Source organism: Slackia heliotrinireducens DSM 20476, from assembly GCF_000023885.1.
GTDB classification, from domain to species: domain Bacteria; phylum Actinomycetota; class Coriobacteriia; order Coriobacteriales; family Eggerthellaceae; genus Slackia; species Slackia heliotrinireducens.
On sequence record NC_013165.1, the window covers coordinates 2,812,482 to 2,925,984 of the forward strand.

Consider the following 113,503-nt stretch of genomic DNA (forward strand, 5'->3'; position numbering starts at 1 on the left):
TGAACGACCAGGTTGCTCGGAACACCGAACATGTAGTTCAGACCAGCGTTGATTTGGAGAACGCCGAGACCCAGAGAGGTGACGACGCCAGCCATGGTAGCGAAAACGGCCAGGATGTCGATGAGCTTGCCCAGCCAGCCCTTGGCGTTCTTCTCGCCCAGAACAGGCAGAAGAGCGTTGCTGATCAGAGCGGTCTTGCCCTTGCGGAACATGAAGTAAGCAAGAGCCAGGCCGATAACAGCGTAGTTAGCCCAAGGATGGATGCCCCAGTGCATGAACGAAGCGCTCATTGCGAAGTTGGCGGCTTCCGGAGTCATGGGCTCGATACCGGCCATGGGGCCAGCATAGTGGCTGATGGGCTCAGCGATGCCCCAGAACACCAGGCCGACGCCCATGCCGCAGCCGAACAGCATTGCGAACCAGGACGTGGTGGAGTACTCAGGCTCGGAGTCATCCGGACCAAGCTTAATCTTGCCCCACTTCGTGCATGCAATCGCGATGACGAAGATAACGAAGGAGAGCATGGCAATCAGGTACAGCCATCCAAAGTCGACGGTGAGGAAGCTGAACACTGCATTGGAAACTGCGGTGAATTGCGGGTTGAGGGCAATGGCACACACAGCCATAATCGCACAAAGAATCAGAGAAATAAGAAATACCGGATTCTTAAATTCGTCTTTATTCATAAATAACCCCCGATTGGGCGCACGAAAGCAAATCGGCAATACGCCCTGCGTCAAAGACAGGACTTCTGCCCATTTGCGCCCGCACACCTAGTCAGATTGATGACGGTTAACCTGGTGCCCAGGGCCGAAGCCCTAGGCACCAGGAGTTAAGCCTTAATGGAAAAGCTTAGATCTTGACCTTGAAGACGGTCTGGCCCTCGACGGGCGTAGCAAGCGCATCAACGGCGACGCCGCAGCGATGATAGCGCAGCTTCCACTGCTCTTCAGGCAGCGTGTTGGGGTCGCCCAGAGGATACGGAATCGAGATGGTCGGGACCATCCTGTTTGCGCCAACCGTGGTCGAAACCGGGATCAGGTTGCACATATGGACGATCGGGAAACCAGCGCGCTCGAACACTTTAACCATCGTTGCACCGCAACGAGTACAAGTGCCTCAAGTGCTGCCGAGGATAATGGCGTTAACACCGTCCTCCTTGAGGTACGGAATCATTTCCTCGGCCATACGGGCAGCCTCGGACTCAGTGGTGCCGGTGCCGACCGTAGAGTAGAAGTAGTTGTGCAGGCGAGCGAACTTGCCTTCCTTCTCCAGCTGACGCATAGCGTCGATAGGCATGATGACGTTCGGGTCGGCGTCGGCCGCAGCGGGGTCGAAGCCTGCATGAATCGTCTTGTAGCCGCCGGAAGCACGGTTGGGGAGCTTGTCAACACCCTCGATGTTGTAACGGCCCCAACGGGTAGCGGAAGCGGACTGGATGCGGTCGGGGTTGTCGACCGGGACGATACCGCCGGTGGTGATCATGGCGATAACGGCTTCGCTCAGGTTGACCGGAGCAGCGGGCTCGACGACGTCCTTGACGGGAACGACGAGCTCGGTCTGGAAGGGCTCACCCTTGATCTTCTTGATCAGCATCTGAACGCCACGGTAAGCAGCGGTGTTCTCATGCTTGTCCTCGAGATAAATCTCGTGACGGATGCCACGGGGGAAGTAGCCCTCAATCTCGGCGCCCTGCAGGGGCTCGCCGGAGAGCAGCTTGTTGGCGAAGCCAACCAGGTTCTTGAGGTCCTTGCGCATCTTGGCAGCGGCGTTGGCGCCGTCCATGATGTAGGTGTCCTTCTTGAACATCTCAACGCCGGGGTTCTCGACGTTCATCGAAGTGACGGTGGGAACGCCGAACTTCTCGCCGACAGCCTTGCACACGTTGCCGCATGCGACGCCGTAACGGCCTGCCTGGAATGCAGGACCGGCGATCAGCAGGTCGAATTCCTTGTCCTCGAGGAAGCCAAGGATGCGGGACAGTGCCTCTTCGGTGTTGGAACCCATGAAGTTGTCACCGCAGATGATGGTGTGAGTGATCTCAGCATCCTTGAGCTGGCCATTGGCTGCCACGGCAGGGCCGACCTGGCCTTCGCGGATTTCCGGCTCGAAATCAGCAGTGTCCTCACCGCCGATGCCGCCGAAGAACTGATTCACGTAGTAAATAACTTTCTTGGTCATCGCTGTCTCCTCCTTTCTTACACTTCACGCATGGTCTTGATGGAGAAGCCAGCGATGTGGTCTCCGCAGAACCAGTTGTTGTCTTCCATGATGATGGAGCCGTCGTCGCGGGCGGACTTGCCCAGGATCTCGTCATAGCCCCAGGAGCCGGACATGCCGTCGCGGTTCATGGCTTCGAGGTTGCCGATGACGGTGGCGCAAGCGGGAAGCTCGGTGAGCTCGCCCACGTTGCCGGTGGAGACCAGAGCGTTGGTCTTCTCGTCCATAACAACCAGCGGCTGGCCAGCGCCGTCGCGGCCGTCGGACTCGTTGGAGATGCCGACGACGGGGATGCCGGCGTCCTCCAGGATGACCTGGCAGCGGACGTAGTCGGTGTCGGGGTTGCCGTAGCCCTCTTCGGTGACGATTGCGTAGTCAACGCCGAGGTTCAGAGCGATGTTGCGCACCATGATTGCGGAGCGCTCTTTCTGATCGAGAGCAACGTTCAGGTTGGACATGATGACGCCGACGAAGTTGTACTCGATGCCGTCATACTTGAACATTTCCTTGATGGTCGGGAAGTTCTGGAACTCATAGGTCGACCACTTGGAGGAAGCAGGCATGAACGAGCCGGAGATGATGCAGCCGTCGAAGATCTCGGTGGGGCTGATGAAGCTGGGCAGGTAGCGGTTCATATCCCAGCCATACAGCAGGTCGTTGTAGCCCAGGGCTTCCATCTGGGACTGGGGCTGCAGAACGATAGCGACGTTCGGCAGATCCTTGCGGGCATCGTCGCGCTTCAGGACGGGGTCGAACTCGTAGACTTCGGTGTCAGCGGGCTCGAGGTCCTTGGCGATCTTGCCGATGTACTCGGCGAAACGATGGCCGGCCCAGCGCAGAGCATGGTTGCACTTCTGCTGCTCGTGACGCTCGAACTCCTCGTCGGTGTCGCCGACCAGGCAGATGTTGATGAGCTTGGACCAGTAGGTGTGCTTGGCACCTTCGCCACCCATGTCGATGACGCCGTCGCCGAAGGAACCCCACTCTTTACCAACAACGGTGACGCAGCAGCCCTTGAAGGCCTTCAGATCGCCGTCGCCGCAGGGCTCGAGCTCGCCGGTAACGCCAGGGAACAGGCAGCGGCCGTCCATGCGGACGCGCGGCTCAATAGTCTCGATAACCGGAACGATACGCGTGTCATCACCCGGATGAGCGATGACGATATCAAGATCGGTGATATGGTCGTCCTCTTCCTTCAGGTACGCAATGGCGTCGTCTTTGTTGATCGTCAGAATTCCGTCAACGAAGGAATTCTCAGTACCAAGGCAGACGTCTTTCACGTACACATTGCCAATGGTTAGCTTCATACGCGCTCATTACTCCTTTCTTTTTTCTCTTTGAGATTTGTTTCGCGGCTTCTAATGCCAGTTTTTAGTTACCGCGATTATCTTTGATTATTATAAGTTTTTCTGATTCCAATATCAATACTTAATAATTGAGTTTCCAAGTCAAGATTCCTAATAAATGGCCGATTTTTTTACGCTTTGCGTCCACTTAGGGACATAACGCCACTAACGACCTTTGAATAGCACCATCCTGGCTGAATCGTTCGTGCAAAGGCTCTGCCTGCAGAGCGCCGAACGGCGCTGAGTCGAATGCGTTTTTGCCCCATAATGCAGAAAGGCGAAACCGCATTTCTGCTGTTCCGCCTTTTTAAGCTTGTTCGTTATGCCTGCGGCATGCCTCGCGTTAGACGGAAAGAGCCGCTCCGATCGCTCCCGCGAAACGGGCGCGAGCGTTCGTCGTCACGGGGACTCCGAGGTTCTTGGACAGACGGTCAATCACGTACTCGTTTTCGCACAGGCCGCCCGTCAGGTAAACGTCGCCCGCCACCAGGTTGTTTGCAAGCGAGGCCACTTTCACAATGACGGATTCGATGACGCCGTTCGCGATGTTCTCGCGCGGTTCGCCCTTGCCGATGAGCGAAATGACCTCGGACTCGGCGAATACGGTGCACATGCTGGAAATCTGCGTCGGCTCGCCCTGGGAAGCGAGGCGCGCGAGTTCTTCCTGCGTCGCACCCATGCGGTCAGCGATGACCTCGAGGAACTTGCCGGTACCGGCGGCGCACTTGTCGTTCATGACGAACTTGCGCACCTTGCCGTTTGCCAGCTGGATGACTTTCGTGTCCTGACCGCCGACGTCGATGACAGTGCCGTTGTCGCCGAACAGATAGGCGGCGCCGCGGCCGTGGCACGTGATCTCGGTAACGGTCTTGCCGGCATAAGGCACCGAAACGCGTCCGTAACCCGTGGCCACCACGTCATCCTGACAGGTACGGGGGTCCAAGCCCCACGCTGCCAGATCGTCGGCCAGACGCATCGCGGCATCCACGCCGTTGAACCCGGTCGGGACGACCACCGTGTAGGCGATTTCGTCCCCGTCAAGCACAGCCGCCTTGGCCGCCGTCGAACCGATATCGATTCCGATTCTCATATCATTCACTTTCATTTGCGGTCGGTACCAGCCGGATTGCCCGCCTAGTACATTGAGACTTCGTAAATGCCCTGGTGGGCAATATTGTGCTGTGCGATTGCAGCAAGAAGCTCTTCACGCTCGCTCGCTTCGGCGCTCCAGGAAAGGCCGCAGCCGGCGTCGATTTCGGAAGGCACCGGAATGAGGCGCCCGGGAATGCCGTGCGTGCGCGCAGCGGCCTCCATCGCCATGGCGTCGGACGTCGTGGCGAACGTCACCACTGCTTTCGGTGTTTTCGCCCGCATTAGCAAACCTCCTGTGCGATTTCCTTAAGCGCCGCAATGCCGGCGTCGACTTCCTCTTCGGTGTTCAGATGGGAGAAACTGAAGCGCACCGCGCCTTGCTGCTCGGTGCCGATGGCCATATGCATCAGCGGAGCGCAGTGGGCACCCGCGCGGGTGCAGATCTCAAACTGCGTGTTGAGCAGGTCGGATACGAGCGAAGAGTCCACGTCGGCCAGGTTGAGGGCAACGATGCCCGTGCGTCCGCTTGCCCCGCCGCCGTAGATCTTGATGCCGGGAATGTCCTTCACGCCTGCCTCGAAACGATCCGCAAGGGCGCAGGTCTTCTCGTGCACGGCATCCACGCCCTTCTCTTCTATATAGGTAAGACCGGCCAGAAGGCCCGCCAGACCATGGGCGTTGAGGGTGCCTGCCTCGAGATGCTCGGGCATGAAGTCGGGATGCACGCGGTCGTAGCTGTGCGTGCCGGAGCCGCCGACCTTGATCGCCTTGATGTCGATGCCTTCGGCCACGCACATGCCGCCCGTACCCTGAGGTCCGAACAGGCTCTTGTGCCCGGTGAAGCACACGACGTCAAGATGCTGGGCCGCCATGTCGATGGGCACGGTGCCTGCGGTCTGGGCCGCATCCACCACGATAAGAGCCCCATGGGCATGGGCGATGTCCGCCATGCGGGCGATGTCGTACACATCGCCGGTCAGATTGGACGCATGGCCGATGACTGCCAGCTTGGTCTTGGGACCGAACGCCGCCTCGAACTCGTCGTAGTCGATGCCGCCGTCAGGTGCGATGGGGACGACCGTAAGGTCGGCCTGACCTTCGTCCTGAAGCCTGAACAGCGGGCGGAGCACCGAATTGTGCGAGGCCGCCGTGGTGACAGCGTGGTCGCCAGGCTGCATGAGGCCGTACACCACGATGTTGAGCGCCTCGGTCACATTGCTGGTGAATGCGACTTGCTTCGGACCCGGTCCGCCGAACAGGTCGGATATTTTCTGGCGCGCCATGAACACCGTCATGCCCGCATCGAGAGACGCTTCGTGCACGCCACGCCCCACACCACCGAAAGACGTGATGGCGCGGGCCACCGCCTCGGCGACCGCAGGCGGCTTCAACATGGTTGTAGCCGCATTGTCGAAGTAAATCACTAAAACCTCCCCGTGGGACGCCGGATGGCCGGCGTCCCTTAAACGTTACTCTACGAATTTAAGCGCGAACAACAACGCCGGCCTTCATCTGCTTCTCAACGATGACGTACATGTTGGACACTTCGCCGACAGCCAGCTTGTCCTCGATGTCGTAGTGCTTCAGGCAGGTGCCGCAGGAGATGATCTCCACGCCGGCGTCGGCCAGCTTCTTCAGGTCGTCCAGGCAGGGCGAGCCTTCGCAGGTCAGCTTGACGCCGCCGTTGTAGAACAGAACGGTTTCGGGCAGCTCGTCCTGCTGCGTGAGAGCGAAGATGAACGCCTTGATCAGCACGCCGCCCAGCTCTTCGTCACCATGGCCCATGACATTGGACGGCACCACGACGACGCGGGGGCCGATGCCTGCTCCGCCAGCAGCGGTCTCGGCGGCCAGCGCGGCAACGCTCTCGGCGGTCTTCACGATCTTGACCGAGAACTTCTCTTCGGCCAGCTGCTCGGAAGTGGCTTCGCACTTCTGGGACTTGGCGAAGCTCAGCAGGTTCTTCACCGAGGTCTCGTTGTCAACGAGGACCTCGAGCGTGCCTTCGTCAAACGTAGACATGGCCTGCTTGGCCTTCACTACGGGCACGGGGCACTTCTCGCCCATTGCGTCAACGGTAAATTCCATTTCGGTACCTCCTATAGTCCGATTACCTAACGATTCTTATTCCTAGCAATATACATCGCGGTTAGGATTTATTTGATTGGGGAGCGGAACGATGTTCTCGATAGGCACCCCGTTGTCATGGGCGATTCCTTCAATCTGGCAGGCTTCGTCGCAATCAACCAGCAACGCCACGCCGCAGCACGAACGCGCTTGACGCGGCGTTGTGGAAATGCGAGCGCCGAGCCCTTCGCCGCGAACCAGCTCATACAGCTGCATTGCGTCGGTATGGCTCGAAAACAACACGTAGCAGTCAATCCTTACTCCAGGGTGCTCCTGCTTTGCTTGTTCTATACGCTCGCTTAGCTCCATGTCAAGAGTCGCCTTCAATTTCAGGCGACTCGCCTCCTTTTACGATTAGCCCAACATCTCCACGAAGGCCTCCACGCGGGTGCGCAGCTGGCCGGCGTCGTTGTCGGTGTAGTCGGTTTCGATGTCCAGAACGGGAATGCCAGCCTCTTCCAGCACCTTCTCCAAGGCAGGGGCCTCGGTCTTGAACGTGGTGCAGAACTTCAGGTTGGTGTTGATGACGCCGTCGACATTGTAATCCTTCACCAGCTGGAGGACCTCGTCGATGCGAGCCTTGTTCGGCGTGAAGCAGGCGCAGTTGATCTTCATATAGCGCTCTGCCAGAGCCTGGTACATGCCCTCGAGCGTGGTCTGGCTCTCGTCGACCAGGTTCGTGAAGAACTTGGTGCCGGTGCAGTTCTCTTCGCAGACGATAGCGGCGCCGGCCGTCTCGATGATGTGATGCAGCTTCCAGTTGGGAATGGCCAGCGGCGTGCCGGTGAGCAGGATGCGCTTGGTGCCCTTGGGGAACACGCTCACGCCGTCGACGAGGCGCTGCTCCAGCTCGGCAGCCAGGTTGTTTGCCATCTGGGCGCAGCGGACCGGGTCGTCGAAGAATGCGATCTGCATCATGAGCAGGGCGTCGGTGCCGGAGATGGGAATGACGTCCTTGTTCTTGCGGGTCTCGAACACGCGGGCCAGGGCCTTACGGCGCTCGTTGATGATCTTGATGGATTCGGCCAGCTTCTCAGCGGTAATCTCGTTGCCGGTGACCTCTTCCACATTGGCCTTGAACAGGGCGATCTCGTCTGCGAAGGCGGCGATGTCCTGAGGACGCTTCATGTGCGGAAGGTTCATGATGTACATGGGCACGTCTTCGGCCATAATCTCGTACATCTTCTTCTTGCCGTCGCAGGTGGTTTCGCCGACAATCTGGTCGACGATGCGGAAGAACGGGCACGTGCGGCCAAGACGGGCGCCCAGCGATGCCTTGATCAGCGGGCACATGTCGGCGGGCAGGTACTTCTCACCCTCGGGAACCCAGAACTGGCTGCCGCCGCACAGGCCGGTCACAATGCCGTCGCCGGCGATGACGACCTCGTCGGGCACGTACGTGCAGAAGGTGCCGAAGACCTTGCGGCCCTTCGCCTGTTCGTCAACGAGTTCCTGCGGACGGATACCGTGGACGTCGGCAACGACCATGTCCCAGAAGGCCATGCCTTCAGGACGGTTTTCCTGCGACAAGAACACGTCACCAAACGCCTGCGGAAGCACTGCGCACAATTGGTCATGGGTTTCCAGGTCCATACCGAGGCTATCCCACAAAATATGACGATCAACTGCCATGATGTTCCCCTTAACATTCATCACGTTCGATTATTCAAATGCATGCAGATGTAATGCGTCCCACCCGGACGTTTGCAGAAGAAGGGCATCCTATGCACAGAGAGCTATCGGTTGCAGATTTCCGAATCGCGGTTAGTGAATGCCGAATCGGAATCATTGTACCGCATAAACGGGTGTGAAGCGTCAACCCATGAGGTTTTTTACCATATCTGTTGAATGCATCGCACAGCACGAAAATCGGGTCAGTCGCGTCTGCAGCACACGTCTACCGAGAACCGGCCCAGACTGCAGCGTCCAAGGTAGCCGAGCCGCTTGACCCTGCGGAATTGAAGGGGGGATTTTGGCAATCAACGGCCACGACATTCCGACCGACCCGATGATTCCCGCTCCTCCTGCCCGAATCGAGCTTTTCCGCCAAGAAAATCGACTAGCAGAAGGGGCCTATGGATTTGAGTCACAGCGTCGTTTTACTCGGCTCTTTGGTAAAAATGAGAATACCGTTTCCGACTGAAGGGCGGAACGAACATCGGCTATGCCGCATTGCCGATGGCTTTCGTGCGTCGCCACGAACTGACTATCCGCCGCATTCTGGGCCAAGGCACGTCTGACGAACTTATGGGGCATCCGAATGAGCTCGAAGTTGAAGCCGTTCGGTGCCGCCCGATCGGCCTTTTCCATACCTTCATGCACGGTGCCTTCACGCAGGACGGATGTGGCGACATCAAGGCCACCGTCGAAAGGCGTCCTGTCGGCTAAATTCTTGTTGGCGTGCGAACGGCACTCCGTTGGAAAAGAATATCGAGAATGTGGTTATAACAACATACGCCGCCTTTGCGTTGCTATAAGTTAGACATCGTTAACTTATGTATATGAGAAAGGCGACGACTATGGAACTGAACGAGAACACCCGACTTGAAGACCTGATTAAAGAGTATCCGGCGCTGCGGACGGGCATGGCAGACATCAACCCCAGGTTCAAAATGCTGCAGACCCCAATGGGCAAGATCATGATCAAGAAGGCGACCGTGGCGGATATGAGCGAACGCTCCGGCATGCCGGTCGACGAGCTGGTTGCTGCGATTGCGGCGAAAACCGGCCTCGGGGCTGCCGATGGATCTGCGAGCTTGACGCCGGCCGCCGAACCCTTGCCGACCGCTCGCGCTGCAACACCGGCGGTCGAACAGCAAGACGAGCTTGGCGAGCCGCTGTCGGAACGCCCCGCCGAAATGGATGCCGAGCCCCAGGTCGAACGGTGGGGTAAGGTCGACGGCTTCAAGGTGATAGACGTGCGCAAGGCCCACGGGAACTTCTTCCCGGGCTTGAAGAAGCGCGCCGAGGAGACGGCCGTGGGCGAAGGGCTTCACATCGTGCAGTCCTTCGAGCCCATTCCTCTGTATGACGTCATGGCCGAGCTCGGTTACGAGCACGTGGTCCGTCGCGGCGATGCAGGCGAGTACCACGTGTACTTCTACCGCGCCGAGCAGGGCGAAGACTCCGGGGAAATCGCCTTCCGCCCCATCGCGCTGCTGAACTTCCCGGTCATCGACGAGGAGCTCGGCGACGTTGCGGTCAACTTCTGGAACCTGACCTGGAACGACGATAAGCGCTATCTGTCCCAGGAGACGCGTCTGCTGCTGTCGATGGCGAACGCCCTGGGCGCAGGCCGCATGCGCCAGGCAAGCCGCGAGCTCATCAAGGCTTACGCGCACGGCTGCGACTCGCGGGCCTTCGACGACGTGTTCGAACTGGTCGCATGGAACCAGGGCATCGGCAATTTCGCCTCGGAAATTGGACCCAGCACGTTATTCCGCGCATATCGCACTATTAAAGACCAAGAGAAACGCGGTGTGCCGCGCGCCGAGATCGTCGAGATGCTGAAGGAACGGTTCGGCGAGCAGAACCCGGATGTGGGCGTGCAGTAAAGGCTGCGTCCGCCCGCCGCCCGCCCGCGCCAGGCGATTCTTTTGCAGCAGCTGTCGACGCGTGCCGAGCATGCGGTATATCCTATGTCCGTCAGCGACGCGAGGCCGCCTGTTCAGGAGGGGCACTATGGATTTCTACATCTCGGACACGCATTTCGGACATGCCGGCATCATCGGGCTGTGCGAGCGGCCCTTTCGCTCCGTCGACGAGATGGACCACGCGCTGATCGACAATTGGAACGCCCGCGTAGGCGCCGATGACGACGTATGGCACCTAGGCGATTTCGCGTACAGGGGCGACAAGCCGTGCGCGCACTACCTGTCGAAGCTCAACGGTCGGATTCATCTGCTGATCGGCAACCACGACCAGACAACACTGATGCGGGAGCCCGAGGCGCTTGCGATGCTGGCGTCCTGCGATTTCGCCACCACGCGAATCGACGGGCTGAACCGGCGCATCTGGATGTGCCACTACCCGCTGGCTTTGCCGCCGAAACGCACCTGGGCGCTGTACGGGCACGTGCATAACGATGCGAACCCCGAAGGTTTTCCCGCATGGCCCCTGGTGAAGACCATGGACATGGCGCTCAACTGCTGCGTGGAGGTGAACGGGTACATGCCGGTGACGTTCGAAGAGCTGGTCGTGAACAATGAGCGCCTCCGTAAGGAGTGGCGCGGCTGAGCGGCACATCCAGATGCGCCCGAGCCGCATTTTCGCTATTTCGAGCCAAGATAGGCAGCCGCCAGGCCTCATGCTCGCTCGATGAGGAAGTCGCAGCAGTCGGCGCCTTTGGCCAGCGTGCCCGTGCGCACGAAACGAATTCCGTCAAGATCGCCGTAGCAAACCTCGTCGTTGCGGCAGAAGAATTGGCAGAGCTCGGGTGCGCCCAGCTGGGCAAACACCCGATGGTACGGACACGCCAGCACGTCGTAGGAAATGCGGCTTGGCGTGCATTCGTGCATGTCGTTCCGGTAGCCCTGCTTCTCGCCGAACGCCACTGCGACCACTTTGCCGAAGGCACGCATGAAGAACCTGCGCCCGCCCGGCAGCGCCACGATGACCCTGAAGGCTTTGGCCGCGTTTGCAGAGTACTCGGCCATGAAGTCGTCCACCATCTGGAAGGCTTCGTCCTTGCCGAAGGCGTCGGCCAGCTCGGAGTAGATGGCGAAAGTGGGCAGCACGAACCCTTCCACCTGCGGTCTTTCACCCTTGGGCAGCGAGCTAAACTGGTCCGACATGCCGTCGAGCCTGCTCTCGGCGCGCGCCCAGAGGGCTGCCGCTTCGTCGGCGCCCAGTCGATCTGCCAGCCGGGCCTTCAGCGTTTCATACTTTCTGCCTCTCAGCAGTTTCTTCGAAGACCTGACCACCGCGCGCCCCTCTCTGGTGATTAACCTCTTCTAACTTTGCAACGTCCGCATCATACCACCTCGTTCACAAGGACATACGCCGATTGAAAGCCAATTGGCCGAACCTGTTGCAAAGCGGGCTCCGCAATCCATGGGAGCCCGCAAATAATGGAAAGGCACATGTTCCAGCGCGTAGGGAACGCCCCTTGCCCTGCCGTTTAATCCACCATGTCGGTATGGACATTGTCGAGCGCGCGAAGCAGGCTCCTAAGCTGGGCCGACTGACCGCAGGCATCGGACAGCAACGCGATCACGTAGGGATGGCCGGGATCCATGATGATGCCGCCGTCGTTAAACGCGTCATACACGCCGCCGTCGTTGATCCAGCCGGGCTTGCTGTGCACGGTGTAGGTCTGGCCGAGCTCGTAGTAGATGACGGAGCTGTAAGAATGCGTGTACAGGCTGCGGCACCACTTCGAATTCTGGTTCGTGTTCACATAGAAGTAGTCGTAGTTGCCGATCCAGATCTTGGCCAGGTCGTTCGCGGTAAGGAACGCGTAGTAGTGGTTGTAGTTGAAGTGGTCCGTGGTGTTCGTGTAGTTCATGAACCTAATCAGCGGGTCCGGACCCCAGTGGTTCTTGCAGGCATAGTAGGTCTCGTTGTTCGAGACGGTGATGCTCTGGGTCATGAGCCCCTGCCAGTACGGAGTCACGCTGCTGGGACTGTATTTGTTGACGGCCGCGATGTAGGGCGCCTTGATGGAACACGCCGAATACATGACCTGATTCGGGTTGTAGCAGACGCCGATGCCGGTTTTCAGGTCGACCATCACGAAGCTCAAGTCGTAGTTGTTTGCGATTGCGTTCGCGCGGGCTATAAGCCGCTGACCTGCGGGCGAATTCAAATTATAGCTGCCGCCGAACACCTTGAGCGATCCGCCGTACGAATCCTTGAGAGCCGTCATGGCCGGGGAATCGACCGTGGGCATGACGCCCGATTTCTCAAAGTAATACCAGCTGCCCGACACCTTGTACCAACCGGTGACCATGGCGCCCGACCCTTTGAGGTAGTACCATTTGCCGTCGACTTTCTGCCAGCCGGTGCGCATGGCCCCGTTTCCGCCCAGGTAGTACCAGGTGTCCGACACCTTGCACCATTCGGTGGCCATGGCGCCCGAACTCCTGAGGTAGTACCACTTGCCGTTGATGCTCTTCCAGCCGGTGCGCATGGCGCCGTCGCTGCCCAGCCAATACCACTTGCCGTCGACCCTCTGCCAGCCGGTGCGCATGGCGCCGCTCTTCTTGTCGAGGTAATACCAGGTGCCCGACACATTGCGCCATCCGGTGACCATGGCGCCCGACCCTTTGAGGTAATACCATTTGCCGTCGACTTTCTGCCAGCCCGTGCGCATAACACCGTTGCCGCCGAGCCAATACCATTTGTCGGAAACGTTCTGCCAGCCGGTGCGCATGGCCCCGTTGTTGCCGAGCCAGTACCACTTACCCGAGACCTGCTCCCATCCGGTCTGCATGACGCCGCTGCTGTCGAAGTAATACGTCTTGCCGTCCACCTTGAAGAACTTCGACGTCACGAGCGTGCCGTCGGCCAGGCGGTATTGATAGGTGCCGTCGGAACCTTTCACCCACCCGATCTTGCTCCAAACCGCGTATACGGTGCAGTCTTGGGTGAAGCTCGTTTCGGCAGTCACTTCGGTTCCGCCGGTCGTCGCCGTGTACCATCCCTCGAACACGTAGCCGTCGCGCGCAGGAGTGGGAAGGCTCGCCAGCAGGCCGCCCTCGTCGGTTTGGGCAAACGCTGGGTCCACCGTGCCGCCGTTTGCATCGAACGTGACCGTGAATACGATCGTCTCGGGGGTTTCGCCTTCGGCCTCCCCGTCTTCGGAGGCTTCGACCGCGGGCGTCTCTGCCGCAGCTTCGGCCCCTGCCTGGTCGCCCTCGACAGGTGCATCCGCCTGGGCGGCATCGGCCTGGTCGGCGGCGAACGCCGATTCGGGCGCGCCGGCAAACAGGAATCCGACCGTACAGAAAACGACCAGCATCGCAATCAAGAACCCCGCGGCATAACGCGTTTCCAGCTGCAGACTACGATTCGCTCGACACGCCATTGCTTACGCTCCTTATATAGTACGGTTCGGACATACCATCGCACAATGGTGAGATGTTCCAAAGTCAGGACATCTCGGTATGAAAAGCGGCGGTTTTGAAACTGCTTGAGTATCCATATACCACAGAAGATAACCCAAGGTCAACGGCTCTTTTTTCTAAAGGGAACCCTTCCTCCCGATGCGGTTCACGGCCGATGCGTCAATCTGCTCGATCGCGTAATCCAAATCGTCCAGCATCTCCTGGGTGTCAGGCCCCAGATACCCCACAAGCGGCACCACGTCCAACGGATGTGCCGCCCAGAACTCGCAGCCAGGAAGATTCAGACAGGAGATGAGTTCCTTTTCCTCCTGCAGGGTCTCCGTCTCATCGGCCAGCTCGAAGGCGCCGCGTTCGATGTCATCGTTCAGCTTGGTCCCCTCGTAGGCGGTCAGCGTGGTCATCAGAATCTTATGGGGCTTCGATGCGTTTTCCAGCTGCGCCGTGGCCCGCGCGTTCTCGATGCCGCGACCCCGCCCCGCCGCGCCCAGCATCAGCAGGTCGCAATGGCGAATTCCCGCCCTGCCCAAGCGCTCGCACTGCTCCAAGGTCTGCTGGGCCGAATAGCCTTTGTCGTAATAGGAAAGGACATCGTCCAGTCCCGTTTCCACACCTATATATAAGTCGTTCACGCCGGCGTCTTTCAGGGCGCGCAGGTCCTCGTCGCTCTTCCGTTCGATGTTGTCCGTGCGAGCGTACATGGTGAACACGGTTGCGTTGGGGAGGTAACGTTTGGCCAGATCGATGCGCTCGAGCAGCCTGTGCGCCGGCAGAGCGAAGGGATCGGCGCCCACGAAGTAGACCCGTTTGACCCGTTCGCAGTTGATGCCGCGGGAGCGGTAGCCCACACCCAGCCCAGCCGTTTCGGCCGCAGCCTTCGTGCGGGCCAGGAAGTCCTCTACCTCCTCGAGCGGCAGCATGCGGAACGGTATGTTGTGGAACATGCTGCAGAACGTGCAGGTGTTGTGCGTGCAGCCCTCCGTTATGGGAAGCAGGAAAGAATTCGCCTCGATGGGCGGACGGTAGACGGTTCCTTTGTATGCCACGGCAGCCCCTTCTTTCAGGACATTCCCCCAATAATGCCAACGTCCAAGGAAAACCCGAGGTCGACCTCGATCGTAGAGCATTAGTATACCCCCGCTACCCTGGTGACAAGGGTGAACAGCGATGCAAAACACGTGGCGGACGATGTCAGGAGGCCGACCATGAATGAAAACGGCGCAACCAGCAACGCGTTGGAGCGAACCGACCAGAACGACGAAGCGGCTTTCCTCCGCGAGTACAAGAAGAAAGAGTATCCAAAGCCGTCGTTAACGGTTGATATAGCCGTGTTTCGCCTGGTACATGGCGAATACGAAATACTCCTGGTCCGGCGCGGGAATCACCCTTTCAAGGGTTCCTGGGCGCTGCCCGGGGGATTCGTGGACCCTTCGGAAGACGTGCCTGATGCAGCACGTCGCGAGCTGTTTGAGGAAACGGGGTTGGAAAACACCCCTGTCGAATTGTTCGGCGTTTACGGAGCGCCCGGACGCGACCCCCGCGGGTGGACTGTGTCGGCCGGCTTCTGCGCTTTTGTGGAAGATTCCGCAGACGCGCAAGCGGGCGACGACGCAGCCGATGCCCGGTGGTGCGCGCTGTGCGCGATTCCAGCGGCGAGAACGCAGCAAGAGGACGTTTTGACGCAAGCAGGCGCGTCGGGCGGCTTTGCCGAGCTCAAGGTAATGTGCGGCGAAGACGAACCGCTCTTCGTACGCTACGAAATCATACCTGGTGCCTTCGGAGCTTCCCGGGCACACGTGACAGAAGCCGGCGGCTTCGCCTTCGACCACGCACAGCTGCTGGCAGACGCCTATCTCCAAGTAGTCGAGAGTGGATGCTAAACGCAGAAACCGGCCCTCGCAACGGCGGATCACGCCAATCGCAGGGGCCGGCCATGTGCCCGTCGCCTCGCCCACCCCTCCTTTGAACGATGCGACGGGAAACGTCGCGAAAAAGGGACAAAAGGCTCCGTCCCCGTTGTCCCTCTTACGTTGTCCCTCTTAGAAGAGGACTTCCTCGTCGAAGTAGACGGCGTTCAGCAGACGCTCCATCAGGCCTTGGTCGATAGGCCGGGGGTTGGACGCCGTGCAGGCGTCAAGCAGCGCGTTCGCCGCAACGGAACTCAGCTTGTCCTCGAACTCGGCTTGGGTGACAATGCCCTGTCCCGCCTCGACCTTGCGGCCGCCTTCGCCGTACTCGCTGATGCAGTTCGGGATGTTCATCTCATGGTTGAATGCCAAGCAGAACTGGATAAGCGCGTCGACCTTTTCTGCACGCGTGATGCCGCCGAGGTTTATCGCGTCGGCGATTTCCGCATACCGATCGGCTGCGACTGCGTTTCCGGCATTGTATTTGATAACCTTCGGCAAATACATCGCATTGGCGCAGCCGTGGATGATGTGCCCGCCATCGTAGACGGCGCCGGTCTTGTGCGCCATAGAGTGAACGATGCCCAGCAAACCGCTGGAGAACGCCATGCCGGCCAGGCATTGGGCATCGTGCATGGCGGCCCTCGCCGTCGGGTCGCCCTTGTAGGATTCGAGCAGGTTGCCTTGGATCATCTTGATGGCATGAAGTGCCATGGCGTCGGTATAGCAACTGCGGGCAGTCGACACGTACGCCTCAATCGCATGGGTCAGCGCGTCCATACCCGTGAACGCCACCAGCTTCTGAGGCAGTGCGGCGACAAGCGCCGGGTCGACGATCGCAACATCGGGCGTGATCTCGAAATCGGCCATGGGGTATTTGATGCCCTTGTGCACATCGGTGATCACGGCGAACGCCGTAACCTCGGTGCCGGTGCCGGATGTGGTGGTGATGGCGCAGAACTTCGCCTTCGTGCGCATTTCGGGCAGGCCGAACGGCGTGCACATCTGCTCGAATGTGATGTCAGGATATTCGTACTTGACCCACATGGCCTTTGCCGCATCGATGGGCGAGCCTCCGCCTACAGCGACGATCCAATCAGGGCCGAATTCCTGCATCACCTTCGCGCCTGCAAGCACGGTTTCAACGGAAGGATTGGACTCGATGCCTTCGATGAGCCTGGTTTCGAAGCCCGCTTCAGCAAGATTGGCTTCGATAGTGTCGAGGTGCCCGTGCCTTTTGATGGAGCCGCCGCCTATGCAGATGACGGCCTTCTTGCCCTTCAGTCCCTTCAGGGCGTCGAGGGCGCCTTCGCCATGGTAAACGAACCGCGGATTGATATATTGTTTCATTTGTTAGTCTCCTCTAATTTATAGTTGCATACACTTGTCATTGGACCCTGCGTACGATTCGGGCATCAACGCTCCCCCGCAGGCCATCGGTCGGCTTGCACTCGTCGAAGCACCTTGCAGCTGCATGCACGCACTCTCTAGAGGATGGTTCGAGCATATTCCCTCACCACCTACATAGCCCGTTAGTACTGCTCAGCGGCGTCCTAATCATGTCGAGCGGTGCAGAAACCGCAGGTGATGTGGGTATATTGTTTGTAAACTTGCGACCGCTGCGCTGCGGTGGCGGCATGGTATCGTTGCAGCCAGACACGGCGGGGCGGGACGACGGGGACGGAGGTTATTGTCCCTTCGTTGACGCATGCGTCAACGAAGGGACAATAACCTCCGTCCCCGTCGTCCCGCCCGGTCAAGAGTCGAATGAGATCAGGAGCTGTACTATGACCATCCTTGTACGGAAGCTGGAAACCGAAGCCGAACGGCTTCAAGCGGAGCATCTCATTGCCACGGCGTTTTTGCATGACCAGGACGAATCCGAGGCGAAGCAGAACGCCGAGCACCCCATGGGAGACGTATGGGGCGCCTTCGACGAATCTGCCCGCATGACCTCGGCCGCCACGACGATCCAGCATCGCATGACCTTTGACGGCGGCATCGTCGACTGCACGGAGCTCCACATGATAGGCACCCTGCCTGAAGCCCGGGGCGGCGGCGCAGCTCGCACGATGATGAACGCCATGCTGCGGGAATATCGTTCCGCCGGGCACATGTTCGCCCTGCTCATCCCCTTCTCGTTCGCGTTCTATAGGAAATTCGGCTTCGAATCTGCATCGGAGATGCTGGTGCAGAAGGCAGGCATCGACCAGTTTTCAGGGTTCCAGCAGGAACTTACGGCGAAGCGCGTCGAACGTCAGGAGGATGCTGACGCGGCCCGCAAGGTGTACGAGGCCTTCGCCCTTCGCTACAATCTCGCGAATCTGAAATCGCCGCGGGATTGGGAGCTCCGCGGCAACGGCGAAGTCGGCGAGCGCAGCTGGGACCACCGCGACAAGACCCACTACAGTTACCTGTTCCTGGACGAGGACGGAACGGCCCAGGCGTACTTCACCTTCGTCTACGTCGTCGGCCCCGAAACCCCCTGGACAGGAACATTGGCCGTGACCGAGCTGGCCTTCGCCACGCCCGACGCGCTGCACAGCGTGTTCGGATTCATATACGGCATGCGCGCCAAGGCTACCGGCGTCAGTATGGAACTGCCAGTTGACCTGGACCTAAGTGTATTCCTTCCCGAATGCGGCAACGTCGAGCGCAGTCTGGACGGCCACGTGATGGCCCGCGTGCTGGACGTCGAACGGGTGCTGCGCGCCATGCGCCATCCCGAAGGCGCCGGCGCATATCGCATCCGTGTGGAAGACGCCGTGCTGGAAGAAAACACCGGAACGTACGCGGTGCGGTTCGCCGACGGCAAGGCGACCGACGTTTTCAAGACCGATGAGGCCGCCGACCTGGAGGTGACGGTGGAAACCTTCTGCCAGCTGGCGGTGGGGCGCATCGATCTTAACGCAGCCCCATACCGGCCGAACGCAAAGCTGAACTCCAACGCCGACCTATTGAAACGCGTCTTCGTCAGGAAGCCAATGTATCTGCGGTAGCCCGTAGAGCCGCCGAGGTTCAGGTGCCCCGCGGGACAAAAGGCTCCGTCCCCGTTGTCCCGCGTAGACGAAGTCGAATCCGCCGGAATTCAGGGCCTCGCCGAAGGTGACGTAGAAGCGGTTGGAGTAGAAGTTCCCGTGGATGCCGGTGATGGCGATCAGCACCGTATCCGCCGGTTCGGCCGTGTCGCAGAACAGCACGCCGTCGAGCTGCGGGCCGCGCTTCGTGCGCACCTTGAGCGCAAAGCGGGATCCTTTCTTGTCCAGCGCCATGGCCTACCTCCTGATCCTGCAACGGTGTTCCGACGTGGAGTAGCAGGCGTTGCACGACACGCATCCCGAGTCGTCGCATTCGCCCGATTCCAGCTTGTGGGGAAACTCCGGGTCGAACAGCAGCGGTCCTTGGCCCCATCCTGCATGCGCTGGACATCGTGGGGCAGAAATGGAAGCTTCCCATCCTGTGGTATCTGCACGAGGCCGAGGCCACGCGCTACAACGAGCTGAAGCGCCGCATGCCGGGCATCACGAACACCATGCTCACCAAGTCGCTACGCGAGCTTGAGAAGTCGGGCCTTGTGGTCCGCCGCAGCTACGGCACGGTGCCGCCGAAAGTGGATTATTCCCTAATCGAAACCGGCCAGGCGCTGCTCCCCACCCTCAACGAGCTTTACAAGTGGGGCGAAGCGCACATGCACGGCGGCGTGAGCGCCTAAGCCGCCGCCAGACGGCTTGTGCGCCCGCGGCCATGCGGACGGATATGACGGAGGCAACCCGGCAGTTAGTCGACGCTGCCGGCAAGCACCTCGTTTTCGTGTTTGAATCCCCAACGCATGATCTCGTAGAACACGGGCAGCAGATCGCGACCCATCTCGGTGAAGCCGTACTCGACCCGCGGCGGAATCTCGTTGAACTGCTCCCGGAAGATGAGCCCGTCGGACTCCAGCTCGCGCAGCGTGGTGGAAAGCATCGTATTCGTTATGCCAGGAAGGTCCTTCTTCAGTTGGCAGAACCGTACGCGGTCATGCACGCAGAACTCGTAGAGCACCTGCGTCTTCCATTTGCCGCGCAGCATGGTTAGAAGAGGAGTCACCGGGCAGTTCCCCCGGTCGGTCAAGATGCCCTTCTTGACGTTCGCAAGATACTCCTCGTAGGACATATATTCGGCCATTACCCTACCCCCAATATAGATGTCCGTACTATGTATTGAAATACTGCGTACTTGATATTTAATTTGAACATAGTTTAATAAATGTACCACCAATTGCAAGCGCCGCTTTTCGGAGGAGGTAGCGACGTTGGTCATGAAGAAGCAATCCTTCGATGTCGAAGGCAAGACGGCGACGCTCTATCTCGGCGAATCCGAGAACAGCCCGCTGGTCGTGCTCAACACGTTTACCGGCGACGGCGCTTCGGTGGTCAAGGCCATGCGCTCCTTACAGGCTCCCGATTGCAGCCTATTGGTGGTGGGCAACCTGCGCTGGGATCACGACATGACGCCCTGGCACTGCCCTCCCCTTTCCGAGGACGACACGCCTTGCACCGGAGGGGCGAAGGATTACCTGGAGCTTCTGCTGGGACGCATCATCCCTGAGGCCCGCCAGACCATCGGCGGGTCGCCCGCCTACACGGCGATTGCCGGCTACTCGCTGGCAGGGCTTTTCGCCATCTGGTCGATGTACCAGTGCGGCGAATTCGCACGCGTGGCCAGCATGTCGGGGTCGCTGTGGTTTCCCGACTTCGTCGAATACGCCACGGCGCGCCGAACGGTCAGAACACCCGAGCGGCTGTATCTCTCGTTGGGAGATGAGGAGGCGCGCACGAACAACGCGCTGCTGAGCACCGTTGCCGACCGCAACGTTGCGCTGGCGAAGCATTACCGCAGGCAGGGCATCGATGTGACCTACGAGCTCAACCCAGGAGATCACTATCAGGATGCGGCGCTGCGCAGCGCCAAAGGCATCAAGGCAATCCTCGCCTAAGTCACGCGAGAAAGGATTTTATGGAGTTACAGACAGCAGGTACCATCTATGGGATGTTCGCCGACCAGGTGGCAGCAAGACCCCAGGCAACGGCGATCATCGAGAACGACCGCACGCTCACGTTCGCAGAACTGTCCGCCATGGTGGACGACATCGCGGACGGATTCCCTTCGCAAACGCGCTCCGTCGGCATCGTGATGCGCCACTGCGCCGAAATGGTGGCGTCCATCCTCGCGGTGCTCAAATGCGGGGCGTTCTACGTACCCGCCGAGCCCAGCTTCCCCATAGGACGCATCCACGAGATGATGGATGAAGCGGAAGTGGACTTCGTTGTGACCCAGGAGCAATACGCCGCCAAGCTTGAGGGGTACTGCAAGGTCTACTCCGACGGCCCGGCCGGCGCGGACAATCCAACCAATAACGGACGCATCTACAAGCAAGACCCCGACGCTTTGGCCTACATCCTGTTCACTTCGGGAACCACGGGCAGGCCGAAGGGCGTTTCCGTCACCAACAGCAACGTGTGCCACTACGTGCGCGCGTTCGCCCACGAGTTTCATCCGGGCCCGGGCGACGTCATGCTGCAGTACTCGGTGTGCTCGTTCGACATCTTCGTGGAGGAAGTCTTCGCCAGCCTGCTTTCCGGAGCGGCATGTGCCATCCCCACCGATGAGGACAAGGCGGATGTGACCAGCCTGATGGCCTTCGTGGAGCGCCACGGCGTGACGATGCTTTCCGGCTTCCCGTACCTGCTTGCCGAGATGAACGGCCTGCCGAGCATCCCGGCGTCGCTGCGCCTGCTGATCAGCGGCGGCGACGTGCTTCGAGGCTACCACGTGGACAATCTGGTGGACAAGGCCGAAGTCTACAACACCTACGGCCCGTCCGAAACCACCGTGTGCGCATCGTTTTTCCGCTGTCGGGACGGCCAGCCGTTGGAGGACGGCACCTACCCCATCGGCAAGGCGGTGCAAGGGGCCCAGATCAAAATCCTGGACGAAGACGGTTCGGAAGTGCCCGACGGCCAGGTGGGCGAGCTTTGCATTTTCGGTGGCGGCGTTTCGCGCGGCTACGCGGGCGACCACGAGGAGGAGAACCGTGCGTTCGTGCAGCTCGCAGACGGATCTACGATGTATCGCAGCGGCGATTTGGGTTATCTGCTTAACAGCGGCGACATCGCCTTCCTGCGCCGCAAGGACACGCAGGTCATGATTTACGGCAAGCGGGTCGAGGTTATGGAAGTGGAGTCTCGTCTCCACCAAATCGAGAACGTGCAGCAGGCTGTGGTGCGAGCCTTTACGGACGAAAAGGGGCTCTCCTACATGATCGCCTACGTGGTTCCGGGAGATGACGGACTTTCGGCGTCGCAGATTCGAAGCGACCTGGCACAGAACCTGGCAGATTTCATGATTCCCGAGTTCATCGTGAAGATGGACAGCATCCCGCTTAATGCGAACGGCAAGCCTGACCTAACGAAACTTCCCGTCGTGATGAAGGTGGCGTAAGGCCTATGAGCATAGAGATACGCAAGGCGTCGGCAGACGATTTGAAACTTTTGACGGAATGGCGCATACGGGTGCTGCGCGAGGTGTTTTCGACACCTGACGACGCCGACATGGAGGACCTGCGCGCCGCCAACGAGGCATATTATCGCGAGCATGTTCCCGACGGAACGCACACGGCTTGCTTCGCGGTGGATACGGGAAACGGGCGCATCGTGGGCTGCGGCGGAATCTGCTATCAGCACGAAATGCCCTCGCCGGACAACCCGACCGGCACCTGCGGGTACCTCATGAACATCTTCGCGGTGCCTGAACTGCGTGGGCGGGGCATCGGCCGCAAAGTGGTCGAATTCCTGATCGCCGACGCGCGTGCCCGCGGCATCGGCAAAATCTATCTGGAAAGTTCCCAGATGGCAAAGTCGCTCTACCGGTCCATCGGCTTCGAGGACCTGCCCGACTACATGAAGCTGTAACAAAAAAGTCAGGAGCGCCGTACGCCTCTAGTACGGCGCTTCGTCACCCACCCGGATGTCCAAACCATCGATGACCTCCCTCAGCGTGAAGTCCGAGGCGTCCACTCCGGCTGCGTAAAACATGGCTCGCACGTCCATATCCTCGTAACACCACACGTAGCAGGTCTCCCCGTCCAGGTCTATTTCCCGCACCCAAGTGGGCGAAACGCCCCCGATGGTCAGGTCGTGCACCGACGGGTCCATGGACACCCCGAACGCAACGTGGCTGTCCATGGATAGGCAACTTGAAAGGGAGTTTGCGGCCACTTCGGCCGTTGTGTAATCGTACAGAGGCTCAATCGGGCTGGCCCGCTTTCCCGGTTGCGCTTGGCTCGCGCCCCAGAACCCGGTTACAGCATATCGGCCCTCTTCGTACACATATTTGTCCATGCGAATCGCCGGGCACTTGGGCGACCCCGACGGCTGGACCACAAGAGCCTCGCCCGAATCGGGATAATCTTCGACCACCAGGACATCCTGCCCGCCCTCGGCAGCGGAGTCCGCTTCGGCGATCGTGTCGCGCCATTCGGCATTGGCTGGAACCTCTCCCGGATGAGCGTCCAGCACCATGCTGACACTCATGGGCTGGTCGAGAGGCGAAGACGGAACAACAGCGCAGGAATACACGCATCCGCCCAGTACAAGAACGGGAATGGCGACAATTGCAACTGCCGCAACCGTGAGAACATTGCGCGGTCCCCTATGCGGAACCGCGCCTCGTCTCGGCCCTTCTATTCCTCCGTTTCCCGCATATCCACGTTCGTCCATTCGCATATCCTTTCAGGTTCAATCGCCACGTCTAGGCAGCAGCCGCCTTCGGCGCCTGCTCGCCGTCCGTTTCCCTCACCATCCCGAAAAGCACGATTGCAGCCACGACATCGGCGACGGGCACCGCATGCAGCATGATGAGGAAAGTCGCCGTGCCTCCGCCGACAAGCCCCTGCTCGCGGGCGCGTGCCGCAGCAACAAAACCGTACGACGACGTGAGAAGCTGCAATGCGTACCCCATCACGATGAACATGGCCATTGCAATGGGCACCGCGAAGATGAGCCCAGGCACCACTGCCAATGCGACTAAGATGGTGAACCCGCCGAAGAAAAGCAGCAGATAGAAGGGGATCAGGCACAGCTTGAGCAGCATCCCCCAGAACGTCAGCCTTCGCAGACTGCCCACGCCCCGGTCCGTATACGCACTGACCACGTTCATCACGCCGGCAAGCGGCGGCATGACAACCCACAAAAGCTCCGCGAGATCGCCACACTCCGGTCTGACGATGTCCACGGGAATCCAACCGCAATAGACCGCTGCAAGAAGAAGCACGGGCGACAGGATTCTGATTGCTTTGGGCATGATGTCCTCCGTTCAAAGGCAGAAACAAGCAGGGCGGCTTACCTGACACGCCGCATGCCTTTCGCCGAGTTCAGCCCCTTCATCTGCGGATGCGCCGATTACTGGCGGCATCTTGCGGCTCTTTTGGCCGCGTCGGTCAACTCCTTTGGCTCTTGGCTCCTTTGGAATCCCGAGAATTCCGCATAATGAAGAACAATTGTAAGGAAAGCAACAAACAGCCCACTGACACCGAGCCGGCACACATGCGCCGCAATGCCCTCCACAGCAGCCCGATAAGCTGGTTTCAGCCATGTCGCTAAGGACGAAATCCCAGGTATTCGGCGTTGTAAAGTAGTTTTGACAGCGCCGTCGGCCTCATGCAGGCTCATTTGACAGACGATGGAGACGAAAACATGTAGGGTGAGGCCTGCAAGGTAAGGAAAAGGAGGATACATGGAAGTCGGCAAGACGATCAAGGACCTGCGCACCAGGTCGGGAATGTCTCAGGAGGAACTCGCGAAGAACGTGTTCGTGAGCCGCCAGACAGTATCTAGCTGGGAGAACGAGAAGTCCTATCCGGACGTGCAGAGCCTCGCGTTGATTGCAGAGCTTTTCAACACCTCCATCGACGCCCTCGTGAAAGGAGACCTAGCCATGATCGATCTGAGAATTGCAGAAGCCGAAGTGAAAACCCTCAAGCGTAATGCAACCCTGTACGGAGTTCTTCTCGCGGTGTCCCTCGTGATCATGGTGGTGGCGTTTGCCCAGGAGAACTGGCTTGCCCTCGCATCGGGCGCAGTCGTGTGGGCGCTGTCGCTGTACTTCGCCTTCCTTGTCGACCACGACAAAAAGAAGTACGACGTGCAAACCTACCGTGAAATCAGGGCGTTCTGCAACGGAGTGCCCATCGACGAAATCAAGGCGCAGCGCGAATCCAAGCATCGGGGTATAGACATTATGAAGAAAGCAATCATCTGCGGAGGCGCCGGCGCAGCCGTCGGCGTGGCGACGGCGTGGATCGTGCGCCTGTTCTCGTAGAAAACGGATGCGACTCAGCCTGTGCGCCGCGCTTCAAGCGCGGCGCACGTTTCGCGCCCTTTACGGCAACGGCCACTGTGATGCATAATCGAGCCATCACAAGACCGAAAGACCAGCCGTGAGAGGAGCCGTCATGCAGCAAGACGACCAAGAACTGCACACCAACGCCGAAATGCCTGATTGGCGCCACGATGCACACGTGCTTGAGGAGCACCTGCAACACGCCTACGTACTGGGATGCAAGGTGCTCGGACAAGGCCATGTGGCCACCTACATTCCCGAGCTGGCGCGCGCCGACGCGTATGCGTTCGGTCTGGCGGCGCAAAGGACGGACGGCACCATGGTCTGCTGCGGCGACGTGGACACGCGGTTCTCCGTCCAAAGCGTAGGCAAGGTCATGAGCCTGGCCATGGCCCTGAAGATCTTCGGCACCGAAGAGGTGTTCTCGCACGTGCTGATGGAGCCTTCGGGCGACTCGTTCAGTTCGATCATCAAACTGGACACGAAAAGCGACCTGCCATTCAACCCGCTGATCAACGCAGGCGCCATCCAGGTGGTAAGCCTGCTTGCCAACCACGTGGAGTTTTCCGACATCCTCAAATTCGCACGCCGTATGTGCCAGGACGAGGACATCGAACTCAACGAGCCCGTCTACCGCTCGGAGGCGCTCACGGGCGACCGCAACCGCGCCATCGCGTACCTGCTGAAGAGCAAAGGCGTGCTCATGGCCGAGCCAGACCTCACGCTGGACCTGTACTTCAAGCTGTGCTCGATGAACGTGACCGCGAAGTCGCTGGCCACGCTGGGGTTGGTGCTGGCCAACGACGGGCAGAACCCCATGACCGGCGAGCACATCATTTCGCCACGTCACGCGCGGGCCATCAACAGCATCATGTTCACCTGCGGCATGTACGACGGGTCCGGCGAGTTCGGCGTGAAGGTGGGCATCCCCGCCAAAAGCGGCGTGGGCGGCGGCATCGCCTGCAGCGTGAAGGGGCGCATGGGCATCGGCGTGTACGGCCCGGCGCTGGACGAGAAGGGCAACAGCGTGGGCGGCCTGGCATCGCTGGAATACCTGTCGCACGCCCTGCACCTGCACGTGTTCGACTACCATCCCTACATCATCGACGAGTAGGCCCAGGCGAACGGCGGAAAACGCCGCACCCCGTCGACATGGCGCATGTCAAGGCGGGTTGGGGATGTCAGGGTTTACAACGGGATCATTGAGGCTTCGACCTTGTTGGTTCCCGATTTCGAGAACGGACCGTCTACGTTAGGAGGATGCGCGACCATGAAGTTCTACAAAGGCATTGCACTGTTCGCGATTGCAGCAGCGTTATCGGTGGCCATGACGGCATGCGGCGGATCGGATACCCCTGAATCCACTGACGGCGACGGGACGCCTGGCGTCGAGCAGCTGACCGACGTGAGCGGCGCCGAGGTCCGTCTGGGCGAAGGCGTGACGGAAGCAACCGTCGATGTCACCCTTGCAGAAGGCGAAGCGCTCGTCATCATGGCGAACTTCGAGTCGAACCCTGGCGAGGTCATAACCACCACCAGCATGAACGGTGAGGAGTTGGGAAGCGATTGTTTTTACGACGGCTACGGCTACACGGAGATCGGCTATGATCCCGGCGACTACACCGTCGACATCAGCGCGCCCGAGGCCACCGGCACCATGTGGGTTCTTGCCTACCCCGCCAACCAGGTCGATGTCATGACCATGGATTCCCAGGAGATTGTCGAAACGGTCCTGAGCGACGTCAAATAAACCATATGCACACGCAAAAACGCGACGCATGGACACAGCACCTGCGTCGCGTTTTTGCTGCCTGCCGCCGAAACGGGACGACGCCGATTATCTCTCTTGACAGCATCATCGCGCCGCATTAGGATAACGTCGTTATCGATAATAAGGTTATCAGCTGAGGGAAGAAACTGAAGCATCGTGGCCAAACCCGACGAGAGCATAGACCCGCGCATCTTGGAAAGCGCCCGGAAGGAATTCCTTTCCAAACCCTTCGACCAGGTGTCGTTGCGGGAGATCTGTGCGCAGGCGAATGTGACCACGGGCGCTTTCTACAAGCGTTACAAGAACAAGGAGGAGCTGTTCGACGCGGTTGTGGCTCCCACGCTGGCGCTGGTAGCGAAGTATTCCGACCAGCGGGAGTCCATCAGTTATGACCGCCTGAGCGCGAAGGAGCTGCAGCTCATCTGGGAGCTCACGCCGGACACCCAGCGCGAAATCATCGATATGCTTTACGACAACCACGACGGCTTCCGCCTGCTGCTGTGCCACGCCGAAGGAACGCGCCATGCCAACTTCATCCACGACTTCGTGAACGACGTGACCGCCCGATCGTACCGCTTCATCGAAGAAGCCCACAGGCGGGGCATCATCGATGACGTGATCGACGAGGAGGAGTTGCATATGCTTCTGACGGCCTATTGGTCGACCATGTTCGAACCCATCGTCCACGGTCTTCCCCGGGAGAAAGCCATCCAGCACAGCAATATTGTTGCGAAGCTGTTCGATTGGACCGCCGTGCTCGGATTCTAACAGAATCGGCCGATCCGGACGGGCCTCCGAGGAGGCCTTGTTTTCGACATATGAGTTAGCTTTTTCTAACATTTATAGGAAAGGAGCTGGCCAAGGACCATGTTCAGCAGTGTGAGACCCTATATGGGGGCATACATCGTCTACACCGTGCGCGCAGCCGTCGCCATCAGCGTCGCGGTCATCCTAGGCGTGGTGCCGTACTTCTTCCTCTACCGGATCATCGCCCCGCTTGTGGCGGGCGGGCAGATGTCCTTCCAAACCATCCTGATGTACGTAGGCCTAACGGCGTTATGCCTGTTGGGAAACGCGGTGCTGTATGTGCATGGCCTATCGCTCAGCCATAAGTCCGCCTTCAACACGTTGAAAAACCTGCGCATAGCGCTGCAGGGCAGGCTGGAGTCCCAGCCCCTCGGGGCCATCCGCGACCTGGGCAACGGGCGCATCAAGAAAATGTTCACCGACGACATCGACACGGTGGAGCTGCTGCTGGCCCACGCCATTCCCGAAGGCATCGGCAACCTGTGCGTTCCTTTGGCCGTGCTGCTCGCCATGTTCTTCGTCGACTGGAAGCTGGCGCTGCTCTCGTTGCTGTCGCTCCCCTTCGGCATCTGGGCCATGGGCATGATGATGAAGGTGGGTATGGATCGCATGGGCGCCTACTACGCCGCCGGCGCCAAAATGAACAACACCATCATCGAGTACGTCAACGGCATGGAAGTGGTGAAGGTGTTCAATCGCGACGGCGAAAGCTACGCGCGCTTCGAACGCGACATCGACTACTACCGCGACATGACGCTGGACTGGTACAAGGTGTGCTGGCCGTGGATGGCCCTGTACAGCAGTGTGCTGCCCTGCGTCGCACTGTTCTCGCTTCCCGTCGGCGGCTGGTTCGTGCTGCAGGGCTGGAGCTCCTTGGCGGACTTCATCCTGGTCATATGCATGTCCTTCTCAGTGGGCACGCCGCTTTTGAAGGCAATGGCGTTCGGCGGGAAGATTCCCCAGCTCAACTTCAAAATCCAAGAGCTCGAACGGCTGCTGGAGCACCCGCCGCTGAAGGCCTCCGACCGCGATTTCGAGGGCGCAGGACATGACATCGCGTTTACAGACGTCTGTTTCAGCTACAAAGACGACGAAGTCATCCACGACGTGAACCTTGAGATTTCCGAAGGCCAGATGGTGGCCCTGGTGGGCGAGTCCGGCTCGGGCAAGTCCACCCTGGCGCGGCTGCTGGTGCATTTCTACGACCTGGACAGCGGGTCGATCACCTTGGGCGGCCAGGACATTACCAACATGCGACTGGAAGCGCTCAACGATCGGATCTCCTACGTTGCCCAGGAGCAGTTCCTGTTCAACACCAGTCTGCTGGAGAACATCCGCATCGGCCGACCGGACGCCACCCGTGAAGAGGTGCTGCGCGCGGCTCACCTGGCCCAATGCGACGACTTCCTGGAGCGCATGCCCAACGGCATCGACACCATGGCCGGCGACGGCGGCAAGATGCTTTCCGGCGGCGAGCGTCAGCGCATCTCGCTTGCCCGGGCTCTTCTCAAAGACGCCCCGGTCATCGTACTGGACGAGGCGACGGCATTCATCGACCCCGAGAACGAGGAGAAGATGAACGCGGCCATCTCCGAAGTGATCAAAGGCAAAACCGTGCTGATCATCGCGCATCGCCTGCATACCGTGGTGGGTGCGGACAAGATCGTGGTGCTGGACAACGGGTCGATCGATGCCCAGGGAACCCACGAGGAGCTGCTGCAAAGCAGCGAGACCTATCGACGCCTATGGACCGCCGCGCAACAGACGGCCGAATGGGAGGTGCGGGCATGATTCAGCTGCTGCAACGTATTCTTCGGCTGGCGGGAAGCTACCGCAGACGCATCTACGCCGCCGCCGCGTTCTCATTCCTCAAGGCGTTCTTCAGCAAGGCGCCCCTGATGGTGGCCTTCCTCCTGATCGCCGGCTTCATCGAGGGCTCCGTTACGGGCTCGACCTGCATCATCGTCGGCGCAGCGCTCGTGGCGTGCGTCGCCGTCCAGTGCATCTTCCAGTACCGCGCCGACAGCCTGCAATCCGCCGCCGGCTTCGAAATCCTCGCCGACTGGCGCAAGGACCTGGCCGCGCACCTGCGCCGCATGCCCATGGGCTTCTTTACGGAAGGCAACATCGGGCGCATCAGCTCGGTGCTCTCCACCGACATGGTCTTTATCGAAGAGAACCTGATGACGGTTCTGGCCGACCTGATGAGCTACCTGTTCGCCGCCGTCATCTTCGCCCTGTTCATGCTCGTCTTCGACTGGCGCCTGGGGCTTCTGACGCTTGTGGTCATGGCGCTCATGTGGGCCGTCGGCGAAGCCATGAAGAAGAACACGCTCATGCATTCGGACGAACGCCAGCGCGTGGCCCAGCAAGTGACCGACGCCGTGATCGACTTCACCGAGGGCATGGGCATCATCAAGACCTACAACATGCTGGGTGAGAAGTCGAAGGAGCTTTCGCTCAGCTTCGAAGACAACTGCGAAGCCAACCTGGCCTTCGAGTACGACTATGCCCCGTGGTCGTTCGCCATCCGGGCCATCTACGGCCTGGGGTCGGCGGCCATGCTGGCGCTTGCGTGGATGCTGTACCAGGACGGCACGCTAAGCCTGGCGTTCTTCGTCGGTATGCTTATTTTCGTGTTCGAGCTGTTCACGCCGCTGCTCTCCTTCTACGGGCAGGTGGCGCGCCTGACGGTGATGAACGCGTGCCTCGACCGCATCGAGGCCGTGTTCGCCGAGGCCGAGCTGGCCGACACGGGCACGGACACGCTGCCGGCAACGGCGCCCGCGGGCGTACCCGAGATCGAATTCCGCAACGTGAGCTTCGGATACGACAAGCGCACGGTGCTCGACAACGTGTCGCTTTCCGTCGAGAAGGATTCCATGTGCGCCCTGGTGGGGCCGTCCGGCTCGGGCAAATCCACCATCGCCAACCTGCTCCCCCGGTTCTGGGACGTGCGCGCAGGCGAAGTGCTCGTGCGCGGCAAGGACGTCCGCCAGGTTCCGTTGGCCCAGCTCATGGACAACATCTCCATGGTGTTCCAACGCGTATACCTGTTCCAGGACACGGTGTTCAACAACATAGCCATGGGGCGTGCGGACGCCACCCGAGAAGAGGTCGTGGCTGCGGCGCGCAAGGCGCAGGCCTACGACTTCATCATGGCGCTGCCCGACGGCTTCGACACGGTAATCGGCGAAGGCGGCGCGAGCCTGTCCGGCGGCGAGCAGCAGCGCATCTCCATCGCACGCTGCATCCTCAAGGACGCTCCCATCATCATTCTGGACGAGGCCACGGCATCGGTGGACGCGGACAACGAGAGCCAGATTCAGAAGGCCATCGGCGAGCTGGTTCAGGGCAAGACGCTGTTGGTAATCGCGCATCGCCTGAACACCATCGCCAGCGCAGATGAGATTCTGGTTGTGGAAGACGGCCGCATCGTCGAGCGCGGAACCCACGAACAGCTCATGGCGGCGCAGGGCCCCTATTGCAACATGGTAGTGAAAAGGGACGCCAGCGTGGGCTTCACCCACTAGGCGCCCGTGACGAAAGGATTTCCAATGGACAGCAAAATCAATTCGAAAGACCTGATCAATGTCGGTATTTTCACGGCACTGTACTTCGTGGTCTGCATGGTGGTGGCCTTCATCGGGTTCATTCCCATCCTGATGGTCATCATGCCCGCCGCCTGCGCGCTGATAGGCGCCATCCCGTTCATGCTGTTTCTGACCCGCGTGGACAAATTCAGCATGGTGACGCTCATGGGAACCATCCTGGGCCTGGTGACCGTGCTTATGGGACGGCCTTTGCCGGCGCTTCTGTTCGGCGTGGCCGCCGGCCTGCTTGCCGACCTGTTCCTGAAGAGCTCGAACTACAGCAGCACAAGCAAATCCGTTGTGGGCTGCGCCATCTTCAGCCTGTGGATCATGGGCATGGCGCTGCCTATGTTCTTCGGCTACCACGACGCCTATCTGGAAAGCCTGCGCTCGGGCTACGGCGACGCGTACGTGCAGACCCTGGCCGGCATCACGCCTGACTGGATGTTCTTCGTGAACATCGTTCTGATCTTCGTCGCGGGCCTGGCGGGCGGCTTCATCGGCTCGAAGGTGCTCAAGAAGCACTTCGTGAAGGCCGGCATGGCGTAATCGCAGGCGCATGCAGTACTTCCAGTACACAAACGAGAACTACAGGAGCGCGCTCGATCCGCGCACGAAGCTTGCCATGCTGATCGCCATCAACGTGGTGGTCATGGGCACGGGGTTCGACGGAATCGACTATGTGCTGCGGGTCGCGTGCGCCCTTGTCCCGCTGGTGTGCTTCTTCATCATCCGCAAGCCGAAAGCTGCGCTGGTATACGGCGTAATCTGCGTGGCCATGCTGCTTACCGAGAAGCTCGTGATTCCCAACACCCAAGGGGTGCTGAACCTGGTGATCGTGTTCACCACGGGTGCGTTCTCGCGCTTTTTGGCGGGCATGGCCTTCGCGTATTACGTGTTCGCGTCGACCACGGTGAGCGAGTTCGTGACCGCCATGAAGCGTATGCACATGCCCGACCAGATCACCATTCCCCTGTCGGTCATGTTCCGTTTCTTCCCCACGCTGGGTGAAGAAAGCAAGGCCATCAGCAACGCCATGCGCATGCGCGGCATCGGCCTGGGCGGAACCAAGGGCGGCGTGCTTTCGCACCTCGAATACGTGATCGTGCCCCTGATGATGTCGACGCTGCGCATCGGCGACGAGCTGTCGGCGGCGTCGCTCACGAAGGGGCTGGATGTGGGCTGCCCGCGCACCCACATCTGCAACGTGCGGTTCGGCGCGCTGGATTGGTTTTTGGTGGCGGCAAGCATTGCGATGCTCGGATACATGCTGGTCATACGATGATTCATCTCGAGAACATATCATTCGGGTACAAAGGGACCGACGCTACGGGCGCCAAGCTCTGCACGAGCGGCGTGCGGGATGTGAGCCTGCACGTGGGCCCGGGCGAGTTCGTCGTGGTGGCTGGCGGCTCCGGCTGCGGGAAAACCACCATAACGCGCCTGATCAACGGGCTGGTACCCCATTATTACGAGGGCGAGCTCGAAGGGCGCGCCCAGGTGTGCGGCCTGGATGTGCGCACGACCAAGATCAGCGACCTGTCGGCGCACGTGGGAAGCGTGTTCCAGAACCCGCGCAGCCAGTTCTTCAACGTGGACACCACTAGCGAGCTGGCCTTCGCCTCGGAGAACCGGTGCATCGACCCGGACCAGATACGCGCCGACATCAGGCGAGTCGTGGGCGAGATGAACCTGGAGCCCTTGATGGACCGTAGCATCTTCGCGCTTTCGGGCGGCGAGAAGCAGAAGGTCGCCTGCGCATCGGTTGCCGTGGCCGAACCGGAAATCGTCGTGTTGGATGAGCCGTCGTCCAACCTGGACACGGCTGGCATCGACGATCTGCGCAGCGTACTGGCCCTGTGGAAGAGCAAGGGCAAGACCATCGTGGTGGCCGAGCATCGGCTGTACTACCTGGCCGACCTTGCAGACCGCCTGGTCATCATGAAGGAAGGCCGCATCGTTGAGGAGCTGGACGCCTCGCAGCTGGCATCCATGACCAGCAAGGACGCCTATTCGCGCGAGCTGCGAGCCTTCGATGCCGTGGACATTCCAGCCGGCCTACTGGACCGTGACGCCAAGCGCGGGAACGCCGACACGCTCGTATGCCGTGATTTCGAATTCCGATATCGCAACTCCGACAACGGCATCAGCATCCCGCACCTCGAATTCGGCGCAGGGCAGATCACGGCGATCGTCGGGCGCAACGGAACAGGCAAGAGCACCTTCGCCCATCTGCTGTGCGGCCTTTTGCGCAAGGGGCGCGGCACGGTCGAGTTCGGCGGACGCGTCTTCAAGCCGAAGGAGCGCACGCAGCTGTGCTACATGATCCTGCAGGACGTGAACCACCAGCTGTTTACCAGCAGCGTGCTTGAGGAGGTCGTGCTGAGCGCGCCCGCCGACATGCCGCCTGACCAGGCTGAATCACGTGCAAGAGAGGTACTCGAGCAGCTGGATCTGGCCCATTTGGCCGACGTGCACCCTATGGCGCTTTCGGGCGGGCAGAAGCAACGCGTCGCCATAGCCAGCGGCGTCATGGCGGAAAACCCGGTGCTCATGTTCGACGAACCCACCAGCGGGCTCGACCTTCCCCACATGCGCCAGGTCGCGGACCTGCTGCGCACCCTGCGAGATGCAGGCAAGGTAGTCATCGTCATCACCCACGATACCGAGCTCATTCGCGAGGCGGCCGACCGCGTAGTGGAGCTGCCTGTTCGAAACTAGCCTCAGATGCCGACAGCGCAGCGCGCACCCCGCCGAATCGCCTCGGCAGAGCCATCCGTGCAACGAGAATCGGGATTTTTGTGCACTTAGGAGGATAATCTGCACGCAACCGCGTCATCTTCGCTTTTTAGTCAGTCTTATAGCAAACGTTACGCCACAATCTTGACTGCTCTGTGGCGTATCGTTTGCTGCTTCGACCATCAGAGGCATGCCGACGCGTGATTTGTTACAGATTATCCCCCTAAGTGCACACGAAAACCGATTCTCGTTGCACGGACACACATCATGGGGCGCCCATCCGTGTTGTCCACCGCCGTCGACACGAATTCGCCCCCCAACGACGGCGCGCACCATGTCTCCGGCCGCATAAACAATTCGCGCCATCGTCCTGCGACAATCGCATCATCGCCCTGCTGATCCGAGACACGAAAACCCCGCGCCAACATCCCTTGCGAGACGATGGCGCGGGGCGTCTTTCCGTCAGCTGTCTGGCGAGCTTACATCAGTTTCATGCCGGCGTCCCAGGCACCGCCGACCTCTTCGCCCACCACGCGGTAGATGCGGCGCGTGCTGTCGTAGACGATCGGGCGCATCTTGTCGAAGTCCACGCGGCCCTTCTCGTCAAGCACCGACTCGTCCACACGGGTGTTCACGATGCGGCCCACGATGCGCGCGCCGTGCTCGTCGCCCTGGACGTCCGTGACCTCGCACTCCATGGTCAGCGGGAACTCCTCGATGACCGGCGCGTCCACGAACTCGGACTTCGTGAAGGTCATGCCGGATGCGGCGGCCTTGTCAACCTTGTTGCCCGTGGCGATGCCGAAGTAGTCGGCCTCAACCACGTGCGCCGCGTCTGCCGGCGATACGGTGAACGCGCCCTTCTTCACGATGTTGGCCGTGGTCTTGTGGTCGCCGATGTTGAAGCAGATCTCGTGGCGGCTGCACTCGCCCGCCCACGCCGCGTTCATGGCGTTCGGCACGCCGTTCTCGTCGTAGCTCGCGATGATGAACACCGACTGCGGGAACAGTTCGCCTGCGCTGCCCAGATTCTTGAATGCCATACGTATCATCCTTTCAATCCGCTGTGGCTGACAATCATTCCAACAGGAGTATGATTCATCGCTAGAGCAGATGCTAGTACTGTCTTTCAAGATAGCGTATGGGCCAAGCGCAATGGCATGCCGAACGGCAACGCCTAACGCAGCCGATACTCCTCATTATCGGGTTCTGCTTCGAGCTCGGCGACGCGCTTTCGATAGGCCGCGGCCAAGATGGAAAGCACGGCAAAGCACAAGCCACCTGCCATAAGAGTCACGAATGCACCTGCGGCGATGCAGCCGACAATCTTGTCGGGGAAGTTGCCGTACACCTGCATGAACATAACAAAGCCCGGCACCAAACCTGCGATGCAGGAAACAACAGCGTTAGTTTTGGCATCGGGGCGCAGTCTTCGGTCCCAGACGCCCTCGCGCATACATGCGACCGTCAAATAGACTGCCAAAACCAATAACACGACCATCTCGCCCTTGGTGATGTCATAATCCGCGGGATACGCCACCCGCTGCACGATCAGCGCGACAAGGAGTCCCCAAAAGGCCAGCCAGCAGCCGTTACGTTCGATCCTGAGAAGCGTCTGCTCCTGACATTCGTCAAGGTAGCTATTCGTGAACTTAGTCTTGATTTTCGTCATCATCCTCATCCTCCCAAAACAGGTCGTTGAGCGTAACGCCGAGTGCTCTGCAAATTGATATGCAGAGTTTCAGCGAAGGGTTGAACTCCCCCGCCTCTATCAGGCCGATAGTCTGCCTGGTCACCCCCGCCGCAAAGAGGTAGTCGAGGCCTGAACGCCTCTTCTCCGGGCGATACCGAAGCCGTTGCAAAGCCGTAGAGGCGGCTGGGTATGCCCTGGGAGAACTCCTGTACACAAACCAACCTCAATCCCGGCAATCGCTCGCATGATTATTGAATCACTTGTTATACAATAGGAGATACGGTCGTGAAGCGTAGGAAGGGAGGCCTGCCATGGGTAGCGTCGATACAACAGTCGAAACCCTGGACATGGACACGAAGAACCAGCATTTCGACCGCGACCTGGGTAAAATCATGGCGTATCTGGAAGAGGGCGCCTACCTGAAAGCCCGCGACGTGCTTATGAACTACGTCGCCGCCGACATTGCCGAGATGCTCGAGGACATCCTGGAAGACCTCGGCATGGACAAGGCCGTGATCCTCTTTCGAATGCTTCCCAAAGACGTGTCCGTCGACGTGTTCTCGTACCTGCCCGGCGACGACCAGGCCGACATCATCCAGGCCATCACCGATCGGGAAATCTCCTACATCATGAAGGAACTGGACTTCGACGATAAGATCGACGTGCTCGAGGAGCTGCCGGCCAACATCGTTTCGAGGATCCTGGAGAAGACGCCTAGGGACGAACGAAGGCTCATCAACGAATTCCTCAACTATCCCGAGGGCAGCGCCGGATCGTTGATGACGCCCGAATACATCGCCTTGAGAGACGATATGACCGTGGCCGATGCCCTGGCCCACATCAAGCGGGTCGGCATGGACAGCGAGACCATCTACCTGTGCTACGTGAAACACGCCGACAGAAAGCTGGAAGGCATCGTTTCGCTGCGAACGCTGGTCATCTCGGATGACAGCAAGCTGGTCAGCGACCTGATGGAAACCGACTACGTCTACCTGAACGTGTACGACGACCAGGAAGAGGTCGCGGAGGCCTTCAAGAAGTACGGTTTTCTGGCGATTCCGGTTGTCGACAACGAGCATCGGCTGGTTGGCATCATCACCGTCGACGACGTCATGGACGTCATCGAGGAAGAGACCACCGAGGACATCGAGCGCATGGTCGGCGTTATGGGCGACGACGAGCGCAAGAAGTACCTGGACCTGGGTGTGTTCCGCCATGTGAAAAACCGCTTGCCGTGGCTGCTCTTCATGACGGTCGCCCTTATGGTCACGGGCAGCCTCATCAACCAGTTCGAATCCGTCCTGTCGCAAGTCATCGTGCTGGTTGGCTATCTGCCTCTGCTCATGGGAACGGGCGGCAACACAGGCACACAGACGGCGACCCTCATCATCCGCGGACTTTCCTTGGACGAAGTCGACCTCAAGGACATCTTCAAAGTCCTCTGGAAGGAACTGCGCGTGAGCATCTGCCTGGGCGTCGTGCTCAGCGCCTTCAATTTCCTGAAGATCATCCTGATCGACCAGCAGCCCCCGCTGATCGGACTCACCGTCGCCATATCCATGATCCTGGTCGTCATGTTCGCGAAGCTGTTCGGCGGCACCCTTCCCATGGCTGCGAAGAAAATCGGCGTCGACCCCGCCCTTATGGCCACCCCGATGATCTCCTCCGTTACGGACATGGTTTCTTCGGTCATCTTCCTCTTCACCGCATCGATCCTGCTGGGCATTGCAATTTAAAGGCTGCGAGCAGGATTTTCGCGAAAACCCGCCATATGTGAACGGGGGTCTGAAGTGTTTCAGGCCCCCGTTCGTAATTTGTCCGACCCTGGCGTTCCCCACCAAAAGCCGGTGGTTACGTTCGTAGGCGAACCGAACAAGTCGATGATCCGCATGTTCGGCCAGTTCAAAGAGCGCGGCATCAAGATTGTCTACCGCTCGCTCAACCCCACTCCCGAAAACACCCGCGCCGCTGAAGAGGCCGGCGCTGACATCATCGTTGCCACAGGCTTCGACGAGGGCGGTACGCTTCCCAGCATGACGCTCGAGACATTCTCGATTGTTCCCTTGATCAAGGACACAGCGAAAAACGTCCCCGTGATGGCAGCGGGCGGTATTGCCGATCGTCGCGCATTCAACGCCGCCTTTGCCCTTGGTGCAGAAGGCGTGTACTGCGGCACCGCATTCCTGATGTGCGAGGAGAGCCGCATGGCAAGCAACGTGAAGCAGACCCTGCTTTCTGCGAATGCCCGCGACGACACCCGCCACAGCCACGATTCTGCCGGCCATGCAACGGAAATCCGGATTCCGGAGCACTTGAGGGGATAATCCGCGCAGAACCGCGCACGCAGCCGCCTTTGCCGACCATTGCTAAGCATGTTACGCCTCACTTCAAACAAAAATGAGGCGTAACATAAGGCGATAGGCTTTCCGGTTGCTTGGAAAACAGCTAGGCGCGGCAGATTATCCCCTCAAGTGCTCCATGTTCGAGTTTTTCGTTGCACGACCGCGCCAATCAGCAGTCGACGAGCTCCTTGCGTTGCCCACTTGAGCCCGAACGGAAATGGTTGGGCTACTCGACGGTCACCATCAGACCATGCTTGAACACATAATCACTCAACTCGTTTCCGATGCCTGGGATGTCCGGGATGCTTCAGGTGGTCGAACCCAATCGCGCCCTTGCGGTCGCGCTCGTAGGGCCAATGGAGGCCCGCAATTCGCCACGAGACCAGAACATACACCCATACCACAACGAGTCTCGTGCCTTAGAATGATAGCCGGATACGAAAACCGGTCCTTGGAGAAAAGGCATGGGAAAAGATTTGTCGGACATGACGCTGGAAGAGCTCTGGGAACTCTTCCCCATATCCCTCGTGGAGCATAACGACGCATGGCGTCAGCAATATGCGGAGATAGCGTCCGACATCGCCGAGCTGCTGTCCGACTACCCAGTTGAGAGGATCAGCCACATTGGCAGCACCGCAGTGGACGGCATTTGGGCCAAAAACATTGTCGACGTCATGGTCGAGCTTTCCGCAGGCGCCGACATGAAGAAGGCGGCGGAAGCGCTGGAGGGCGCCGGCTTCATTATGATGTCGAACGAGGGGAATCGAATCTCCCTCAACCTCGGATACACGAAAGACGGCTTCGCCGAGAAGGTCTACCACGTCCACCTGCGGTGCATCGGAGACAACGACGAGCTGTATTTTCGCGACTACCTCAACGCGCACCCCCAGACCGCCAAGGATTACGAGGCCTTGAAGCTTCGCCTTTGGAAACAGTTCGAGCACGACAGAAACGCATACACCGACGCAAAAGCCGAGTTCATCAAGGCGGTAACCGCCAAGGCCCGTGAAGAGCACGCGGGAAGGTACTGAGCGCCCGCCTATGGGATCCAGGCCCATGAGAAAGCCCTGCCAACCTCCGCAATCATCCGAAAGAAACCTCCGCCCAGCCGCAACCTCGCCCAGGCATTACAATGCGGGAAGGGAAGCGTACGTCCTTAGAAATGATTGACCATTGAAGCCGATATTCGTGAACCCGCAATGGCAAGGCGGTGCCGACCCCGTCACCCTGCAAGGCGCCATCGAACTCGAAAGGCTGTACCTCGGCGGCCGCGACTACAAGAAGATGCCCGTTTCTGAAGACGCCGAAACCCCCGCTTGCCTCGAAGGGCGGCATCAAAGGGTTCGACGTGCTCAGCATGCAGATGGGGAAAGCCGCCGAGCAGCTGGCCCAAGCCGCGCCTGACAAGTTGCTCATGCTCGGCGGTGGGTGCGATGCCGACCTTCCCGCAATCACGTACCTCAACAGCAGGTATGAAGGCAACCTCGCCATACTCTGGCTCGACGCGCACGGCGACCTAAACGCGCCGGTTCCCGCCGAAGGGGGCCTGAAGGCGAGCGAGCTTTTGGCCATACTGCGCTCTCCTTTGGGAAACGTCGTCGGCATGGGCATCTACGAGTATGCACCCGCAGGCAGGGTGGTTCCCCTGATGAAGGAAATCTTGGAAATCGGAATCGAGCTGTAGGCAACGACGGATCTGCGCAGCTCCATCGGTCATGCCCCTCGCCGAACGTCGTCCATCGGCGGACCTCGCCTTGCCCTACAACATGAGGCTCGCCGTTCGAACGACCGTCAGCGGCGGCAGAGCCCGAACAAGAAGACCCGACGTTCGCCCTCGCAAAGGCAAACGTCGTACTCGCATTGACGTGATTGTCCAATCCGTAGCGTTCACAATGAAGAGGCCGCTCGGGATGTCCCGAGCGGCCTCTTTTGGTTCATTGTCTTTACCGTACTGCAGAAATCTAGAACGCAGGGATGACAGCTCCGTCGTAGGTGTCGTTGATAAAGTCGCGCACCTTATCCGTTTCCAGCAGCTCGACCATCTTCAGGATGGCCGGGTTGTTGGCATTGGCCTCGTTCACGCAAATGACGTTAGCGAACTGGGATTCGGTGGAATCTTCGCGCACCAGGTAATCGGTGGGGTCAAGGCCAGCCTCCAGAAGGCGGTTCGTATTGGTGATGTAGGCGTCGAAGTCCTGGCGCGTGTTCAGGATGACGTCGGCGTCCATGGCCACGATCTCCAGATTCTTCGGGTTACTCTCGATGTAGCTCGTATCGGCGTTGGACAGGCTGATGTCGCTCTTCAGCGTAATCAGGCCAGCCTGTTCGAGGAGCTTCAGGCAGCGATACTGATTGGTGACGTCTTCCTTGATGGCGATTGTGGCGCCGTCGGGAAGCTCGTCGAGGCTAGAAAGGGTCTCGGAGCACATAACCAGCGGCTCCAAGTGAATAGAACCCAATCCTACCAGATGACCGTTATTAGAGGCGTTCCATTCGTCGAGGTACGGAACGTATGCGTCGTAATGGAAGTCGACGTCGCCGTTCTCGACTTGCTCGTTCCACGTGGCATCCCATTCCTCGGATACGATGTCGAGCTTGATGCCCTCAGCGGCCAGGTCGTCCTCGATGCAACGAAGGATTTCTGCGTGCGGAGTCGCGTCGGCCAAGCAGGTCAGCGTAACCGTTCCGTCGGCGGACTCTTCACTTTCAGCCTCAGGTTTGTCGCTGGAGCCGCAGCCGGCAACAGTTGCCGCCAAAGCAACTGCGAAAGCCGAGCTCAAGAGCAATTTGACCATTTTGCTTTTTACAAGTTTCATCTCTTTCCTTTCGGTTGTTTATTACCTATCTCAGAGCATCTTTCGACGCTTAAGAACCATACGTGCCATGCCTTCGAACATCAGTTGCACCAGCTCAGCGAACACAACCAGAATCAGCACCGTCGCAATAAGAATGTCGTAACGGAAGCGGTTGAATCCGTACTGCACCGCAATGTTGCCGATGCCACCCGCGCCGAACGCGCCCGCCAGGGCAGTCATGGACAATATGGCGATCACAACCACGCCGAAGCTGCGGAAGATCGATGGCACCGCCTCAGGCAGCACCACCGTGAACATGATGCGTGTGTTGGAGGCGCCCATAGCCTTTGCCGCTTCAATCTTGCCTCGGTCCACTTCGAGCAACGCCGTCTCGACGAGACGCGCGCACATAGGAATGCAGCTCATGGCCAAAGCAATGATGCAAGCGTTGGCACCGTAGCCCTTGCCCGTGATGGCACGAGCCAGCGGCAGCGTGAGGATAATCATGATCATCGAAGGCAGAGAGCGCAGCGCATTGATGAGCGCGCTCAGGGGCTGGTAGAACGCCGGCCGGGAATCAAGTCCCGTCGCGTTCGTCCATGCCAGTACGATACCGATCAGCGTTCCAAATCCGAACGTGAGAACGGTGGCCATGAGAATCATGTACAGCGTATCCAGGCACGCAGGGCCCAAAAGCGCCCAGACCTCGGCCGAAAACGCGCTCGCGATGATTTCCTGCAGGGAATGAGTCGCAAACGTCATGCCTACCTCACCTTCGGTTTCTCGCTCGCCCACGTTTGGCTGAGCTGTTTCTCAACGCTCAAGAACATCTGGCCGGTTTCGCTGCAGGGTGCGTCCAGAACCTCGTGCGCCGGACCTTTTTCGACGATAAGGCCGTTCTCGATGACGGCCACGTGATTGCAGGCATAGCGCATCACATTGATTTCGTGCGAGATCATAACCACCGTTACGCCATGTTCCTTGTTCATGAATTTGATCAGGTCCAGAACGGAGAGCGTGGTCAGCGGGTCAAGAGCGCTCGTTGCCTCGTCGCAGAGCAGCACCTTAGGATCGTTAGCCATGGCTCGCGCGATTCCGACGCGCTGTTTCTGTCCACCCGACAGCTGGCTCGGGTAGTAATCCGCCTTGTCGGCCAGTCCGACTTCCTCGAGCAAACGGCTCACTTTCTCTTGCTGCACCTGTTTGTCGACGCCGGCAATTTTGAGGGGATACGCCACGTTGTCGCGCACCGTCTTCGAGTCGAACAGGTTGAAATGCTGAAAAATCATGCCGATTTCCTGGCGCTTCGCAGCCAGCTCGCGCTTCGACAAAGAAGCGATGTCCACACCGTCGATGGCAATAGTGCCCGATGTTATCTCCTCAAGGCGATTGAGGCAACGCACGAACGTCGATTTGCCAGCACCGCTCAAACCGATGATGCCGTAGATGTCGCCCTTTTCGATGTCAAGGTCGATTCCCTTCAGCACCTCGACGCTTTGGTTTTTCCTGTCAGTGAATACTTTGCGCAAACCCTCGATATGAATTGCCGGCTCGCCCATATGCACCGTTCCCTACTCAATACCCGATTGCCAGCGCGCAGGCATAGGAAAACCATACGCTGTTCGGTGTCGATTATTCGCTTATGCAGAAAGGTGCGCTAAATGCCGTTCCAATCATTCAGCGCATTGGCAGAAACCTCCAGCAAGGTCTAAGATTCGCCTTCTTGACGCAGAACAGAAGCCACGAACCGCAGAAGTCATGCTGCGAAGTATTTATATAAATATTCAGTATATTGACTTGAGTCCACTTGCTCAATAGAGAACCACTACAGTCGCCACAGGATGGGCATATGTTTTCTCGCACTTGCCGCACCACTTCTACCCGTTATGGGAAATCGCTTCGATTATTCTTGCCGCACCTGACGAAACATGCGAGAAATCGCCGAGACGCTCATAAGGGGATGAGATAAATCAATCCCCACCGCTTCGGCGAGCCTATCGCTCAAATGGCTTCGATAGTTGAAGAAGTATTGCCCTGGACTGATTTCGAGGCCCGTTAGCTGGACGAGCGTGTCGAGATGCGTCTCATCGGCAGGTCCTGCCTCGGCACTTTCGCAGATCAGGTGCTTTGTGCAGGACGCCAAAAAGCATATGAGAAAGTGCGCCTGGATATAACGATTTCGCGAAAGCCAGCTTGGATACGCGCTCCATTCTCCCGGCATGGGTTCGAATTCGACTTGCATTTCGTCCAACTTACGGTATAGCCCGATGACCTGCGTTTCTGAAAGATCGAGCTCGGACGTGACAAGATTCAGATAGCCGTCCATCGCCTCGTCGGCAGCTATTCTGTCCCAATATACCTGCCATACACGACTGTCCGTTTCGCTTGGCCGGGCGCCGTCTGATTTGTAGATGGCACGCACCGAACGAGCAGAGCCATCCAAAGACCGGCCATTGGCGAACGCGTTCTCAGTTCGTTTGACTATCCGGAATCGGTTGAAACGCCTGGACTCGTACTCGTCGCGTAACCACGCCGCCACTTCTTTAACGGCGATGCTGCCTGGATGCTTGCGGGCGCCAAAACCTTCAATCGAACGCACGTCCATGCGCTGTTTGCAGCGGGACCCATTATCATCAAGCGGTTTATACCCTTTCGCATCGATGAGCCACATGCGAGAACTCTGTTTGCCCTTGCGTAACGACTGCGGCAATGCAAAGCCGAATCCTCGGTCGGAAAGCTCACCGAGCTCGAAGCTATCTGCGCCAACGGCTTTGCGGGAGACGACAACGAGACGTGTGTCGGGATGGCGCTCGGCAAGTTCGATCATGGCAGGAAACGAACTAAGCGGCGCAGCCAGGCTTGCGCAGAAAACAGCATAATCGAGCGGCATGCCTTCTCCGTTCGTCATTAACGCAAACTGGACGACGGGATTGTCGCGGTTTTGCCAAGGCTTCGCAAAGTCCGGCTTGTCGTAGCGAGTTCCTTCAATATAGAAATTAGTTACGAAGCAGTACGCATGCGAATGTCCCCGTTCATGTCGCTCGCTGCGCATGGCTTTACCTACGTGCTTGCGCAGCTTCGAGAAATCGCTCCCCAATGCATCCATGGCTTTGGACAGATCGTCGCAGGTCAAGCTCGACATGCCGGGAATTCGCGAACGCAACGAGCACGCCTCGATTGCGGGTTGCAATCGAGCAATTCGGTTCCACACAAGAAGCTCCACCGCTCGTACGAGCGCCTTTTCAGCTACGAATCGATTACCGCAACGTTTGAGCGCGTTGCCGATATGCAAGCTTTGATGGAGGAAGGCGAACGCGATAGCCGACCCCGCCTCAACAGAACGCCCCCGGCCAAACGGAATTCTCGCATTCTCCGAATACGACAACGTCACAGGAGGCTTTTTGTCGGCATGAGAAAGGTTCAGCTCCTCAACAACACTTTGAAAATGAGCGATTGGATTGGCGAAGCTTTTTTCAAGCTCGTCGAGATAGCCCAAGCTCCAAAGCGTTTTGGACCGCGGCTTTCCTTCCATCGAACGATAACTCTGCACGATAGATAAGTACACGCGGCCGTTGGCTTTTTTCTGCTTGCGTAGGTACATGAAGCAACTCTAGCAGCGCAAATAGCGCACTGAGAACGGCTGAGCCCGTAAATCTACCGTTTATCTACGAATAGATATATGCAATAAGTATTGTAATTATGAATATATATTCATTGCCCAGCGAAAACGCAGCTTGATGGACGACGAACGCCAAAATCGGCAAAGCGGGTCCTTTGACGGTTTTAAACGCTCGGCATAATTCAATAATCGTGTTTGCTATGCTGATGGCGTTTCGAAACCACATGCGCTTTTTCTGCTGCTATAAAGCGCATGCGCATCTGTGCGAGTCGCATTCTACATCGAGAAAGTCCCTATGCTCTACCTGGCGTTATGAGATCGTGCCCCATTGGGCACAAGAACCATCTAGGTCTTGAAGCCGCACATACAAGGCAAGCGGCAGCGAATCGTTGCGATTGACGAAGTTGCTGCGCGGAAATCGGCGCGTTCAACAGGGAGTGCACTTTTCACCAAGGGGGAAGGCAATTGTATGCTCCGGCTTAATGCGCCCGAGAAGGGAGAATTGTATGGCCAGTAAGGAAGAACTCATTCAGCGGATGTACGACTGCGTCGTCGAGATGGAGGACGAAGACGTCGTGAACGCATGCAGGGAATACCTTGCAGAAGGCTACGACGCCTACGACGGCATCATGGAAGGCCTCGTGGCCGGTATGAACAAAGCCAGCGAGCTTTACGACGAGGAGGAATACTTCGTAACCGACGTGCTGCTCTGCTCGGATGCGCTGTATGCAGGCTTGGACGTGCTGCGTCCGCACCTCAAGAACGACGAGTCGATGGGCGAAGCCAAAAAGGTCGTTATCGGTGTCGTTGAGGGCGATACGCACGACATCGGAAAGAACCTCGTGAAAATCATGCTTGAAACCGCCGGCTTCGAGATGTACGACCTTGGCCGCGACGTGCCCCTGAACTCCTATGTCGAGAAGGCCCAGGAGGTCAATGCGGATATCGTCGCCATGTCCACGCTCATGACCACCACCATGGGCGGCATGCGCACCGTCGTTGAAAAGCTCGGCGAAGCCGGCATCCGCGATCATGTGAAGGTGATGATCGGGGGCAGCCCCGTTTCCCGCAAGTTCGCCGATGAGATTGGCGCCGACGGCTACTCGTCGAACGCCGTTGAAGCCGTGGCCGTCGCCAAGGAGCTCGTCGGCATGAAGTAGGCAGCCCCGTCCGCGCAGAGCCGATATGACCCGGCCGGATACACATGCAGGTTAGACAGCATCAACAGATGTCAGTTACGTCAACGTTATAGGAGTGAATATGCATCCCAAAGATCAAATGACGCCTAACGAGAGAATGGGAGCGTTGTTCGCAGGAGAGCCCCTCGACCGTCTGCCTATGATGCCCTTCGTCATTTCCTACTCTCCCCGTGTTTTGAACCAGACTCAACGCTGGTATCGTGAGAGCGCCGAAAACCGTGCGGCGTGTCAAATCGCCGCTTACGAAAAGTGGGGGCACGACACGATGGTTATTGAATACAGCCTCCACGGGGTGTCCCATGCGCTCGGCAGCACCTGGACAGACCCCGAAAACGCACAGACCGCGATCGACAAGCACCGCCTTGACGACCTTGATGACGTGGACGGGATCGATTGGGATATCGATGCGGTTCGCAAGGAGAACGATCCGTGGATGCAGATGAACGTCGACGCCGCGCAAATCTGTCTTGATAGGTACGGTGACGAAGTGGGCGTGAGCGTCACTCTGCCTGGAGCAATGACCGCGGCTTCGGGTCTGTATCCCGTCGCTCAGCTGCTTCGAGCGAAGAGAAAGCAGCCCGAACAGCTTCATAAGCTGCTCAAAATCTGCAATGAGGCCATAAAACTCGTATGCGAGGAGTTCATCAAACTGGGCGCCACCCCGTTCCTGTGCGACCCGGTCGCTTCCGGCACCATCATCAACGAGAAAGAATTCCGCGAGTTCTCGCTGCCCTACACTCAGGAGGTTTTCAAGTTCTGCCATGACAACGGGGGAGGCTGCGGTTATCACATCTGCGGTGATACGACGAAGCTCACCCAAGCCATGAGTGAAAGCGGCTGCGACATGCTCAGCGTGGATGACGCGGTCGACCTTTCGTACGTGAAGGAGGTCTGCGGCGATAAGCTGCCGCTCATCGGCAACGTAAGCCCAAACGCCACAATGATGCTCGGCACTCCCGAGGATGTTCGACGCAACATCAAGGAGAACCTCAAAAAGGCATACGACTCCCCTTGCGGATACATCGTTGCCACCGGTTGCGACATTCCGCTGCCCGCCCCGATCGAGAATGTCGATGCTTTCATGGACGGCGTTCGTGAGCTCGCCCGATATCCGTTCGACCCCGAAAAGTGGGCATAGCCGCGGCAGAAAGATTATCCGAGATTGGCGCTTTTGGCCCCGTTTGCGTGAGCTGCGGGTCTGTTCTCTCTGCGGATTGAGGCCTATGCAATCGGACGTGGAGAGAACCTTGCGCCATCCCCCCGACTTTGCGTTAGTTTGCCGAGATGCCCTTTCGCCCGCTCTCCACCCCCCTCCATCAGCATGGCCTCGCCTTGCCCTACAACATGAGGCTCGCCGTTCGAACGGCCCCCAAGGGGAAGGCGAAGCACATAGCGAAAGCACCTTGCCGCAGCGGCGCCGAAACCGCTTTACTTTACGGCGTCGGCGCAGTTCGGAAAGTCGAAGAACGTCTCCGGATACGGCTCGTCGGCCAGGCGGAAATGCCACCACTCGGTATCGAGCGGAGTGTAGCCGGCGCCTACCATGATGTCGCGCAGGGTCATGCGGTTGGCGTACTGTTCGTCGGTGATATCCATGTAATCGGGATGGCTCAGCTCGCCGAAGAAATCGAAGGGACCGCCGGTGTCGATTTCCTTACCCGTCGCCATATCGAACAGCGTAAGGTCCACCGTCGCACCGCGGCTGTGTCCGCTGCGATGGTCGATGTAGCCCTGGTCGAACAGCACGGATTTATCCAGGTCAGGATAGAAATAGGGCTTCATGCGCGTGTCATTCACATCCTCCGCCCAGCGCTCGAAGTGGTTCACGCTGCGCTGCGGTCGATACGCATCCCAAATCTTCAGGCGATAGCCTGCGGCGATGGCGGCGTCGCTTGCATCCTTTAAGGCTTCGGCCGCCTGCTTGCACAGGATTGCCACGGGTTCCAAGTAGCCGTCGATGTGTTCGCCCACGAAGTTGTACGTGCCGAAGTAGCGAATCTCTTGGATGACGTCGGGCGCCACATCGGTAATCAGCACGAAATCGCTCGCGTCGTAGGACGCGTCATCCAACTTCGTGTAGCCCTCGTACAGGTCGGTTTCTTCCGGCTTTTGTGCACAACCGCCTGCAAGCGATGCGGCAGCCGCCCCAGCCAAGGCAAGCCCGCTCAGCTTGATCGCATTGCGCCTGCTCATAGTAGAACCGTTCGATCGATTCGGCGATGTGGCCATGTTTTGCGCCCCCCCTTGTTGTTCGGTTGTGCGCGACGGCCGCAAACATGGCGTCCATGCGCACCGATGCCTGAAGATGAACAAACCCATTGTAATCCGAAACCAACGGCCGCATATGACCAAACTGCCCGAAACGGCAACCGCGCAACAGGCAATCAGGCACTGGCAGCAAAATGCGGCAGCACGTTGCAACGCTGCATTCTGAAGCACGTCATCATATAGGAGTCCGGCACCACCGCCCGTCGAGGCCGAACACGCGCGGAGCTGCATCGCCAAAAGCAGCTCCGCGGCTTCCCCAAAGGCAACAGGCCCCTTGGGAAATGCCCGTACTTTGCACCCCACGCCATGACCGAATATCGAGCACGAGAACATCAGGTGCTTCTGGTATGCTCCTGGAAACGGTGATTGAAAAACGACGGAAGGGGCGATCATGGCGTTCGACTTCAAGAAGGAATACCGCGACCTGTATCGGCCGAAAACCACGCCGTCTGTGGTGCAGGTGCCGCCCATGTGCTTTTTAGCCGTGGAGGGCGAAGGCGATCCCAACCAGCAGGACGGGGCCTACCAGCACGCTTTGAGTCTGCTGTACGCCGTCGCCTACACGCTGAAGATGAGCTACAAGACCGACTACGCGATCGACGGGTTTTACGAGTACGTTGTGCCGCCGTTGGAGGGCTTTTGGTGGCAGCCGGGCGTTGCGGGCGTGGACCCCACGGACAAGGCCTCGTTTCGGTGGCTTTCCGTCATCCGCGTACCCGAATTCATCACCGAGGCCGACTTCACCTGGGCAAAGGCCGAGGCGCAGCGGAAAAAGAAACTCGACTGCTCGCCCGTGCAGCTGATTGAAATCGACGAGGGCCTGTGCGTGCAATGCATGCATGTGGGCCCTTACGACGACGAGCCCGCAACGGCCGAGGCCATGCACCGGTTCGCAGCCGAAGCAGGCTACGTGCCCGATTTCACCGACGCGCGCCGGCACCACGAGATCTATCTGTCCGACCCCCGCAAGGCCGACCCCGCCAAGATGAAAACCGTCGTCCGCCACCCCGTCCGCCCGGTCTAGCCTTCGGGACAGTGGGGACAGTGGGGACGGAGCCCATCGTCCATCTTTGCGATTCGAAGGTCCGATCCTAAAGCTCGATCAAACCGCAGCTCTTACCGAATGCGTAAATCTTGCAGCGACCCTGCAGCGGGAACTCCGCTCGCGCCTCCTGCTCGGGGTACAGGCGCTTGATGCGCACCAGGTCATCGCCCACTGCTGCGATGAACATCAAATGGTCGTCCTTCGCCATGGGGTGGATAATGCGCACGCGCTGAACTCCGTCGGCATGTTCCACCGTAGCGTCCAGCACGCCGTCGTTTTCCACGGGAGCAAGCGGCTCGAGCACGTTGCTGCAGCAGCGAACCGCGACCTCGCCCGCAGACCATACGACGTTTCCGCAATCGGGACATACGTACAGTTTGCTCCTGCGCAGGTTGGCCGCCACGTTACTGTTCTGAACGTCGCGCCAGTGTTTCAGTGTAGGCATGACCGCGCCCAAAAACGACACGGCCTCTTCCTGGGTGTAGCCGGTGGCCTGCATCAGGAAGGGCACGTTGCGCTCGATGGTCTCGTCCAGCCCCGCCGCGGTGAACTCGCCGTTCTGGTAACACCAGCCGCAGTAGTCGGGGTTTTCCGTGCCGTCCGCGTTGGTGCCGAAGGGCATGTTCGGCACGTCGAACGGGGTGCCGCAGCACTGGCACGCGGGAGCGTCGGGCAGGTCGAACAGGCCCACTGCGGGCACGCCCAAGACGCTTGCCAAGAGCTTGCGCATATCGATGCTCGGCTCGCTTTCCCCGGTCTCCCAGCGGCTGACGGCCTGCCGCGTCACGTACACCTTTGCCGCAAGCTGCTCCTGCGTGAGTCCCGCTTCCTTGCGGGCGTTCTGGATGGCCTCGCTGACCTTCATGGCCTGCTCCTTTCGTTCGCTGTCTGCGGATATCATACGGGCGCCCGCCGCCAAAGTCACGCAATAGCGAATTGCGTCCGTGTGAGCAGGGGAAGAAGGCGCTTCCGGGCGGGGCGGGGAATGCAGGGGTGTTCGCGCAATCCTCCGTTGCTGTGACTCGCAGCTTGCGATGTAAGCCGTTCTTGACAAGGGGTCGGCCGTTTTGCCGCGTTCGGTTGGTGGTGAACTGCGCTTTCGACGGGTATTATTTCATGCGTGGTATGAATGGTGCGAAAAGGAGGAGCGATGCACTACGAATACGTGCGCGTGAAGCTGGACAAGAACAACTACGCCCTGAACGCCGACATGGAAAGCCATCGCGACGTCATCGACCGCAAGGCCGCCGAGGGCGCGCGCTATGTGGGCTGGTTTCCGGTGGTGCAGGGGCCCACGGGCAAGACCGTTGAGTTCGACCTGATCTTCGAGGTGGCGTAAATGGGCATCGCGCAGAACATACTGGCAGCGCGCCAGAGGTCGGGGCTTACGCAGGAGCAGCTGGCGGCGTCGGTCGGCGTGTCGCGGCAGACGGTGGCCAAGTGGGAGTCCGGGGAAACCTCGCCCGACCTCGAGCACGCGGCGGCGTTGGCTGCTACCTTGGACACGACGGTGGACGGGCTGGTGTCATTCGACGACGCCGGCTTGGGAATTGCGCCTCCGCCCCGAGGAAAGCACCTGTTCGGAAGCGTGAAAGTGGGAGAGCGCGGGCAGATCGTCATCCCCAAGGAGGCGCGCGAGGTGTTCGGCATCCGTCCCGGCGACAAGCTGGTGGTGCTGGGCGAGGACGGCCAGGGCATCGCGCTGTGCAAGGAGTCGGAGTTCATGGCGGGCGTCGAGGCCGTCATGGCGGCCGTGCGCAGGTCGGCGCTATGACCTTGACTAGGCGAAAGGGCAGCGGGTTGAAAACGGTTGCTGTGATTCTTGCGGTTCTGCTGGTTGCGGCTGCGGCGGCGGTCTTTGTCTACCGCGACCACAACCTGCACGCCGACGAGCGCATGATCGCCCGGGCATTGGATGCCGGCTTCGTCGAGAAACAGGCAGACGTGAATGGCGCCACGATCAATTACGCGGAGGGCCCCGACAACGGGCCGGCCTTGCTGCTGGTGCATGGGCAGGGCATGGAGTGGGAAGACTACGCGTCCGTGATGCCTGCGCTGGCGAAACGCTACCATGTGTTTGCGGTCGACTGCTTCGGGCACGGCGAATCGGCGCACGAGCCCGCGTGGTATACGTGTGCGGCGAACGGCGATGCGCTGATTGCGTTCGCGGCACAGGTCGTGGATGGGCCGTACATCGTCTCGGGGCATTCGTCGGGCGGCATCATTGCAGCGTATGTGGCCGCAAACGACGCCGAACACGTCGTTGCATGCGTGCTGGAGGACCCGCCGCTGTTCCGCGTGACGCCCGAGGAGGCGCAAGAAGGTGCGGGCACCTTCGCCTGGTTCGACGGCTACACGGTGGCGCACTCGTTCCTGCAGCAGGACCAGGTTGCGGCGTATCCCGCGTGGTATGCGGAACACAGCTATCTATTCGGCCTGTTCGGAGGCCTGCAGTCGATGCTCGCTGACCAGACGGCCGCGTGGTGTGCCGCTCATCCCGGCGAGCATGCGGTGAACGCCTGGGTGCCGCGGGCGTGGACGCGCGGAATGTACTTCATGGACGACTACGACGCGCGCTTCGGCGACGCGTTCTACGACGGCAGCTGGATGGAGGGTGTTTACCAGGAGGCGTTGCTACGCGCCATCGAATGCCCGACCGTGTATCTGAAGGCGATCACGCGCTACGGCGACGACGGCGTGCTGTACGCAGCCACGACCGACGACGATGCAGCCCGCGTGTGCACATGCCTCGCGACCTGCGAATACGTCGAGATCGACTCCGGCCACGACATCCACGTGGAGCACGCCAAGGAGTTTGTTGCCGCTATCGACCAAGCAGCAGATCTTGCGGAGTGAACAGCGTCTCCCGTTCTCTGGCTTGGCGCTATTTCTTCGGCTTTGGCAGCTCTTTAAGCATGTCGGCGACGACCTCGGCGATGCGGCCAGAATCTTCGCTGTCGACAAGCTGCATGGGCCTGGCGCCGTCGTAGGGAATCTGCTCCTGTGGGAAGGCGCCGCGCGCAGAGGCGGTGCTCTTCAGCAGGAAGCGGTCGTCGTACACGCCGCCGAACAGGATGCGCTGACTGTAGAGCAGGTATTCGCCCATCATCTTCTTATGGGTGACGTCGGGAACGTCTCTGAGCAGGTCAAGAACGAATTCCAGGTATTCGGGGCTGCTTGCCATGACGCATCCTTTCCTTTCAAATCGGCTGTTCGCGCATGTGTTGGTCGCTTACTTTTCAGAGGCTTTTAGGAGCCGGTGGTCTTCGAAGAAGTCGATCGCGTCGTTGAGGGCGCGGTCGAAAAGCTCGAAGGGCCAGGTGCGGAAGCCATGCCCCACGCCTTCGACGATTTCGAGCCTGCAAGCACCCGGGAACGTTTCGGCAGCCCGCCGCGAATACGAGGACGGCACCATCCGGTCCAGCTCGCCGTGGACGATGAAGACGTCGCCCGGGTAGCGGCCCATGAGCTCGAAAACGTCGGTGGCCAGCGCGTCCTCGTTGTACCGCCGCCCGATGACATGGGGCCCCACCTGCATCGTTTCAGGAACAACGCCACCGCATGCCGCAATGCGCTCGTGTGCGTCGTCGCCGATGCAGAATGCGGGGAAGAACAGGCCCAGCGCCGCCACGTCTTCGGGCCGCCTGCTTGCGACGACTGTGCTGGCGTAGCCTCCCTGGCTGCTCCCCAACAGGAACAGGTTGTTTGCGTCGATATCCTGCCGGGCGCGCGCCCAGTCGACGACGGCGTCAAGGTCGTCCGCCTCGGTGAGCACCGACATGTCCAGCATGGTTCCGCTGCTTTGCGACTCGGGTCCTCCGCCGCAGAAGTCGAAGGCAACGAACGCGAACCCGCGCTCCACGAAGGGCCGGTGCATTCCGCTGTCGTACACGTGGCTCGCGCCGAACCCGTGCGAGCACCCCTTTGGTCAGTTTTCCTGTCCCTTTTCATCGGACAAGCCCTAGCCTCGGGTTCCCTCAAACGTCACCAAACCCGTCGGCAGCTCGACGGTGCCCCTAATCGAATCGCCGTCGCGCGTGCCCTTGATGCGCGCCTCGGCCTTTCGGAAAGCCACCTTCACGAGCGCGGTTGCCTCGAATCCATCCGCTGTTACAATGCCCCATTGTACGGGCTGCTTCTTGCGGAGGATCTCCATGTGCCCGCCGAGCGTGGTGCCGTCCACTTCAAGCACAAGCTTCATGTTCGATTTGCCCATCGGCCCCTCGAACGTGCAATCCCACGAGCCGGCCAAGCCCGGGTCGGGCTCCCCTCCCTCGTCGATATCGGAGGCTGCGGGGCCTGTCGTGGCAACGGGCGCTTCGAACCACTCGGGTTGCGGCACGAGCGGAAGCTTCGCCGCCAAGTCGCGTTCGGTCACGTGGTCTGCCGGGTCGACGATGAATTCCCGATACTGCGAGGACAGCTCGTAGTGCATCTCACCCTCCACCACGAGGGGGTCTTCGCCCGGGCGCTCGATCGTGAGCTTGCCGATGGCGGCGTGGCGCGAGATGGAGGGCGCCGCGCCCACGCTTCGAAACGCCGCTTGGATGGCGGCGGGCGCCATGGCGTACTGGTCGTTGCCCACGAGGAAGCGAAGCTCGGTCAGCTCGTAGCGCACCTTCACCCCATCGCGCTCGAAGCGGTACACCATGTGGGACGGCAGGGTCTTGCCGGTCTGCTCTAGCACGAACTCGCCATCCATCCGGATGTCGACGCCCGGGCCCATCTCCACGTTGTCGAACACGACGTTGCCCTGCGCGTCCTGGACGCAGAACCAGGGGAAGCGCACGTTGCCCGTGGCGTCATTGGACACGCTGTCGAACACGAGGATGGTGTAGCCGTCCGATTGCTGACGGCCCCAAAGCCACCGGTTCCAGAAGTTCAGCAAAAGGCCAGTGGCCCACTGGTGGTCGTGATATCCGCGCCCGCGCACCTGCCGCGTCTGCCCGTCGCGCACGAGCGTGCCGGAAACATCGCCGCGCGGCACGGCGCACAACCACGTGAAGTAGCTCTCATAGTCCTCGCCGAAGTCGACATAGGCAGTGCCAGGGCGCCAAGAAGTGGCGGTCTTCTTCAGTACCAGGTCCAGCGAGATGCCTTTCACGTCCTCGACGTGCACCTGATAGGTCTCCAGGTCCCCCCTGAACGTGTGCGGGCCGATCTTCACGTCGCAACGCTCCTCGGAAAACGAGCAGTCGGCCTCGTCGAGGAACGCGAAATCGTTGATCTCGTGCCCATCGGGGAACTGAACGTTGGCGTAGAAGAACGGGTGCAAACCCTCCTCGGGGCTCCCGATTACGGGGTTGGTGGCAAAGTTCAGGTTGACCTTCGTGCCGTCGTCGAGGTCGGCGTCAAAGTACCACCACTCAATCCATCCTGGCTGCGCGCCGTTGCGCTTGCCGTCCTCCCAGGGGGCCACGATCTTTTGGTCTATGCCCATGCGCTCGAAGTCCTCCGCCTTGTTTCTCATTCTCGCGTTCGCCATGACGCCTTCCTTTCGTTGGAGCTTCTCCATGTCTCCAAAGTAGCTGTGCTCGGCCACATTTGTCGACCGATAAAACCCAATGAGCCGTACAGATAAGAAACACACTGTTTATAATAGTTCCGATAAGCGAACGTCATAACGAAGTTGTCACGGGGGCTGGCGCCCCGTTCGTGTTCATTTGGGGAGGAGGGCTCATGGGCGAGGACCTGCGCGTGGTGAAAACGAAACGCGCCGTCGAAGGCGCGATGGAAAAACTGCTCGCCGAGCGGCCGTTCGATGCGATCACCGTGCAGGCGATACTCGACGAGGCCCTGGTGAACCGCAAGACCTTCTACAGCCACTACCGCGACAAATACGACCTGGTGCGCAAGATGGCCGACGGCTTCTTTGCCGACATCGCCGCGCTCGTGGAGGCTCGCAAACGTTACGACGTGGTGCCCGATAGCCCGTTCGGCGCGATGGACGCGCTCTACGGGTCGCTTCTGGCCAAGCGGAGGCTCGCGCTCGCGCTTTGGGACGTGAAGTGCGAGGGCCTCGATTTCTCGGGGGAGCTCGCCTCGATTGTCGAGGGCGCGTACCTGTCTCATTTCGGGAAGACCGGAGCTGGCGACCCAGTTCTGCAAGCGAAGCTCGCGTCGGCGATGGTGGTTGCAATGCTGCATTACAGGCTGGAGGCCGGCGAGCCCTTCACCGCCGCCGATATCCACGCTGAGCTCGACGTTCTGCACCGCCGGGTCTCGGGCTCTCGTTGAGCTTCCACGAACCCGAAGCCGCAGGATGAACACGGGTTGTCGTAAACACGGGTGCCCAGGGACGCTCTCCACGCCTCGCCCTCGTTGTTCCCCAAACGCGGAGCCATCGAGAAAACATTCTGGATGTCCCCTTGACGCTCATGGTCCCGAGAGAAGAAAGCAGGCCAGCCGCCTGAAAAAAGCTAGCTGACCTGCTGTAACGTTTGGTCGCGGGGGCTGGATTTGAACCTACGACCTCCGGATTATGAGTGCGTAAAGACGACCCGACAGTGCATGACACAAAACGACAAAAGTACCTTCTACCAGCCCTTTTCGATGACACTGGTACCTATGCAAGACACGATGCGACACTGGTTTTTTGGCCAGAGTCACGGCAAAGTCACGGCACCCGACAGGCAAACACCCAGCTCGGATGCCGAGGAAGGAAGGTAGCAATGTCAGCCGCGAACACCGATTGGACCGCCCTGCAGCAGGCCGAGGACATGGCCTATTTCAAAGCCGACCTCTGCTGCTACTCGCCTGAAAGCTACTCGCTCGAGGAGAAGAAAGAGATCTGCAACGACATGATTTCCACCAGCAAGACAATGCTCGACGCCATGCGCGCCGACTTCGAACAGCCGCCCGCTGATGCTAGGAGCAAGCTCCTCGATATGCTCTGCCGGTCGGGGGTAGAGAGCCCCGAGTGGTGGTGGAATGTGCTCGTCGGAGAGGGTGACCCGCTGTATGGGGAGCTTGAGGCGATCTGACAACACTGGCTGCGTATTCGCACGGGGTCAGACAGCGTCTTGCTTTTCTAGTTGTAAGGAGGTGGTCATCGCTCCACGACGTACGCCGCGATGATTGACTCCATAAAAGAACTGCCTCCCGAGATCGCGTTGTCCGTCCTCGGGAGGCAGTGTCTAATGGCGTCACAAGGTGGCCCTCTTTGGGAAGTGGGTGCGCCGTGGTATGCTTTGCGTATCGGAGATAAAAACACGACCCCGTCGGGTAGTCGGGGTGCGCCGACCGGCGTCAGTAACCTGCCTCCTTGGTTGTCCCTTCTCCGCGTGGTGACTTACATAAAGGAGGAAATCGCCATGCGGAAGATCAGGGTATCCTCCACCCTGACCGTCTATTACGACGGCCAGTTTTGGGTGGGGGTGTTCGAGCGTGTCGAGGACGACCGCTACAGCGCATGCCGCGTCGTGTTCGGCGCGGAGCCGTCGAACGAGGAGGTCCTGGACCTCGTCTGCAGCAGGTACAACGAGCTTCGCTTCACGAAGCCAACGGCCCACTTGGAAACGCCGAAGCGGGCCGCGAACCCCAAGCGACGCCAGCGCGAGGCGTCCCGAGAGATGAGGCAGCGCGGCCCATCCACCAAGGCGCAGCAGGCACTGCAAGAGGAGCGCGAGGCGTCCACCCAACAGAGGAAAGCCGACGCCCGCGACAGGCGAGAAGACGAAAAGCGCCAGCGGTTCGAGCAACGGCAGGAGAAACGAAAGGCGAAGCACCGCGGCAAGTGAAGCCCACGGCGTTCCACAACCGTAGTCGGCATGATATGATGCTTGCGATACGCGGGGCATGGGGCCTCGCGGCAACGGCCATCCAAGGGGATGTCTTTTTGGTCATTGTTCTGTAGGGAACGCTAGAACCTAACGATTCGAGAGGGGCACGTAGCTGCCCTTGGTTCGCTGCGTTCCGAATCCATCCACAGCTAACGGATTCTCACAGAACAGGACAAGACGATGAACTTCCCGAAGGCTAACTCCTTCTCAACATCCATCATGCGCGAGCGCAGCATGGGGCCCAACCCGCTCAAGCTCTGCGAGGAGCTGCTGGAATACGCAGACATTCACGCAGGCTCCGTCGTGCTCGACCTCGGCAGCGGCGCCGGGCTCACGAGCGCCCTCATGGCGCGCGAGTTCGGCCTCACCGTGTACGCAGCCGACCTCTGGAGCGACCCGTCCGACAACATGCGCTTCTTCGAGGCGTGCGGCCTCACCAACCGGCAGATCATCCCGCTCAAGGCTGACGCGACCGCGCTTCCCTTTGCGCACGAGTTCTTCGACGCGGTGGTGAGCGTCGACTCGTACAACTACTTCGGCCGCGACCCCCGCTACCTCGGCGGGCACCTGCTGCCGCTCGTCAAGCGTGGCGGCGAGCTGCTCTTTGCCATACCCGGCATGGTGCGCGACTGCCACGACGACCTGCCCGCGTGCCTGCTCGCGTCCTGGACGCCCGAGCAGCTCGACTACATGCACGACATGTCTTGGTGGCGCGTCAACATCGAGCAGACCGAGGATGTCGAGGTCCTCGACATGCGCGAGATGGCCTGCACGCGCGAGGCGTGGGCCGACTGGATCGGGTGCGACAACGAGTACGCTGCGGGCGACCGCGCCGCCGTCGAGGCCGGTGCGCTCGACCATCTCAACACCATCGCCGTGAGGCTCAGGCGCAGGTAGCGCAAAACCCCAGCTAGAGAGCGATGACACGGGCCGTGTCGCCGACGTGACGGCACGGCCCTTTCCCGGCGGCCCCGTGGCGGGTACCTTCGCCTTGCCATGGGTCCACCGACGGATAGGAGAATCATAGTGAGAGAGATGGCAGAACCAAGAAGGGACCTCGCAATGGGGACGGCGCTGCTCGCCGCGTTCGGACTCTGGACGGCGCTGGTGCAGCTCGTGGACGTGCGTCCGGTCGGGCAGAACGGCACGGACGTCGGATTCGCGGCATTCAACGTATGGTTCCACGGCCTAACGGGCGTACACATGGTCCTCTACGCGATCACCGACTGGCTCGGCCTCGTGCCGGTAGCCGTTTGCCTTGGCTTCGGGGCCATGGGCGCCACGCAGCTCGTCAGGCGCAGGAGCCTCTTTGCAGTCGATCCCGACCTGCTGCTCCTCGGCGTCCACTACGTCTTGGTCGCAGCCGCGTATCTGGTCTTCGAGGCGTTCCCGATAAACTACCGGCCGATCCCCATCGACGGCGTCATGGAAGCGTCCTACCCGTCCTCGACGACGCTGCTGGTCCTGGGCGTCATGCCGACGCTGGCCTACCAGATCGCGCGGAGGTCGAAGAGCATTCAGGCAAAGGTTGCCGTCGTCGCCTTCGTGGCCGCGTTCTCCGCCCTCATGGTCGCCGGCAGGCTGGTCTCCGGCGTGCACTGGGCCACCGACATCGCCGGCTCGGTTCTCCTGGCGGCTGGTCTGTTCGCGATGTACCGGTACGCCGTCGCGCAAGCCGACGCAAGGCTTACCACTGCACGATTGGAGGGATGACGATGGAGTTCGGCGAGAAACTGCAGGAGCTAAGGAAGGCGCGCTCGCTCACGCAGGAGCAGCTGGCAGAGGCGCTCTACGTCTCGAGGACGGCCGTGTCCAAGTGGGAGTCCGGCAGGGGCTACCCGAGCATCGATTCGCTCAAGGAGGTGTCGCGCTTTTTCTCGGTGACGATAGACGAGCTTATAAGCCCTGACGAGGTCGTGTCGGTCGCACAGGCCGAAAGGAGGTCCTTCGCACGCGGGTATGCGTCGATGGTGTGCGGGCTGTTGGACGTTTTGGTTGCGCTGCTCCTGGTTGTGCCGGTGTTCGGCAACGGCCCCGAGGGTCCGGCTGCGGTCAGCCTGCTCGCGCTAACCGGCGCCAGCACATGGATCAAAGTGGTCTTTACCGCATGCGTCGGGGCGACTGTGATTTGCGGGCTCTGCGAGATCGCCGCATCCCGCGCCGACGGACGATGGGGGAAGCTGGCCCTGGCGGCGGGGGCCGCGCTTTCCGCTGCCTGCGTGGCCGTCTTCATCCTGGCGAGGCAGCCTTACGCTGGCATCATTTGCTTCGCGCTGCTCGCGGCGAAGGCAGTTATGCTCTGGATGCGCGACCGCTAGTGCGTGTGGTACCTACGCTGCGGTGATATATCCCGGCGTGCTCGCGGTGTCGATGCGGAAGTACGTATACGCCGTCTTGTTGCTTGCCCATGCGGTGCCGTTTCCGCCCACCGGCGACGTAGAGCACGAGTAGAAGCACTGCGACCCCGTGATTCCGCTCGAAGGAAGCGCCCACGTGCTGTCTGCGTAGATCGTCGTCAGGTGCGAGCATCCCGAGAACGTGTAGAACAGGTCCGTCAGCGTCGACGGGTCGAAGCCGCGAAAGTCGATGGTCGTGAAGGAGCAAGACGAGAACATGTAGCGCATCGACCGCACGCCGGAGAGGTTGCCCAAGCCGGATATGCTGGCCAGGCTCGTGCAGCTGTAGAACAGGAAGTTCAGGTTCAAATACGAGAACGCTGCCATGTCCGCCGCGAAGGTCGCGCTCGTGAGGTTCTGGCGGTGCGTCGCGCCCGCGACGCCGTCCCAGGGCGTGAAGCCCAGCCCCACATACTTGCCGATCGCGCAGATGCGCCCGCTCGCGACGAGCTCGCGCGTGGCATCAGGCGTTCGCGTTGCCGTGAGCACGCCCTCGCCGTCGGCGTAGAAGTGCACCCAGAACCAGGTGCGCCTATCGTCGTTCGGGTCGGTCAGCACGCCGCCCGTTCCCAGCTTGCACACGCTCGCCCCGCTCGTGGTCGAGGGCACGAAGCCGTCCGTGCCTCCCACCAGGCGGTTGCAGCTGTTGAACATGAGCGAGCCCGAGAGCCCCGAGTTGCTGAACGAGGTCGCGTAGATCGTCTCGAGGCTCGAACAGCTCGTGAACATCTGGTTCGTGCTGGTCATGCCAGACAGGTTCTCGAACCCGCGCACCTCGGTGCAATTCGAGAAGACGTTGAACCAGTAGTTGCAGTTCGTCAGGCCTAGGCCCGCGATAGTCGAGTCGATGTAGACCTTCTTCACCAGCAGCTTGATCGAGTCGTATGAGCGTGCGCTGGCAGAGGAGTAGCCCGCCGGGTCGATCTCGAATACCTGCACGATGCGACCGCCGGTGACGGAGGTGCGTCGCTCGTAGTAGTTGATCTCCAGGGTGCCGTCGTCCAACAGCAGCGCCCGGATCCTGTAACCCACGTCCCACTCGAGCGCCAGGATGGCGGCTGCCATGTCACCCGGCGCATAGAGCGTGCTCTCGCCGTTCTGTCCGCGAATGGCGGAGGCGATGTCCGAGAACACCGACTCCGGCAGCACGCCGGATTCTAGCTGCATGTACGGCTGCTCCTGGTAGTCGCCAGCATCGGTGCCATCGAGAGCAGAAACGGCTGCAGCCATCTCCCTCGGCTTGTACAGCGTGGCCACGCCCGCCTGGTAGCGGATCGCGTTGGCTATGTCAGTGAGGATGCGAGTCGATACGGTTCCAACAGCCATGGCCTAAAACTCTTCCTCTTCGAGGTTGACGAGCGCGGCGATGGCGTCGTCCACGTACTGCTTGGTGGCGTAGGCCGATAGGTCGGGCGTCGTGCCCGACGGCCCCTGCGAACCCTGCGGCCCCGTGGCTCCCGTCTCGCCTTGCGGGCCAGTCTCGCCTTGGATTCCCTGGATGCCCTGTGGCCCGCGCAGGTCGGCCGAGCTCGTGCCCGACGCGCTCGTCACCGTCAGCACCGAGCCGCTCCAGCTAGCAGTGGCGGAATCGGCAGCGTCGTTTGCCGCCTCAGCCGCCTCGTTGGCCGCGTCAGCCGCCGCCGTGGTGATCTCGATTGCGCCCTCGTAGCGCTTGATGGTCTCCACGAACAGGGTGAAGCCGTCCTCGCTCTCGGTGCCGCCTGTGATCACGGGCTCCACTCGGATGGTGAACGCCCGCGTGCTGATGCTCTTGCCGTCATGCGTCACCATGAACTGCGCGTCCACCGCGCCCTCGGCCTCCTGCATGGCGGCCGGGTAGTATACGACGAATTGCCCCAGGGACGCGTCAATCTCCGTCATCGGCTCGCACCCGCGCGTGCCGGCCATCTTGTGCCTCCAGAGGAAGTAGACCTCGGCGCCGGTCAGGTCGGCAGCCGCGCCGCCCTGTCGAACGTGCAGCTCAAGGCCGCGCCCCGTGGCGTCGGCGGGCGACGCCACCAGGAGGTCACCCAGCCGCTCGTCCGCCGAATCCCATATGATCGTGTGAAGTCCGTAACCGTCGAGCATGATGCCCCTCCAATCCTCGGGGCATAAGGGTAGGCCCGCGTCACAAGGACGCGGGCCCGACGGTCTTGCGGCTATGCGAGAGACGCCGCTACTTGCGCACCACGCTGATGCGCTGGCGGATGTGGTCTCCGGACTCGATCTCGTCGACCATGGCGATGGCATAGTCGGCGTAGCTGATGACGGACTCGCCAGCCTCGTTGAGCGTGAGCTCCTCGCCGCCCAGGATGTAGGCGCCGGTGCGCTCGCCCTCGGCCTGGAAGTCGCCCGCAGGAGAGATGTAGGTCCACGCCACGTCGTCGCGGGCGCGCAGCTCCTCCAGGGCCTTGGCCATGGCCGCCGCCAGCGGTTTGAAGGCGTCCGGGAAGTCGGGGCCGTCGGCCACGCAGGCGGTGTGCTCGGGGTTCACGTAGAGCGAGCCCGCACCGCCCACGACGAGCAGGCGCACGTCGGTGCCGGCAACGCAGTCGCAGAGGTGCGCGAGCGTGGTGGAGTGCTGGGGCAGCGTCTCGGGCGTCCAGGCGCCGAAGGCGTCGACCACGACGTCGAAGCCCGCCAGGTCCTCGGCCGTGAGGTCCATGATGTCCCTCACGACGGCTTTCTCGGCGACGGTCTGGTTCTCGCCGCGCACGAAGGCGGTGACGTCCATGCCGCGATCGATTGCCTCCTTCACGATGAGCTTGCCGGCCTTGCCGTTTGCCGCTACGACTGCAATCTTCTTCATGGTGGTGCCCCTTTCGTAGGTTGTAACCTTAACGCTTACAGCCTGTACTATGACATGCCGCCGATGTAATGTCAACGATTACAACATGGGTGTCCACAACTCCTCCATAGTTGTAATACGTGACATTACAACCGACGTGTGCTACGCTATCCGAGGAGAAAGAGAGGGATTATGAGGTTCTCGTCCAGGCTGCCGGTAGCCACCCACATACTGCTCTGCATCGCCCTTCTGGGACACGAGCACAAGACCACGTCCACGTTCCTCGCAGGCAGCGTCGGCGTGAATCCCGTCATCGTGCGAAACGTCCTGGGGCAGCTCAAGGCCGCGGGCATCGTGACGGTGGAGCCGGGCGTCGGCGGGGCATCGCTTGCCCGCGCGCCGGAGGAGATAACGCTGCGCGACGTGCTCGAGGCCGTCGAGGACGACGCGGGCGTCTTCCGCATGCACGAGCACCCCAGCCCCGAGTGCCCCGTGGGCCGCAACGTGCACGCCGTGCTGGGCGCGGAGCTTGACGCCGCCGAGCGGGCCATGATGGACCGCCTGGCCTCCGCCACCCTGGCCGACCTGGCGGACGAGACGCGAGGGCTCATCGCGCAGCAGGAGCAAGCCTAGAAGTCCAGGTCAACAGCACTCGAAGATCAAGACCGACCAGTGCGTCCGCGTTCCAAAGCGCCTTGACGACCGACGACCAAGTGCGCAGGACCCGAGCCGGCGAGCCTGATACCACTGAGCCCACAGTCGGTTCACGCCCGGCCGCCCACGCTCCGGGTGTTCTCCGCACCCTGCGTGGCTGCCTAGCCGCCATTGGCTGGTTTCACCGCCCATACAGTACCGCCTTTCGCTTCCTTGGGCGGCTGCTTAAAAAGGCAGCCCGCCAACCTGCGATGAGGCTAGCGGGCTGTCGCAAGGTAGGCTCTAGCCTGCCTATTCCAGAAAACCCATTCCCTGTCTAAATCCTAGAGACCCATGATCTCCCTCTTTTTGACGTCGAACTCTTCTTGCGTAAGAATGCCAGCGTCGACAAGCTCTTTCAACTTCTTAAGCTGTTCAATCTGTTCATCGAATGACATGGCGGGCCTCTGCTCAGCGACGGATCCCAGACCTTGAGCCATGTTCATGCCAAAGATCATGCCACCCGCATCGCCAAGACCGTTATCTCGGATTCCCTCAGCAATCTGTTGCTGTGCGGCTATGTTGGACGCACGCTGAGAAACATCGTCGTACGCCTTCACGCGCATTCTGTTCTCCGAGTATTGTCTGACAAGCTCTCTCGATTGCTCGGTAAACTCGATGTTTTCAATAGCAACCTTGGTCAGTTTGAAACCGAACCGCTCCTCCCAGGTACCAGCATTATCGTTGTCGTTGGCGACCGTATTGGCAATAGCGTTGGCCTGCGCGGGCAGTTGCGAAATCCTGTAAGTGCTAGATAGCGAGTTCAGTGCAACGGTAAATGACTGCAAGAATTCGGCCAGAATCTGTGATCTCACCTTTTGGTCGTCGAAGGTGTAATAAGTGACGTTAGCGGGAACGAAGTTGCAAATGAACGTAACAGGATTGGTGACCTTCACAGTGAAAGAACCGTAGGCAAATATCTCTAGGTCAGTACCGTAAAAGTAGTCGTTATATACCTGTGCTCCCTTTGTGCCGAACTTTATGTCCCTGATTTCCCTGAGGTTCACAAATGCAATTTGCTTGTAGTCGGCCGACATGCCGCCATAACCGAGTCTTTCCTTAGCCTGACTAAAGATAGCGCTTGTGAAGCTTGAACCATTAAAAACGCTTTCCTGCCCATTCCGGTACTCATACCCGCCAGGTACCGTGATGATTTCCTCTATTCCCGATTGGCTGAAAATGAAACAGGCCGTATTTTCGGGGACGTATATCTTGGAACCATTGCTTATGACGCCGTCTGATCCATACATGTTAGTGCCACGGCCATTGCTAGTGGACCTTAGTATGCCGGGAGAAACCACGACGTGCTCGTCAAATGCACCCGCAGTAATGATGTCTTTCCACTGGTCGGCAAACGCACCGCCAATAGCACCGGTAAATGCCCTAATTACCCCCATACAAATCCACCTCCGATATTAAAGCGTTTGCTCAGTGTCGCAGTATTTGCACTTCACCGTCTGACCTCGATATCCTGTCAGCGGAGCTGAGCAAGACATACACTTCTTGCTGACCCTTTCACTCGCAACCGCTCCGGCGACGCTAGCGGCGGCTTTTGGAGCATTTTTCCGTGGCTTGAAGCCGAGCGCGTCGAGGAATTCGTTACCTGCGTCTTTGAGTTCGTCGCCAACTTCCCTGAAGGCGCCAACGAGCGTATCACTGTCATAATCATCATCGTCGTAACCGCTTCCGGTTTGACCATCGCCACCACCAACGACGCTTATGATGGCGTCAATCCACTTTTTGATATTCCTCTTATTGCCTGCTTGGAAGTTGAACGACTCGCATTCGCCACTAGTCAGGTAAACATCGAGCGTAGCAGTCCCATTGGACAACTTACCCATCATGACCTGCGGCTTGCCATTGAACATCTTGATCTGGCTAAGGGGATACACGAAGACATTCTTCGTATTGCCGAACACTCCCTTGTTGACGCAAACCAGATTTAAGCTGGTGAGCATAAGATCGTCCGTGTAAATCGCGAACATGCCGCCGTGGGCGACGCTAGATTCTTGGAGAATCATCGACTCGTTTGGCATAAGTCGATATTTGCCGGCCATCTCCGCCTCCTATAATGCTTTATCCATGTGCTCGTAATGACATTTCTGCCAAATTGTCTCACTTGATAGGCTTGCTTCCGTTAAAAGCTCCGCCAGCAAGCCCATTGGTTCATTATCCACCTTTTGCTGTACTTTCGCTGGCCAGGCGCTCCGTTTTTTACCGATTGCGTTGGTTTTGGAACACGATTCTACATTGGACTGGTACGGCGTATGCAGCGGAGTTGAGCATCCGTCGGCCCTCTCTGCTCGTCGCCGAAATTGTTCAGGCCGGCGAGCCTGCGCCAGCGTCTCATGGCCTCGTCAGCGTTCGTGCTGATGCCGACGTTAGTAGTCCGATCTTGCCACCTCGCTGCTTGGCGGGTGCGTCGGCGAACGGCCACGGCTCGGTCTCCTTCAGTGCTTCGACGTCGCCTTCGCCGCGGGCGATCACCTGACAGGAACTTGAACCTGGAGGTACGACCTCGACACCTAGCTGCACCTGTGGAAGCCCTTTGGCAACTCGGCCTTACTAGAACCCACTAGGACCGCCTCGCCTGCTGTAGCGCGATTTGTGCCGACACTATGGCAAGGCAACACCGGCAGTGAGATAATGCCAGCCCGACCACAGAAAGGACACCATGAACGAGATCAAGGCCACAACTTGCGAGCGCTTGCTCGACAAATCACAGGAAGCTTTCCTGCTCGCAATAGAGCTCTACAACCGCCCCACGATCCGCTATCACGCTGAGGGGTGCTGCTTCTTCCTGTGCAACGCATGGGAGCTGATGCTGAAGGCATACATCATCCGCACGATGGGATACGAGACCATCTACTACCCCAACAGCGACCGAACGCTCTCGCTCTCCGACTGCCTGAAGATGGTGTTCACCAACGAGAACGATCCGCTGCGGCTCAACATGGAGATCGTGGGCGAGTTCCGCAACACCAGCACGCACTTCGTCACCGATGAGTACGAGCTGTTCTACGGCCCCATTCTGCAGGAATGCGTGAAGTTCTACGAAGAGAAGCTGCGCGAACTCCACGACATCGAGATCAGCGACCGCATCCCCGAGAACTATCTTATGCTTTCCGTGCGCCGAGGCGACGTGGACTTCGACATCATCAAGGCTCGCTACCCACGCGAAGTGGTTGAGAAGATGCTCGAGCTCGGCTCGTCCATCGTGGCGAGCCGCCCAGATGGCACTGGCATAGGCTACGCCACCGAACTGCGCTTAACCAAGAAGAAGGGCGAGGGCACCCCCGTGCGCATCGCGAACGATGCGGACGCTGCCGTATCCATCCTCCACTCGCTCACCGACCCCATCAACAAGTACATATATCGAACGAAGAAGGGTACCGAGTTCATTCGGCGCAAGCTCAGCAAGGAGGGAATCACGCTCTTGGTGAAAGGAGAGCCGAAAGAATTCAATACGTTCCACTTCGGCATCTTCGTCGACTTCTACAACATGAAGGGAAACGACACCTACTCGTACAACCTGTCCCTAGGAGGCGAGCAGCCCAGCTGGGGATATTCCCAGCTGGCCATCGACCTGATGCTCCAGGAGATTCGCCGCGGCCCCAAGCACGTCATCGACAGCATGCGCGCCGAGCTCTCAAAGCGTAATTCGAGGGAAAAGAAGGGCCGCTAGACAGCAGAAGAGCCGACCCCAGGAGCAAGGGAATTCTAAGCGATCCGAGGATGCCTACCCCCATTCGGGGACCCAGCTTTGTTCCACCCAAGTCGGCTTCTCTGCGATTGAATTCTACCACGCCAGCACGAGTCTTAGAACCCCTGTAGAGCTGCCGTTACCTGCTCTCGGTCGCTGGCTGACCTCGATCAGGCTAATGTAATCCTGCACGTGATTCCATTAGATTGGGATGGAATTACATTAGTTCGCCGCGCGATTACATTAGTTTTCGAGACCGCTTGCATCACTCCGTCAGCCCCTTGAGCTCCTAAGCACGTGCCTTGGCCGTCTTCTCGTCCTCGCCATACCACTTGGCGCGATACTCCCAAGCGTTCATGGTGACGTCGCCCATCACCACAGGAGGATAGCCAAGAAGCTGGCGTCGGAATGCGAGCAATGGGCGAGAGAGAAAGGCTGCGCCGAATTCGCCAGCGACTGCGAGCTGACAAACACGGCATCAATCAGCTTCCACTTAGGCATCGGGTTCCAAGAAGAGAACAGGATCATCTGCTTCAAGAAAAAGCTCTGACGCATTACGACCCGTTAGGTGCGGAAGCCCATCACCCTCTCAGTACATCGTCCATCATCGCGTATCGAACAGCGTCGGAGGTCGTCGACCACCATGCTGCCGTCATTTGCCTGATGCCGTCATGTTCGTGCTGGACCAAGCGGGGCTAGGTTCTGGAAGCCGCCTCGCAAACACTGCAATCCATGCCAGGAACGGCTCCGGTGCACATGGCGTCATCCAAATCGCAATTGTTACCTTAGGCGCCTTTTTCTTCGTTCTATTTTTATCTTTCTGTGCAATAATACATGTTAGTTTCGGATAACTTTTAAGAGCTGCCGCATGCCGGGCAAGACCCTTGGATGGGTCTCGGGCAGGCACCATACCCGCTCTCAGCATGCGTTTTCGTGTCGAAAAGGTCCCCGAAGCACTTCTAAGACCCCAAGTCACCCAAGCTGGAGTTCGCCATTCCCGGCGAGAGCATCCGGATTAATCCGAGTACCAAAAACAGTCGTCGAAAAGAGGACACATGGCAGATACAGTCAAAAAGAAGAGCGATCTTGGCGTATTGCTCGAATATGCGGGAAGGCGCCGCGGGCTTACCTACTTGGGGCTCGCCCTTTCCGCAATTTCCATGGTGCTGAGCATGGCACCCTACATCTGCATTTGGTTGGCGGTGCGCGATCTTATCGCCGTGGCTCCAAACTGGAGCAATGCAAGCAGCGTCAGCCTGTATGGATGGGCGGCTTTCGCCTTCGCGGTCGCAGGCATCATCGTGTACTTCGCAGCGCTCATGTGCACACACCTGGCAGCGTTCCGCACCGCGTCTAATATCCGCAAGCGGGGCATGGCGCATCTGATGCGCACGCCGCTTGGCTATTTCGACAACAACGCGAGCGGCCTCATCCGCAACCGTCTGGATGGCGCTTCGGCCGAAACCGAAACGCTGCTGGCACACAACCTTGCCGACATCGTTGGCACGGTCGCCATGCTCGTCAGCGTGATTGCGATCATGTTCGTGTTCGACTGGCGCATGGGTCTGGCATGCCTGCTCGCAGCGGTCATCTCGATCATCTCCATGTTCGCGATGATGGGTGGCAAGAACGCCGACCTCATACGGGAATACCAGGCCGCTCAGGACCGCATGAGCAAGGCAGGCACCGAATACGTGCGCGGCATTCCCGTTGTAAAGGTGTTCCAGCAGACGGTGAACTCGTTCAAGGCCTTCAAAGAGGCCATCGACGACTACAGCGAAAAAGCCAGCAACTATCAGGGGAAGGTGTGCCGCATCCCCCAGGCGGTGAACCTCACCTTCACCGAAGGCGCTTTCGTGTTCTTGGTGCCGGTAGCGCTGTTTCTGGCGCCCGGCGCCCTTGCTTCGAACGACTTCGCAGGTTTCGTGACAGATTTCGCATTCTACGCAGTGTTTTCCGCCATCATCTCCACCGCGTTGGCGAAAATCATGTTCGCAACCAGCGGCATGATGCTGGCGAGCACGGCTCTCAGGCGCATCGAGTATGTGATGGATGCCCCCACGCTTAAGGTTTCCGCAGATCCAGCCGTCCCGCAGAGCAACCGCGTCGAGTTCAAGAACGTTTCCTTCACGTATGAAGGAGCCGCCGAACCCGCACTGAAGAACGTGTCATTTGTGGCCGAATCAGGACAGACCGTTGCCCTGGTAGGCCCAAGCGGCGGCGGCAAGACGACGGCGGCCAGCCTTGTCCCCCGCTTCTGGGACGTTACGTCCGGCAGCGTAGAGGTTGGCGGCGTAGACGTGCGCGCCATGGATCCGCACGTGCTTATGGACCAAATCGCATTCGTCTTCCAGAACAACCACCTGTTCAAGACCTCCATCTCGGAAAACGTTCGAGCCGCTCGCCCCGAAGCCGCGCGCGAAGAAGTGATTGCGGCGCATTCCGCCGCGCAGTGCGACGACATCATCGCGAAGCTGCCCGACGGAATAGACACGAAGATCGGCACGGAGGGCACCTACCTTTCCGGAGGCGAGCAGCAGCGCATCGCGCTTGCGCGCGCCCTCCTGAAAGACGCGCCGATCGTCGTACTCGACGAAGCGACCGCCTTTGCCGACCCTGAAAACGAGATGCTCATCCAAAAAGCATTCGCAAAGCTTGCGCAGGGACGCACGGTCATCATGATTGCGCACCGCCTTTCCACGGTGGTGAACGCCGACCAGATTGTCGTCCTCGACTCGGGAAAAGCCGTCGAAAAGGGAACGCACGAGGAGCTTGTGGCTGCAGGCGGCCTGTACGCCCGCATGTGGAACGACTACAACAAAGCCGCCACATGGCGCATCGCCGGCGCAGCGCAAATCCCACAATCCGACCCCAAACGACCCGAGCCCCTGGCCGGAATCGAGGTGATGTAGATGTTCGGCAAGAAGTTCCAAAGGAGGTTCGCGCTTACCGACCAAGGCGTCGTCAACATGAAGAAGGGCACGTTCTGGACCGTCGTCGTCAACCTGACGGCAATGGTCGGCATGGGCTTGCTCTACCTGCTCATGATGCAGTTCACAAACACCCTGACCGACGGGTCGGACTTACCGAATGCCATACTGTTCTGCCTGCTCACACTTGCTTTCGTGGTGCTGTCGTTCATCACGCACCTCCAGCAGTACGACGCCACCTACGGCCTGGTCTACGACGAGGTGAAAACCATGCGCGTGGGGCTGGCGGAACGGCTGCGCAAGCTGCCCCTGGGATTCTTCGGCAAGCGCGACCTGGCCGACCTCACCGAAACCATCATGGGCGACGTGAATCGTATGGAGCACGTGTGGTCACATGCGGTCGGATACCTCTACGGCAGCTATATCTCCACGGCCATCATTGCCGTCATGCTCCTGGCGATGGACTGGCGCCTTGCCATTGCGTGCCTGTGGGGCGTACCTGTGGCGTTCTTGCTGCTGTTCGGCACCCGCAGGCTGTCGGAGCGCAATTCTGCCACCACGAAGGCGGCGGCGCTTGAAGTCTCCGACGGCATCCAGGAGACGCTCGAGAACATCCGCGAGATTCACGCGACCAACCAGCAGCAACGCTATCTTGACGACCTCAACGCCAAAATCGATGCACACGAGCGAACGATGATCAAGGGAGAGCTGGCAACCGGCCTGTTCGTGAACGGCGCAAGCGTCATCATGCGCCTGGGTGTGGCTACCACCATCCTCACCGGCGCCAACCTCATTCTATCCGGGCAGATCGACTTCATGGTCCTGTTCTTGTTCCTGCTGGTCATCACACGCATCTACGCCCCCTTCGACCAGAGCCTCATCATGATTGCCGAGATGTTCCTATCCCAGATTTCCGCCGACCGTCTGATGGCGATCTACGATACGCCCATAGCCGAAGGCGCCGAGACTTTCGCGCCGGACGGCCACGACATCGTATTCAAGAACGTTGGGTTCTCTTATTCCGACGAGCAGGTGCTGCGGGGCGTGAGCTTCACCGCCAAGGAGGGCGAGGTGACGGCGCTTGTGGGCCCGAGCGGTTCGGGCAAGAGCACATGCGCACGCCTAGCCGCACGACTGTGGGATGTTGCAGAGGGAACAATCGAGGTCGGCGGCGTGGACATCGCAACGGTCGACCCCGAGGTGCTGTTGACCGACTACTCCATGGTGTTCCAAGATGTGACGCTGTTCGACGACACGGTCATGGCGAACATCCGGCTGGGCAAGCTGGGAGCCACCGACGAAGAGGTGCTCGCTGCGGCTGCGGCAGCCAACTGCGACGAGTTCGTGAGCAAGCTGCCGCTGGGCTACAACACCCCCATTGGCGAAAACGGAGCCAGGCTTTCGGGCGGCGAGCGCCAGCGCATCTCCATCGCACGCGCCCTGCTGAAAGACGCACCCATCGTGCTTCTTGACGAGGCGACGGCGTCGCTGGACGTGGAGAACGAAACGAAGGTGCAGGACGCGCTTTCACGCCTGCTGCAGAGCAAGACCGTGCTCGTGATTGCACACCGCATGCGCACGGTGGAAGCCGCCGACAAGATCGTCGTGCTCGCAGGCGGGCGCGTTATAGAGGAAGGCACCCCTGCCGACCTGCTCGCGCGTGAGAACAGCTCGTTCGCCCATATGCGCGAATTGCAGTCGGCAAGCGCCCGATGGAGCATGTAAACCTAGCAGGCTCCTTGGCACCTTCACCGCCGAGGACGAGTAAGACGCCTGATACGCAGAACTCATCATGTGGCTTTCAACGACATGCGTGAAGGAAAGGCTTCCTCGATCGATGCGGCTGTAAAAGAACAGGACGATGGGCGGGCGCATTGCAGCCTCAGGGTTTGGTCCGGCAGCAGGAAAACCATTCGTGCCCGGTATTGAGCCACGGGGAGAACGGACTGAAAGCCGATTTTGCCCGATGAAATAACAAAAGCCAGGAAGAAATCCTGGCCAGAAATGTTGGTCGCGGGGGCAGGACTCGAACCTGCGGCCTTCGGGTTATGAGCCCGACGAGCTACCAACTGCTCCACCCCGCAATGTATGTGGTGCGTCGTAACGCGAATTGATATACTAGTCCCCGCAGCAAGCCATTGCAAGTAAAAGTTTCTGCCGCAGGTTATACACCACGGCATCTTCACAATACATAAGCCCTTCAAGAACCCCCACGCGAACGACGCACCCCGTAATCCGTTACGAAGCCTCCCCTGCTTCGCGCACCGTCTCGAGTACGGCACGCACGTTCTCGGAAGGCGAACCCATGCCTAAACCGCAGGCCGGGGCGATAATGTTGGAGCCGTTGTTCATACACATCCGCGTAAGGCTGCGCACGCGCTCGGCGTCCTTGAGCTCGATGGCGAACGTGCTCACATTGCCCATCACCACCCTGCCCGGCAGGTTCTTGCGAGCCTCCTTGATAGGCACCACGGCATCGAAGGAAAGCGCGTTGCAACTGATCTTGGCGACCTGCTCGTACACGGAACGCATCTGCCCGCAGATATGCACGATGGTGCGAGCGCCTGCATCCTGCAGCGCTTTCTGCAGCTTCTCCAGGTACGTGACCGCGTACTGGTCGAACGAACGCGGACCCATAATTTCGCCGGTGCCGCTGGGGTCGGCGATGGCAATCACGTCAGCGCCCGCTTCGACCTGCGCCAACCCGAATCGAATGAGCTCGTTGGTAATGAAGTCCATGTAGGCGTGGGAAAGCTCCTTCTCCTTGTAAAGCTGCTTGTAGTACTTCACCGGGTCCATGACCGAGCTGGCCACGCTCACCGGGCCCACAAGGTTGCCCACGATGGGCACGCCGTCGTCGTAGGTCTTCAGAATTTTGATGGCTTCGATAACCGTTTTAGCGCGGCCCGATTCCAAATCCATCGGCTTCACCTGTTTGTAGTCGTGCACGTCGAAAATGGCGTAGCCGGTGATGTGCGGCTCCACGTCTTTACGGCCGATGGTCACCTCGGCACCCATAGCCTCCGACTCCACGCTCATGCAGAAAGGCACGCCGTAGTTCTCGAAGAACCCGCGGTCGTAGACGGCCTTGGCCAGCGCGGCCATCTTCTCCGGGTCGTAGTGCGCCTCGGGGAAGAACACCCCGATTTCGTCCTGCAACCCCACGGTGACCATATTCATCATGCCGCCGGGGCAGATGCACGGCGGACGGTCGGTCTCCTTACCGTCGAGCGTCGCCAAGAGTCTTTCCTTCGCAGTGGTCATGAGCAATCCTTTCAGCCTACCGCTTACGTTTGTCTTCAAATTCGAAATCATCCTGCTCAAGGGCCCGGCCCGGCTCCACAACCAAGATGTCGTCGTCCCAACGCCCCGAGAGCAGCTTTTCCAACACTTCGTTTCCGCCTTCATCCACACGCGTGCATACGCCCAGCTCGCGGGCAGTAGCACACGCAATGGGCATGACCGAGCCCACATCGTAGCACCCGTTGTCGATCAGTGAGACCGCCTTGTACCCCTCGAACATGTGCCGCATGATGATGTTCGCCCGGCGCTCGCCGTACTTGAGCGCATACCGTTCGCGCAGGCCGATCACCGTGGCGGCTTCGTCCTGGGACCAGCCTCGCGTCAGATACATCACCCCGGCCTTGGAGAGTCCGCGCTGCATCCTTTCGCCGTGCTTGAGCATGAAGTTGATGCAGTCGTCGAACCTCGGCATTGCAAGCGTGGCCGAACGGGTCCGCAGGCCAACTGCGCCGTTGCCGCACAGCCCGAAAGCGAGCAGCACGGTTTTCGCGCCGCGGTCTTCGACCCAGTCGATGCGTTCTTGCAGCACAGCGCGAAGGCGCGTGGGCTCGTTGTGATAGCCCCGATCGACCCAGATCACCGGGATCTGAGCTCCGACAGCCTTCATGGCGCAGGTCACCTCGTCTTCCACCATGGCGCAGGAGATGAGCACCGGCCCGCCGTCGAAACGGGGGTCGGCCGTCACTTTGCGGATGTCGGGCAGGATATCGGTCATCAGGCCTGGGGTTCCTTCATCACAAGTTCGCGAATCTTGCCGTTAAGGACCCTCACGCCCACGTACTTGATGCAGGTCTGGCCCACAATGCGCGCCTCGCCACGCAGGCGCAGCAGCGCTTCCAGGAAGTCGACGGATTCGCCAAGATCGTGAATCTTCACCTCGGCACATCCGGTATCGATAAGGGCGTAGGCGATCTTCGGGCACAGCTGAAGCACCATGCTGCCGCCGATGCGCTCGTCTAAGGCGCGCACGAAATCCGCCATGAACAAGAGCATCGACTTCTCCATCACGCGCGGGCCCAAGATGCTCAACGTGCCGGCGGAATCCGACAGCGTGATGACGTCCACTCCGCACTCGCGCGCCTCATCCACATAGGGAAGAAGCTGTCCGGCGAGCTTCCACATAACCTCTACCGCCTGATCAGGCTGTTTGCGGAACATCTTGAACACCTTCGCCGCATCCATGAGCGACTGCATCATGGTCCAAGGTCCCACGATTTCAAGACACACGGTTTCGCCGCGCTGCTTCAGGATGCGGCACGCCTCCAGCACCTCGCGGATGCGCCCCTGCGAGAAGTCGATGTCAGGCAGCGCCATGAAGTCCTCGTAAGACTCGCAGACGGGATCGGCCGCGCGGGGGCACGATTTTGCATCGCCAAGCTTCACGTTGCCGCCCATGGCCTCAACTTCCACCGTGCGGCAGAAGGGCAGCAGGCAGAAATTCGCCCCATCGTGTTCCTTAATGGCCAAAGACAGCGTGGCCATCGTGTCGCGGTGGCAGTAGGCATCGGGAAACTCCAGGTCAAGCCCCTGGGTGACCTCAGGGCTCACACCAACCGAGTTCGCGTACGTGCATCTGAAATCGCGGATCTTCTTCGCACCCACCATAGTTAGCCTTCTTTCCGTTTGGAAACGTCCGGGAACATCATGCACTGGGAGAACAGACGCTCGTAGTTCTCCGTCGCCCCCAGCTCCATGTAGTCCATCTCGTGGGCAAGCCGCTCCATCCCGCGCTTGACCTCGCCCGACATGAGCGCCATGTACGCGCCCGTCTTGGAGGTGTTGCCGGCGTAGACGATGCGGTCCTCCACCTCTTCGGGAAGGATTCCCGTGCCGGTGATGGAACTGGCCGTGAGATGCGCGCCGAACTGACCTGCGATGATAACCTGATCCAGATCGTCCATACCGATGCCAGCCTTGTTCAGAAGCGCCATGAATCCCGAAAGGATGGCGCCCTTGGCAAGCTGCACCTGCCGCACGTCGCCTTGGGTCACAAGCATGGGCTCCGCCCCGTCGACCAGCACGAACGAGCGCTTGCCGTCCTCGTGTTCGATGAGCATCTTCCTGCGGTAATCGTCCTCGGGCAGGCGGTCCAGCTTCACGAACGCACCGTTCTTGCGCACGAAACCGCAGCGGACGAGCTCACGCAGCACGGCCAAGATGCCGCTGCCGCACAAACCCTGAGGCTCCACGTCGCCGCCGATGATCGCGAACTGGTTGCCATCTTCGGTAATGGTGATCTCTTCGATGGCGCCTTCGGCCGCACGCATGCCGGCGCTGATGTTCATGCCTTCAAGGGCGGGGCCGGCCGCACACGAGCACGACAGCAGCTGCCCCTGTTTTGAAAGGACGATTTCGCCGTTCGTGCCGATGTCTATGAACAGCACGTTGTTCTTGACGTTGTGCAGGTCGCACACGTAGGCGCCCGCCACGATGTCGGCGCCGATGTAGGCCGAAACGTGCGGGAGGCAGTACAGGCGCGCGCCGGGGGCCGCCTCGATGCCGATGGCGCGGGCAGGCAGGTCCTTCGCGCGTGCGAAGGCGGGGGCGAAGGGGGCCTTGCCGATGCCGTGGGCATCCACGCCCAACAGCATGTGCATCATCGTGCAGTTCGCGCCCACGGCTATCTCGTAAATCCGGTTGCGAGGGATGCCGGTCTCTTCGCAAAGCTCGTCGAACATGCCGTTGATGGACTTCACCATCACCTTGCGCAGGTTGGCGATGCCGTTGTCCGGATGCTCAAGCTCGTACGTGATGCGCGTGAGCACGTCCAGGCCGAAGACCTTCTGGGCGTTGATCTGCGAAGCGTCCGCCAGAACTTCGCCCGTGGCAAGGTTGACCAGCTCGCACACCACGGTGGTGGTGCCGATGTCGATGGCCACGCCGTACAGCTCGTCGGTGGTGTCGCCCCGCTCGATCTGCACGACTTCGCCATCGTGAAACACCGCCGTGAACTCGCCGGGTACGAGGCCGGCGTCAATCAGCACCTCCGCAGAAAGCGCGTCCACACCCAGCTGGGCGCAGGCCTGGTCTTCGAAGGGGGTCTGGTCTTCCAGCGTCGGACGTTCGATGGTAAACGTCCGCTTCGATATGTCAGGGTCGTATTCGAATTCAGGCAGCAAGCCGGTCGTGAGCACTTCATGCTTGCGTTCCCGGTGCATCGATACGATGTCCATGTCGGTTTCGGGCTTCACCATGCAGGCGAGCCTTACGCCCGCTTCGATCTCCTTGGCGGAAAGCAGTCGGCGCTCGGTTTCCGTCGGAGCGACGGGGTTTTCCGAAACAACCTTCACGCGGCACTTGCCGCACGTCCCTTTGCCGTTGCAGGGGTTGTCCACCGCAACATTTGCGTCAAGCAGCGCATCGAGCAGGGACTGCCCGGGTTTGCACTCGATCTTGACCGAGCCCGAGTCGACGCTGATCGTGGGCACGGCACACCTCCCATCTCATGCGGGCATCGGGAGCCGGAGCCGAATCGATGTCCCGCAATCCGCTTGGTAGAACCTACCTCGCCCCTTTCGGAGCAAGGTCGCGAAAGCCGGCCCCGTTGCCGCAAAGCGCCAGGGCCGGCGTAAAAAACAAATCTAAAGCATCTCGATGAGGGCCTGCAGACGGGTGTTCAGCTGGCCTTCGTCGGCGTTGGAATAGTCGGTTTCCACATGGTAGTAGGCGATGCCCTTCTCTTCGGTCACGAAGCGGCTCACCTCGTAGGTCTCGATGTTGTAGGTGTGGCAGCCCTGCAGGGTCATGTCCACAACGGCGTCGGCCTTGAACTCGTCGATAAGTTCGCCCAGCAGCTGGAAGCGGTACGTGTCAGGAGACATCACCGAGCAGCCGATCTTGAAGTAGCGCTCGGCCAGAGCCTCGTAGACGTCGGGGTTGTCCTCGTCGACCAGGTTGTAGTAGTTCTTGATGCCGGTGCAGTTCTCGAAGGCGACCACCACGCCGCCGGTCTCCTCGATGATGCGGGCGACCTTCTCGGTGGCGCCGCCCATCGGGCAACCGGAGATGATGATGCGCGGCTTGTGGCCGATCTTGGCGCTGTTCTCCTCGGCCTCCTCCAGAATGCGATCCTTCACCTCGCGCATCTGCTTGACGGCCAGTTCGCGGTCGAAGGTGAACGATGCGCCGTAGACAACCTTGAACAGGTCGTAGCCCATGACAGGCGTGGGATCCATCTTCATCAGGTCGAAAATCTCCAGGGCGGCGCGGCGCTCTTCGTTACGCAGCTTGATGGCTTCGCGAATCTGGTCCTCGGTGATTTCGACGCCGAAGAAGTCCTCGAGCTTCTCCTTGAAGCGGATGACCTCCTTCTTCCACAGGGCGAAGCCGTCCTCGTCCTGGGTGTTGGGCAGCTGCATGATGTGCATGGGCTTGAATTCGCTCATGAGCTCGTACATCTTCTTCTTGCCGTCGCAGGTGCTTTCGGCAACCACCAGATCGCTGAAGTAGAAGAACGGGCACTTGTCGGACTTGGCGAAGCCGTAGCTCGACTTGATGAGCGGGCACAGGCTTGCAGGCAAATCGCGCTCGGCCAGCGGGATGGTCTCGTCCGACATGGAGCACAGGCCCACCACGGCGGCGTTCATGGCCATGGGCAGCTCGACCGGAACGTAGGTGCAATACGTTCCCACCAGCGGAAGGTTCTTGTCCTTCTGCTTCTTTGCGGAAAGGAAGGCGTTCTTGCGGCCTTCGGCGAATTCCTCGAAGATTTCCGGCAGTTCTTTCCTGATCTCCATAGAGACACTCCTTTTCTGACTAAAAGCCATTATTTGCCTGATTGCGGAAGCGACGTTGCAGATACGCCGGACGATTTAACTCTTTGCTTCGCAAGCACGGCCGACGCGCAGATTCTCGGCCCGTTACGGCAATCCCCCTTTTGTGTGCAGCGTAGGTTTTGCCCTATTTGCTTACCGCGGTCATTATATCGCCCTCTTCACGTCGGTACCATGGTCAGAAACAGTTACACTGTCAAACATACAGTCAGAAAGGGCACCCCCCCCCCGCTCGGCAGGGCGATGCCGCCCGGCAAAAAGGGGCAGCGCATGGACTCAAACGAAACCCTTCCCGTAAAAATCGACATCATCGGCGGCTATCTGGGCGCCGGTAAAACCACCTTCCTGAACAAGCTCGTCCGCGACGGGTTGGGCGCCTCGCGCGTCGCCATCGTCGAGAACGAGTTCGGACAGGAGCCTGTGGACGATGCCGTGATCGAAAGCCCCGGGTTCTCGATGCGCACGCTGGCGTCGGGTTGCATTTGCTGCTCGCTGAAGGTGGGGTTCATGGACTGCATCGCCGATATCGTCGCCGAGTGCCAGCCTGACCGCATCCTCATCGAACCTACGGGGCTTGCCAGCCCTGCCGAACTGGAGCGGACCTGTCAGCTGGCCATGCGCATGAAGGGACTTGCCCGTCCCGTGCGCGTGAACTCCATGACCGCCATCGTCGATGCCACCGACGCCGTCGAAATGATCGATTTCGAAATCCCCGTCTACATGAGCCAAATCGAACAGGCCCACCTGATCGTGCTGAGCCACACCCAAGAGTTGGATGCCGCGCAGCTTAACGAGGCGGTAGCGGCGATTCGCGAACACGCCAAGCCGCAGGTGCGCATCATAACCGAGCCCTGGGACAGCCTCGATGCGCTTGAGGTGCTGGCCCTTTCGGAACAGGCCTACGCAGACGACCTTGACCATGCGGAAGACGCCGACGACCATGATCACGACCGCGCCCATGACCACGGGCACGGGCACCACCACAGCCACGAAGGCTTCTCTTCCATAGTCCTGAAGCCCCAAGGCGCCTTCGACAGCCAAACCGTCGAACGGCTGAACACCGCCCTGCGCGAACAGGGAACATCCCGGGCGAAGGGCTTTCTGCCCTCCCCCGACGGCGGACTGCTCCATTTCGAATACGTGAACGGACGCAGCACGGCCGAACCGACCCATTACGAAGGCCCCGCCAAGCTCATCGTCATCGGCGCGCACGTCGATGCTGCGGCCCTTGCCTTCGTTGAGGACGCTTCCCGGCTCTAGCCAAGTCCGACAACCCGACTCAATCCACGGAATCATCTGCGCCACCCGGACCATTTCGGTTGCAAATTCCCGCTCTTCTGGGCAAAAGCGGTATCATGAAACGGTCTACGAAACGAGTGACATGCCGCATCATCCGAAATAAGGAGGAAGATCACCATGTTTTGTCCCAAATGCGGAGCCCAATATCCCGACGGCACCCCGTTTTGCGGCGCATGCGGAACCCCGCTCACAGGCGGCACCCAGCAGCAGACCGCATACCAGCCGCCCATCGGTGCGGCGCCCACGCCCCAGAAGAAGCTTCCCGTCATCCCCATCGCCATCGCCGCAGCAGCCATCGCGCTTGTAGCCATCATCGCACTGCTCGTCGTGCCCCGTTGCAGCGGCGGCTCGGCTGCCACCAGCACCGACGTCGATATGGTCGAAGTCGTCAGCGGCGAGGCCGAAGGCGCCCTCGAGAAGTACGAAAGCGCTTCCATCGACACCGGCGACGGCGACATCACGTACCGCTACTCCTCCGCCGACTTCGGCGAATACCTGGACAACCTGATCTCCGATGCCCAATCCGGCGACCTCAGCCCGAACGACATCACCGACATTCTGGATGCCGACCAGGCCGCCGAGTTCGACGGAGAGTGGGTCATGCTCTGCGGCGAAGACAACGGCTGGCTGGTGGACATGGCCAACGAGTCGCTGTCCTATACCTATGATTTCGACGTCCTGTCCGACACCTGGGTCGCCTATGCCACCGTCGTCAACAGCACCGAGCTCACCAACGAGGACATCGCCAAGACCGTCAAGTCCTGCGGATTCAACTACGACCACATCACCGTGTCCGACATGTCCGCTGACGCCCTGGTCAACCTGGCCGACAACGCCAGCGGCGGCTACAGCGATTTCAGCTACGCCATCGACGCACTGACGCTTGAAAACGCGGCGCTGGGCTACTTCCAGCAGGCCAACATGGTCGGCGCCGTGATCGACCTGCAGTGTGAGGACTATTCCATCATTTTGGTGGTTGCTGACAACCCCGAGAACTACACCGAGCTTCTGGGCGACGACGTGGTCGAAAGCATCCAGAACACCTACGTCGAATAACCCGCTTACCGCAAGGCTGACCTGCCCATGTTCGAGCTGCACGACATTTCGAAACGCTATGGTGAAGGCGCCGCCTCGCACCTGGCGCTGGACGGCGTCAGCCTTGCATTCGCCGAGCCCTCGCTGACCTGCATTCTGGGTCCTTCGGGCTGCGGCAAAACCACGCTGCTCAACATCATGGGCGGCCTCGACGGGGACTTCGAAGGCTCCGTCAGCATAAACGGTGTTTCCACCAGCGGTTTTTCCGAAACCATGTGGGACGCGTACCGAAGCACGCAGGTGGGGTTCGTCTTTCAGGAACCCCACCTGATCGACTACCTCACCGTGGCCGAAAACGTCCGCATTGCGCTGGACATGGCCACCGCCCGAAGCGGCGCGGCCGTCGACGCCGACGCCGCCGTGGCCCGCGCCTTGGCCGATGCCGGCATCGGCGAGCTGGGCGATCGTCTGCCCTCGGAGCTTTCCGGCGGCCAGGCCCAACGCGTCGCCATCGCCCGAGCCCTGGTCAAGGAGCCGCGCATCGTTCTTGCCGACGAGCCAACCGGGTCGTTGGACAGCGCCAACAGCGCCGCCATCATGCAGCTTCTGGCCGACATCGCTCACACCCGCTTGGTGGTCGTGGTCACGCATGACCGCGATTCGGCCGAACGCTTCGCCACCCATATAATAGAGATGAACGACGGCAAGGTTGTAAGCCACCGCCGGCTGCGCGCTCAGACGGCTGCAGCCAAAACGACCGCCGCACATGCGCCCCGCGCCAAGGCGAAGTCCGCTTCCGCCGTCTTCGAGCTGGCCCGGCGCCACCTGAAAAACAAGCGGGGCCGCTCGATCATTACCACGCTGGTGGCAAGCATCGGCATTTTATGCATCGTGCTCATGTCCGCCATCAATATCGGCGCCCGCGCGTATATGGACGAAGTGGCAACGAACTCCCTGATCAGCTCACCCATCGAGATTAAAGAGGACGGCACGGCCAATGCCCTGCAGTCGCTGTCCTTCGATACGGGCGGCCTGCTGACCCAAGGCGCCGCCGAAGGCGAGACCCCCACCGCGGTCACAGCCGGCATGCAGGCGCAGATCATGCTGTACGCCGCGCTGGAGAACCGCCAGGAATGCGACCTGAGCTCCTTCATCACGCACCTGGACCTGAGCGAATCGGACATCCGCGACAACGCCTTCGACGTACAGATGCGATATCCCATCGAGCTCAACGTGTACGACCGCAACAACAACCAGATTGTCAAGGCGGGCAAAGCCACCATCCTGCGCAATATCGACCCGTCCACCATCTTCGGCGAGCAGGCCACCGAGATCATCGAGCAGAAGTTGCCCGATCCCGCCAACCTCATGCGCCAGTTCGTCATCAACGACGAGACCGGGGAGACCCCTTACGAGTTGCTGGCCGGCCGATACCCCGAAAGCTACGACGAGCTGGTCATCATCACGGCCCGCGACGGCTCGGTCAGCGATTACTTCATCTACGCGGCCGGCATCGAGGACTATCACACCTTGGTGGACGCAGCCACCGACATCACCATGGGCAACGATTTCGAAATCCCCGAGCAGACCCCGTCCTATAGCTTCGACGACCTGCTGGGCCTGACCTACAAAGTGGTTCCCACCTGCGATTACTATTACAAGGAGAACGGCATCTGGCAAGACGGCCGCAGCCAGAAGGACTTCCGCAAGAAGCTGCTGGCCGACGCCACCGAGCTCACCGTGGTGGGCATCGTCCGCCCCAACGAGGCCATTGACAACGGCACCGAAATTGGCACGTTGGCCTACGACGAGGGGCTCATCCCCTATCTGGTCGACGCCGCCAACGACAGCGAGATCGTCCAAGAGCAGCTGGCCGACCCAGAATACGATGTGCTCACCGGCGAGAGTTTCTCCGCCACCCCGGCCACCGAAGCCCAGCGCGCCGACTTCGAGAACACCAAGCAGGCGCTGCTTGACGCCATGGACCCCGAACTGTTCTCGGACTACAAGCGCCAGCTGATTGAAAGCCTGTCGTATTCCCAGGTCATAGCCCTTAAGCAGCAACTTGGCGGATATATGAACGTCGACGGCAGCCTGAACGTCTCCGAAGGCGACATCCGCCAAATCGCCTCGCTGCCCGACAGCACCTTCGCCGCGTTTCTAGAGCAATACGCGCCGTCGAGCCTGAATGCAGGCTACAAGAAGAACCTGGATGCGTTAGGCGCCGTCGACCTGATGAAGCCCACGGAAATCGACATCTACGCCAAGAGCATGGACGCCAACGACGCCATCCTCGCCGAAATCGAGGAGTACAACGAGCACATGGAGCTCACCGGCGCCAACTCCGCACCGCTGGCCACGTCCAACAGCAACAGCGCCCTGCTGGCCCGAGTGACGTCGGTCACCGGCACCATCGTGCGCGTGCTGGCAGTCCTTATCGTGATTGCCCTGGCCATGAGCATGTTCATGGTGTTCTCGGTGACCTACGTATCGTCCATCGAGCGCCGCCGCGAAATCGGCATCCTGCGTGCCATGGGTTCCACCAGGCGCGATATCGTGCGTCTGTTCGATTACGAGAACCTGGTCATCGGCGCATTCGCAGGCGTGGTAGGCACGATCGTCTCCTTCCTGCTGCAGCCGCTGCTGAACCTGCTCACGTTGTTTTTGACCGCACAGACCGGGCTGTGCCACGTGCCGCTGTGGATCGTTTTTCCCGCAGTGCTGCTGGGCGCGCTGATCGCCGTGCTTGCAGGCCACATCCCCGCGCGCCGCGCCGCCGCCAGCGACCCCGTGGAGCTGCTGCACTAGCGATTCGCGGTTTCAAATCGAGTTTCGTCCGGCGAATCGGGCGCTTTCTGTCGATAAAACCGACTTGGAGGTTTTTTTTCAGAGGCGTTTTTGGACCCTTTTGTCCCCGTTGAAGACCGCCTTGCAGCGGTTTTCGGGAAGATGCCTCATCTTGAAAAGCTGCCGCTTCTATCGTCCCAGGTCAGAGCCTCGTGGTTTTAAACGCTCGCATCAGAGACGATACTTGCAAATTCTATACAAACCTCCAAGTCGGAAAAACGTGCAGAAAGTGGCGGAATCGCCGGATGGAAAGCAAAAACGCCGCCCGAAACCGGACGGCGCTTGCATGATTCAACGGTCTGGACGCGGTTATTCGGCCTGTTCCTCCGGGTCGGCCTGCGCCTCGACTTCCTGAGGCTCGGCCTGTTGCGGCAGAACCTTACTCACCACGTAGCATTTATGGATGCGCGGATTACGCTCGAAGTCGTGCGGGATGGTCTGCGCCGTGATGTCCTTCAGCACGATGCCCTCTTTGGCCAGCGCCTCCACATCCGGCGTGAAGTTGCGCAGGTTGCAACTGAAGATCGCCTTGCCGCCGGGGGTGAGCAGAGCCGCCACGCCGATCAGCAGATTCACGTGATCGCGCTGCACGCTCCAGGTGGTGTCGCCCATGGACTTCGAATTGGAGAACGTGGGCGGGTCCACGAAAATCAGGTCGTAGCGGTTCCCCGTGCCGATTTCGCGCTCGATCCAACGCAGTGCGTCGTACCTCACGAAACGATGGCGGGTGGGGTCGCTGATGTTGTTCAGCTCCATATTGCGCTCGGCCCAGCCCAGATACGTGCGGGACATGTCCACGGTGGTCGTGGTGAGGGCGCCACCCAAAGCCGCATGCACCGTGGCGGTGCCGGTGTAAGCGAACAGGTTCAGGAAGTTGGTGCCCTGCGCCAGTCGGCCCACCAGCTCGCGGGTGATGCGATGGTCCAAAAAGATGCCTGTATCCAGATATCCGCCCAGGTCAACTTCGAAAATGCAGCCGCTTTCGTCGGTATAGACCACACAGCTGTCCTTTTGCTGGTCGGTATACTGACCGCCGCCCTTCTCGTGGCGGCGCGTCTTGGCGAACACGTGGTCCGCAGGCACGCCCATCACCACGGGAGCCAGCGTCATGACGTCGGCGAACCGGGCCGCCGCCTTCTCCTCGCTGACCTCCTTAGGAGCCTGATACTCGGCAATGACCAGGTAGCTTTCGCCTTCGTTCTTCCAAACGCCGTCGTAGCGGTCGATGGCCACGGAGAAATCGGGCAGGTCGGCGTCGTACACGCGGTAGCAGCAGATCTGGTTGTCCTCGGCCCACTTGCGACGCTCCTTGGCCACCTTCTTCAGGCGCGCGGCGAACTGGTCGGCACCGCCGTCGTATACGGCAATCTGTTCCTCGGTGCCCGTCATGGCGTTGGCCACAAGGATGATATTCTCGGGTTCGCCCAGGTCAATCGGCTCGGGCGCAGGTGCGGCATCGCGGAAGTTCCCGCGTGCGGACACGGATTTGCCGCTGCGGTAGGCGCCCTGCCTGTCGCGGGCTCCGCCGCGGTCGCCGGGCTTGCCACGGAAACCGCCGCGGTCGCCGCCAGGACGTCCTCCGCGGAAACCGCCGCGGTCGTTGCGACGCTCCAGCTGGCCGTGGTAGCCCGTGTATTCGCGCTCAGGCTTCTCCTGCTCGGCCGGCTTGCCGCGGTAGCCGCGGTCGTCGCGGTCGGGACGGCCACCCCTGAAGTCGTCGCGCTTGCCCTTGTAGTCACGACGGTCGTTACGGTCGTTGCGGAAGCCGCCACGGTCACCGCGGTCGCTGCGATTGGCGCGATAGCCTCTGGACTCCCCATCGCGGGAACCCTTGTAGCCGTCGCGTTTGCCCTGGTAGTTACGGTCGTTGCGGTTCCCGTCGCGCTCGCTGCGGAAGCCTCCGCGGTCGTTGCCGTCGCTCCTGTAGCCGCCGTCGCGCTTGCCCTTGTAGCCACTGCGGGACTCGCCGTCGGACCTGCCGCGGTAGCCGCCGGAACGACCGCCCCGATTGTCGCCGGGCTTGCCGCTGCGATACCCACCGCGGGAATCTCCGTCGCGGCCGCCCTTGTAGCCGCCGCGGGGACCCCCGTCGCGGCTGCCTTTGTAACCTCCGCGGGACTCTCCGTCTCGGCCTCCGCGATAGCCGCCTCGACCGTCGCCCGAACGCCTGCGGTCGCCGTCGGACTTGCCGCGGTATCCGCCGGAGCGCCCATCGCGGTAGCCGCCGGAACGACCCCTTGACCCGCCGTTCGGCCTGTCGTTGCTACGATTCTCCTGGTCCACGTCTTACTCCTTTGTGAACGGGTTGAACACGACCATGCCAAGCACCAGCTGCACGCGGATAGAAATGGGGTCGCGGTTCTCTTTCAAAAAACGGGCCACGTCTTCACGCGGCAGTTCGAACACATCGATAAACTCGGTGGGCTCCGGCGACGCTTCTCCCACCTTCTCCACCTGCGTGAACACCATGGCGATGCTCTCGTCGCCCATGCCTAAGGACGAATAGGCCGGCTGCTCGAAATACCTCAGCATGACGGGCGTGCCGTCGGCGTTGCGGCTGATGTCGTAGCCGGTCTCCTCGCGCAGCTCGCGGGAGGCGCACTCCACGATGTCTTCGCCCGGTTCCAGCAGGCCCGCCGGGAACTGCACGCAGTCGCGGTTCATGGGGAAGCGGAATTCCCTGGTCATAAGGAAGGCGCCCTCGGCGGTCATGCCGACGATGCACACGGCGTCGCTTTTGGGCTTGTCGGGCGTTTCGGCGACAAGGTTCGCCCCGTACACGTCCGCCTTCTTACGGGACACCGACTCGTAGTCATGCACGCTGCCGTCGGGCATGCGGTAATGCATCACGTATTTGTTGAGCCAGCCGGCGCTGACTTGGTCCATTCCCAAAAACTCGGGGCGCGCCTTGGATTCGGGCATAGCAATGCTCCTCTCGGTACAAACACACTTCGGGGCATTATACCAGCGGCATGGCCCGAACAGCGGTTTTACACCTATTCAGGGTTTATGGCGGCATCGGCGTCCGCAGGGGCAGCCGTCTCCTGCACCGCTTCGGCCGCACCATCCCCAGCGGTCCCGAAGGCCGCTTCGCGCTTTGCCACGTCTTCCTTCAGCACGCGGTAACCGGCAGCAACCAGCGGCACCGCCACCAGCATGCCGAAGATGCCCGACACGGCACCGCCGATGGTGACCGCTGCGAGCACCAGAACGCCCGACAGGCCCACCGACGTGCCGACGACCTTCGGGTAGATGAAGTTGCCCTCGATCTGCTGCAACACGATGATGAACACCAAAAACTCCAGCGACTGCTGCCAGGAGAACGTCAGAATCATGAACGCGCCCACCGCGGCGCCCAAATACGCGCCGACGATGGGGATGAGTGCCGTCAGGCCGATGAGCGCGGCGATCATGGATGCGTACGGCAGTCGCAGAAGCGTCATGCCGATGAAGCACAGCACGCCCAGGATGACCGCCTCGGTGCACTGCCCTACCACGTATTTATGGAACGAATCGTCCAGCAGTTCGGCGAAGCGCGCACCTTGCGCATACCATTCAGGACGCATATAGGCCTTCGCAACGCGCTTGATCTGCGGAACCACGCGGTCGCGGCTGGCCAGAAAATACATTGCGAAAATGATGCCCATGACCCAGATGAGCATGGTGGTGAAGGTGTTGCTCAGCCCGGCGAGCCAGCCGGCAATACCCGACTGCAGCGCCGCCGTCACGTCCGCCAGCACGGTGTTCCAGTCGAGTTCTTTCATGTAGTCGACGACCGACGCGGGGATCAGCGCCACCAGAGACTCGTTGGACAAAAGATTGTTGACCGCTGCGGGCGCGCTCTGGACCAGCGTGTTTATGGCTCCGACGAACTGCGGCACCACCAGCACCATGATGGCGCCCACGATGCCGACGATGGTGATGATGGCGCCGCCCATGCACACGGGCCGCTCGAGCCTCTTCGCCAAGGCGCCGCTGAAGCATCTGCCGTAATGCCGCTCGTAGAACGACATGAGGATGTTGATGATGTACGCCAGCGCGGCACCGATGATGATCGGCTCCGCCGCGTTGATGAGCACCGCGCACATGGTCGCGACCATGGGCCAGTAGGTGATGGCCAAATACACGATGAAAACGGTGACACCGATTCGCAGGCAGGTGCGCCAAAGCGGGAAGACCGTTTCGTTTTCTTGCGTCATCTGGGTTCCTATCCGATAGTCATATTTGGGAATTGCACGTGGGACACGCGCACCATTATAACCACGTCCCGGCAAAAGCCGACGCTGCTGCGACAAGTGGCGAACTCGTGTTGCATTTGATCACGCGCGTCGGCGCTATGCCAGCAGGATGCAGTTCAGGCACCGTATGGCGTCGCGAAACGCCCGCAATGCGGCGCGGTCGTCCAGATAGCTGACCTCCACGCGGGCCGTAAGCGCGTCGCGGTCGGTCCAGCGGGTGGCTCCCAGGAACTTTCCCGACGTCACGCCCTGCTCGGCAAGTTCGTCGGGAATGCCCACCTCGGCATGATGGGCCACCTGGTCTTCGATCACCATGTGTTCCAGCAGATGCGGAAGCGACGTGTGGTCGGCCACCGCAGCGAACGTCGGGCCCACGTCGTTGATGCAGGCATGTTGCATCAGGCGCGGATACCGCTTGAGCACCTCTTCGAGCAGCTGCGGCGTGGTGATTGCGAACCGCGCGTGCGTGACCCGCACGTTGGCGATGATCCGCTCGGGTCGGACGATGTAACCCTCGACAACGATAACGGCATGATCAGGAGAAACTTCTACCATTTATGCCCCCGTTCCCGGTTGTATGGCGTTTCCGCCGATGGTCAGTTCTTTGTCACCCGATTCTACGGCTTCCCCGTTGGCCTCCAGGTAGGAGTCCTTCGACTTCGCTGGCTTCTCAGGCTCAGGCTCGCTTGAGGCCTCGGGCTCGGCCTGCCCTTCCTCAGGTGCGGAAGCCTCCTCCGACGGGGCCTCAGCAGGCTCCTCGACGGCAGGCTCCTCATAAACGTCCTCTTCGACGTACTCTTCCTCGGTGTATTCTTCGGTGTACTCCTCCGATTCGGCCAGCTCCTCGTCATACGCCTCTTCGTCGTATGCGGCCTCGTCGTCCGTCGTTTCGGAGGACTGCTCGTCTTCCGCCTCCGCAGGCTGGCCCCTCAGCTCGGGCTTCGTGTCCGTGTCGTCCGAAATCCGCACCAGTGTGAGAACGGTTCCGCCCTGGGCGTTGTCCCCTTCGTAAATCTTCAGGGTGTTGCGGTCCTCGGAGAACTCGTACCGACCGCCGCCGGTTTTATCCTCGAAGGTGTACGTGATGGTCTTCTTCCACGTGTCCATCTCGTAGTTGTAGAACAGGTTGTTGGGCATGCGCACGGCCTCGCCGTCGAAAACCACCGTCATGGTGTTGTTCTCGGTACGCCACGTGCCCTGGATGTCCAGCTCGTCGTCGTAGCGGAAGAACGTCTGCCAGGCCATGATCAGACCCACCACGGCAGCCACGATGACGAACCCGGCCACAATGGCGAACGCCATCTTGACCGTGTCGATGGACCCCTCCGTAAGCGGCGCCCGCTCGGCTGGACGGCGGTCCTCCGCCACGCGCCCCTTGAACGGCTTGCGCTTGGTCGGCTTGTGGGGCTCTTCCACGTCGAAGTCGTCCGACGCGCCCTCGTCGACGGCACCTTCGGCATCCGATCCCGCCTCGGCCTCGGCCTCGGATTCGTCCGCGGCCCCTTTCCCGCCCTTGAGGAACGTGAAAATCGACTTCTTCTTCGTGGCCTCATCGGCGACCTCTACCGATTCGGAAGAACCGTCGTCGGAGGACGCCCCTTCATCACCTGCAGAAGCTTCCTCAGGCGCAGGCTCCGCCTTGTGGACCGAGGCGCGGCGCTTGCCCTTGACCGAACGCTTCTTGACGGTCTTCTTCGGCTCGTCGGAAGACGCCGTTTCCGTCACGACGGACTCGGGTTCGCCTGCGGACGCCTCGTCGACGGCAAGGTCCGCAGCCTTGGGCGCAACGTCGGAAGCCGCCTGGTCGGCAGGCGGTTCAGCGGCTTCGGGCGCAACAACGGAAGCCGCCGTCTGTTCGACGGCTTCCTGTTTGACGGGTGCGGATGCGCGCTTCTTGCCCTTGACGGAGCGGCGCTTGGGAGTATCAGCCATAGGAGTGCGTTTCAGTGGTTCGTTCGGCTCGGATTATTCGATTACAGCTGGTCAGCAGCGATGACTTCGACGCCGCCCATGTAGGGAACCAGCACGTCGGGCACCTTGATGGAGCCGTCGGCCTGCTGGTAGTTCTCCATGACGGCAGCCATCGTACGGCCCACAGCCAAGCCGGAGCCGTTGAGCGTGTAGACGTAACGCGTGCCCTTGAACTTGTTGGGGTCGCGGTACCTGATGTTGGCGCGGCGTGCCTGGAAGTCGGTGCAGCAGGAGCAGGAGCTGATCTCCTTGTAGGCGTCGTAGCTGGGCAGCCACACTTCCAAGTCATAGGTCTTGGCGGCGGAGAATCCCAGGTCGCCGGTGCACAGCGAGATGACGCGATAAGGCAGACCCAGCAGCTGCAGGATGTTCTCCGCGTCTTCGACCATGAGCTCGAGCTGGTTGAAGCCATCCTCGGGGGTGGCGAATTTGACCATTTCGACCTTGTCGAACTGGTGTACGCGAATCAGGCCGCGGGTGTCGCGCCCGGCGCTGCCGGCCTCCTCGCGGAAGCAGGCGGTGTAGCCGCAGTACTTCAGCGGCAGCTGGCTTGCCTCGAGCACGTCGCCGGCGTGGATATTGGTGAGCTGGACCTCGGCCGTGGGGATGAGGTACAGGCCCTCGGTGGTGTGGAACAGGTCTTCTTCGAACTTAGGCAGCTGGCCCGTACCGTACAGGGTGTTCCCGTTCGCCATGACCGGGCACCACCATTCCTTGTAGCCGCGGGAACCGTGCGTGTCAGCCATGAAGTTGATCAGCGCGCGCTCCAGACGGGCGCCCAGGCCGCCCAGCAGCACGAAGCGGGAGCCGGCCAGTTTGGTGGCGCGCTCGCTGTCGATGATGTTGAGGTCGGCACCCAGATCCCAGTGGGCCTTGAATTCAAAGTCGAACTTGCGGGGAGTGCCCCAGCGACGGACCTCGGGGTTCTCGGTTTCATCCTTGCCGACGGGCGTGGACTCATGCGGAATATTGGGGATGCGGCACAGCATCTCGTTCAGGGCGGTTTCGGCTTCGGAACGCTTCGCGGACACCTCGGCGATCTTCTCGTTCAGCGCACGGACCTCTTCCTTGGAGGCTTCGGCCTCGTCCGCCTTGCCTTCGCGCATCAGCGCGCCGATCTGCTTGGACGCGGTGTTGCGCTTCGCCTGCATGGCCTCTTCGTCGGCGATGTATGAACGGCGGGATTCGTCCAGCTCATTGAACTTATCGACGTCCCAGGAACCGTTGCGGTTCTTCATGGCCTGGGTAATGACGTCTTGGTTTTCACGAACGAACTTGATGTCCAGCATTTCATACTCCAATCTTTAGGTGTTCGAACGAGTATACCGCAGCAAGGCAGGGCTTGCGCCACTCAGAACGCTCACACCACACCCTTTTCAAGCGAACGAGCCGACAATGCCGTTTCAAGCCACTCCCGTTGCATAAAACGGCTCCATATCTGCAAGAGCGCATCGCCACCGGCGCTTGCCTAGCTTTCCGTCCCGTAGCCCGCGCCAACCGTCACGCTGCTTTGATGGATTGCTTGTCAATCGAGCCGTTCAATGGATAGAATAGCCATTGCTTCAAATGCGGCTATCGCGGATAACCCGCGTGCAATACGGAAAGAGGACCCATGGACTTCATGGCTATATACCACTTCATCTTCGAGACCTATTACGGCATCGGCATCCTCGTTGCCTCGGGCCTGGTTCTCAGCCTCATCATCAGCATCATTCTCGAGCACAAGACCCGCAAGACCTACGTCGACCGCGGGCCGCGCGACGATGACGATGATTGGAGCTTTTTCGACGACGATGACGAGGAAGAGGAATAACCCCCTCGCGCTTCGCCGCACCGCAAAACACGTCGGGCCGTCCCCTAGGGGCGGCCCTTTCCGTATATATGGGGAAAATGCCTGGTCGGCTATGCGGTAAGCAGACCCGCCACGGCGCCCAGCAGAGGCTCGAAGCTCACGCCGCGCTCCTTGAAGTGGGGCTGCTTGGCCGACACCAGCATGGCGTCGTGGGTCAGACGTCCTGCGAACAGGACGGCTTCGGCGAAGGTGCGGCCCGCCATGATGCCCGCCAGCAAGGCGCTTGCGTACAGGTCGCCCGTGCCGTGCAGCATATACGGGACGTATTCGTTGCTTGCTTCGAAAGGCTCCACGTCCACGCCGCCGATGAAGTTGCGGATCAGCCCGTCGCCGCGCTGCACGCCCTTGAGCACCACATACTTGGCGCCCCGCTCCACCAGTGCGTCGATGATGCGGTACGCTTCTTCATCAGGGATGTTGACGCCAGCCCAATCATCCCCGATGGGTTCGCCCAGAATGATGGCGGCTTCGGTCAGGTTCGGCGTGAGGATGTCGGCGTCGGCAGCCAGATCGGCCATGGCCTGGCACAGCTCCGGCGTGTAGGTGGGATACACCTTGCCGTGGTCCGCCATGACAGGGTCGACCACCTTGAGCGCATCGGGATAGGTGGCGTAGATGTCACGGATGATGTCTACCTGCTCGGGCGAGCCGAGGAACCCGGAGTAGACGGCATCGATTTCCACGCCGATGCCTTTCCAGGCGTTCAGGTAGTCGTTCAGGATGTCTGTCGTGTCATGCATGTACCAGCCCGGAAAAGCGGTGTGGCTGGAGAACAGACCCGTCGGCACGGGACACACATCGCATCCGGCGGCGGACAGCACCGGAATTGCCACGCCGAGAGAGCATTTGCCGTAGCCGCACAGATCATGCACGGCCGCGATGCGAGGAATGTATGCTCCGTCGCGTTTGTACAGGACTTTCTCTGTTGCTTTCTCCACGATGAACCACCTCTCATTAGTTCGGATTGCTTGGCTTTATATATGATTGTACTATAGTATCTATTAAAATATGCAAGGTTCATTACCCTTTTAACATACCATATTAGTAGGTTTTTCAAATCTACAGAATGGCCCGCAGCAGAAAATATTTTCTCGAATTTTGAAAAATCTGCTTGCATATCGGGAACAAGTGGAGTAACGTACATTCTCGCTTCACAGCACATGCGGGTGTGGCGGAATTGGCAGACGCGTACGGTTCAGGTCCGTATGGGGGCAACCCCGTGAAGGTTCAAGTCCTTTCACCCGCACCATTCAAACATAGAGCTCAGCCTTGACGGCTGGGCTTTTTTCATATCCTGACGCTTCGGCGTCTCCCCTTTGCAACATATCAGGCGCAGTTCAGGCCCCCGAAGCGGGCTTTGGCCATCCGTGCCCTCGGCCCGCATGCGGGTCTTGGGCAAACCATGCCTCGAACCGTCTCCGGCAGGATCATGTCCGTCCAATCCGGCCGAGGCCTGCCTGAGCACACCCATCATCCCTTCGGCATTCGCGCAGAACCGTCCTGCGCCATCATCCGTATTCTGACAGGAGGCATTATGAACGAATCGATGTACCCTTCCGGGCCCCGTACCGACAACCCCGCCGACCAGGAGCGGTTCTACAGCAGAACGTGGTTCGTCGTGCTCATGCTTATCGTGTTCCCGCCTGTCGGCATACCTCTGGCCTGGGTTTTCTCGAAACCTGGCAGCAAGGGCGGGCGCATCGCGCTTACCGTGCTTTCGGCATGCATCCTGGCCGGTGCGCTGGCTGGCGGAAGCGGCGCCGAGAAGTCCGGGCAGTCCGCGGAAACAGCGCAGCCGCCGGCCGCCGTCGAGCAGGAAGTTCCCATCGACCGCACCCCTGCGCCGCAACCGAATGCCGCCGAAACGCCCGAAGAGCCCGCGCCCGTGCTTGAATCCATTGACGCAGCGTACACGGGCAGCACCGAGGAAGGCACCGTGGTGACCGACGCCGATTTCGAGGTGACCGGCACCTATTCCGATGGAAGCGCAGGCAACGTGGCCGATTTCACGCTGGACGCCGAACCCACCCTTGCCGCAGGCGAAACCACTACGGTCACGATCGAGGCCGAAGGCGTGAGCTGTTCGGTGGACATCGCCTGTACGACCGTTACGAAAGACCAGTTCATCGAGGACTGCAGCACGGTGACCTACGAAGATCTGGCCCGCAACGAAAGCGACTGGACAGGAGAGAACGTTTGCGTTTACGGCCAGGTCATACAAGTAACAGAAGATGCTGAAAACACCATGTACCGCGTGTCCATCTCCCCCACCGACTACGGTGGATGGGACGACCCGGTCATCGTGCTTATCGACAACGCCGATTTGGAAGACCGCGTATTGGAAGACGACATCGTGACGGTGTACGGCGTGTCCACGGGGCTTTACACCTATACCACCGTGCTCGGCGCGTCGCAGACCGTGCCATCGATCTTGGCGAGCTACATCGACATCGACGGGTAGCCGCACGATTGCAGCCCCATCTTGGTACGCCCCGGTGCCGGCCGAAGTCGTCGGCACCTGAGGCCGGCCTTCGGCGTACCCCGGAGTTCGGGTCTGGTGCAGCGCTCCCATCAATCTCTCCAACGGCATCGAGTCTCATATGCAGTTGCACCCAGGCCCGGCCCGGTTACGCCAACATCGGGCTGCGCCGCACAATTTGGAAATATTTGAAAAGCCAAGCGCACGCTTTGCGGCTTGCCTATAATGCCTCCTGTGCAAAATAGGATGGAGGTCGAAGTGAACAGGTTCATGCAGGGGGTGTTGTTTGCGCTTGCCGGAGCATCGCTCTGGGGCTTTTCGGGCGGCACCGCGCAGTTCCTGTTCTCGAACTACGAGACCAGCTCCCTGTTCCTGACGGCCGTGCGTATGCCCTGCGCCGCCCTGCTGCTCTTCTTACTCGTGCAGTGGAAGCGCCCTGGCGTCATCCGAAAAATGCTTGCAGACCGCCAGACCCTTCGGGCCCTGTTCGTGTTCGGCATGGCCGGGTTCTTCCTGTCGCAGGCAACATACCTGTTCACGGTGGATTACACCAACGCCGGCACCGCAACGATCCTACAGCAGTCTTCCTGCGTGCTTATTATGCTGTACTCCTGCGTAAGGTCGCGCCGCGGTCCTAGGCCGTTCGAGCTTGCTGCGCTCGCATGCGCCATGATCGCCACATTCCTTATTGCCACCGGCGGCGACCCAAGCCAACTCAACCTGCCTTTGGCGGGCCTTCTTTGGGGCCTGGCAAACGCCATCACCGTCGCCTTTTACATCATCCAACCCGTCGACATGATGCGGACATACGGCAGCATGCCTGTAATCTGCTGCGGCATGGCCACAGGGTCGATGCTGGCCATTCCCGTTTTCGTGCTAGCGAACCTTATCGGGCCGATGTTGGGCATCAATCCCGGCTGGTACAGCATGCCTTCCCTCGACGGCGAGGGTTGGCTCATGCTGGCGCTGTTCGTGCTCGTCGGAACCTTCGCCGCCTACGCCCTGTACATGCACGGCGTCTCGGTCGTCGGCAGCGTGGTGGGCTCGCTTCTCGGATGCGCCGAGCCGGTAAGCGCGTCGCTGTTCTCGGTCCTGTGGCTGGGCAGCGCCTACACGTGGGCCGATTGGACCGGCTTGGTGCTGATGCTGGCCACCGTCGTGTTCGTCACGCTTCCGTCGAAAAATCCTGCGGACAACAGCCGCTGACGCTGCCTGGCAGAACAGCAAACCGCATATCGTTTTCGAATGCCCGCTCGGCCACCCTTGAGACGCAGCGCCATGCACGTGGCGCACCCGCGTATCACCCTTGCGACGACCGCTCGCCCAGCCTGAAAGCGGTTTTCGTGCAGGCCGCCCCGTTTCGATAGGCTTTTTTGTACAATTCCGCTACACCGAATAAAAGCACGGGCCGAACGACCCGTCCGATCCATAAAAAGGGAGGAACACCATGCGCACCATCAATATCGGCCTCGTCGGACTCGGCACGGTTGGCGGCGGCGTCGCTCGCCTCATCATGAATCACCACGACGATTACGTGAAGAACTACGGCATCGACCTGCACTTGAAGAAGTGCTGCTCGCTGTACCAGTCCGACGCCGATCGCCTGGGCCTTTCCGCCGACCAGTTCACCACCGATTGGCATGACGTCGTGTCCGATCCCGACATCGATATCGTCATCGAACTCATCGGCGGCACCCACCCCGCCATGGACATCTTCGAGGAATCCTTCAAGAGCGGCAAGCATGTCGTGTCCGCCAACAAGGCGCTGCTGGGCCGTAACACCGAGCACCTGGCCCGCCTGGCTGCCGAAAACGGCGTCTCCTTCCGCTGCGAAGCCGCAGCCGCCGGCGGCATCCCCGTGGTGCACGCCCTGGAGCACGAGCTCAACGGCAACGAGATCCTCACCATCGCTGGCATTATGAACGGCACCACCAACTACATCCTGTCCCGCATGAAGCATGAGGGTTCCGACTTCGCCGAGGTGCTGGCCGACGCCCAGGCCCTGGGCTACGCCGAAGCCGACCCCTCCGCCGACGTGGACGGCTTCGACGCCGCATCCAAGATCGCCATCCTGGGCTCCATGGGCTTCCGCACCCGCATCACCACCGACGACGTGTACATGCAGGGCATTCGCGACATCTCCGCTGCCGACATCGAGGTCGCCGAGGAGCTGGGCTGCACCATCAAGCTGCTGGCCATCGCCCGCAAGACCGACACCGGCGTGGACGTGCGCGTGCACCCCACCATGATTCCCAACGGTCACCCGCTGGCCAGCGTCGACGGCGCCATGAACGCCGTGTACGTCGTGGGCGACGCCGTGGGCGAAACCATGTTCTACGGCGCCGGCGCAGGATCCTTCCCCACCGCCTCTGCAGTTGTGGGCGACGTCTTCGCTCTGGCCGAGCCCATCTCCCAGGGTCAGAAGCCTCTGCCCGAGGCAGAGCCCTTCAGCGTGAACCGTCCAATCCGCACCATCGATAACCTGCATACCCGCTATTACATCCGTCTGACCGTGGAAGACCAGCTGGGCACCCTGGCCGCCAGCACCCGCATCCTGACGGACAACAACATTTCCATCAGCAACATCCGCCAGCTGGAAGGCACCGGCGACGGCACCTGCACCCTCGTGTTCGTCACCCACAGCGCCCTTGAGGCCGACCTGAAGAAGGCCGTCGAAGCCTTGGCCGCAGACGATTCCATTCGCGAGGTGGCATCGGTCATCCGCGTCGAGGACATCGACAAGTGGACCGAGGGCGTGTTCGCCAACTAACCCGGGCACTCTAGATATACGAAAGCCGCCGGCATCGCGCCCGGCGGCTTTTTTCTACGTGGGTCAGCCTATGCATGACGTCGGGCCTGCTTCAAGTTTCCCGTACTGAAGCGGCAATGCCGAACGAAACCAGCGCAGACTCCTTATTCCACCAGGACAAACCCCCATTCACCCCAGGTCCAGATGGATTCCTGCCCGTCAAGGGTCACCAGATGAAGGCGGGCGTCGTCGTCGAACCAGGCCTTACGGGCGTCCATGCGGATGTCGGAAGACAGCCACACCTGGTCGAACCCGCCGTCCGCGTACCGCAGCACAAAGACATGTTGCGAATACCCCTGATTGTCCTTCTCAATCCAGAACGGGCGCGACGGGCCGAAACTGCCCCGCTTCCACACCAGAGCTACCACTTCGAGCAATCCGTCGCCGTCCACATCCACGGCGAACGCGTCCGACACCTTCCACTCCTGCGGGGCTTGCGAGACCGAACCGTCGGTTTCGACCACCTGCATCCGGCGGCCGGACAGGCCCAGGACCTCTTCGGCCCCGTCGCCGTCCAGGTCCGCTTCGACCTGCGCGGCGTTCCAATCGACCCACGACGGCAGAAGCAGGCCCGCATGCACGAGGACGGCCACCCCGACGGCCACGAGGACCGCCGCGAGCGCGCCGCCCATTGGATATGTCTTCGTTGTACGGGTCACGCCTACCGGGGTCGCTCGACCTGGAATCCGCGGGTCCATTCCTCAATGTCCTGGGCCGGCTTGGCGAAGTTGCCGTCGTCGCCGATATCGATTCCCATCATCTTGCGCCATTCGGAATCGGTCAGACGCTCGGCGATAGGCTGCTCGAACTCGTAATAGCTGAATACAACGCCGCTGGTCAGATGCAGTTCGCCGTCGATGGGCACCACTACGAACACTTCTGAAAGGTCGCCCACGCCCACCTCGAGGCAGGTGCCCGACTGCGCATCCGTGGCGATGTCGGCCACCAATGCCGCCGGGAATTCGCGCGCCGTGAAATTCTCGCCCTCAGCTTCGCCTTCGTACACCGTCTGCCAGAAATGCTCAAGCTGGCCGCCGTAGCTGCGGATGAGTTCGAACTCCTCGTCCGTGGGCAGTTCGCCCTGCAGCTCCTTGATGGCGATGGTTTCAAGCTGGCCTGCCAACGAGGAAAGCTTCTCCAGGTTTTCGGCGTCCTCGGCGCTCAGCATGCCGTAACGGTCGAGCCCTTCCGCCGTGGCGTCCGTCAGCTTCTGCAGACGCTCGAACACCATCGGCTCCGGCTCCACGTAGCCGCGGTCGTCCACATCGGGCTCTTCGCCGCCGCCCATCTCGGCCATGACCTGTTTGGAATACAGAATGGTGTCGTGCTTGAGCTCGGAGTAGCTTCCCAGGTAGGACTGCAGGTTCTTGCGGGTCCACTGGTCGTTGGCCATAAAGGACGGATAGCCTTCGCCCTTCACGTCCAGCAGCGGATCCAGCGTATAGAGCCACTGGCTGTACAGGCTGGCCGACCACAGCGTGTCGTCGTCGGCGCTGCCCAGGCCCTCACGCAGGGCGGTCATGTTCTCGGAGTAGTTCTCGTAACCGGTTTCGCCCTGCTCCTCGAGGATTTCGAGAGCTTCGTCGGACCCCAAGGCCGCCGGCACATCAAGAGCGCAGGGCAGCATGCGGTCCTCGCCGGCGTCGTTCGCAAGCACCTCGTTGTAGACCAGCTTCTGGAAGATGGCCGAGTCCAGCGTGAACCTCTGCCCCATAAAGCGGTAACCCTTGTTCTCCTCCTCGTAGTCGGCGTCGTCGTCGCGCCCTGTGGCGATGGAGTTGATCTGGGGCGCAGGCATGTCCGCCGTCAGAGTGTGGACCTCGGCCCACGCATCCTCGTTTTCGACCAGATCGTCAATGGAGGGAGTTTTGCCGTAAACCGACTCGAGGATGGGATAGTACTCGTAGAAGCCGCAGTCGTCGCTGGCGCCTGCGAAAAAGCTGGTCACGGTGTAGATGCCTTCCCAATCCGCCAGAGCGCCGCTTTCCTGCAGCGCCAGCGCCATCAGACAGGCGCTCCTATCCAGGTCCTCGTTTTTCTGAGCGAAGTTCATGCGGCCGTACCACATCATGGCCTTGAAGTAGCTTTCCAGCTGCTCGTCGCCCTCGTAGTAGCCCCGTACGACGTATTGGCTGTAATCTTCCATGTTGCCGGCGCCCATCAGCGGGGATTCGGCGATGCCGGCGGCGTCTTCAATCTGCGCCAGTTCGGCGGAAACCACATCCTCCACCTGGGACGGCACCTCGGTCGAGGGATCGAGCAGGCTCGCGCCCACCGCGAAGAACGCCACATTGCGCAGGGCGGCGTCCTCCCACCCGGTGCCTTCGGCCGCCGCAAGCTGCTCCAGACTTTCGTCGAGCATGGCCCGGCTCACCTCGCCTAAGGCGGGCGCCAGGTAATCGCGCTCGGTGTTCTTCATGAGGTAGCTGAAATACAGATGGTAGGTATGCATCATCGAATCGACGGTTACGAAATTCGGCGTCTGGCTGTAGCGGTTCATTTCGTAGGAGTCGAAGAATTCGTATCCTGCCTGGCCCACCGACACGGCGAACCCGTTTTGGACCACCAGATCCTGCTCCTCGTCCGTCAAGTAGAACCTGTTGGCGTTGACCACGTTGGTCAGGCCGTCTTCGACGGCGTACGGTTCAACACTCGGCACCACGGACGCAGCGTCGCTTTCCTGGGTGAAGGAGATAAGAACGGGGCGTTCCATGCTGACGACCTCTTGGCCGTCGGCCGCTGTCGCCGTAGAGGTCTGGCCGGCAGTCTGGGACGTCGTGGCCGTTGACTCATCGGCATCGTCCCCATGGAGCACCGCAATGGTGGCGCCTATGGCCACAAGCCCGCACAGGAGCACGGCCGCAAGGGCGACCATACCGGCACCGACCCGCTTTTTCGGGGCCTGGGTGGGCGGCTGCGCCGCAGGTGCCTCGGGTTGCGGCATCGCTTTCTGCAAGGCATCCGCTCGATCCGCCACGGGGGCACCGCAGCTTCCGCAGAACGCATCGTCTTGGTTCAATTGGTTTCCGCACTTCGGACAGAACATACGGTCCTCCCAGGTAATCTTCTGAAACGAATCCTTCTCTTTATCCGTCCGAGCGAGCCCCTTGTCAAGCAAACCGGCGTTAAGCGGTCGGTTAATAGGTCTTCGCGAGGCTCGCTGCGGTTGGTGCAAGCGGGCGCCCGCCTAAGCAGAGCCGGCGATACGGATTCGATGAGAAACGGGCTCGGATTCCAACCGCAATACCTGCACCGCACGGTCAGCATAGACACTATACGTTGCGTTATATCCAACGGTACAAACAAGAGCCAAATGAAATCTGATTAGCACAAAACGCAAAATTATATTTCAACATGGAATATTTTCAAGTATTTTTTCAAAATATTAGGTGAATGTGGCACTTCATGCATGTTATCCTACGTACGGGTACAGGACAGACGTTCTACCAACGCCTGGCCACCGTGAGGGTTAGGGGGTTTAGGTGTACCAAGTCGATGACAAAGTCATTTATGCAAACTACGGAGTATGCATCGTCAAGGAAACCAATGCGCACATCTCGATGATGGGTAACGAGGACCGTCCGTATTACATCCTCGCCGCAACGCGCGACAAGGGCGGGAAAATCTACGTTCCCATGGATAAGGAAGACGCGCTGCGCCCCGTCATGAATGCGGAAGACGCCCGAGCGCTTATCGATTCTTTCGAAGGCATCGAGACCGACGACTTCAAAGACAGCAACTCGCGCACCGTCGAAGACCACTTCAAGAAGATGCTGCGCACCTTGCGGGAATAGATCTTGCATTCGCGCATGTCCAGCGTGATGTTGGTCAGCTCGTCCGGGTTCGGCATCATGTCTGTATCGATCTTGCCGGGCTCGGCGGCGACGATGGCGCGCGACCCGGGTGCGGAATGGGCGTCTTCTTCAAGCAGAATCTGCTTCAGCATATCGCTGTAGCCCAGCACCAGCATGGTGTGCGGTGCCTCGGAGACGTTGGGTTCGAGCTGATAGGCGGACGTCTCGGGCACAGCCGGCTCCTGCATGCGGGTGGCGTCGTCGTCGTGGGCCAGCAGAATCAGCTGGTCGCCAGCCTGGACTGTCTGATCGGTCGGCGGGTTGAGGATGTTCTGTCCGTTGTGCACGATGCCGATGGCCGTGGACGTCGGCAGGGACAGGTTGATTTCGCGGATGTTCTTCCCGACGGCTGCGGGAATATCCTCGACGTAGATTTCGTTGCCCTTGAAGCTGAGCAGTTCGGAAAGAATCGAAGACATGCCAGGATGGCGGCTTGCCTGCACCATCAGGCGACCGATGGTCTTCTGGAAGTTCAGAATCTCCACCCTGTCGCCGCCGGCGATCTTGGCGGGCCCCAGCACCTCGCGGTCGCGGATGACCGCCGTGATGTAGGCGTCTTTGTTGCCCAGCTCGTCAAGCAGGCTTTCGCAGGCGAGAATCGTCTTGACCGTCATGAAGTCGTCAGGCAGGTTGACGATGATCGACTTGCAGGTGTCAAGCGAGCACACCTTCAGATCGCTGACGCTGTCGGGCTTGCCGCTGCGGCAGATGATGCGCGTGTTGCCGACGTCTTCGATGCGGTCCCGAATGATGTGCTCCATGGCGGTCTTCTCCTTGTCGGCCATGACCACCACAACCGCGTCTTTCTGATTGGCGTTCGCAAGAATCAGCTCTTCAAGGATGCTCGTGGCGTTCTCGTCGAAGCCGATGATGACCACGTGGCCTTTTTCGATGACCGGCGAATGACCGCGCTGCAGATCGGCGACCTTATCCTTGATGCCATTGGAGATGGTGCCGATAAGGAAGCTGGTGATGAAGATGCCGACCAACGTGACGATGGTCATGACGAAGAGGTAAACGACCGTGCCCTCTTCCTTGGCAAGCACGCCCGTGTTGATGGCATGCATGAGGGTGAACCAGATGGATCCGCCCACCGAGCTTTCGCCTGAGCCGTCAGGACCGCCCAACGCGACGCTGATTAAGCCGCCGATGATCACGACCACTGCCGTTATGACACCGAGAACAAGGAGCAGCGATTTTGTTCCGCGGGACATAAGGTTGTCGAACCAATACCTGAAGCGCTGCTGTGCTGTCGCATTTTTCATGGACGTATTCCTTTCTTGTCTACTCGGAAGGGACAGAATGAAGCGCATTGGTCGATCGAGCTTTCGGGCGCACCTCCATATCCTTCGGATGCACGGCGGCGCTTCGTCGGAGACGTTTCAAGATTCAGAAACGCCGTGGTCGCGCAGGCGAATTCCCATGCTTCGGGTTGGACTTTACCTAAGTAAAGCCTTACGGACCTATTGTAATCCCACTACCTATGAAATGCGTATCATACTGCACTTTTTTATGTATCCGCCTGGACAGAACCTTCGCCGCGCAGATGAGCTCCCGAGCATAAAAAAGAACCCCGACCGAGCGGCCGGGGTTCTTGTGGTTATGCAGGTGCGATACCTTACATCGGCGGGAAGCGCAGAATCAGGTAGACGCAGGAGATGACCACGGTGAGTATCATGACGGGGAAGCCAGTCTTGAGGTACTCGATGAAGGTGATCGGATGGCCGTGCTTGGCCGCGATGTCGGACAGAACGACGTTCGCGGAGGCGCCGATGAGGGTACCGTTGCCACCCAGGCAAGCGCCCAGGGAGACAGCCCACCACAGCGGGGTAACGTCCATGCCGGAACCTTCCATGGCCAGCAGAATCGGGATCATCGTAGCGACGAACGGGATGTTGTCCAGGAAGGACGAGATGATGGCGGATGCGAAGACCAGAACGATCATGGTCAGGAAGACATCGCCACCGGTGACGTCGATGAGCGCGTTGGCCAGGGCGTCGATGGTGCCGGTCTCGACCATGCCGCCGACGATGATGAACAGACCCGCGAAGAACGCCAGGGTAGTCCACTCAACATGCAGCAGAGCCTTGGTGACGTCGCGGCGGGACAGTAGCAGGATGAGGGCTGCAGCGGAAATGGCGACGACGGAGGACTCGATGCCCAGTTTGCCGTGAATCATGAAGCCGACGACGACGATCGCAAGGATGACGACGGAGAGCTTCATCAGGTGCTCGTCCTCGAAAGCGGGCTCGAGCTCCATTACGCGAGCCTTCTCCTCGTCGGTGACGTGCATCTTGCGGCCGTACAGCACGTAGAACACGCCGATGATGACGACCATGATCACGACGACGACGGGGGCGTCAACCGCGATGAAGTCTGCGAAGGAATAGCCGGCTGCGGAACCGATCATGATGTTCGGCGGGTCGCCGATGAGGGTTGCCGTGCCGCCGACGTTGGACGACATGATCTCGACCATGAAGAACGGCATCGGATTAATCTTCAGCAGTTCGCAGATGGTGAGCGTCATGGGGCCGATCAGCAAAACCGTGGTGACGTTATCCAGGAATGCGGAAAGAACCGCAGTCAAGATGGCGAACAGAATCATGATATGCCACGGATCGCCCTTGGCAAGCTTTGCGCACTTGATGGCCAGAAACTCGAACAGGCCAGACTGGCGCACGACAGCCACGAAGAGCATCATGCCGAACAGCACGCCCAACGTGTTGTAGTCGATGTGCCCGATGGCCGTCTCGAAGTCCATGACATGGAAGATGATGAGCAGCATAGCGCCTGCAAGCGCCACGACCGTTCGGTGCACCTTCTCCGAAACGATGAGGGTCATCGCAACGAGGAAGACAACGATTGCAAAAATCTGGGCAAAACCCATCCCTCAACCTCCTATCCCTATTTTTTTTACTAATCAGTGTTTAGTTATAGTACCGCATTTATCAATCATATCGGCTGAGATATTCCGATTTGGTGCAAAAAGGCCAATACTCATTATGAATAATAATGGCCTTGCGACCCGAAAGCATGCACCCGTTCGGCTATCGACAGTCGTTCCAACTCTTTATATGTAATACTCGATCACTGGATCGGAATGGTCGAGAATGTCCTGCAACGTGATGTTCTCCAAGCACCGGGTGATGGCGCCCTCAAGACTCTCCCACGCAAAGGCGGATGCGGGGCATTCCCGCGCCTCATCGATGGGGACCGGAGAGAACCCCCCTTCGGTCAACATGAGGATTTCAGCGACGGTTATGAGCTCGGGATCGCGCGCCAGCTGGTAGCCGCCCTGATAGCCGCGGGTGATCTTCAAGATGCCCGACGGGCTGAGCAGCGACACGATGCGCTCAAGGTACTTTTTCGACACGTTTTGCCGCTCCGCCACCGCCTGAAGCGAAATGACGCCCGCATCTTTATGCTGCGCCAGGTCCAACAGAAAGCGCAGGGCGTAACGTCCTTTTGTGGAAACGAGCATGACAACCTCGCATGACTAACCCTACCGATGCGGTAGATTCTAGCAGATTCAACGTTTCCTGCGCTTTAAATGCGGAAAGCCCTGCCCTCGCTGCGGGGCTTCGCTTCGGGAAGCGGTCCGTCGGCATAGCCCAGCGCCAGATGGCCGATGCCTTCCCACTCGTCGTCGAGGCCGAGCTTCTCCAACAGCTTGCGGCCGAACTCCGATTCGAACTCCTCCTTGGCACGGTGGACCCAACACGACGCCAACCCCAGATCATGGGCGGCAAGCATCATGTTGCCCATGGTCAGCGTTCCATCATATACATAAGTAAAGACGTCAACATTCGCCAGCACGATAAGCGCCATGGGAGCGCCGTAGAACGGGTCGAACCCCGGCTTGGCACCGAGAATTTCGGCGTTCACGCGCCGCAGCTCATCCATGGTTTCGGGATCGCTTATCTGGATGACGATGGAGGACTGGCTGTTCATGCCGCTGGCGGCGTACAGGCCGGCCTCGATTACCTTGTCCACCAGCTCCTGAGGCACCGGGTCGCTCTTGAAAGACCTTACAGAACGGCGGGTCAGCATGGCATCGAATGTTTCGCTCATATACAGGTCCTTTTTCCAGTTGGTTGGCGTTTTCCACATTGTAGACGCTTGGCGAGATCCCCGCACGTACCATCTGGGTTTGCGGTCTGGCACGGCGTCGTTTACGCCTGCGGCGCGGCGGTCATCCCGTTCGCGCCTTAAACAATGGACAGACGCGCGTTCGCAGGCATACAATATGCTTATCACGATTAGCGCAGTAATCAGAACATCTAGAAGCGGGCGGATTCCATGGCGCAGGCAAAAACGATACAACCTCGTTCCATCCAGGTGAAATGCCCTTCGTGCAGTCATCCCGGATCCGTCGAGGTTTGGCCCATCATCACGAGCACGACCGACGAACGCGCGATGGAGCTTGTGCTGAACGGACGGCTGTTCGAGCATGTATGCCCCGCCTGCGGCAAGAAGGTGGCCGTCGCGTACGACTGCCTGCTGCATGATGTCGAGCACCGTGCGTTTCTGCTGTATACCACCAAAGAGAATCCCGAGGTCACGGGTCCGCATCGCCTGATGGACGCCCGCGATGCGCTGCGCGCCAAGAGTCAGAATGTCGACAATTACCAGCTCAGGCTTGCGTTGACCACTTTCGAATTCTGCGAGAAGGTGCGCATCTGGCACGACGGATACGACGACCGAGCCATCGAGCTGATGAAGGTCGCCATCAAGCGCGGCATGCTGAAAGAAGGCATCATCGGAGCCCGCGACGTGCTTATTTACGAGCGTACCATCGAAGAGAACGGCGGCGTTTCCTTCGTCGTTGTGGGTGAAATCCCTGGCGACGTGGTGGGCGTGCCCCAGGGCTACGACTACTGCAAACGCATCATCGACGAGGCCGACAAGGGCTTCGACCTGGTTGGCGAATACCGCTTCGGTGCCGCCTGGGCCAACGCCTACCTGCCATAAGACCTGCTCAAAATCGTTTTTTCGCATAAGATTCGCCTACAGCCGAGCATCTCGCCTATGGCCAGCCGTCTCGCCGGCGGGGTCGGCCCCGCCCATCCGCGTCCTTTGCCAACTACTTTTCCCAAAACGGCCTTTTCCGCCAAGAAAATCAACTAGTGTACGACCTGCCGGAGCGTACGGGTTCCGCCTCGAAATGAGATACCGCTCTGACCTGGGGATTCTTTCTGGGCATATTCCTGACGGCCGCAGCGCGACGCTCGAGCGGCCTCCAAGTCGTACACTACTTGGTTTTCTTGGCGCGAAACGAGGTTTTAGCCGAAAGGAACGGGCTGCCGCAACAAGCCCCCGAAAACGCAAGGCGCCCCGCCTAGGAGGGGTAGGCGGGGCACCTCAGAACGAACGGCGTATCGCGATTATGCGTTATGCCTGTTCAACAATGGTTTCTGCGGCCAGCTTGCCGGTAAAGACCGCGAAGCCCTGGCAGCTGCCTTCGCAGATGGACACGTCGTAGCTGTCTCCATACAGGCCGCCGGCATCGCAGCCTACTGCGTACAGATGCGGAATCGGGGTCCCCTCTTCGGTAAGCACCTGAGCCTGATTGTTCACTTTCATGCCGCCGACGGTGGTGAAGATGCCTGCTTTCAGCTCAAACGCATAGTAAGGGCCTTCTTCCAGGGCAAACAGATATTGGGCGTCCTTGTTGAAGTCCTCGTCGACACCGGCCGCGCAATACCCGTTGTACTTCTCGACGCTGGCCTTCAGGGCGTCGGGGTCAAGGTTGAGCTCTGCCGCAAGATCGTCGAGGGTGTCCAGCGGACCGTGTACGGCTTCGTTGCCTCCGTCTTTCTGGGCGTTGAATTCGTCCCAAAGATCAGTCAGCGGTTCGCCTGCGTGGATGTATTCGCCGCAGCCGAAGGTTCCGCCGTTCTCATGCATATTGTCCATCTGAGCTTGGGTGACTATCGAAATGACGCGATCCTGCATGCTCTGGGCGTTTCCGCTGAAGCTGAAGTTGCGCTCGGCATAGTATTCGTTTACGAACCTTTCGCAGTCCTGGTTGATCCAGAAATAGGGCTGGAACGCGCTTGCGCAGTAGAGATGCGTACCGTAGCTGATGCCGGGGATGCAGCCTCCGTAGAACACCATGCAGCCAGGGCTTGGGGCCAGCGTTCCACCAGCCTGACGTGCGGCGTTGATGCCGAATCCCTCGCGGCCGCCGGCGCCCATAGGGTCGACGCGGTCGGGGTTTTTACCGAATTCGGCCATAAGCTCGGGGCTGTCGGAATAGCCGCCTGTCGCAAGAATGATTCCCTTTGCGGCGTTGAACTGGACGCAGCCGTCCTCCCCTTCGGCAACAATGGCCACAGCCGTGTCGCCGTCCATCACGATGTCGATGGCCTTGGTGTTCAGCATGATCTCAGCACCGTTGGCCGAAACCGCCGCGGTCAGCTGGTCGACGTAATTCTGACCAGAGAGCTTGCCTTCGGAGTACACATACTGGTGCCAGGTGTTGTACTCGTTCGCGCACATGGTGCCGGTGCCGCTGAATTCAATCCCCTGATCCATCAGCCACTGGATGTTCTCGCCGCTCTGGTCGCAGTATTTACGGAACAAGCCGCCGTTGGCATACCAGTGATGGAAGTCCATGGCCATGGTGAAGATGTCGTATCCGAGGTCTGCGGGATTCTTGCCGTTCTCTTTCTGAATTGGGCTGTTCAAAGCGAATAGCCCTTCGGTAAAGATGGTGGTTCCGCCTGTTTGCGGGTGGCTTTCCAGAAGGACGACGCTCATGCCCAGCTCAGCGGCACGAATTGCCGCCGACATGCCCGCACCGCCAGCGCCGACAACCACGACGTCGTAATCACGCTCTTCCGAGACGGTGTAGCTGCCGGGGCTCAGGTACGAGCCCCCTTCGGCGGACGCCCCTTCGGCAGATGTCCCTTCGGCTGCTACGGGCGCTGCGGTTTCACCAGCGGCACAGCCAGCCAGGCCCAATGCGGCCAACGCACCTGTTGCTGCGGTCCCGGTCAGAAACGCACGACGATTCATATCGGTCTTCATGATCCCTCCTCCAGGTTGCGCCCAGTCTCCAGTCAACTGAGCTATGGCTTTACCTTACTGGCCAGGGACCTTCACAATCCACACACAACTCCCGATGCCTGTTCGAAACCGAACAGGTAGCCCAAGGTGTTCGGTGCCATGTTCGTGCAAAGCTTTATATAATCTTTTATAAACCGTAAGACTGGTCAGGAGGGGCCATGCCTATACGAGAACCCAAATCGCGCATGCGCGTCGTTCGCGCCCTTGAGTCCATGATGGAGTCCACCCCTATCGAAAAGGTCCAGGTCACACGGCTCTGCGAGCTTGCCGACATCGGCCGCACAACGTTCTACGACAACTTCGAGAACGTATTCGCGGTGGTCAACTGGTACTGGGACCAAACAGTCCAAGAGACCCTGTACCGCATCGGCAATGACGTCTCTTTCTACGATGCCCACCTCGCGCTGTTCAAACGTCTGCGCACCGAGCGGGCCTTCTTCGTAAAAGCGTTTCGAAACAGCGACTACTCGTCTCTGAACCAGCATGGATACCGCCACATCGGCGGCTTTTACCTGGGGAAAGTCAAGGAGCTCTTGGGCAGGGCGCTTACCCCTGAAGAAGAATCTGCGATACATTTCTTCAACGTAGGCGCCAGCGACTACTGTGCGGAATGGGTGCGGAGCGGTATGAACGAGGAGCCTGAAATTCTTGCCCGCACATTCACCAATGCGGCGCCTCCCGTTATGGACTGTTTGCAGAACCCAAAGCAACGCATCGACTGAGTTCGGGCACCTCGCCTGCGGCCGAGCATCTCGCCTATGGCCAGCCGTCTCGCCTGCGGCAGGGCGTCTTGCCTGCGGCTGGACATGCGCGTTGCCTCTCGCCGGATTGCCGCGATGCCAACGATTGCCCGAAGTATCGGGAGGCCGATTCAGGGCTTGTCGGCCAAAACGTGTTGACGGATCCTGCTCGCCGGCGGGGTCGGCCCCGCCCATCCGCGTCCTTTGCCAGCAACTTTTCCCGAAAACGGCCTTTCGCGCCAAGAAAACGAAAGGACCAGGGAATTTTCCCTGGTCCTGACATTCCTGGAGCCGATGACCGGACTCGAACCGGTGACCTACGCATTACGAGCTGGAAAAGGCCAGGTCAGAGGCATAATTAAGTATGTTTAGGCAACGTTAGGAAACGATAGATAACACTAGTTCAAACGCTTGTTTTCCGTCTGCTCGAAGTGAAACAGGTTGAATTAGCTACAGCCAGGATTATTTGAAATGTCCCCCAAATGTCCCCTGAATGTCCCCTGTTTTTCAGGGCATCGGAGGCGGGGAGGAAAGGAAGTCAGCATGTGGAGCATCGAACTCAAACCAAAGGCGCAAGAGGCCATACGCGAACGCCTGGGCAAGCATGAAAGGAACTGGGACGGAACCGAAAGAGACCCCGTGACCGTTCTCATGTGCGCAACGGAGGGGATCAGGCTGCGGCTCCTGCTTTGCCGCGAGGGCATCAACTCCCCCGAGCCTGATGCGCCCTATGCGGTCGGTGACGCCATAGCGGATTGCATGGCGGAGCTAGACGGGGTTCATGCCGTACTTGACGAGTTTCTAGTGAAACCGACAGGGAGGCAAGCACAGCATAATGACAGCGAAAACGGGCCGATGGACACAGAGTAGGCACGGAGGGAGGCTCAGGGCCGGACAGGCGGGCGAGTAGCCAGCGAGGACGGCCCCAACCACTCCCAAGTGCAAGAGGCCCGCACGGAGGCCCAGGGCGGGAGCGTCGGCCAGAGACGTATGCGGAAAGCCCTTGAGGCGTGACACGACGCCATGAGGCGCGAACCCAGGCCCGCACCCAAAGCCCGCACGGGCACGGAAGAGACGAGCTGCGGGATTGAGTCGGAAAAGCCACCAAAGCCCGCACAGGCACGGAGGAACAGGAGGATAAGCAAGGGAGGCCCCCGCTAAGAGGCCTCCCTCTTTCCTCTCGGGGCTATTCCCATCGTGACGCGCAGACGGTGCAGAAGTTGTTTCACTGCGTCATACTCACGCTTCGCGGCCCGGAACTCCCAGCCCTCGATTTCTGCAAGATGCACGGCCTCCAAGACGGCCCTCTCGTGCGAAGATGCGCCCTCGGGCACGACGAGGCGGGGCCGTCCCTCTACCCGGCGGGCCATGCCCCGTCTCGAGTCTCGAAGCTCATACGGCTTGCGGGCATCGGGCGGCATCGCCTCGAAGAGTTCCGCTATCCATTGCCTCTCCCGTTCGGTCTTGGCCCTCTCGTTGCAGACCTTGCACCTGCCGCTTTCGTTGAGTTCCGTCCGCCATGTGGCGCACTCGTCGCACCAAAGGAGGTCTTGGCATTCCATGGAAACATCAAGGCCCAGGCGGTATGCGGCCTCATCCACCTGCTCAGGGGTTTTCCCGAACCACTGGGCCATGGAATCGACGGAGCGCACCCCTGCAAGCCTTGCCAGGTCGAAAAGCTGCCATAGCTCCCAAGCATCGGGGGCCTCGATCATCGGCGGAACGATTCGGATTCGGCGGCTAGTTCGGCGCATTTCACAAGCCATGCGCGGCCCTCGGCGTTGAGGCCGTCCATGGCCTGCGCAACCCTCGCTAGCTCGGGGTCGGCCTCCCCGGCGTCCAAGGCCCGCTCTATCGCGTCCCTGATGTACTGCGTCCGGTTCTTGACCCCTGCGGCCTCCATAGAGGCCATCATGCGGTCGAACAGCGCATTGTCTAGGTTGAGCGTCAAAGAGAACATGTTCTCGCTCTTTGCCATGCCCCGCACCTCCCGTTATCAGGCCCGGACGCACCCGAAAGCACGTCTTTAAAGGGCGTTTCCGTCTGTCTGAATCGTATCTTAGTTATATAACTTGTCAACCACAATATATAGATTTCTAGAATGCATAATCTCGAGCCAGGTTTACATAATATGTATTATCAAGTAGTCGTAATTGTATATTTTATGGGGTAGGTTGTATAACTCCTGCTAAGCGGCGCAAGTTGTACAACCAAGGTGGTAACACTATATAACCTCTATTATCAGCCCTGTTCACACCCACAATATATTGTGGTCTTGGAGCCTCGGGCATCCTGGGCCGAAAGAGCCAGCCAGAAAGGCGCACCCACGGGAACCAGAAAGGCCCGGGGGATGCGGTGAGGCTCCCCAGGGCGTCGGGTAGGCCCTCCCCTCCCGCCCCCGCCATGCACACCCCGTCAGCCGTGACAAGGCCGTGACAGGTCTACTCCCTGGGCCGTCCTGTTACTTGCCGTCACAGCTTGCCGTGACAATTCGGGCTTAAAATCGGGTTTATTAGTTTTTTAAGGGGGGCGGGGCGTGGGAGGCGTTTCCCTTTTTGTGATTTCCCCCGCCTCTCCCCCTCACGGGGCACCCCCTGCGGCCCATGCCCCGCCTGATGTGCCCAATTGTTCACATGGATGCATGTCCTTGAGGGCGTTGCCCTTGGCCTCGGGCCTGGGCCTGGGCCTGAGCCTCGGGCCTGGGCCTGGGCCTGAGCCTGAGCCGTGCGCAGGACGCGGGCGGGCCGTGCCTGGGGAGGATCAGGAACGCGGCCACGCTCACTCGCCGTCGCCCCCGGCTTTCATGAGCGGGTCTATTTTGCTAGCGTGCTTGGTGAACCTAACGGGTAGGCCGTCGGCCCTGAGTTCTTTTTCCAATCGCCTTGAGAGATATGCGCGTATGTCGCTATCGACCCCGACGCCCCGCTCCCTGAGCATCTCGACATACGGGGAAATGCGGAGGTCGCACACGCTGCCCGATTCCATGAACCTACGCACGTCGTTCTCTACGCTGCTCTTCAACCTCAGCCATTCGTCAGGATGGGCACGAACCCACGCCCTCCCAAGCCTGAGCATTGTGCTTGCCGTCCTAGTCATCGCCTCTCCGATCCTCTACGGCTCGGGAACCGGGCACGGAGGCCCGAGGTTATCCACATCGGTGGAAAACCCGAACCGCATCTATTTGTATTGTTGTTGGGTCTATCTTAGATACTTTCAAACGTCCATATGCCATCTGAGCTGGGACGTTAGTTTTAAAGTGTGTAGGCAAGGAGGCCAAAGTGTGTAGGCAAGGAGGCCAAAGTGTGTAGGCAAGGAGGCCAAAGTGTGTAGGCAAGGGCCTCTTGCCGTGTACCTATTGCCAGGCCGATTAGGTACACAGTTTTGTAGGGAAACCGTGTACCTAACCACCGAGCGTCATGCATCGGAACCCGACACCTCCCAGCCGTATGCTCCTTCATCCCCAGGCAGCGGCAGATAGGCGTAGAGGGTGGAGAAGCCCTTGTATCCGGGCTTGACCACGGACAGCACGCCCGCCTCGACCATCGCACGCAACGCCCTTGAGGCTTGGTTGACGTTGCCCCCGAACGCCTCACGCGCCAGCCTCTCCTGGGAGACCTGCAAGGTAAGCACCTGCGGAGCGTTTTCCAAGAGTTCGGGAGCGTTCTCCAAAAGCCAGTTCTCCACGTAGTTGTATGCACGCTCCCCTATCTCCCCGTAACGCTCCAACCTCTTCCCGGCGGTCATGGTGTACGGGACGCGAAAGCACGTGTACAAAGCTCGGGGCCATGTCTGGTTGGCCCGGGCTTTCCTTGCCGCCTCAACGATCCTTTGCAGCCTGGGGCCGTCCATTCGTGCATAGAGGATTTCCCCGTTCTTGTTGGTCTCGGTAACGAGGCTCGGGGCGTCGGCCCTCATCCTTGCCGCCTCTCCACGAACGCCACGAATGCGGGCTTTGACACGTACCACGTATGCCCTATGCGAAACCCCGGGAGTTCCCCTTGGTTGAGCCGTGCCCTGATGGTCTGGGCCGACAGCCCCGTTACCTCGCACACGTCCGAAACGGTCATAAGGTCGGGATACCCCGCGAACAGCTCATACGGCTGCTCCTGGGCCTTGCCGCCCTCCCGCTCGGACTCCCAGGGCATAGGGGCGTTAACCGTTCGTCTCATCGTCGGTCACATCCTCGAAGAGTTCCGCTGGGTCTCCCTCCCAGCCCAGGGCGTCGGCGATGCGCTGGGAACGGAGCGGGTAGGGCGGCTCCTTGCCCCGCTCAATCCTGCTGATGCTCACGGGGTTTGCGCCGATGCGGCGGGCCAGCTCGGATTGAGACCATCCTAGTTTCCTGCGTTCAATCACAAGACGAATCATTTTTTTCTCCTTTTCATTCGCACCTTGACAGCTCCAACGTTGGACACCTAGAATCATGCCAGCACATAGGCACTCTTTAAAGTTTTATTTTTGGGGTAGTTATGAGAGGGGAACGAATGACTAGGCCGTGTTTGCACATGGAATGCCACGGGCTGCTGAAAGAGCGGATTGAGGGGGCCTTGCCTAAACGCGGCGTCATGCCGAACGACCCATACGGAACCATACCCGAATGCGTCAGCCGGATAAGGTGGGCCGTCGGGGAGGTCGGCCACGCAAGAGGCTCGGGCTACTACCTCATGCCATGCGGAAACATGGACTCCCTACCCGTCGAGTTCTGGAACCATCAGCTATTGGCGGTCGATCCGCAGAACCCCGCAGACGTTGCCCGGTTCATCGGGGAATGGGGCGTGCCCTACCACCCGATCAGGAACAACCCCTCAGCCACGGAAGAGCAGCGCATTGAATGCGGCATAAGGGCCACGGAGGCGGAACGCCTCGCAAACCTCCCGTCGTTCCTGGGAAGAGAACGGGTTCTCGGCAACGGGGCATGGCCCTCCTACATATCGGAGACGGAGGCGGCAGCCTCCCTCGAATGGCTCCAAAACCTGGTGGCGTGCGTCGTGTACGGGGCGGAACTCCCGCTCTCCGGGAGCAGCTTCATGAACCCGTTTACACTCGAAACCGCAGCCCTTGCGGCATCGAACCCGCTTGCTTTCAGAATGCCCGATACGGTCATACGCGAAGCCTCACGCAAAGCCCTCAGCGAAAAAGAGCGGAAAGCCGTCAGGGACAAGTTCCTCATGTACCGAAACCTGGATTCAGATGATTTCATAAAGGCGATGGGGCAGCACCTGGGATGCAAGGCGGAACCCCCCGCCATCGTGCGGAGAATCGAAGCGGCACCGAACCCGGCGAGGGGCGGCACCCTTTACTCATGCGGGATGCTTGCGGCGGCGATACTAAACCAGTTGCTTGAATCGTTCGCAGACGAGGCCGAATGGAGGGAATGCGGAAACGCGGAATGCGGGCGAATCTTCAAGCGCAAACAGTCCAAATCCGATTTTGACAGGAAGTCGAGCAGCAAGTCGAAATACTGCTCGGACACCTGCAAGAACAGGAAACCCCAAAAGAGGGACGAAGCCAGGAAAGCCAAAACCGCCGGAAAGACGGCGTTTGGAACAGAGCAGACGGAAACGGGAGAGCGAAAGGAGGTTTAGAAAATGGGATACGGAGACGCGGAACCCCGCGAAAAGCTAGACGCGAACGGCAAAAGCTACAGCCCGAAACGATGGGAGATAGTCCTTTGCCTCGGAGCAGACCCCGTGACCGGGAAGAGGCAGCGCATAAAGCGTGTTGTCAGGGGCACCAAGTCGGACGCCCGCAAGGCCAGGGACGCCATAAGGCGCGAATACGAAAGCGGCCTCAGCTTCGAGAGCGAAAGCATGGGGTTCTCAGAGTTCGCCCGCGAATGGTGCAAGGCAAGGAAAACGACCGGGGCACTCAGGGAGAAAACCCTTGCACGGGATGAGCAGACGGTAAGGCTGCTCAGCGGCTACCTCGGGAACG

Annotated in this window: 109 protein-coding genes, 2 tRNA genes and 2 pseudogenes (2 of these 113 only partly in view); 53 read left to right on the forward strand and 60 right to left on the reverse strand. The window is 60.0% G+C overall.

The features are described from left to right. From SHEL_RS12485 to SHEL_RS12530, 9 genes are all read right to left on the reverse strand, one after another. Positions 1-686, reverse strand: the start of a protein-coding gene (locus tag SHEL_RS12485) for a BCCT family transporter (protein WP_012799644.1). The gene continues 859 nt to the left of window position 1, outside the view; only the first 686 of its 1,545 coding nucleotides appear in the window; the start codon lies at positions 684-686; its stop codon lies off the left edge, out of view. 166 nt (positions 687-852) lie between these two features. Beyond that, complete coding sequence (locus SHEL_RS12495; protein ID WP_012799645.1) at positions 853-2,181, reverse strand: glycine/betaine/sarcosine/D-proline family reductase selenoprotein B; 1,329 nt, start codon at positions 2,179-2,181, stop codon at positions 853-855. A gap of 17 nt (positions 2,182-2,198) precedes the next feature. Further along, positions 2,199-3,527: a glycine/sarcosine/betaine reductase component B subunit gene (locus SHEL_RS12500; RefSeq protein ID WP_012799646.1), complete on the reverse strand. Its 1,329-nt coding sequence runs from the start codon at positions 3,525-3,527 to the stop codon at positions 2,199-2,201. A gap of 382 nt (positions 3,528-3,909) precedes the next feature. Continuing rightward, complete coding sequence (locus SHEL_RS12505; protein WP_012799647.1) at positions 3,910-4,656, reverse strand: acyl-CoA dehydratase activase; 747 nt, start codon at positions 4,654-4,656, stop codon at positions 3,910-3,912. A 44-nt stretch (positions 4,657-4,700) separates the two neighbouring features. Continuing rightward, positions 4,701-4,940: a putative Se/S carrier protein gene (locus tag SHEL_RS12510; protein ID WP_012799648.1), complete on the reverse strand. Its 240-nt coding sequence runs from the start codon at positions 4,938-4,940 to the stop codon at positions 4,701-4,703. Next, a complete protein-coding gene (locus tag SHEL_RS12515) occupies positions 4,940-6,082 on the reverse strand; it encodes an aminotransferase class V-fold PLP-dependent enzyme (RefSeq protein ID WP_012799649.1) in 1,143 nt (380 codons plus the stop codon). The genes SHEL_RS12510 and SHEL_RS12515 overlap by 1 nt, the downstream gene beginning before the upstream one ends. A 58-nt stretch (positions 6,083-6,140) precedes the next feature. Further along, on the reverse strand, positions 6,141-6,746 hold the full coding sequence (gene yedF, locus SHEL_RS12520) for a sulfurtransferase-like selenium metabolism protein YedF (RefSeq protein ID WP_012799650.1): 606 nt from the start codon (positions 6,744-6,746) through the stop codon (positions 6,141-6,143). A gap of 42 nt (positions 6,747-6,788) precedes the next feature. Continuing rightward, positions 6,789-7,094, reverse strand: coding sequence for a putative Se/S carrier protein (locus SHEL_RS12525; protein WP_050749590.1), 306 nt, complete (start codon positions 7,092-7,094; stop codon positions 6,789-6,791). A 45-nt stretch (positions 7,095-7,139) separates the two neighbouring features. After that, positions 7,140-8,417: a double-cubane-cluster-containing anaerobic reductase gene (locus SHEL_RS12530; RefSeq protein WP_012799652.1), complete on the reverse strand. Its 1,278-nt coding sequence runs from the start codon at positions 8,415-8,417 to the stop codon at positions 7,140-7,142. Positions 8,418-8,757: 340 nt separating this feature from the next. On the opposite strand from SHEL_RS12530, the gene SHEL_RS15345 reads away from it, so the two are divergent. The 3 genes from SHEL_RS15345 to SHEL_RS12545 all read left to right on the forward strand — a co-directional run bounded on the left by SHEL_RS15345 (position 8,758) and on the right by SHEL_RS12545 (position 11,021). Next, positions 8,758-8,928 carry a hypothetical protein gene (locus SHEL_RS15345; protein WP_169304527.1) on the forward strand — a complete coding sequence of 57 codons (171 nt, stop codon included), beginning with the start codon at positions 8,758-8,760 and terminating at the stop codon, positions 8,926-8,928. 376 nt (positions 8,929-9,304) lie between these two features. Further along, the gene (locus tag SHEL_RS12540; protein WP_012799654.1) at positions 9,305-10,339 is read left to right on the forward strand and encodes a DUF1858 domain-containing protein; all 1,035 of its coding nucleotides are present in this window, start codon (positions 9,305-9,307) and stop codon (positions 10,337-10,339) included. Between the two features lie 127 nt (positions 10,340-10,466). Then, positions 10,467-11,021, forward strand: coding sequence for a metallophosphoesterase (locus SHEL_RS12545; protein ID WP_012799655.1), 555 nt, complete (start codon positions 10,467-10,469; stop codon positions 11,019-11,021). Between the two features lie 68 nt (positions 11,022-11,089). On the opposite strand, the gene SHEL_RS12550 is transcribed toward SHEL_RS12545, so the two are convergent. The 3 genes from SHEL_RS12550 to SHEL_RS12560 all read right to left on the reverse strand — a co-directional run bounded on the left by SHEL_RS12550 (position 11,090) and on the right by SHEL_RS12560 (position 14,895). Next, positions 11,090-11,707 (reverse strand): L-2-amino-thiazoline-4-carboxylic acid hydrolase, encoded by a 618-nt coding sequence (locus tag SHEL_RS12550; protein WP_012799656.1) that lies wholly within the window; start codon positions 11,705-11,707, stop codon positions 11,090-11,092. A 197-nt stretch (positions 11,708-11,904) separates the two neighbouring features. Then, a complete protein-coding gene (locus SHEL_RS15755; RefSeq protein ID WP_050749591.1) occupies positions 11,905-13,812 on the reverse strand; it encodes an InlB B-repeat-containing protein in 1,908 nt (635 codons plus the stop codon). Positions 13,813-13,968: 156 nt separating this feature from the next. Continuing rightward, entirely contained in the window at positions 13,969-14,895 is a 927-nt protein-coding gene (locus tag SHEL_RS12560; protein WP_012799658.1) for a radical SAM protein, read from the reverse strand. 159 nt (positions 14,896-15,054) lie between these two features. Here SHEL_RS12560 and SHEL_RS12565 point away from each other — a divergent pair, with 159 nt between their 5' ends. Continuing rightward, positions 15,055-15,729, forward strand: a complete 675-nt coding sequence (locus SHEL_RS12565) for an NUDIX domain-containing protein (protein WP_012799659.1) — start codon at positions 15,055-15,057, stop codon at positions 15,727-15,729. 159 nt (positions 15,730-15,888) lie between these two features. Here SHEL_RS12565 and SHEL_RS12570 read toward each other — a convergent pair whose 3' ends face one another. Beyond that, entirely contained in the window at positions 15,889-17,106 is a 1,218-nt protein-coding gene (locus SHEL_RS12570) for an iron-containing alcohol dehydrogenase (RefSeq protein WP_012799660.1), read from the reverse strand. A gap of 437 nt (positions 17,107-17,543) precedes the next feature. Between SHEL_RS12570 and SHEL_RS12575 the strand changes: the two genes are divergently transcribed. Further along, positions 17,544-18,755, forward strand: coding sequence for a GNAT family N-acetyltransferase (locus tag SHEL_RS12575; RefSeq protein ID WP_012799661.1), 1,212 nt, complete (start codon positions 17,544-17,546; stop codon positions 18,753-18,755). Here SHEL_RS12575 and SHEL_RS12580 read toward each other — a convergent pair. Beyond that, entirely contained in the window at positions 18,711-19,028 is a 318-nt protein-coding gene (locus SHEL_RS12580; RefSeq protein WP_012799662.1) for an alpha/beta fold hydrolase, read from the reverse strand. The genes SHEL_RS12575 and SHEL_RS12580 overlap by 45 nt on opposite strands. A 158-nt stretch (positions 19,029-19,186) precedes the next feature. Between SHEL_RS12580 and SHEL_RS12585 the strand changes: the two genes are divergently transcribed. After that, entirely contained in the window at positions 19,187-19,468 is a 282-nt protein-coding gene (locus tag SHEL_RS12585) for a winged helix-turn-helix transcriptional regulator (RefSeq protein WP_012799663.1), read from the forward strand. Between the two features lie 65 nt (positions 19,469-19,533). On the opposite strand, the gene SHEL_RS12590 is transcribed toward SHEL_RS12585, so the two are convergent. Beyond that, positions 19,534-19,923 carry a winged helix-turn-helix transcriptional regulator gene (locus SHEL_RS12590; protein ID WP_012799664.1) on the reverse strand — a complete coding sequence of 130 codons (390 nt, stop codon included), beginning with the start codon at positions 19,921-19,923 and terminating at the stop codon, positions 19,534-19,536. A 133-nt stretch (positions 19,924-20,056) separates the two neighbouring features. Here SHEL_RS12590 and SHEL_RS12595 point away from each other — a divergent pair, with 133 nt between their 5' ends. From SHEL_RS12595 to SHEL_RS12605, 3 genes are read left to right on the forward strand one after another with little or no spacing between them, the layout of a single operon-like run. Next, positions 20,057-20,734, forward strand: a complete 678-nt coding sequence (locus SHEL_RS12595) for an alpha/beta hydrolase (protein ID WP_012799665.1) — start codon at positions 20,057-20,059, stop codon at positions 20,732-20,734. Between the two features lie 20 nt (positions 20,735-20,754). Then, complete coding sequence (locus tag SHEL_RS12600; RefSeq protein WP_012799666.1) at positions 20,755-22,239, forward strand: amino acid adenylation domain-containing protein; 1,485 nt, start codon at positions 20,755-20,757, stop codon at positions 22,237-22,239. A gap of 5 nt (positions 22,240-22,244) precedes the next feature. Continuing rightward, on the forward strand, positions 22,245-22,709 hold the full coding sequence (locus tag SHEL_RS12605) for a GNAT family N-acetyltransferase (protein WP_012799667.1): 465 nt from the start codon (positions 22,245-22,247) through the stop codon (positions 22,707-22,709). 27 nt (positions 22,710-22,736) lie between these two features. On the opposite strand, the gene SHEL_RS12610 is transcribed toward SHEL_RS12605, so the two are convergent. Both SHEL_RS12610 and SHEL_RS12615 read right to left on the reverse strand, forming a co-directional pair. Beyond that, positions 22,737-23,516 carry a hypothetical protein gene (locus SHEL_RS12610; protein ID WP_012799668.1) on the reverse strand — a complete coding sequence of 260 codons (780 nt, stop codon included), beginning with the start codon at positions 23,514-23,516 and terminating at the stop codon, positions 22,737-22,739. 31 nt (positions 23,517-23,547) lie between these two features. After that, complete coding sequence (locus tag SHEL_RS12615; RefSeq protein WP_012799669.1) at positions 23,548-24,099, reverse strand: DUF6652 family protein; 552 nt, start codon at positions 24,097-24,099, stop codon at positions 23,548-23,550. 432 nt (positions 24,100-24,531) lie between these two features. Here SHEL_RS12615 and SHEL_RS12620 point away from each other — a divergent pair, with 432 nt between their 5' ends. The 9 genes from SHEL_RS12620 to SHEL_RS12660 all read left to right on the forward strand — a co-directional run bounded on the left by SHEL_RS12620 (position 24,532) and on the right by SHEL_RS12660 (position 34,029). Next, a complete protein-coding gene (locus tag SHEL_RS12620; RefSeq protein ID WP_012799670.1) occupies positions 24,532-25,116 on the forward strand; it encodes a helix-turn-helix transcriptional regulator in 585 nt (194 codons plus the stop codon). 133 nt (positions 25,117-25,249) lie between these two features. Next, positions 25,250-26,251, forward strand: a complete 1,002-nt coding sequence (gene glsA / locus SHEL_RS12625) for a glutaminase A (RefSeq protein WP_012799671.1) — start codon at positions 25,250-25,252, stop codon at positions 26,249-26,251. 156 nt (positions 26,252-26,407) lie between these two features. Then, the gene (locus SHEL_RS12630; RefSeq protein ID WP_012799672.1) at positions 26,408-26,887 is read left to right on the forward strand and encodes a hypothetical protein; all 480 of its coding nucleotides are present in this window, start codon (positions 26,408-26,410) and stop codon (positions 26,885-26,887) included. A gap of 177 nt (positions 26,888-27,064) precedes the next feature. Beyond that, on the forward strand, positions 27,065-27,676 hold the full coding sequence (locus SHEL_RS12635; protein ID WP_012799673.1) for a TetR/AcrR family transcriptional regulator: 612 nt from the start codon (positions 27,065-27,067) through the stop codon (positions 27,674-27,676). A gap of 99 nt (positions 27,677-27,775) precedes the next feature. Further along, the gene (locus tag SHEL_RS12640; RefSeq protein ID WP_012799674.1) at positions 27,776-29,506 is read left to right on the forward strand and encodes an ABC transporter ATP-binding protein; all 1,731 of its coding nucleotides are present in this window, start codon (positions 27,776-27,778) and stop codon (positions 29,504-29,506) included. Beyond that, positions 29,503-31,248 carry an ABC transporter ATP-binding protein gene (locus SHEL_RS12645; RefSeq protein WP_012799675.1) on the forward strand — a complete coding sequence of 582 codons (1,746 nt, stop codon included), beginning with the start codon at positions 29,503-29,505 and terminating at the stop codon, positions 31,246-31,248. Before SHEL_RS12640 ends, SHEL_RS12645 begins: the two co-directional genes overlap by 4 nt. Positions 31,249-31,272: 24 nt before the next feature. Next, positions 31,273-31,857 (forward strand): MptD family putative ECF transporter S component, encoded by a 585-nt coding sequence (locus SHEL_RS12650; RefSeq protein WP_012799676.1) that lies wholly within the window; start codon positions 31,273-31,275, stop codon positions 31,855-31,857. A gap of 10 nt (positions 31,858-31,867) precedes the next feature. Continuing rightward, positions 31,868-32,593 (forward strand): energy-coupling factor transporter transmembrane component T, encoded by a 726-nt coding sequence (locus SHEL_RS12655; protein WP_012799677.1) that lies wholly within the window; start codon positions 31,868-31,870, stop codon positions 32,591-32,593. Beyond that, positions 32,590-34,029, forward strand: a complete 1,440-nt coding sequence (locus tag SHEL_RS12660; RefSeq protein WP_012799678.1) for an ABC transporter ATP-binding protein — start codon at positions 32,590-32,592, stop codon at positions 34,027-34,029. The genes SHEL_RS12655 and SHEL_RS12660 overlap by 4 nt, the downstream gene beginning before the upstream one ends. Before the next feature lie 497 nt (positions 34,030-34,526). Here SHEL_RS12660 and SHEL_RS12665 read toward each other — a convergent pair whose 3' ends face one another. The 3 genes from SHEL_RS12665 to SHEL_RS15780 form a co-directional block, all read right to left on the reverse strand. Continuing rightward, positions 34,527-35,090, reverse strand: a complete 564-nt coding sequence (locus tag SHEL_RS12665) for a flavin reductase family protein (RefSeq protein WP_012799679.1) — start codon at positions 35,088-35,090, stop codon at positions 34,527-34,529. Between the two features lie 134 nt (positions 35,091-35,224). Next, a complete protein-coding gene (locus tag SHEL_RS12670; protein WP_050749593.1) occupies positions 35,225-35,719 on the reverse strand; it encodes a DUF6773 family protein in 495 nt (164 codons plus the stop codon). Beyond that, the gene (locus tag SHEL_RS15780; protein WP_331852454.1) at positions 35,700-35,954 is read right to left on the reverse strand and encodes a helix-turn-helix transcriptional regulator; all 255 of its coding nucleotides are present in this window, start codon (positions 35,952-35,954) and stop codon (positions 35,700-35,702) included. The genes SHEL_RS12670 and SHEL_RS15780 overlap by 20 nt, the downstream gene beginning before the upstream one ends. Before the next feature lie 97 nt (positions 35,955-36,051). Here SHEL_RS15780 and mgtE point away from each other — a divergent pair, with 97 nt between their 5' ends. From mgtE to SHEL_RS12700, 4 genes are all read left to right on the forward strand, one after another. Continuing rightward, positions 36,052-37,476 carry a magnesium transporter gene (mgtE, locus tag SHEL_RS12680; protein ID WP_012799681.1) on the forward strand — a complete coding sequence of 475 codons (1,425 nt, stop codon included), beginning with the start codon at positions 36,052-36,054 and terminating at the stop codon, positions 37,474-37,476. 111 nt (positions 37,477-37,587) lie between these two features. After that, on the forward strand, positions 37,588-38,064 hold the full coding sequence (locus tag SHEL_RS12685) for a nitronate monooxygenase (protein ID WP_197720361.1): 477 nt from the start codon (positions 37,588-37,590) through the stop codon (positions 38,062-38,064). 482 nt (positions 38,065-38,546) lie between these two features. Then, on the forward strand, positions 38,547-39,113 hold the full coding sequence (locus SHEL_RS12690; RefSeq protein WP_012799683.1) for a GrpB family protein: 567 nt from the start codon (positions 38,547-38,549) through the stop codon (positions 39,111-39,113). 326 nt (positions 39,114-39,439) lie between these two features. Then, the gene (locus SHEL_RS12700; RefSeq protein ID WP_232001658.1) at positions 39,440-39,766 is read left to right on the forward strand and encodes an arginase family protein; all 327 of its coding nucleotides are present in this window, start codon (positions 39,440-39,442) and stop codon (positions 39,764-39,766) included. A 277-nt stretch (positions 39,767-40,043) separates the two neighbouring features. On the opposite strand, the gene SHEL_RS12705 is transcribed toward SHEL_RS12700, so the two are convergent. The 4 genes from SHEL_RS12705 to SHEL_RS12720 form a co-directional block, all read right to left on the reverse strand. Beyond that, entirely contained in the window at positions 40,044-40,898 is an 855-nt protein-coding gene (locus tag SHEL_RS12705; RefSeq protein WP_012799684.1) for a MetQ/NlpA family ABC transporter substrate-binding protein, read from the reverse strand. Between the two features lie 30 nt (positions 40,899-40,928). Further along, on the reverse strand, positions 40,929-41,639 hold the full coding sequence (locus tag SHEL_RS12710; RefSeq protein ID WP_012799685.1) for a methionine ABC transporter permease: 711 nt from the start codon (positions 41,637-41,639) through the stop codon (positions 40,929-40,931). A 2-nt stretch (positions 41,640-41,641) separates the two neighbouring features. Beyond that, positions 41,642-42,436, reverse strand: coding sequence for a methionine ABC transporter ATP-binding protein (locus SHEL_RS12715; protein WP_012799686.1), 795 nt, complete (start codon positions 42,434-42,436; stop codon positions 41,642-41,644). Between the two features lie 344 nt (positions 42,437-42,780). After that, entirely contained in the window at positions 42,781-44,478 is a 1,698-nt protein-coding gene (locus SHEL_RS12720) for a hypothetical protein (protein ID WP_012799687.1), read from the reverse strand. A 524-nt stretch (positions 44,479-45,002) separates the two neighbouring features. On the opposite strand from SHEL_RS12720, the gene SHEL_RS12725 reads away from it, so the two are divergent. Both SHEL_RS12725 and SHEL_RS12730 read left to right on the forward strand, forming a co-directional pair. Continuing rightward, positions 45,003-45,656, forward strand: coding sequence for a corrinoid protein (locus SHEL_RS12725; RefSeq protein WP_012799688.1), 654 nt, complete (start codon positions 45,003-45,005; stop codon positions 45,654-45,656). 100 nt (positions 45,657-45,756) lie between these two features. After that, positions 45,757-46,833, forward strand: coding sequence for a uroporphyrinogen decarboxylase family protein (locus SHEL_RS12730; RefSeq protein WP_012799689.1), 1,077 nt, complete (start codon positions 45,757-45,759; stop codon positions 46,831-46,833). Between the two features lie 290 nt (positions 46,834-47,123). Here SHEL_RS12730 and SHEL_RS12735 read toward each other — a convergent pair whose 3' ends face one another. Then, positions 47,124-47,888, reverse strand: a complete 765-nt coding sequence (locus SHEL_RS12735; protein WP_012799690.1) for a M15 family metallopeptidase — start codon at positions 47,886-47,888, stop codon at positions 47,124-47,126. Between the two features lie 466 nt (positions 47,889-48,354). Between SHEL_RS12735 and SHEL_RS12740 the strand changes: the two genes are divergently transcribed. Further along, a complete protein-coding gene (locus SHEL_RS12740; protein ID WP_012799691.1) occupies positions 48,355-48,987 on the forward strand; it encodes a GyrI-like domain-containing protein in 633 nt (210 codons plus the stop codon). A gap of 67 nt (positions 48,988-49,054) precedes the next feature. On the opposite strand, the gene SHEL_RS14950 is transcribed toward SHEL_RS12740, so the two are convergent. Next, on the reverse strand, positions 49,055-49,873 hold the full coding sequence (locus SHEL_RS14950) for a zinc ribbon domain-containing protein (protein ID WP_012799692.1): 819 nt from the start codon (positions 49,871-49,873) through the stop codon (positions 49,055-49,057). Positions 49,874-50,158: 285 nt separating this feature from the next. Between SHEL_RS14950 and SHEL_RS12750 the strand changes: the two genes are divergently transcribed. The 3 genes from SHEL_RS12750 to SHEL_RS12760 are packed head-to-tail and all read left to right on the forward strand — an operon-like array spanning position 50,159 to position 51,864. After that, positions 50,159-50,347: a DUF4177 domain-containing protein gene (locus SHEL_RS12750; protein ID WP_012799693.1), complete on the forward strand. Its 189-nt coding sequence runs from the start codon at positions 50,159-50,161 to the stop codon at positions 50,345-50,347. Continuing rightward, the gene (locus SHEL_RS12755; protein WP_012799694.1) at positions 50,348-50,782 is read left to right on the forward strand and encodes a helix-turn-helix domain-containing protein; all 435 of its coding nucleotides are present in this window, start codon (positions 50,348-50,350) and stop codon (positions 50,780-50,782) included. A 26-nt stretch (positions 50,783-50,808) separates the two neighbouring features. Beyond that, complete coding sequence (locus SHEL_RS12760; protein ID WP_012799695.1) at positions 50,809-51,864, forward strand: alpha/beta fold hydrolase; 1,056 nt, start codon at positions 50,809-50,811, stop codon at positions 51,862-51,864. A 28-nt stretch (positions 51,865-51,892) separates the two neighbouring features. Here SHEL_RS12760 and SHEL_RS12765 read toward each other — a convergent pair whose 3' ends face one another. From SHEL_RS12765 to SHEL_RS12775, 3 genes and pseudogenes are all read right to left on the reverse strand, one after another. Then, positions 51,893-52,192 carry a TfoX/Sxy family protein gene (locus SHEL_RS12765; RefSeq protein ID WP_012799696.1) on the reverse strand — a complete coding sequence of 100 codons (300 nt, stop codon included), beginning with the start codon at positions 52,190-52,192 and terminating at the stop codon, positions 51,893-51,895. Positions 52,193-52,240: 48 nt separating this feature from the next. Continuing rightward, a pseudogene (locus SHEL_RS12770) lies at positions 52,241-52,909 on the reverse strand (alpha/beta hydrolase family protein); the annotation flags it as partial. A gap of 60 nt (positions 52,910-52,969) precedes the next feature. After that, on the reverse strand, positions 52,970-54,493 hold the full coding sequence (locus SHEL_RS12775; protein WP_012799698.1) for a lipocalin-like domain-containing protein: 1,524 nt from the start codon (positions 54,491-54,493) through the stop codon (positions 52,970-52,972). A 194-nt stretch (positions 54,494-54,687) separates the two neighbouring features. Between SHEL_RS12775 and SHEL_RS12780 the strand changes: the two genes are divergently transcribed. The 6 genes from SHEL_RS12780 (at position 54,688) to SHEL_RS12805 (ending at position 59,107) form a co-directional block, all read left to right on the forward strand. Continuing rightward, positions 54,688-55,245 (forward strand): TetR/AcrR family transcriptional regulator, encoded by a 558-nt coding sequence (locus tag SHEL_RS12780; RefSeq protein WP_012799699.1) that lies wholly within the window; start codon positions 54,688-54,690, stop codon positions 55,243-55,245. Positions 55,246-55,679: 434 nt separating this feature from the next. Continuing rightward, entirely contained in the window at positions 55,680-55,991 is a 312-nt protein-coding gene (locus SHEL_RS12785) for a hypothetical protein (protein WP_012799700.1), read from the forward strand. A 330-nt stretch (positions 55,992-56,321) separates the two neighbouring features. Next, positions 56,322-56,747: a YjdF family protein gene (locus SHEL_RS12790; RefSeq protein ID WP_012799701.1), complete on the forward strand. Its 426-nt coding sequence runs from the start codon at positions 56,322-56,324 to the stop codon at positions 56,745-56,747. A gap of 222 nt (positions 56,748-56,969) precedes the next feature. Continuing rightward, complete coding sequence (locus SHEL_RS12795) at positions 56,970-57,686, forward strand: SAM-dependent methyltransferase (RefSeq protein WP_012799703.1); 717 nt, start codon at positions 56,970-56,972, stop codon at positions 57,684-57,686. A 138-nt stretch (positions 57,687-57,824) separates the two neighbouring features. After that, the gene (locus SHEL_RS12800; RefSeq protein ID WP_041422963.1) at positions 57,825-58,502 is read left to right on the forward strand and encodes a phosphatase PAP2 family protein; all 678 of its coding nucleotides are present in this window, start codon (positions 57,825-57,827) and stop codon (positions 58,500-58,502) included. A gap of 2 nt (positions 58,503-58,504) precedes the next feature. Next, the gene (locus SHEL_RS12805; RefSeq protein WP_012799705.1) at positions 58,505-59,107 is read left to right on the forward strand and encodes a helix-turn-helix transcriptional regulator; all 603 of its coding nucleotides are present in this window, start codon (positions 58,505-58,507) and stop codon (positions 59,105-59,107) included. A 12-nt stretch (positions 59,108-59,119) separates the two neighbouring features. Here the strand turns inward: SHEL_RS12805 and SHEL_RS12810 are convergent, their stop codons facing one another. The 3 genes from SHEL_RS12810 to SHEL_RS12820 form a co-directional block, all read right to left on the reverse strand. Further along, positions 59,120-60,511 (reverse strand): leucine-rich repeat domain-containing protein, encoded by a 1,392-nt coding sequence (locus tag SHEL_RS12810; RefSeq protein ID WP_012799706.1) that lies wholly within the window; start codon positions 60,509-60,511, stop codon positions 59,120-59,122. A gap of 3 nt (positions 60,512-60,514) precedes the next feature. Beyond that, a complete protein-coding gene (locus SHEL_RS15760; protein WP_169304528.1) occupies positions 60,515-61,204 on the reverse strand; it encodes a collagen-like triple helix repeat-containing protein in 690 nt (229 codons plus the stop codon). 157 nt (positions 61,205-61,361) lie between these two features. Next, entirely contained in the window at positions 61,362-61,994 is a 633-nt protein-coding gene (locus SHEL_RS12820; protein WP_012799708.1) for an NAD(P)-dependent oxidoreductase, read from the reverse strand. A gap of 171 nt (positions 61,995-62,165) precedes the next feature. Between SHEL_RS12820 and SHEL_RS12825 the strand changes: the two genes are divergently transcribed. Continuing rightward, positions 62,166-62,606: an Rrf2 family transcriptional regulator gene (locus SHEL_RS12825; protein WP_012799709.1), complete on the forward strand. Its 441-nt coding sequence runs from the start codon at positions 62,166-62,168 to the stop codon at positions 62,604-62,606. 344 nt (positions 62,607-62,950) lie between these two features. Here SHEL_RS12825 and SHEL_RS12830 read toward each other — a convergent pair whose 3' ends face one another. Next, a complete protein-coding gene (locus tag SHEL_RS12830; protein ID WP_012799710.1) occupies positions 62,951-64,063 on the reverse strand; it encodes an SPFH domain-containing protein in 1,113 nt (370 codons plus the stop codon). Positions 64,064-64,081: 18 nt separating this feature from the next. Beyond that, positions 64,082-64,723 (reverse strand): hypothetical protein, encoded by a 642-nt coding sequence (locus SHEL_RS12835; protein ID WP_012799711.1) that lies wholly within the window; start codon positions 64,721-64,723, stop codon positions 64,082-64,084. A gap of 617 nt (positions 64,724-65,340) precedes the next feature. On the opposite strand from SHEL_RS12835, the gene SHEL_RS12840 reads away from it, so the two are divergent. The 4 genes from SHEL_RS12840 to SHEL_RS12855 all read left to right on the forward strand — a co-directional run bounded on the left by SHEL_RS12840 (position 65,341) and on the right by SHEL_RS12855 (position 71,024). Beyond that, on the forward strand, positions 65,341-66,351 hold the full coding sequence (locus SHEL_RS12840) for a DUF3644 domain-containing protein (RefSeq protein ID WP_012799712.1): 1,011 nt from the start codon (positions 65,341-65,343) through the stop codon (positions 66,349-66,351). Positions 66,352-66,766: 415 nt separating this feature from the next. Further along, the gene (locus SHEL_RS15855; protein ID WP_475908229.1) at positions 66,767-66,919 is read left to right on the forward strand and encodes a hypothetical protein; all 153 of its coding nucleotides are present in this window, start codon (positions 66,767-66,769) and stop codon (positions 66,917-66,919) included. 505 nt (positions 66,920-67,424) lie between these two features. Continuing rightward, entirely contained in the window at positions 67,425-69,281 is a 1,857-nt protein-coding gene (locus SHEL_RS12850) for an ABC transporter ATP-binding protein (RefSeq protein WP_012799713.1), read from the forward strand. Then, positions 69,282-71,024, forward strand: a complete 1,743-nt coding sequence (locus SHEL_RS12855) for an ABC transporter ATP-binding protein (protein ID WP_012799714.1) — start codon at positions 69,282-69,284, stop codon at positions 71,022-71,024. 283 nt (positions 71,025-71,307) lie between these two features. Here the strand turns inward: SHEL_RS12855 and SHEL_RS12860 are convergent. The 6 genes from SHEL_RS12860 to SHEL_RS12885 all read right to left on the reverse strand — a co-directional run bounded on the left by SHEL_RS12860 (position 71,308) and on the right by SHEL_RS12885 (position 77,338). After that, positions 71,308-71,383: transfer RNA gene (locus SHEL_RS12860), tRNA-Met, on the reverse strand. 154 nt (positions 71,384-71,537) lie between these two features. Continuing rightward, on the reverse strand, positions 71,538-72,563 hold the full coding sequence (locus tag SHEL_RS12865) for a methylcobamide:CoM methyltransferase MtbA (RefSeq protein WP_012799715.1): 1,026 nt from the start codon (positions 72,561-72,563) through the stop codon (positions 71,538-71,540). Positions 72,564-72,579: 16 nt separating this feature from the next. Next, positions 72,580-73,317 carry a DUF1638 domain-containing protein gene (locus SHEL_RS12870; protein WP_012799716.1) on the reverse strand — a complete coding sequence of 246 codons (738 nt, stop codon included), beginning with the start codon at positions 73,315-73,317 and terminating at the stop codon, positions 72,580-72,582. Next, positions 73,317-74,207, reverse strand: a complete 891-nt coding sequence (locus SHEL_RS12875; protein WP_012799717.1) for a uroporphyrinogen decarboxylase family protein — start codon at positions 74,205-74,207, stop codon at positions 73,317-73,319. The genes SHEL_RS12870 and SHEL_RS12875 overlap by 1 nt, the downstream gene beginning before the upstream one ends. A 2-nt stretch (positions 74,208-74,209) precedes the next feature. Beyond that, positions 74,210-76,030, reverse strand: coding sequence for an ASKHA domain-containing protein (locus tag SHEL_RS12880; RefSeq protein WP_012799718.1), 1,821 nt, complete (start codon positions 76,028-76,030; stop codon positions 74,210-74,212). A 153-nt stretch (positions 76,031-76,183) separates the two neighbouring features. After that, the gene (locus tag SHEL_RS12885) at positions 76,184-77,338 is read right to left on the reverse strand and encodes a double-cubane-cluster-containing anaerobic reductase (RefSeq protein WP_012799719.1); all 1,155 of its coding nucleotides are present in this window, start codon (positions 77,336-77,338) and stop codon (positions 76,184-76,186) included. A gap of 306 nt (positions 77,339-77,644) precedes the next feature. Here SHEL_RS12885 and SHEL_RS12890 point away from each other — a divergent pair, with 306 nt between their 5' ends. The 3 genes from SHEL_RS12890 (at position 77,645) to SHEL_RS12900 (ending at position 82,516) form a co-directional block, all read left to right on the forward strand. Continuing rightward, positions 77,645-78,634 carry a CobW family GTP-binding protein gene (locus SHEL_RS12890; protein WP_012799720.1) on the forward strand — a complete coding sequence of 330 codons (990 nt, stop codon included), beginning with the start codon at positions 77,645-77,647 and terminating at the stop codon, positions 78,632-78,634. 156 nt (positions 78,635-78,790) lie between these two features. Further along, positions 78,791-79,729, forward strand: coding sequence for a zinc ribbon domain-containing protein (locus SHEL_RS12895; RefSeq protein WP_012799721.1), 939 nt, complete (start codon positions 78,791-78,793; stop codon positions 79,727-79,729). A gap of 27 nt (positions 79,730-79,756) precedes the next feature. Then, a complete protein-coding gene (locus SHEL_RS12900; protein ID WP_012799722.1) occupies positions 79,757-82,516 on the forward strand; it encodes an ABC transporter ATP-binding protein/permease in 2,760 nt (919 codons plus the stop codon). Positions 82,517-82,864: 348 nt separating this feature from the next. On the opposite strand, the gene SHEL_RS15695 is transcribed toward SHEL_RS12900, so the two are convergent. The 6 genes from SHEL_RS15695 to serS form a co-directional block, all read right to left on the reverse strand. Beyond that, positions 82,865-84,838, reverse strand: a complete 1,974-nt coding sequence (locus SHEL_RS15695) for a class I SAM-dependent methyltransferase (RefSeq protein ID WP_012799723.1) — start codon at positions 84,836-84,838, stop codon at positions 82,865-82,867. 3 nt (positions 84,839-84,841) lie between these two features. Further along, positions 84,842-85,477 carry an NUDIX hydrolase gene (locus SHEL_RS12910; protein ID WP_012799724.1) on the reverse strand — a complete coding sequence of 212 codons (636 nt, stop codon included), beginning with the start codon at positions 85,475-85,477 and terminating at the stop codon, positions 84,842-84,844. Between the two features lie 74 nt (positions 85,478-85,551). Beyond that, positions 85,552-86,754 (reverse strand): AI-2E family transporter, encoded by a 1,203-nt coding sequence (locus tag SHEL_RS12915; protein ID WP_012799725.1) that lies wholly within the window; start codon positions 86,752-86,754, stop codon positions 85,552-85,554. A gap of 135 nt (positions 86,755-86,889) precedes the next feature. Continuing rightward, positions 86,890-87,348, reverse strand: coding sequence for a hypothetical protein (locus SHEL_RS12920; RefSeq protein ID WP_012799726.1), 459 nt, complete (start codon positions 87,346-87,348; stop codon positions 86,890-86,892). Then, positions 87,349-88,725, reverse strand: a complete 1,377-nt coding sequence (locus SHEL_RS12925) for a prolipoprotein diacylglyceryl transferase (protein ID WP_012799727.1) — start codon at positions 88,723-88,725, stop codon at positions 87,349-87,351. A 41-nt stretch (positions 88,726-88,766) separates the two neighbouring features. Beyond that, positions 88,767-90,053, reverse strand: coding sequence for a serine--tRNA ligase (serS, locus tag SHEL_RS12930; RefSeq protein WP_012799728.1), 1,287 nt, complete (start codon positions 90,051-90,053; stop codon positions 88,767-88,769). Between the two features lie 323 nt (positions 90,054-90,376). On the opposite strand from serS, the gene SHEL_RS12935 reads away from it, so the two are divergent. After that, on the forward strand, positions 90,377-90,577 hold the full coding sequence (locus tag SHEL_RS12935) for a DUF6724 family protein (protein WP_012799729.1): 201 nt from the start codon (positions 90,377-90,379) through the stop codon (positions 90,575-90,577). 89 nt (positions 90,578-90,666) lie between these two features. On the opposite strand, the gene SHEL_RS12940 is transcribed toward SHEL_RS12935, so the two are convergent. Next, positions 90,667-91,554 carry a PfkB family carbohydrate kinase gene (locus tag SHEL_RS12940; protein ID WP_012799730.1) on the reverse strand — a complete coding sequence of 296 codons (888 nt, stop codon included), beginning with the start codon at positions 91,552-91,554 and terminating at the stop codon, positions 90,667-90,669. 224 nt (positions 91,555-91,778) lie between these two features. Here SHEL_RS12940 and SHEL_RS12945 point away from each other — a divergent pair. From SHEL_RS12945 to SHEL_RS12960, 4 genes are all read left to right on the forward strand, one after another. Then, positions 91,779-91,865, forward strand: a tRNA-Leu gene (locus SHEL_RS12945). 285 nt (positions 91,866-92,150) lie between these two features. Then, a complete protein-coding gene (locus tag SHEL_RS12950) occupies positions 92,151-93,077 on the forward strand; it encodes a hypothetical protein (protein ID WP_126513833.1) in 927 nt (308 codons plus the stop codon). A 276-nt stretch (positions 93,078-93,353) separates the two neighbouring features. Beyond that, positions 93,354-94,301 (forward strand): DMT family transporter, encoded by a 948-nt coding sequence (locus tag SHEL_RS12955; protein WP_050749596.1) that lies wholly within the window; start codon positions 93,354-93,356, stop codon positions 94,299-94,301. Between the two features lie 241 nt (positions 94,302-94,542). Further along, the gene (locus SHEL_RS12960; RefSeq protein ID WP_012799733.1) at positions 94,543-95,865 is read left to right on the forward strand and encodes a homoserine dehydrogenase; all 1,323 of its coding nucleotides are present in this window, start codon (positions 94,543-94,545) and stop codon (positions 95,863-95,865) included. A gap of 143 nt (positions 95,866-96,008) precedes the next feature. On the opposite strand, the gene SHEL_RS14625 is transcribed toward SHEL_RS12960, so the two are convergent. Together SHEL_RS14625 and SHEL_RS12970 are read right to left on the reverse strand one after the other, a co-directional pair. Further along, positions 96,009-96,563, reverse strand: a complete 555-nt coding sequence (locus SHEL_RS14625) for an FG-GAP repeat domain-containing protein (protein WP_126513834.1) — start codon at positions 96,561-96,563, stop codon at positions 96,009-96,011. A 2-nt stretch (positions 96,564-96,565) separates the two neighbouring features. Next, positions 96,566-98,950 (reverse strand): DUF3160 domain-containing protein, encoded by a 2,385-nt coding sequence (locus SHEL_RS12970; protein WP_012799735.1) that lies wholly within the window; start codon positions 98,948-98,950, stop codon positions 96,566-96,568. Positions 98,951-99,386: 436 nt separating this feature from the next. On the opposite strand from SHEL_RS12970, the pseudogene SHEL_RS15785 reads away from it, so the two are divergent. Next, positions 99,387-99,512: pseudogene (locus SHEL_RS15785) on the forward strand (CarD family transcriptional regulator); the annotation flags it as partial. 17 nt (positions 99,513-99,529) lie between these two features. Here SHEL_RS15785 and SHEL_RS15790 read toward each other — a convergent pair. From SHEL_RS15790 to SHEL_RS12990, 4 genes are all read right to left on the reverse strand, one after another. Continuing rightward, on the reverse strand, positions 99,530-101,023 hold the full coding sequence (locus tag SHEL_RS15790) for a potassium channel family protein (protein ID WP_012799736.1): 1,494 nt from the start codon (positions 101,021-101,023) through the stop codon (positions 99,530-99,532). Between the two features lie 353 nt (positions 101,024-101,376). Next, complete coding sequence (locus SHEL_RS12980; RefSeq protein WP_012799737.1) at positions 101,377-102,645, reverse strand: ArsB/NhaD family transporter; 1,269 nt, start codon at positions 102,643-102,645, stop codon at positions 101,377-101,379. Between the two features lie 183 nt (positions 102,646-102,828). Beyond that, positions 102,829-103,239, reverse strand: a complete 411-nt coding sequence (locus SHEL_RS12985; protein WP_012799738.1) for an RrF2 family transcriptional regulator — start codon at positions 103,237-103,239, stop codon at positions 102,829-102,831. Between the two features lie 65 nt (positions 103,240-103,304). Continuing rightward, positions 103,305-103,829: a nitroreductase gene (locus SHEL_RS12990; protein ID WP_012799739.1), complete on the reverse strand. Its 525-nt coding sequence runs from the start codon at positions 103,827-103,829 to the stop codon at positions 103,305-103,307. A 228-nt stretch (positions 103,830-104,057) separates the two neighbouring features. Here SHEL_RS12990 and SHEL_RS12995 point away from each other — a divergent pair, with 228 nt between their 5' ends. Then, positions 104,058-104,729 carry a CpXC domain-containing protein gene (locus SHEL_RS12995; RefSeq protein WP_012799740.1) on the forward strand — a complete coding sequence of 224 codons (672 nt, stop codon included), beginning with the start codon at positions 104,058-104,060 and terminating at the stop codon, positions 104,727-104,729. 420 nt (positions 104,730-105,149) lie between these two features. Here the strand turns inward: SHEL_RS12995 and SHEL_RS13000 are convergent, their stop codons facing one another. Beyond that, entirely contained in the window at positions 105,150-106,790 is a 1,641-nt protein-coding gene (locus SHEL_RS13000) for an FAD-dependent oxidoreductase (protein WP_012799741.1), read from the reverse strand. 197 nt (positions 106,791-106,987) lie between these two features. On the opposite strand from SHEL_RS13000, the gene SHEL_RS13005 reads away from it, so the two are divergent. Further along, positions 106,988-107,551 (forward strand): TetR-like C-terminal domain-containing protein, encoded by a 564-nt coding sequence (locus SHEL_RS13005; RefSeq protein WP_012799742.1) that lies wholly within the window; start codon positions 106,988-106,990, stop codon positions 107,549-107,551. A 561-nt stretch (positions 107,552-108,112) separates the two neighbouring features. Then, the gene (locus tag SHEL_RS13010) at positions 108,113-108,439 is read left to right on the forward strand and encodes a hypothetical protein (protein ID WP_012799743.1); all 327 of its coding nucleotides are present in this window, start codon (positions 108,113-108,115) and stop codon (positions 108,437-108,439) included. Between the two features lie 287 nt (positions 108,440-108,726). Here the strand turns inward: SHEL_RS13010 and SHEL_RS13015 are convergent, their stop codons facing one another. The 6 genes from SHEL_RS13015 to SHEL_RS13040 all read right to left on the reverse strand — a co-directional run bounded on the left by SHEL_RS13015 (position 108,727) and on the right by SHEL_RS13040 (position 111,937). Next, positions 108,727-109,284, reverse strand: coding sequence for a hypothetical protein (locus SHEL_RS13015; protein WP_012799744.1), 558 nt, complete (start codon positions 109,282-109,284; stop codon positions 108,727-108,729). After that, positions 109,281-109,547, reverse strand: a complete 267-nt coding sequence (locus tag SHEL_RS13020; protein ID WP_012799745.1) for a hypothetical protein — start codon at positions 109,545-109,547, stop codon at positions 109,281-109,283. Before SHEL_RS13020 ends, SHEL_RS13015 begins: the two co-directional genes overlap by 4 nt. 800 nt (positions 109,548-110,347) lie before the next feature. After that, the gene (locus SHEL_RS13025; protein WP_012799746.1) at positions 110,348-110,665 is read right to left on the reverse strand and encodes a hypothetical protein; all 318 of its coding nucleotides are present in this window, start codon (positions 110,663-110,665) and stop codon (positions 110,348-110,350) included. A 318-nt stretch (positions 110,666-110,983) separates the two neighbouring features. Continuing rightward, on the reverse strand, positions 110,984-111,313 hold the full coding sequence (locus SHEL_RS13030; RefSeq protein WP_126513837.1) for a hypothetical protein: 330 nt from the start codon (positions 111,311-111,313) through the stop codon (positions 110,984-110,986). Between the two features lie 167 nt (positions 111,314-111,480). Then, the gene (locus tag SHEL_RS13035; protein ID WP_083762380.1) at positions 111,481-111,738 is read right to left on the reverse strand and encodes a helix-turn-helix domain-containing protein; all 258 of its coding nucleotides are present in this window, start codon (positions 111,736-111,738) and stop codon (positions 111,481-111,483) included. Beyond that, positions 111,722-111,937 (reverse strand): helix-turn-helix domain-containing protein, encoded by a 216-nt coding sequence (locus tag SHEL_RS13040; RefSeq protein WP_012799749.1) that lies wholly within the window; start codon positions 111,935-111,937, stop codon positions 111,722-111,724. The genes SHEL_RS13035 and SHEL_RS13040 overlap by 17 nt, the downstream gene beginning before the upstream one ends. Before the next feature lie 116 nt (positions 111,938-112,053). Here SHEL_RS13040 and SHEL_RS13045 point away from each other — a divergent pair, with 116 nt between their 5' ends. Continuing rightward, the gene (locus SHEL_RS13045) at positions 112,054-113,154 is read left to right on the forward strand and encodes a hypothetical protein (protein WP_012799750.1); all 1,101 of its coding nucleotides are present in this window, start codon (positions 112,054-112,056) and stop codon (positions 113,152-113,154) included. A gap of 3 nt (positions 113,155-113,157) precedes the next feature. Continuing rightward, on the forward strand, positions 113,158-113,503 hold the 5' end (the start) of the coding sequence (locus tag SHEL_RS13050; RefSeq protein WP_012799751.1) for a tyrosine-type recombinase/integrase. Its footprint extends 986 nt past the window's final position; the window shows 346 of its 1,332 coding nt (coding positions 1-346); the start codon lies at positions 113,158-113,160; its stop codon lies beyond the right edge, outside the window.

What these genes read in the sequence shown, in the direction of transcription:
- SHEL_RS12500 (WP_012799646.1), bottom strand. Translation starts at nt 3,527, where the DNA reads ATGAAGCTAACCATTGGCAATGTGTACGTGAAAGACGTCTGCCTTGGT.
- SHEL_RS12505 (WP_012799647.1), bottom strand. Translation starts at nt 4,656, where the DNA reads ATGAGAATCGGAATCGATATCGGTTCGACGGCGGCCAAGGCGGCTGTG.
- SHEL_RS12510 (WP_012799648.1), bottom strand. Translation starts at nt 4,940, where the DNA reads ATGCGGGCGAAAACACCGAAAGCAGTGGTGACGTTCGCCACGACGTCC.
- yedF (WP_012799650.1), bottom strand. Translation starts at nt 6,746, where the DNA reads ATGGAATTTACCGTTGACGCAATGGGCGAGAAGTGCCCCGTGCCCGTA.
- SHEL_RS12525 (WP_050749590.1), bottom strand. Translation starts at nt 7,094, where the DNA reads ATGGAGCTAAGCGAGCGTATAGAACAAGCAAAGCAGGAGCACCCTGGA.
- SHEL_RS12530 (WP_012799652.1), bottom strand. Translation starts at nt 8,417, where the DNA reads ATGGCAGTTGATCGTCATATTTTGTGGGATAGCCTCGGTATGGACCTG.
- SHEL_RS12540 (WP_012799654.1), top strand. Translation starts at nt 9,305, where the DNA reads ATGGAACTGAACGAGAACACCCGACTTGAAGACCTGATTAAAGAGTAT.
- SHEL_RS12545 (WP_012799655.1), top strand. Translation starts at nt 10,467, where the DNA reads ATGGATTTCTACATCTCGGACACGCATTTCGGACATGCCGGCATCATC.
- SHEL_RS15755 (WP_050749591.1), bottom strand. Translation starts at nt 13,812, where the DNA reads ATGGCGTGTCGAGCGAATCGTAGTCTGCAGCTGGAAACGCGTTATGCC.
- SHEL_RS12565 (WP_012799659.1), top strand. Translation starts at nt 15,055, where the DNA reads ATGAATGAAAACGGCGCAACCAGCAACGCGTTGGAGCGAACCGACCAG.
- SHEL_RS12570 (WP_012799660.1), bottom strand. Translation starts at nt 17,106, where the DNA reads ATGAAACAATATATCAATCCGCGGTTCGTTTACCATGGCGAAGGCGCC.
- SHEL_RS12575 (WP_012799661.1), top strand. Translation starts at nt 17,544, where the DNA reads ATGACCATCCTTGTACGGAAGCTGGAAACCGAAGCCGAACGGCTTCAA.
- SHEL_RS12580 (WP_012799662.1), bottom strand. Translation starts at nt 19,028, where the DNA reads ATGGCGCTGGACAAGAAAGGATCCCGCTTTGCGCTCAAGGTGCGCACG.
- SHEL_RS12590 (WP_012799664.1), bottom strand. Translation starts at nt 19,923, where the DNA reads ATGGCCGAATATATGTCCTACGAGGAGTATCTTGCGAACGTCAAGAAG.
- SHEL_RS12595 (WP_012799665.1), top strand. Translation starts at nt 20,057, where the DNA reads ATGAAGAAGCAATCCTTCGATGTCGAAGGCAAGACGGCGACGCTCTAT.
- SHEL_RS12600 (WP_012799666.1), top strand. Translation starts at nt 20,755, where the DNA reads ATGGAGTTACAGACAGCAGGTACCATCTATGGGATGTTCGCCGACCAG.
- SHEL_RS12605 (WP_012799667.1), top strand. Translation starts at nt 22,245, where the DNA reads ATGAGCATAGAGATACGCAAGGCGTCGGCAGACGATTTGAAACTTTTG.
- SHEL_RS12610 (WP_012799668.1), bottom strand. Translation starts at nt 23,516, where the DNA reads ATGGACGAACGTGGATATGCGGGAAACGGAGGAATAGAAGGGCCGAGA.
- SHEL_RS12615 (WP_012799669.1), bottom strand. Translation starts at nt 24,099, where the DNA reads ATGCCCAAAGCAATCAGAATCCTGTCGCCCGTGCTTCTTCTTGCAGCG.
- SHEL_RS12620 (WP_012799670.1), top strand. Translation starts at nt 24,532, where the DNA reads ATGGAAGTCGGCAAGACGATCAAGGACCTGCGCACCAGGTCGGGAATG.
- glsA (WP_012799671.1), top strand. Translation starts at nt 25,250, where the DNA reads ATGCAGCAAGACGACCAAGAACTGCACACCAACGCCGAAATGCCTGAT.
- SHEL_RS12630 (WP_012799672.1), top strand. Translation starts at nt 26,408, where the DNA reads ATGAAGTTCTACAAAGGCATTGCACTGTTCGCGATTGCAGCAGCGTTA.
- SHEL_RS12640 (WP_012799674.1), top strand. Translation starts at nt 27,776, where the DNA reads ATGTTCAGCAGTGTGAGACCCTATATGGGGGCATACATCGTCTACACC.
- SHEL_RS12645 (WP_012799675.1), top strand. Translation starts at nt 29,503, where the DNA reads ATGATTCAGCTGCTGCAACGTATTCTTCGGCTGGCGGGAAGCTACCGC.
- SHEL_RS12650 (WP_012799676.1), top strand. Translation starts at nt 31,273, where the DNA reads ATGGACAGCAAAATCAATTCGAAAGACCTGATCAATGTCGGTATTTTC.
- SHEL_RS12655 (WP_012799677.1), top strand. Translation starts at nt 31,868, where the DNA reads ATGCAGTACTTCCAGTACACAAACGAGAACTACAGGAGCGCGCTCGAT.
- SHEL_RS12660 (WP_012799678.1), top strand. Translation starts at nt 32,590, where the DNA reads ATGATTCATCTCGAGAACATATCATTCGGGTACAAAGGGACCGACGCT.
- SHEL_RS12665 (WP_012799679.1), bottom strand. Translation starts at nt 35,090, where the DNA reads ATGGCATTCAAGAATCTGGGCAGCGCAGGCGAACTGTTCCCGCAGTCG.
- SHEL_RS12670 (WP_050749593.1), bottom strand. Translation starts at nt 35,719, where the DNA reads ATGACGAAAATCAAGACTAAGTTCACGAATAGCTACCTTGACGAATGT.
- mgtE (WP_012799681.1), top strand. Translation starts at nt 36,052, where the DNA reads ATGGGTAGCGTCGATACAACAGTCGAAACCCTGGACATGGACACGAAG.
- SHEL_RS12690 (WP_012799683.1), top strand. Translation starts at nt 38,547, where the DNA reads ATGGGAAAAGATTTGTCGGACATGACGCTGGAAGAGCTCTGGGAACTC.
- SHEL_RS12700 (WP_232001658.1), top strand. Translation starts at nt 39,440, where the DNA reads ATGCAGATGGGGAAAGCCGCCGAGCAGCTGGCCCAAGCCGCGCCTGAC.
- SHEL_RS12705 (WP_012799684.1), bottom strand. Translation starts at nt 40,898, where the DNA reads ATGAAACTTGTAAAAAGCAAAATGGTCAAATTGCTCTTGAGCTCGGCT.
- SHEL_RS12710 (WP_012799685.1), bottom strand. Translation starts at nt 41,639, where the DNA reads ATGACGTTTGCGACTCATTCCCTGCAGGAAATCATCGCGAGCGCGTTT.
- SHEL_RS12715 (WP_012799686.1), bottom strand. Translation starts at nt 42,436, where the DNA reads ATGGGCGAGCCGGCAATTCATATCGAGGGTTTGCGCAAAGTATTCACT.
- SHEL_RS12720 (WP_012799687.1), bottom strand. Translation starts at nt 44,478, where the DNA reads ATGTACCTACGCAAGCAGAAAAAAGCCAACGGCCGCGTGTACTTATCT.
- SHEL_RS12725 (WP_012799688.1), top strand. Translation starts at nt 45,003, where the DNA reads ATGGCCAGTAAGGAAGAACTCATTCAGCGGATGTACGACTGCGTCGTC.
- SHEL_RS12730 (WP_012799689.1), top strand. Translation starts at nt 45,757, where the DNA reads ATGCATCCCAAAGATCAAATGACGCCTAACGAGAGAATGGGAGCGTTG.
- SHEL_RS12735 (WP_012799690.1), bottom strand. Translation starts at nt 47,888, where the DNA reads ATGAGCAGGCGCAATGCGATCAAGCTGAGCGGGCTTGCCTTGGCTGGG.
- SHEL_RS12740 (WP_012799691.1), top strand. Translation starts at nt 48,355, where the DNA reads ATGGCGTTCGACTTCAAGAAGGAATACCGCGACCTGTATCGGCCGAAA.
- SHEL_RS14950 (WP_012799692.1), bottom strand. Translation starts at nt 49,873, where the DNA reads ATGAAGGTCAGCGAGGCCATCCAGAACGCCCGCAAGGAAGCGGGACTC.
- SHEL_RS12750 (WP_012799693.1), top strand. Translation starts at nt 50,159, where the DNA reads ATGCACTACGAATACGTGCGCGTGAAGCTGGACAAGAACAACTACGCC.
- SHEL_RS12755 (WP_012799694.1), top strand. Translation starts at nt 50,348, where the DNA reads ATGGGCATCGCGCAGAACATACTGGCAGCGCGCCAGAGGTCGGGGCTT.
- SHEL_RS12765 (WP_012799696.1), bottom strand. Translation starts at nt 52,192, where the DNA reads ATGGCAAGCAGCCCCGAATACCTGGAATTCGTTCTTGACCTGCTCAGA.
- SHEL_RS12775 (WP_012799698.1), bottom strand. Translation starts at nt 54,493, where the DNA reads ATGGCGAACGCGAGAATGAGAAACAAGGCGGAGGACTTCGAGCGCATG.
- SHEL_RS12780 (WP_012799699.1), top strand. Translation starts at nt 54,688, where the DNA reads ATGGGCGAGGACCTGCGCGTGGTGAAAACGAAACGCGCCGTCGAAGGC.
- SHEL_RS12785 (WP_012799700.1), top strand. Translation starts at nt 55,680, where the DNA reads ATGTCAGCCGCGAACACCGATTGGACCGCCCTGCAGCAGGCCGAGGAC.
- SHEL_RS12790 (WP_012799701.1), top strand. Translation starts at nt 56,322, where the DNA reads ATGCGGAAGATCAGGGTATCCTCCACCCTGACCGTCTATTACGACGGC.
- SHEL_RS12795 (WP_012799703.1), top strand. Translation starts at nt 56,970, where the DNA reads ATGAACTTCCCGAAGGCTAACTCCTTCTCAACATCCATCATGCGCGAG.
- SHEL_RS12800 (WP_041422963.1), top strand. Translation starts at nt 57,825, where the DNA reads ATGGCAGAACCAAGAAGGGACCTCGCAATGGGGACGGCGCTGCTCGCC.
- SHEL_RS12805 (WP_012799705.1), top strand. Translation starts at nt 58,505, where the DNA reads ATGGAGTTCGGCGAGAAACTGCAGGAGCTAAGGAAGGCGCGCTCGCTC.
- SHEL_RS12810 (WP_012799706.1), bottom strand. Translation starts at nt 60,511, where the DNA reads ATGGCTGTTGGAACCGTATCGACTCGCATCCTCACTGACATAGCCAAC.
- SHEL_RS12820 (WP_012799708.1), bottom strand. Translation starts at nt 61,994, where the DNA reads ATGAAGAAGATTGCAGTCGTAGCGGCAAACGGCAAGGCCGGCAAGCTC.
- SHEL_RS12825 (WP_012799709.1), top strand. Translation starts at nt 62,166, where the DNA reads ATGAGGTTCTCGTCCAGGCTGCCGGTAGCCACCCACATACTGCTCTGC.
- SHEL_RS12830 (WP_012799710.1), bottom strand. Translation starts at nt 64,063, where the DNA reads ATGGGGGTAATTAGGGCATTTACCGGTGCTATTGGCGGTGCGTTTGCC.
- SHEL_RS12835 (WP_012799711.1), bottom strand. Translation starts at nt 64,723, where the DNA reads ATGGCCGGCAAATATCGACTTATGCCAAACGAGTCGATGATTCTCCAA.
- SHEL_RS12840 (WP_012799712.1), top strand. Translation starts at nt 65,341, where the DNA reads ATGAACGAGATCAAGGCCACAACTTGCGAGCGCTTGCTCGACAAATCA.
- SHEL_RS12850 (WP_012799713.1), top strand. Translation starts at nt 67,425, where the DNA reads ATGGCAGATACAGTCAAAAAGAAGAGCGATCTTGGCGTATTGCTCGAA.
- SHEL_RS12855 (WP_012799714.1), top strand. Translation starts at nt 69,282, where the DNA reads ATGTTCGGCAAGAAGTTCCAAAGGAGGTTCGCGCTTACCGACCAAGGC.
- SHEL_RS12865 (WP_012799715.1), bottom strand. Translation starts at nt 72,563, where the DNA reads ATGACCACTGCGAAGGAAAGACTCTTGGCGACGCTCGACGGTAAGGAG.
- SHEL_RS12870 (WP_012799716.1), bottom strand. Translation starts at nt 73,317, where the DNA reads ATGACCGATATCCTGCCCGACATCCGCAAAGTGACGGCCGACCCCCGT.
- SHEL_RS12875 (WP_012799717.1), bottom strand. Translation starts at nt 74,207, where the DNA reads ATGGTGGGTGCGAAGAAGATCCGCGATTTCAGATGCACGTACGCGAAC.
- SHEL_RS12885 (WP_012799719.1), bottom strand. Translation starts at nt 77,338, where the DNA reads ATGGAGATCAGGAAAGAACTGCCGGAAATCTTCGAGGAATTCGCCGAA.
- SHEL_RS12890 (WP_012799720.1), top strand. Translation starts at nt 77,645, where the DNA reads ATGGACTCAAACGAAACCCTTCCCGTAAAAATCGACATCATCGGCGGC.
- SHEL_RS12895 (WP_012799721.1), top strand. Translation starts at nt 78,791, where the DNA reads ATGTTTTGTCCCAAATGCGGAGCCCAATATCCCGACGGCACCCCGTTT.
- SHEL_RS12900 (WP_012799722.1), top strand. Translation starts at nt 79,757, where the DNA reads ATGTTCGAGCTGCACGACATTTCGAAACGCTATGGTGAAGGCGCCGCC.
- SHEL_RS12910 (WP_012799724.1), bottom strand. Translation starts at nt 85,477, where the DNA reads ATGCCCGAATCCAAGGCGCGCCCCGAGTTTTTGGGAATGGACCAAGTC.
- SHEL_RS12915 (WP_012799725.1), bottom strand. Translation starts at nt 86,754, where the DNA reads ATGACGCAAGAAAACGAAACGGTCTTCCCGCTTTGGCGCACCTGCCTG.
- SHEL_RS12920 (WP_012799726.1), bottom strand. Translation starts at nt 87,348, where the DNA reads ATGGTAGAAGTTTCTCCTGATCATGCCGTTATCGTTGTCGAGGGTTAC.
- SHEL_RS12925 (WP_012799727.1), bottom strand. Translation starts at nt 88,725, where the DNA reads ATGGCTGATACTCCCAAGCGCCGCTCCGTCAAGGGCAAGAAGCGCGCA.
- serS (WP_012799728.1), bottom strand. Translation starts at nt 90,053, where the DNA reads ATGCTGGACATCAAGTTCGTTCGTGAAAACCAAGACGTCATTACCCAG.
- SHEL_RS12935 (WP_012799729.1), top strand. Translation starts at nt 90,377, where the DNA reads ATGGACTTCATGGCTATATACCACTTCATCTTCGAGACCTATTACGGC.
- SHEL_RS12950 (WP_126513833.1), top strand. Translation starts at nt 92,151, where the DNA reads ATGAACGAATCGATGTACCCTTCCGGGCCCCGTACCGACAACCCCGCC.
- SHEL_RS12960 (WP_012799733.1), top strand. Translation starts at nt 94,543, where the DNA reads ATGCGCACCATCAATATCGGCCTCGTCGGACTCGGCACGGTTGGCGGC.
- SHEL_RS12970 (WP_012799735.1), bottom strand. Translation starts at nt 98,950, where the DNA reads ATGTTCTGTCCGAAGTGCGGAAACCAATTGAACCAAGACGATGCGTTC.
- SHEL_RS15790 (WP_012799736.1), bottom strand. Translation starts at nt 101,023, where the DNA reads ATGAAAAATGCGACAGCACAGCAGCGCTTCAGGTATTGGTTCGACAAC.
- SHEL_RS12980 (WP_012799737.1), bottom strand. Translation starts at nt 102,645, where the DNA reads ATGGGTTTTGCCCAGATTTTTGCAATCGTTGTCTTCCTCGTTGCGATG.
- SHEL_RS12985 (WP_012799738.1), bottom strand. Translation starts at nt 103,239, where the DNA reads ATGCTCGTTTCCACAAAAGGACGTTACGCCCTGCGCTTTCTGTTGGAC.
- SHEL_RS12990 (WP_012799739.1), bottom strand. Translation starts at nt 103,829, where the DNA reads ATGAGCGAAACATTCGATGCCATGCTGACCCGCCGTTCTGTAAGGTCT.
- SHEL_RS12995 (WP_012799740.1), top strand. Translation starts at nt 104,058, where the DNA reads ATGGCGCAGGCAAAAACGATACAACCTCGTTCCATCCAGGTGAAATGC.
- SHEL_RS13000 (WP_012799741.1), bottom strand. Translation starts at nt 106,790, where the DNA reads ATGAAGACCGATATGAATCGTCGTGCGTTTCTGACCGGGACCGCAGCA.
- SHEL_RS13005 (WP_012799742.1), top strand. Translation starts at nt 106,988, where the DNA reads ATGCCTATACGAGAACCCAAATCGCGCATGCGCGTCGTTCGCGCCCTT.
- SHEL_RS13010 (WP_012799743.1), top strand. Translation starts at nt 108,113, where the DNA reads ATGTGGAGCATCGAACTCAAACCAAAGGCGCAAGAGGCCATACGCGAA.
- SHEL_RS13015 (WP_012799744.1), bottom strand. Translation starts at nt 109,284, where the DNA reads ATGATCGAGGCCCCCGATGCTTGGGAGCTATGGCAGCTTTTCGACCTG.
- SHEL_RS13020 (WP_012799745.1), bottom strand. Translation starts at nt 109,547, where the DNA reads ATGGCAAAGAGCGAGAACATGTTCTCTTTGACGCTCAACCTAGACAAT.
- SHEL_RS13025 (WP_012799746.1), bottom strand. Translation starts at nt 110,665, where the DNA reads ATGACTAGGACGGCAAGCACAATGCTCAGGCTTGGGAGGGCGTGGGTT.
- SHEL_RS13030 (WP_126513837.1), bottom strand. Translation starts at nt 111,313, where the DNA reads ATGACCGCCGGGAAGAGGTTGGAGCGTTACGGGGAGATAGGGGAGCGT.
- SHEL_RS13035 (WP_083762380.1), bottom strand. Translation starts at nt 111,738, where the DNA reads ATGAGACGAACGGTTAACGCCCCTATGCCCTGGGAGTCCGAGCGGGAG.
- SHEL_RS13040 (WP_012799749.1), bottom strand. Translation starts at nt 111,937, where the DNA reads ATGATTCGTCTTGTGATTGAACGCAGGAAACTAGGATGGTCTCAATCC.
- SHEL_RS13045 (WP_012799750.1), top strand. Translation starts at nt 112,054, where the DNA reads ATGACTAGGCCGTGTTTGCACATGGAATGCCACGGGCTGCTGAAAGAG.